This is a genomic window from Bradyrhizobium sp. (assembly GCF_035935975.1).
Classification (GTDB): Bacteria; Pseudomonadota; Alphaproteobacteria; order Rhizobiales; family Xanthobacteraceae; genus Bradyrhizobium.
This window is the reverse complement of record NZ_DASYWN010000041.1, coordinates 225,871-340,039: the sequence shown is the minus strand read 5'-3', so window position 1 is coordinate 340,039 and position 114,169 is coordinate 225,871. Positions and strand designations below refer to the sequence as shown.

Below are 114,169 nucleotides of genomic sequence, written 5' to 3'. Positions count from 1 at the left end.
GAGCAGGATCAGCCAGAAGCTCGGCACGCCCGCCGAGAGCGTCACCTTCTCGCCTTCGAGCAGCTCGTAAAGCTTGTCGGGCTCGTAATTGCGGCCGGGCAGTACCAGCTTGGAGCCGGTATAGGGCGCGGTGAATGGCATGTTCCAGCCGTTGCCGTGGAAGAGCGGCGCCATCGGCATCATCACCTCGCGCACGCCTTCGACATGGCCGGGCAGGAAGTCGAAATTGCAGCAGGTCATGGTTTGCAGGATCGCGGCGCGGTGCGAATAGATCACGCCCTTCGGATTGCCCGTGGTGCCCGAGGTATAGCAGATCGTCGACGCCGATTTCTCGTCGAATTCCGGCCAGGCGAAGCCGGCCTCGTTTTCCTTCGCGAGCAGATCCTCGTAGCAATGCACATTGGCAAGCTTGGTCTCCGGCATCCGCTCGCGCGAGGACATCACGACGAAGGCCTCGATCGTCGTCAGCTGCGGTGCGATCGCCTCGACCAGCGGCAGCGTGGCGCGGTCGATGAACAGCAGCCGGTCCTCGGCGTGGTTGATGATGTAGACGAGCTGCTCGGGAAACAGTCTGGGATTGATGGTGTGCAGCACATAACCCATGCCCGGCGCGGCATAGAACATCTCGAAATGCCGGTGCGTATTCCAGGCCAGCGTGCCGACGCGGTCGCCCGGCTTCATGCCGAGCCGTTTCAGGGCAAGCGCCATGCGCTTGATGCGCGGATGGGCGTCGGCATAGGTGTAGCGGTGGATGTCGCCTTCGATCTCGCGCGCGACGATCTCGGCCTCGCCGTGATAGTCGGCGGCGTACTGGATCAGGCCGCTGATCAGCAGCGGCATATCCATCATCAATCCCTGCATGGTCTCCTCCGGATCGCCACGTCGTTGCGCGGCGCATGTTCGTGATTTGCGCGCAAGGTTAGCGGAACGTCACGCGGCGTTCACGCAAAAAACGGCAGACGTGATTGCATGCGTCACTTTTTCAGGGCTAACGTGCGGTGAGCTGCCGGCGAAGCAGCAGGCGCCGTGGAGGAAATGGATGTCAGCGGAAAGACACAAGACCGGTACAGCCGGCGCACCTATGATCGATGTTTCCGCACTCCGTGCGCGCTATCGCGACGAGCGCGATCGCCGTTTGCGAACCGAGGGCAAGGCGCAATATGTCGAGGTTACCGGCGACTTCAGTCGCTACCTCGACGATCCCTGGGCCGATCCCGGATTTGCGCGAGCGCCTGTCACTGAACAGACTGAGGTGCTCATCGTCGGCGGCGGCTTCGGCGGCCTGTTGTGCGGCGCGCGTTTGCGCGCGGCCGGGATCGATGATTTTCGCATGGTGGAAAAGGCCGCCGATTTCGGCGGCACCTGGTACTGGAATCGCTACCCCGGTGCGGCCTGCGATACCGAGAGCTACATCTACTTGCCGCTGTTGGAAGAGACCGGCTACATGCCGGTGCGCAAATATGCGCGAGCGCCGGAGATCTACGAGCACTCGCGCCGCATCGGCCGTCACTTCGGCCTCTACGAGCGCGCGCTGTTCCAGACCGTCATCTCGCGGATGACATGGCAGGAGCAGGAGGCACGCTGGCTGGTCGAGACCGATCGCGGCGATCGCATCCATGCGCGCTTTGTCATCCTCGCCGGCGGGCCGCTGAGCCGGCCGAAGCTGCCGGGCATTCCCGGCATCGAGAGCTTCAGGGGCCACAGCTTCCACACCAGCCGCTGGGATTATGGATATACCGGCGGCACCGCCGATGGCGATCTCACCGGTCTCGCGAACAAGCGCGTCGGCATCATCGGCACCGGCGCCACGGCCGTGCAATGCGTGCCGCATCTCGGCCGCGCCGCGAAGGAGCTTTACGTCTTTCAGCGCACGCCATCGGCGATCGGCGTGCGTGACGATCGTCCCACGGATCAGGGCTGGGCGCAGGGCCTCAAGCCCGGCTGGCAACGAGAGCGCATGGACAATTTCACGGCGGTGATTTCGGGCGAGCCGTTCGAGCGCGATCTGGTGCAGGACGGCTGGACGGGCCTGCTCGGCGAGATCCTGCTGGCGCCGCGGCGCCAGCCGCAGCCGGTAAGCTCGATGGAGGAGGCGCTGAAGGTCATCGAGCAGGCCGACTATCGCAAGATGGAGGAGATCCGCGCCCGCGTCGACGCCGTCGTGAACGACGAGGCGGCTGCGGCGGCCCTCAAGCCCTGGTACAAGGCGTTCTGCAAGCGGCCGTGCTTCCATGACGAATATCTCGACACTTTTAATCGTCCCAATGTCCATCTCGTCGACACCAGGGGGCAGGGCGTCGAGCGCATCACCGAGAATGCTGTCGTCGTTGACGGCAAGGCCTACGAGCTCGACTGCCTGATCTACGCCAGTGGCTTCGAGGTCGGTACCGATTACGCCCGCCGCATGGGGTTCGAGGTCTATGGCCGGGATGGCATGAGCCTGTCCGAGCGCTGGCAGGGCGGGGTCAAGACGCTGCACGGCTTCTACAGCCGCGGCTTCCCGAACTGCTTCCTGATCGTCACGGTGCAGGCCGGCCAGAGCGCCAATTTTCCGCACATCATCGACGAGCAGTCGCAGCACATCGCCTACGTCATCGCCGAGGCGCGCAAGCGCAGCGCGCGAACGCTGGAGCCGACGCTCGCTGCGGAGAACGCCTGGGTCGACGAGGTCGTCAAGGCCGCCATCGGCCGCCAGACCTATCTCGCCGAGTGCACGCCGGGCTATTACAACAACGAAGGCGTGTTCGATCCGATTGCGGCGAGAAACAGCCAGTACTGGCGCGGCCCGATGGCGTTCCTGCGGCTGCTGGACAAGTGGCGCAAGGAGGGCAATCTGGACGGGCTGGAATTGACCTCCGAGGGTGCGGCTTGAGCGGCGTGATCCCGGCCCCGACAGGCGCGACGCGGCTCCACGTCATTGTCGGCGATCCCATCGCGCAGGTCCGCTCGCCGGCGGGCGTGTCGGCAGCCTTTGCCGCGCGGGGGCATGACGGCATTCTCGTGCCGGTGCAGGTCGCGCCGGCGGATTTGCCGGACTTTCTTTCAGTGGCGACGCGGCTGAAGAATCTCGACGGGATCGTCGTGACCATCCCGCATAAATTCGCCTGCTACCAGGCCTGCACCAGCGCGACCGAACGCGCACACTTTTTGCGCACCGTGAACCTGATGCGTCGGCGCGCCGATGGCTCCTGGCACGGCGACATGGTGGACGGTCTCGGCTTTGTCGGCGCGGCGAGAGCCAAGGGGATCGATCCCCAGGGCATGCGGGCGCTCCTGGTCGGCGCCGGCGGCGCGGGCTCGGCGATCGCGCTGGCGCTGGTCGAGGCCGGCGTCCGCGAGCTTGCGATTCACGACAGCGCGACCGAGCGCCGCGACGCGCTGATCGGCCGGCTCAACGCCCTCGGCAAGGCGCCGATACGGACCGGCACCATGGATCCCGCGGGCTTCGATTTTGTCGCCAATGCGACACCGGCGGGGATGAAGGATGGCGACCCGCTGCCGGTCGATGTCGCGCGCCTGGCGCCGGCTTCCTATTGCGGCTGCGTGATCACCAAGCCCGAAATCTCGCCGTTCATCGCCGCGGCCCGCAGGATCGGCTGTGTCACCGGGACCGGCACCGACATGTATCAGCAGCACCAGAGCATCATGGTGGATTTCCTGCTGGGCGCGGAAGGCGCGTGAGTTGCCGCTGTCAAGCGCTTTGGTTGGTTCGATTGGTGCTGCCGGGACTTGAGCGACGGCAAATGACGTAGGATCATGCGCATGCGCGAGCCGGTCGCGTGGCAGTGAGAGGAACGAGCAATGATCAAGGGCAGGACAGTCGCAACATCAGTGATCGGTGCGACCGCGCTGTTACTCTCTCTGCCCGTGGCGAACGCCGCGCAATGCGGCAGCTCGCCGGCCGGTTTCGAGGCCTGGAAGCGCGAATTCAGTGCGGAGGCGCAGGGCAAGGGCATCGGCCAGACCGCGATCTCGGCGCTGATGCAGACCAACTATGCCAGCGCCACCATCGCCGCCGACCGCGGCCAGCGCAGCTTCTCGCTGTCGCTCGACCAGTTCCTGGCCAAGCGCGGCGCCACCACCATCGTTGCCAAGGGGCGGCAGCTCAAGCAGTCGCAGGCGGCCCTGTTCGCCTCGATCCAGCAGCGCTATGGCGTTCCGCCCGGGCCGCTGATCGCAATCTGGGGCATGGAGACCGGCTTCGGCAGCCAGCGCGGCAACCAGAACATGCTCTCGTCGATCGCAACCCTTGCCTATGACTGCCGCCGTCCCGAATTCTTCACCGATCAGCTCTATGCCGCGCTGAAGCTGATCGACCGCGGCACGCTCACGGGGGCGACCCGCGGCTCCATGCATGGCGAGGTCGGCCAGACCCAGTTCATGCCCAAAAACATCCTGGCTTACGGCACCGGAAATCTCGAGGTTGCCGCCAACGCGCTGAACTCGACCGCCAATTTCCTGAAGGCCCATGGCTGGCGTGCAGGAGCCGGTTACCAGCCGGGCGAGCCGAATTTTGCCGCCATCGAGGCCTGGAATGCCGCGGGCGTCTATCAGAAGGCGATCGCGCTGATGGGACGGCAGATCGACGAGGGTGGCGCGGCGGCTTCGCGCTGACGTGATGCGCCGGCGCGAGAAAGTTGTTGCCATCAGGAACTGACGGCACGAGGCTTGCTTTGTTGGTGTTCAGGGCTGGGCATGAGGAGACTCAAGATGGCAACCCAGATCGTGATGGACCAGACTGGCGATACCCGCCACGAGTTTGATCCTGGCAATGCCGAAGCGCTGGCGCGGGCCGAACAGCGCTTTCGGGAGTTGACCGGAGCCGGCTTCACCGCCGCCTTCCGCACCGGGCCCGGCGAAGTGACCCGTATCAAATCGTTCGACCCGACCGCGCAGGAAACGCTGTTCTACCCTCGCCTGGTCGGCGGCTGATCTGAGCTGCTCATGTTCGCGGCACTGTGGTTCCGCGCGCCTGCGCGTGCCCGCCTGCATGCGTTGCGCGAACTCTACCGGCGCTTCTTCGGCGAGAATACGCCGGATGCGCGCGGCCGCCGCCTGCTGGCCGAATGGCTGACGCCGGCGCAGCGCGCGCAATTTGAGCAGCATCGCTATTTCGATGTGATCGGTTGCGATAGCGGCAAGACCTATCGCATCCACTACGGCACCGCCGCCAACGTCCATGAGATCGACGGCGAGGGGCACGCGACGATGGGGTGGTGTTTCGTGCCCTCGGGCTTCCTGGTGCCGGGCGACGTCATGCTCGCGCAGAAGATTGCGCTCGAGACCGACGAGAACGGCGCACTCGCGCTCGCCAACCGGTTTCCGCCGGCAACGCACTCAGAACATTTTTACCGCCGGCCGTTCTAGTCCCGGCCGGCCGCTTCGATCAATGCGTGGTGCGATATGCATCCAGCGCATGTGCGGCGAAGACGCCGATGCTGCAAAGGGCGAGCAGGCCTGAGATCAGCTCGATCATAGCTCGTCCTCCTCCAGTCGGAGGGCGACGAGATTTTGGCAGCAGGCATAGTCGTAAATGAGGTCCAGAACGAACTGCATGGTGGCCGTCCCTGTCTATTTATTTTGATAACCACCTAACCGGCGATCTGTTTCAGGCGTGTTTCGTCGCATCTGGAAAGGGGTTTCGCGGGGAACCGGAGGGCTGGTTTGTGCGGCGCGAAGCCGCTATGTCCCGCTTCTCGACGTCCGGATTCTGGCAATCCTTTCAGCCGCGGAGCTCCGGCGAGCGGCGCATCACATTGCGAGGCAAAATCATGGCGCAAGAAATCCCGGCGCAAGTCGAGTGGTTCGACGATCTGACCATCGGAATGCGGTTCAAATCGCCGGAGGTCGTGGTCACCGAGGCCGACATCAAGCGCTTCGCCTCCGAGTACGATCCGCAGCCGATGCACCTCGACCACGAGGCCGCCAAGGACACCCTGTTCAAGGGGCTCGCTGCGTCGGGATGGCACACCGCCGCGATCGCCATGAACCTTGCGATCCAGGCCCGCCCGTTCGGCCCGCATCCGCTGATCGGCGCCGGCGTCGACGGCCTGCGCTGGACCATTCCGGTGCGCCCGAATGACCGGCTGCATCTGGTCGGGGAAGTCATGAGCCTGACGCCCTCGAAGTCGAAGCCGCAGGGCATCGCGCTGGTGAAATGGACGATGTTTAATCAGAATGGTGAGGAGGTTTACACCTTCACGCCGATCGCGATCGTGCCGCGGCGCGCGTAGGCCGCCATCCACCCGACCTTGCCGCCGCGCCTGACACCCTTGCGGGCCGCGGGGAGAGATGGTCATCTCCGCGTGAGGAACACGCTGGAGGCTGACATGAGACGATTCTTTCTCGCCGCCGGAATGCTCGCGGGCGTCCTCGGCGCCGTCGCCTTGTGCACAAGGCCTGCGCTTGCACAGCAATCCAAGGTCGGCGACTGGACCATCGAGAAGCGCACGCAGGACACGCATTGCAACGCGAGCCGCGGCTACAAGGACAAGGATGACGAGAACCGCGACTACGTCATCGTCATCACCTATTCCGAGAAGGCCATCGTGATCGTGATGATCTACGACGGATGGGAGTGGGAGACGGTCGGCGAGATCCTCCGCGCCGATGTCGGCACCGACGACGCCGACATCATGAAGAAGGCCAAGTGGGAGGTCATGGACAAGACCACCGTGCGCGGCATCTTCGAATACGATCAGTCGATCATGGACCGGCTGTCGAAGGCCAAGCGCCTCACGCTCGACTTCGAGGACGATGACGAAGACAGCATCGAGATGCAGATCCCGCGCGCCGGCGAGGCGCTCGCCGCGTTGAAATTCTGCGAGGAGAACCGGAAATAATTTGCTAGCTCCCGCTGCGAATTCTCGGGAGATTTCGGCAACGAACTGAAGCTGCAGCGAGAGGGCGCGTGATCCAGCACACACAGCCCGATCGCTGTTCGTATTTATCCTAGTCTTTGGCGAAAACGTCCAAGCCGCTTTTTGCGCTTGCCGTTACGCAGGGGCGATGTTCGATATTCCAGAATCTCACCGCAAGTTTCTTTCCTCGTCCAAAGCGGCGTTTGGCCGGCCCGTCGCCTTCGTGAGTTCCCGGTGCAACCGCGATCGGGACAACGCTCAGATCGCGGCCGCAGGCCGATGACGATCCTCCAGGCAAACCGCTTCTCCTCGCTCGTCGGAGAGATCTACGATGCGGCGGCCAATCCCGCGCTGCGCGGGGCCGCGCTGGAGCAGGTCTCGAATTTCGTCGGCGGATGTGCCGCCACCATCCTGTCCCGGGACGAGGCCAGGCACTCGCTCGAGATTCACCAGCACTTCGGCACCGAGTCCCGGTTCCGCCAGCTCTATCGCGACAGATATGTCGAGCTCGATCCGCTGCTCGACCGCCACCTCGGTCTCGCGACGGAACAGGCCGTCGGCGTGACCGACATCATGCCGCATTCGGATTTCGTGGCCACCAGCTTCTATCGCGACTGGCTGGAACCGCAGGGCGCGATAGATCTTGCGACGGTGACGCTCGAGAGGTCGGACGCACGCACCACGATCCTGCAGGTGCTGCGGCATCGCTCGCGCGGGACCGTCGACGAGGCAATGCGCGAGCGCATGCGGTTGCTCGCGCCTCACATCCAGCGGTCGCGGGTCATGGGCCGCCAGATCAGGGCGCGCACGCATACCGTGGACGATCTCGCCGATGTCCTCGACGGATTGAGCACGGCGATCTGCCTGCTCGACGCGGAGGGGCGCGTCGTCCATGCCAACGCCGCGTGCCGTCAGCTTTTCGCCGATGCCAATCTGCTCGCGATGGTCGGCGACAGGATCGTGGCCCGCAACACCCAGTCCGACAAATTATTCCGCAACATGCTCGAAATCGTTTCGGACGGCGGAGCTGATTCCGTTCCGCGCCGTCAAATCGGGCTCGCGACATCCGTCGACGGGGAGCACTATCTGCTTCACGTCGCGGCTTTGAAGCGGGAGCACCATCTGCCGCGCGACATCGCGGCCACCGTGCTGTTCGTCCAGAAGGCCTCGATGCTGCCGTCACTCGTGCCCGACGCCATCGCCTCGGCCTTTCGGCTGACGCCGTCGGAACTGCGCGTGCTGATGGCGATCGTCGAGATCGGCGGTGTGCCGGATATTGCTGCAAAACTAGGCATTGCCGAGACGACAGTGAAGACGCATCTCGGTCGGCTGTTCGAGAAGACCGGCGCCGGCAGGCAGGCCGATCTCGTCAAGATCGCCGCCGGCTTTGCCGCGCCGTTCGTTCAGCGGACGGATCGCGGCAACGACGCGGTGTGATCCATTTCACAGCGTGAAGGCCGAGAGCGCGCAATCTCAATCCATCGTGATGAGCAAGGCGTGAGAGTCCTCCGAACGTACGACGCGCATCGTTTGAGACTTTCGTATACGCGCCACGCGAAATGCTGAGGGCGGCATGCGCCACGAAGACAAAGCGCGATGCGTATCGGACGCGGCGCGCGGCGGAACGGTCGTGCATGGCCAAGGCTTGCTCGTTGGTTGGAGAGATTGCAGTGAGCGGCAAGGACGAATTTTCCATTTTCAATGTTTCAACGGACCACATTCCCGAAGGCGAGCGCGTGCCGCTGTTGCGTGAGTTCTACTGCCGCGGCGTTCTGAAGGCGGAGGTCGAGGCGAGGGAGGCAAAGCCGGCCGCACGCTTCACCTCGCACGTCCTGCCGGAGGCCCAGTTGCTGCTCGGGGGATTGTGCGGCGCGCGGGTCATTCGAACGAAGCAACTGGTTGCCGATGGCGACGACAGCCTCGCCTTGATCGTCAACCGATCGGGCGTTCTCGGGATATCCGAGCGAGGGCACGATCTGAGGCTCCGGGCGGGAGAGGCGGCCCTGACCAGCGCGGAGGACGTCACGACCTTCGAGCGCCTGGCGCTGGGAAGCGGGTTCTCGCTGCGCGTGCCGAGACGCGTGCTGGCCCCCATGATCGTCGATGTCGACGATGCGGTGATGCGCATCATCCCGGAGAACGCCATCGGACTTCGGCTGCTGGTCGATTACGCAATCGCGCTGCTGCGCGAAAAGACGCTGGAGGTGCCCGCGATGCGGCAGCTCGGCGTTGCGCATCTGCATGAGCTGCTGGCGCTCGTTCTCGGCGCGACGGACCACGCCCGGGAAGCAACCGGACGGCGTGGTCTCAAGGCGGCACGGCTCCAGAAGGCGAAATTTCTCATCGTCAACAATTGCTGGCAGCAGGATATTTCGGTCGCGAATGTCGCCCACGAACTCGGCGTGACCCCGCGTTATCTCCAGCGGCTGTTCGAGGCCGACGGCAAGACGTTTTCGTCCTTCCTGACCGAACAGCGTCTCAAGCGTGCCCATCGCATGCTGCGCGAGCCCGATTTCGCAGAGCGGCCGGTCAGCTCGATCGCCTACGACGTCGGCTTCGGCGATCTCTCTTATTTCAACCGCTGCTTCCGGCGGGCCTATGGCGCAACGCCGACCGACGTCAGGAGCGGCGGGGTGCTGTAGCGGGCCCCGACTGAGTTTCAGCCGAATATCGCATTCAACAGGGAAGAATTTGACATGATCCTTGATCGTGGAGTCATGACTTCAGCATCAACACGCAGGGCGGCCTCCTCCGCGGTCCATGCAATCAGCCCGGCGGCTACCGGAGCGTGCCGTATTCCGCCGACCACATCGTCTGGCGCGCGGAGTAGGTGACGACGCCGTGCTTCGTGCGACGAGTTGGAGTTTGGAATGCGCCGTTTCTTCTTTGATCTCCTGGTCGGCAATGTCGTGAAGATCGATCCCGGCGGCATGGTGTTCGAACATGCCCGGGCGACGATCGTGGTGGCCGACGAGATGGCACGGCATCTGTTCGTCTGGCGTGACGATCTGCGTGATCGCGACGCCTGGATTCGCGTCAGGGATGCCGGTGGACGTGAGGTCTATCGTGCCGCCGTCTGGGCCCAGAGCCCGGAGAAGGTCGGCTGGGACCAGGCGTAGTCCCTTCGAAGGAGGGTGTAGCAAAGCTGCACCAGTTCGAAGCCAAGCGCCTTCAGTTCGTTCTGGACCGAAACCCGGTCGCCTCCGTCCAAGTCGAAGCCGGCGCCCCTTTCTACGTTGGCGTTCAGCGAATCCAAATTCGCAAAGGTGGCCTCCTCTGATCGGAGGAGGCCACTGGCAACGTGCCTGTGCGCCGAGGGACTGAATATGATTGTGACGGGTGGGGACGGTATTGCACGATGGCGTTCGGCGGGGCGATCGCCATGGCTTCTGCTGCCGGCCGCGCTGGTCATCCCGGTGTTCATCAGCGAGCCCGCGATGGCAGCCTGTACGCCCACGGCGCCGGTCAGCAACGCGACGGTGGTGTGCGCGAGCGACACCAACGACCAGCAGGGCGGCGGCACGGGCTACGGTACCAGCAACGACGACAACAACTCCTATGACATCCGCGCGGGCGTAACGGTCGAGGGAAGCAACTTTGGCTTCAAGGTTGGCTTCAAGAGCGTTTTCATCAACGCGGGCACGATCAGTGGAACGAATGCGGCAGGTATTACCGGCGGCGACATGACGATCACAAATCTGGTTGGGGCCACGATTGAAGGCTTCAACGCGATTACGCCGACGACGATCGTTCTCAGCAATGCCGGCACGATCAAGGGCGAAGACAGGGCCATTGATACCAGCGGCAATGCCACCATCACCAACCTCAGCACGGGCCTGATCACGCAGACGCGGACGACGGGCGTCGCGATCTTCTCCGACCGTTCGGTGACGGTGGACAATTCCGGCACGATTTCCGGCCACGCATCCGGCATAACGGCGAGGAACATCGACCTGTCGAACTTTGCCTCCGGGACTGTCAGTGGCGCGAACGCCGTGATCGCGGACCAAGCCGTCACCGTCAGCAATGCAGGGCTGATCCAGTCGACCGGCAACGCCATCGTGTCGCAAACCGGCGATATCAACCTCACCAACGTGGCTTCGGGCACGATTTCCGCAGGCGCCGATACGATTGCGACGAATGCCAACCCGGCGACCGGGAAGGGCAATATCACGATCAGTAATGCCGGCCTGATCCGCACGACCACGGCACTGGCGGCCGTGATCTCCGCCAGCAACCTTGCCGACGTCACCAACTCCGGGACGATCGCCGGCGGTTCGGGTGGCATCGATGGTCTGAACGTCAAGCTGACCAATCTCGCCGGGGGCACGGTGATCGCGCACAACAATGCGGTTTTCGCCAGCAAGTCCGCCGTCATCGACAATGCCGGGACGATCAGCGCCGACGGCAGCACAGGCGATGCCATCGTTGCGGACACCGGGGACATCACCGTCCGCAACAGCGGCACGATCAGCGCGATGCGGTTCGGCCTCAGCGCCAGCAATGGTGCGGCGAACGTGGTGAACAGCGGCACGCTCACCAGCGGCTCGACCGTCATCTTCGCCACGACGGTCAATGTGACCAACACCGGACGGATCGCATCGACGCTCGGCTTCGGCATGAGCGGCGTCACGGTGAACCTCGACAATTCCGGCGTTATCACCGCAGACCGCGGCATCAACGCGATCTTTGGCAACGTCAACAATTCCGGATCGATCATCGGGCGGAGTGCGGCGATCAACGCCAACGTCGTCAACGTGACGAATACGGGCCTGCTGCAGGGCTCGACCACTAATGGCGACGGCATCCTGACGACCCAGGCGACCGTCAGGAATTCCGGCACGATCATCGGCAGGATCGGCATCGAGTCGAGCGACGGATCGAACATCACCAACTCCGGCACGATCACCGGCGCCGGCGGGGTCGCGATCAAGCTGTCCAAGAAGGCCGATACGCTGACGCTGCTGCCGAGCTCGAAGATCAACGGCGTGGTCGATTTCGGCTTCGGCGATGACGTCGTCAACCTCAACTTCATTCCGCCGAGCAGCCGGGTCTCATCGCTGACGAGCATCCAGCTGCCGACCTTCGTCAACTTCAATGGCACCATCAACGCCAACGTTGGGGGCGGAGGCTTCAATGGTCCGCAGGTCTTTGCCAACGGTTCGCTGGCAACGCTCGACCCGACCGCGCTGGCGCAGACTGACCGCACGCTGATGGACTTTACCGGCGGCGTGTCCTCGCTGGTGCAGGGCCGGCTGAATGGCGGTACCGGGCCGGCCGGAAGCAACATGATGGCGATGGCCTATGCGCCGGAGACGGCACAGGCTGGACCCTTCACCAAGGCGCCACGCAGCGTCTGGACCGATCCGGCGCCGATCACGGTCTGGGTCAACAGTTTTGGTGGCCAGCGCATCCAGGACGAGACCGCCGCGACGCTCCGCGCGACCTCGACGGCCTGGGGCGGTGCGATCGGCATCGACCGCAAGGTGCAGCCGAACTGGCTGATCGGCGGCTTCCTCGGCGGCGGGCAGGGCGGCCTCTCGGCGGACCTGAACTCGCAGTCGGTCGACACCAATTACGCCTTCGCCGGTGTCTACAGCCGCTTCGAATGGGCCGCGCAGTTCTTCGATTTCACCATCCAGGGCGGCAACGCCGACAACAGATCGCGTCGCCTGGTGCTGAACGATGCTGCGGTCGGCGGCATGGAGACGGCAACCGCGAACTACAGCGGCTGGTATGTCAGCCCCGAGGTCGCCTACGGCTACAAGCTCCAGATCGGCAACGGCTATCTGCTGACGCCGACGGCGCGTGTTCGCTACGTCGCAGGCCGCTTCGACGGCTACAGCGAGACCGGCTCGGCGCAGGGGCTGTCGGTCGGCAGCCGTACGCTGCAGGACTTCGAGGAACGGGGCGAAGTGGACCTGTCGCGCGTGACGAGCCTCGCCGGCGGCGAGCTCAAGGCCAACATCCATGGTGGCGTGATCGCGCTCCAGCGCGTCGGCGACACCAATATCAATACGGTGCTGCTCGGACAGAATCTGTCCTTCGTCACGCCCGGCAGCCGCAGCACCGTCGGCGCGGTCGCCGGCTTCGGCCTCGACTACCGCACCGGGCCCAACGTGTCCGTGTTCGGCGCGGTCGAGGGCATGATGATGTCCGACCAGAGCCGCACCGGCACGGCCAAGGGGGGCGTTCGCGTCGCGTTCTGAGCCGGCACCAGCCCTGGCGGCTCGAACGCGACGCGCGCCGGCCGGGCTCCATCCGCTCGGCCGGCGCCTCCTCCGATCGGAGGATGTCGCATGCTCTGGTTGTGCTATGCTGGGTGATATTGATCACTCAGGCCATTTAGAGCGATGCACGGACCGCGGAAACTGCCCGAACTGGTCGAGTCCATCTATGATGCCGGGCTCGATCCCACGCTATGGAATAACGCCGTCACCGGCATCCGTGATTTCGTCGGCGGCCAGGCCTGCGGGCTGTTCTCCAAGGATTCGATCAGCAAGTTCGGCGTCACGCATTATTATTGCGGCGCCGATCCGCACTACATCCAGCTCTATTCCGAGACCCATTCCAAGTTCGACCCTCTGACGGTGCTGCCGCCGCATGGCGAGATCGTCAGCATCCCCGATCTCGTCAATTTCGACGAATATCGGAGAGGGCGGTTTTACCAGGAATGGATGCAGCCGCAGGGCTGCAGCGATGCGGCCAATGTCGTGCTCGAGAAATCGAATGCGAGCTGCCCCGTGATGATGACGGTGCTGTCGGGCCGGCGCATGGTCGATCCCGCGATGAAGCATCGTCTCTCGCTGATCGTGCCCCATGCCAGCCGCGCGCTCTTGATCAACCGCGCCATCACCTCGCAACTGACGCTGGCCACCGCGCTTGCCGATGTGCTTGACAATCTGGCGTCCGGCATCTTCCTGCTCGATGGCTTCTGCCGGCTGGTGCACGCGAATTCGGCAGGGCATGCCTTGCTCGCGGCCGACGACGTGGTGCGGTCGGTTGCCGGCCAGCTCGTGACCTGTAGCCCGGAAGCCAATCAGACGCTACGCGAAGCGTTCGCGGGCCGCTGCGCTGCGGCCCTGCGTGCTGCGAGGGATCGCGCGATCCCGCTGCTGTCGCCCAGCGGCGAGCGCTACGTCGCGCATGTCCTGCCGCTGTCGTCGGTGCTGCGCAATGGCAGCGAGCGGGTGATCGATGCCGCCGGCGCGCTGCTGCTGCGCAAGGTCTCGCTCGGCGGGACATCCTACGGCGAATTGATCGCGCGGACCTTCGACCTGACGCCGGCCGAGCTGCGCGTGTTCCTGTCGATCGTCGAGGTCGGCGGCGTGCCGGAGACGGCGGCCGCGCTCGGCATCGCGGAGACGACGACGAAGACGCATCTGCATCGCGTCTTCGCCAAGACCGGCGTTTCGCGGCAGGCCGATCTCGTGAAGCTGGCGGCCGGATTTTCCAATCCGCTCATCAACTGATTAGTTGTTTGGGGCGCCGGAGTTGAACCTTTTGCTTCCGCGATAGACTCACAGGAGCCGCGAGGCATGAAGACCATGTCGTCCTCTCCATGTATCCATACTGGCTCCTGCAATGCGCCGATCTCCCAATCAGTCCGACCTCATCGAGAGCATCTATGACGCCGGCCTCCACCCTGAGCTGTGGAGCGATGTCGTGGTCACGCTCAATGATTTCATCGGGAGCCGGGCCTGCGGCCTGATCTCGAAGGACCCTGTCAGCAAATCGGGCGCGACGCATTACTACTGCGGGGTCGACCCGCACTACATCAAGCTCTATGCCGAGACCTACGCGCAGTACGATCCGCTCGCGCGGCTGCCGCGCTATGGCGAGGTGCGCAACATCCCCGATCTCGTGAATTACGACGAGTATCGCCGCGGCCGCTTCTATCAGGAATGGCTGCGTCCCCAGGGCTCTATCGACGTCGCCAACGTGGTGCTGGAGCAGACGAAGTCGCCGTGCCCGATGCTGCTGACCGTGATCCCGGGCAAAGGCATGCTCGATGCCGAGAAGCGGGCGCGGATGCAGTTCCTGGTTCCGCATGCGACCCGCGCGCTGCTGATCAATAAGGCGATCGAGCGCAAGCAGCAGCGGGCGATCGCGCTCGCCGACGTCGTCGACCGGCTGAATGCCGGCGTGATCCTGCTCGATACCTCCTGCAACATCGTCCACAGCAACCCAGCCGCGGAGACGATTCTCGCGGCCGACGATTTCCTGCGCTCCGTCGCGGGCCGGCTGGTCGCAAGGTCATCCGCGGCAAGCGCGGCCCTGCGCGAAACCTTCCGTGACGCAGGCGAGGTGGCCCTGGCGGCGGCTTCGGGACGCAAGATACCGCTGACGTCGCATGACGGCGCCTACTATGTCGCGCATGTCATCGCGCTGCCGTCGCTGCTGCGCGAAGGCGCGGCGGAGCGAACCTCGGCCGTCGGCGCGCTCTTCGTCTGGAAAGCGGAACTCGACAGCCGCTCGTCGGCAGGATTGATCGATCGCACGTTCGATCTGACTCCGGCGGAACTGCGGGTGTTGCAGTCGATCGTCGCGGTCGGTGGCGTGCCGGAGACGGCGGCCGCGCTCGGTATCGCCGAGACGACAGTGAAGACGCATCTGCATCGCGTATTTGCGAAGACCGGCGTCAGCCGTCAGGCCGATCTCGTCAAGCTCGCGGCAGGATTCTCCAATCCGCTCGTGCATTGACGCGACGTTGAGGCGCGCTGCGAGTCGCTGCAGCTCGCAACAGGTTCAATCAGAAGCATCATTAGAAAGTTATCGCGGGTCGTTCGATCGAATGACGCGATTGTCCGCGTTCTCACTTACGAGACGTCACACGTTCTGTTGTTCGGCGTATCAGCGATCAGTGTGAAACAGCTCACTGCCGGCGGAAGTGAATCCCAGCAATCTCGCGTACAGGTTGAAAGGAGATTGTCATGCGAATGGCCTCTTCAGTCCTGTCGGAAAAGTTCCGCGACATCGTCGCTCGCGTCGGCGCGGCATTCCGCGCGCAGCGCGAAATCGACGCGCAGCGGGCACTGCAGCGCTATCGCCACCTGCTGCAGCAGTCGGAAGACATATCGCGTTTGAGTGAAGTTATTCCCGTCTCCAGTGAAGAGGATGTTTTGGACAATGCCGACCGAATTGATCCGTGCGAGCGCGCGACCGGCCAGCCCACCTTCGAACGCGCGTAATTTCAACATCGTCGCGATCGCGCTGACCGCGGCGCTCGTCACGCTTCAACTGGCCGGGCTCGCCATGCTGGAGCGTTCGCACGCCCATCCTGTCTCCCAGCCCATCCTCACAGCGCACGATGCGGAACTCTGCGGCGGCGGCGCTGAGATCCCCGCGACCCAGACGCCCTACGACTGACGGAGGACGCAGCGTGCCTGACATCACGACCAGCCTTCTGGTGAGTCTTGCCGTGTTTGCGGGAGCCTTTGTCTCGGGGCTCTCGGGCTTTGCCTTCTCGGCGGTGGCGGGCGCGATCCTGCTCCGCGTGTTTCAGCCGCTCGAGGCGGTGCCGCTGATGATGGCCTGCAGCATCGGCGTGCAGGCCACCAATTTGTGGGCGCTCCGGCGCAGCATCCGCTGGGAGGGCAGCCTGCTGCTGATCGTCGGTGGCCTGATCGGCGTGCCCATCGCGGTCTCGCTGCTCCAGTCCACCGACACGCATCTGCTGCGGCGTGGGTTCGGCATCATCGTTGCGCTTTATGCCGCCTACATGCTGCTGCGGCCGACGCTGGTGACGGCCGGCGAGGCCGTCGGCCGTCACTGGGTCGCGCTGATCGGATTCGGAGGAGGGCTGGTCGGCGGGCTCACGGCGATGCCGGGCGCGATCCCGACGATCTGGTGCGACATGCGCGGCATGCCCAAGAGCGAGCAGCGCGGTCTGGTGCAGCCCTTCATTGCCGCGATGCAGGTCTTTGCGATCGCACTGCTGGTCGGGCATCAGGACCTGTCGTCGAAGGTCTTCGTCGACCTCGCGATCAGCCTGCCGGCGCTGTTCGCGGGATCCGCGTTAGGGGTGATCGCCTTTCACCGGGTCAACGAGACGGTCTTTCGCAAGACCGTGCTCGTTCTGTTGCTGATCTCGGGGATTTCCCTGATCTAGGGTATGATCCGGACCCGAAGGGCCGCGTTTGCGCAAAGTGTGGAGCGGTTTTCCGACAAGATCATGCTCCAGCTTTAGTGCCCGGCGACTTCGTGGCCAAGTCCCTGGACCGGCGCTGCGCTGATGTCGCTGCCGTGATGCACCAGCGGCTTGTTACCGGTGACGGTTCGCAGCAGCACGTAGAACACCGGCGTCAGGAACAGGCCGAACACGGTGACGCCGATCATGCCGGAGAACACCGCAACACCCATCGCCCGCCGCATCTCCGAGCCTGCGCCGGTCGAGAGCACCAGCGGCAGCACGCCCATGATGAACGCCATCGACGTCATCAGGATCGGGCGTAGCCGCAGGCGGCTCGCCTCGATCGCGGCCCGGATCGGCGTACGGCCGGCGAATTCGAGCTCGCGCGCGAATTCGACGATCAGGATCGCGTTCTTGGCGGAGAGGCCGACCAGCACGATCAAGCCGATCTGGGTGAAGACGTTGTTGTCGCCCTTGGAGATCCAGACGCCGAACATCGCCGCGAGCAGGCCCATCGGCACGATCATGATGATCGAGAGCGGCAGGGTCAGGCTCTCATAGAGCGCGGCCAGCACCAGGAACACCAGCAGGATCGCCAGTGGGAACACCCAGAGGCCGGAATTGCCGGCGATGAACTCCTGATAGGTCAGGTCGGTCCATTCGAAGGCGAAGCCGGGTGGCAACGTTTCTGCCGCGATCCGCGTCGCCACTTCCTGCGCCTGGCCCGATGAGAAGCCGGGTGCAGCGGCGGCGTTGATATCGGACGACAGGAAGCCGTTGTAGCGGATCGCACGCTCGGGGCCCGCGCTCTGGCGGATCTTCAGCAGCGCCGACAGCGGCACCATGTCGCCGGAGGATGAGCGCACCTTCAGCTGCCTGATGTCGTCGGCACGCGCGCGGAACGGCGCATCGGCCTGGACATAGACGGAGTAGGTGCGGCCAAACTTGTTGAAGTCGTTGACGTAGTAGGAGCCGAGGTAGATCTGCAGCGTGTTGAAGACCTCCGTCACGGGCACGCCCAGCTGGAGCGCCTTGGTACGGTCGATGTCGGCGAAGAGCTGGGGCACGTTAACCTGGAAGCTCGAGAACACGCCGGCGATCTCCGGCGCCTTTTGCATCGCCGCCATGAACGCCTTGGTCGCCTCGTTCAGCGCCTCATAGCCCAAACCAGCGCGGTCCTCGATCTGCAGCTTGAAGCCACCGATGGTGCCGAGGCCGTTGACCGGCGGCGGCGGGAACATGGCGATGAAGGCTTCCTGGATGCCGGCATACTTCTTATTGAGGTCGGCCGCGATCGCATTGCCGCTCAGCGCCGCACCCTTGCGCTCGTCGAACGGCTTGAGCGTCGAGAACACGATGCCGGCGTTGGACGAGTTGGTGAAGCCGGAGATCGACAGGCCGGGGAAGGCCACCGAGCTCTCGACACCGGGTTGGGTCAGCGCGATGTCGCTCATCTTGCGGATCACCTCTTCGGTGCGGTCGAGCGTTGCGCCATCCGGCAGGCGGGCGAAGCCGACCAGATATTGCTTGTCCTGGCCCGGCACGAAGCCGCTCGGCACCTGCTGGAACAGGAAGGCGGTGACGCCGACCAGCACCACATAGAGGCCCATCACCGCGGCCTTGCCCGAGATCACCTTGGTGACGGTGCCGCTGTAGTTCTCCGAGGAACGGGTGAAGGCCTTGTTGAAGCCGCGGAAGAACCAGCCGAGGCCCTTTTCCATGACGATCGTGAGCTTGTCCTTCGGCTCGTTATGGCCCTTGAGCAGCAGCGCCGACAGGGCAGGCGACAGCGTCAGCGAGTTGACGGCCGAGATCACGGTCGAGATCGCGATCGTCAGCGCGAACTGCTTGTAGAACTGTCCGGTGAGGCCGGAGATGAAGGCAAGTGGCACGAACACCGCGATCAGCACCATCGCGATAGCGATGATCGGACCCGAGACCTCGCGCATCGCCTGATAGGTGGCATCGCGCGGCGACAGCCCGCCCTCGATGTTGCGCTCGACGTTCTCGACCACGACGATGGCGTCGTCGACGACGATGCCGATCGCGAGCACGAGGCCAAACAGGCTGAGCGCGTTGATGGAGAAGCCGAACACGTGCATCACCGCGAAGGTGCCGACGATCGACACCGGCACCGCGAGGAGCGGGATGATGGAGGCGCGCCAGGTCTGCAGGAACAGGATCACCACCAGCACCACCAGCGCGATCGCCTCCAGCAGGGTGTGGATCACGGCCTCGATCGAGGAACGCACGAACTGGGTGGGATCGTAGACGATCTGGTAGGACACGCCCTCCGGCATGTTCTTCTTGATCTCGGCCATGGTGGCGCGAACGTGGTCGGAGATCTCCAGCGCGTTGGAGCCGGGCGCCTGGAAAATCGGGATCGCGACCGCCTGCTTGTTGTCGAGCAGCGAGCGCAGGCCGTATTCGGAGGCGCCGAGCTCGATGCGTGCGACGTCGCGCAGGCGTACGACTTCGCCGCGCGTGCCGGTTTTGACCACGATATCGCCGAACTGTTCTTCGTTGGCGAGCCGCCCCTCGGCATTGACCGAGAGCTGCAGGTCGATGCCCTTCACGTTCGGGGAGGAGCCGACCACGCCGGCGGCGGCCTCGACGTTCTGCGCCTGGATCGCCTTGACGATATCGCTGGCGGTGAGGCCATGCTCAGCCGCCTTCTGCGGATCGACCCAGACCCGCATCGAATAGTCGCCGGCGCCATAGAGCTGGACGTCGCCGACGCCGTCGATCCGCGCCAGCCGGTCCTTGACGTTGAGCACCGCGTAATTGCGCAAATACGTCATGTCGTAGCGGCCGTTCGGCGACAACAGATGCACGACCATGGTGAGGTCGGGCGAGGACTTCTTGGTGATGATGCCGAGCTGGCGCACCACGGCCGGCAGGCGCGGCTCGGCCTGCTGCACGCGGTTCTGCACGAGCTGCGTCGCCTTGTCGGGGTCGGTGCCGAGGCGGAACGTCACCGTCAGCGTCATCGCGCCGTCGGTGGTCGCCTGGCTCGACATGTAGAGCATGTTCTCGACGCCGTTGATCTGCTCCTCGATGGGAGTAGCCACCGTTTCCGCGATCACCTTGGGATTGGCGCCGGGATAGGTCGCGCGCACCACCACCGAGGGCGGCACGACGTCGGGATATTCCGAGATCGGCATCGCGAACAGCGAGATCAGGCCGGCAAGGAAGATCAGCACCGACAGCACGCCGGCGAAAATCGGACGATCAATGAAGAACTTTGAGAGATTCATGGCTTTGCCCCTGCGCGAGAGACAGCTCTCCCGCTGTCCGGGACGCGAGAAATGCCCGCGAGCCCGGAATCGGGATGCGATGTCTTGGTCGTTCTTTGATCACTCCGGGCGCACGTCATGCGCCGCCCGGAATGAGGTAATCAGCGTTGCACCACGTCCTGGTTGCTGTGGTTCGATGCCTGTTGCGGCCCACGCGCGCCCATCGCCGCGACCTCGGTCTTGAGGAGGGCGCCGGGACGCACGCGCTGCAGGCCGTTGACGACGATGCGCTCGCCGGGCTTCAGGCCCGCGGTGACGATGCGAAGTCCATCGACCGCACCGCCGAGCGTGATCGGCCGATAGACCGCGCGGCTGTCGTCGCCGACCGCCATCACGAACTTCTTGTCCTGGTCGGTGCCGATCGCACGCTCGTCGATCATCACCAGCGTCTGCTGCTTCGGCTGCCCCATGCGCACGCGCGCAAACTGGCCGGGAATCAGGCGCCCGTCCTCGTTCTGGAACACCGCGCGGACACGGATGGTGCCGCTCTGGCCGTTGACCTGGTTGTCGATGAGCTGGATGTGGCCCTTCGCCGACAGGCCGCCTGACGTCGCCATCTCGACCGGGATCTGGTTGAGATTGCCGCGCTGGCCGGTGGCATCCGCAATCGAGTTCAGCGCCCGCAGCACCACCTCTTCATCGGCGTCGAACGAGGCGTAGATCGGATTGATTGAGACCAGCGAGGTCAGCACCGGGGAGGCGGTGCCGGCGGCGACGAGATTGCCGACGGTGATCTCGAACTTACCGACCCGGCCGTCCACGGGCGCGCGCACCTCGGTGTAGTCGAGATTGAGCTTTGCGGTCTGGAGCGTTGCTTCGGCCGCCTTCACGTTCGCGATGGCTTCGCGGTTGGCGTTGTCGCGCTGGTCGTAGTCACGCCGCGTGACCACGGCATTGCCAACCAGCTGCGCGCCGCGCTCGAGCTCGCTCTGGGTGAACACGACGCGCGCCTTGGCGGCCTCGAGCTGGGCCGCGGCCTTGTCGACCTCCGCCGCGTAAGGCGCCGGATCGATCTTGAACAGCACATCGCCGGCCTTCACCAGCGCGCCTTCGGTGAAGTTGGTCGCCAGGATCGCGCCGGCCACGCGCGGGCGAAGCTCGACGCGCTGGATGGCCTCGAGTCGGCCGGAGAAATCGTCCCACAGGACGGTCTGCTTGGGCTCGATCAGCGCGACGGTCACGGGCACGGCTTGCTCAGCCGCGGCGGCCGTTGCCGTCGCCTGGGCTGCACGGAAGTAATGGCCGGTCGCGATCGAGCCGGCTACGGCGAGGGCGCCCACGACGGCGACGCCACCGAGAAGGCGGCGGAAACGGCCGGTGCGGGCGGTATTTTGGGCGGGATGCATTTGCGCGCTCCAGATATGTAGTGTTCACTACAGATGTGGAGCTGGATGTCGCAGTGCAAGATACTTATGTACCATTCACTAAGAAAATTGTAGCCGCTTACCGCAAGAATTGGAAGGCGGAAGAGAAAAGAAAGATAGAACAAATAGATAGGGTCTGGCGTTAAGCTGAGGACAACGCCGATTCCGAAGGAGAACAGCCACATGGGCATGGGTCGCCCCCGCGAATTCGACGCCGACGTCGCGTTGGATCAGGCGATGGAAGTGTTTTGGCGCCATGGCTACGAGGGCGCCACCATCGCCCAGCTCACCGAGGCCATGGGCATCAATCCCCCGAGCCTCTATGCCTGCTTCGGCAACAAGGAGGGCCTGCTCAAGGCCGCGCTCGACCGCTATACCAAGTTGCGCGGCGTCTGGATGGACGAGGTGGTCGCCGCACCCACCGCCCGCGACGTCGCCGAGCGAATGCTGATGGGCATTGCCGAGAAGCAGACCGATCCCGCCAACCCGCCCGGTTGCCTGCTCGTACAGGGCGGCATCGCCTGCGGCACCGGCTCCGAGAACGTCCCCTTCGAGCTTGCGGCTCGCCGCGCCCAGAACGAGGAGCAGCTCCGCGACCGCTTCGTTCGCGCCCAGGCCGAAGGCGATCTCAAGCCGGGCGCCGATCCCGCCGCGCTCGCGCGCTATGTCTCGGCGGTGTCGGTCGGCATGGGCGTGATGGCGTCGTCGGGCGCGGATCGCGAGGCGCTGCGGCAGGTGGCGAGTGTCGCCGTGCAGGCGGTCGAGGCGCAGTCGGCCGACAGAACGTAGTCGGCCGCTCTCGACGCGCGGATTATTTCGCAGCCAGCGCCGGCGGCGGCCCGAAGCCGCCGAACTCGCGTTCGATCAGTCCGGCCAGCGCAATGGTCGTGCGGTCCTCCAGATAAGGCCCGATGATCTGGACGCCGACCGGCAGGCCCGACGATGTGCGCTCGATCGGAACGGCGGTCGCCGGCAGTCCGCAGGTCGAGGCGGGGTCGGCCCAGATGAAGCACGCATCGGAGTAATTGTAGAGCTTACCGTCGACGTCGAACTGCCGCGCGTCGAACGGTTCGGAATGGTCGTGTGGAAAGGCCGGCACGGCGGCGACGGGATAGATCACCGCGTCGAACTCGCGGAAGAGCTGATACCATTTCTGCTGCAATTGCAGGCGGGCCGCATCAAGCACCAGCCAATCGCGATGGATCATGCCCCAGCCGCGGGCGCGCTCGGCCTGCAGGCTGCGGTCGTCGGGCGCAAGTGCTGCGGCAGCGTCTTGTGCCTCGGCGAGGGCGGCCGGTGTCAGGCGCGGGCTTCGCGCGCCGTTGAGAAGCTTCATGTAGAGCCGTGCGGATTCCGCGAGATCGGGCAGCGAAGAGCTCGCGCGCGCGACGTGCGCGCCCGACCGCTCGAGCCGTTCCGCCAACCGTCCGATGGCCGATCGCACGGCGTCGCCCGTCGGCATCAGCGGATGGGTATCGATCACGAGGATCCTGAAACTCTTGAGGTCGTTGTGCCGCGAGGCGGGCAGCGCGAGGCGATAGCCGACCCCGTCGCGTGTCTCGTCGGGACCGGCAATGACGTCGAGTGACAAGGCAAGGTCCGGGGCGGTGCGCGCCATAGGCCCGACCACGGCGAGGTCGCCCTGGCCGGGGACGGGCGGCGCCGGCGGCAGGCTATATCCGCGCAGCGGCACCAGGCCGAGGCTCGGCTTGTGTCCAAACACACCACAAAAGTGCGCGGGCACCCGGATCGAGCCGCCGATGTCCGAGCCGATCGAGAGCGGACCGAACCCTGCGGCCAGCGCCGCCCCGCATCCGCCCGAGGAGCCGCCGGGCGAGCGGCCGAGGTCCCACGGGTTTTTGGTCGCGCCGTAGATCTCGTTGTAGCTCTGGAAATCCCGGAGGCCGATCGGGATGTTGGTCTTGCCTATGATGACAGCGCCGGCGGCCTTCAACCGCGAGACGAGGAGGGCGTCTTCCGCCGGTCGGAAATCCCTGAAGTGCGGAAAGCCCCATGTCGTCGGCAGGCCGGCGACGTTGAACGGCTCCTTCAACGTCACCGGAATGCCGAGCAGCGGCAGCCGCTCGCCGCGCCCAAGCGCGGCATCGGCGGCGCGTGCGGCCTCCCTCGCGCGGTCGAAATCGCGCACGATGATGGCGTTGATCGGCCCATCCAGCGCCTCGATGCGCGCGATCGTGTGCGCGAGCAATTCCGACGCGGAGATCTTGCGCGCGTGCAGGGCGCCAAGGAGTGCGCCGATCGAGCCGTAGTTCAGGTCAGCGGCATCTGCGGTCATCACGAGCTCCCTTATATCCCGGCCGAGACCTTGTAGCCCGGATGGAGCGTAGCGCAATCCGGGACATGTCCCGACACGGACGCAGGACCCGGATTACGCTATCGCGCCATCCGGGCTACGAGGCTGCAGAGACGCCCGCCGAGGCGGGCGTCCCGAGCCATACGGGCGGTGCTCGTCCGGCAGACTCTCAGGACGCTTCCTTGAGAACCGGCGAAGCCGTCTCCTCGGCCTTGAGCTCCTCGAGGCTGCGATGCCGGGGCTCGATGCCCATCGCCCAGACCGTGATGATCTGCACCACCAGAAGCCCGATCATCAGCGCCATCACGCCGGCCACGCCGCGCGATTCAAACAGCGAGACCACGAGGAACGGGGTGACGATGGTGGCGCCGCGCCCGAGCGTATTGACCATGCCGGAGGCGCGCAGGCGGACCTCGGTCGGAAACAGTTCGGGGATATAGATGCCGAACAGCAGCGCGACCAGGACGTAGATCGGCACGGTCAGCGCGAAGCCGACAGCCGGCAGCAGGATCGGATCCGAGATCATGGGATAGAGGATGCCCAGGGCCACCGTGACCAGAGACGCGCCGATGATGGTCGGCTTGCGGCCCCAGCGGTCGGCGGTCAATGCGCCAATCGCCGAGCCGATCGGCGCGCCGAGGGCCATCAGCAGCGCATAGCCGAACGAGGTCGCGATCGAGAGGCCCTGCTTGACGAAGAACACCGGCAGCCACGTCACGAAGCCGTAGAGCAGGGTGTTGATCGTGATCAGACAGACCGAGCCGACGATCATCCGCGACAGCAAAGGCGCGGTGAACAGCGTGCCGAGATCGGCTACGACCGGGACGGACGTAACGGGCGCGGGGGTAGGCAGGGGCTGGCCTTGCGCGGCCTCCTTCTCGATCGCCTGCATCAGCGCTTCCGCTTCCGCGGCGCGCCCCACCGCTTCCAGCCAGCGCGGCGATTCCGGCAGCGATTTGCGCATGTACCAAACCACCAGCGCACCGACGCCGCCGAGCACGAACATCGAGCGCCAGCCGAATTGCGGCACCAGCACGGACGCCACCAGCAGCGCCACGGGCAAACCAGTGACGACGCACACGGTGGTGAAGCCGAGCCATTTGCCGCGCGTGCGTGCTGGCACGAATTCCGTCATCGTCGAATAGCCGACGACGTTCTCCGCTCCAAGTCCAACGCCCATCACGAAGCGGCAGGCGATCAGGAAGGCCATATCAGGCGAGAACGCAGCGGCGAGGGAGGCAAGGCCGAAAAGCAGCAAATTGAATTGATAGGTGAAGCGGCGTCCGTAGCGGTCGCCGAGGAAGCCGGTGCCGAACGATCCCAGCATCATGCCGACGAAGGTCGCGGAGATGAAGGCCGCATTCTGCGCGAGGGTCGAAAAGCCCGTCTTCAACGTCACGCTGAGCACGGTCCCGGCGATGTAGATGTCGAAACCGTCGAAAAACATGCCGATGCCGATCAGCAGCATAATGCGGCGGTGGAATGGCCCGATCGGCAGCCGATCAAGACGGCTGCCTGCGTTCACCGATGTCGACATTTGACGCTCTCCCTGACTGTTGTTCTGGTTGCTGCGGCCCGCCTTCTCTGAGCGATCTGCCGGTTGTCGTTCCTGCTAGTTCAATCGCTTCTGGTTGGCCGTGTCGCGGTACCAGTCGAACGGCTGCTCGTGGGTCGCGACCATCACGCTCTTGGTGTTGAAGTGGTCGTTGAAGCTCTCGGTGCCGCATTCGCGACCGATGCCGGAATCGTCGACGCCGCCCCAGGGCGAGGCCGGGTCGAGACGGTGATGATCGTTGATCCAGACGATGCCGGCCTTGACCGAGGCGGCGACGCGGTGCGCGCGGGCGACGTCGCGGGTGCGGATCGCAGCCGCAAGGCCGAACGGCGAGTCGTTGGCGAGCCGCAATGCATCGGCCTCGTCCTTGAATGGCGTCACCGAGGTGAAGGGACCGAACACTTCCTCCTGGAAGATCCGCATGTCGGATTTGACGTCGGCGAACACGGTCGGCTCGACGAAATAGCCGTTCTCGTGGCCCGGCACCTTCGCGGCAACACCGCCGGTGACGAGACGCGCGCCGTCGGCGTGACCATAGCCCGCATAGGTGAGAACGCGGTCGCGCTGCTTGGCCGAGATCACGGGCCCCATCTGGGTGCCGGGATCGAAGGGATCGCCGACGCGGATCGTGCGGGTCTTGGCCTGCAGCTTCTCGACGAACTCGTCGTAGATCGAGGCCTGGACGATGTGACGCGAGGCGCAGACGCAGGTCTGTCCCGCGCCGATGAAAGCGCCGAACGCGGCATAGTTGACGGCGCGGTCGACGTCGAAATCGTCGAACACCATCACCGGCGTCTTGCCGCCGAGCTCCATGGTCTGATGCGCAAAGACCTTTGCGGCGGCGCTGCCGGCGATCCGGCCGGCCTCGGTGCCGCCGGTCAGGACCAGCTTGTTGATGTCGCCATGCTCGGCCAGCATCTTGCCGGCGCTCTGGCCGAGACCGAGCACGATATTGAAGACGCCGGGCGGCAGGCCCGCTTCGGTGAAGATCTGCGCCAGCTTCAGGGTCGTGAGCGGCGTGTATTCGGACGGCTTGACCACGGTGACGCAGCCGGTCGCCAGCACCACGGCGAGCGACTTGCACAGGATCATCAGCGGATGATTGAACGGAGTGCAATTGGCGACGACGCCGATGGGGGTGCGGAGCGTGTAGTTCAGATACGCGCCTTCGACCGGGATCACGGAGTCGCGGCGCGACAGCGCGACGCCGGCGAAGTAGCGGAAGAAATCGGGCAGGCGGGAGAGCTGGGCGCGGGTTTCGTTGACCGGGCGGCCGTTGTTGAGGGTCTCCAGCCGGTACAGGCTGTCGAGATTGGCCTCGAATGCATCGGCGAGCTTGTTGACCAGCCTGGCACGCGCACGCGTGTCCATGCCGCCCCAGGCCTTGCCTTCGAACGCGGCGCGCGCGCTTTTCATGGCGCGGTCGATGTCTTCAGTGGTGGAATTGGGAATACGGGCGATCACGTCGCCGGTCGCGGGATTGCGGACATCCAGCATCGCGCCGGCGCCGGCTTCGACTTCACGCCCATCGATGAAATTGCCGTGGATCTCGACGTCGATCGACGCGGGTTTTGACGGAATGTTCATGATGACCTCTCCTCAACGATGACGGCGTTACGCTTGAGCGCCGGCAGAACGCGTTTTTCGGTGGCCCCGATATGGGCCTTGATGATGCGCGCGGCGGTTCGCGTCTCGCGCTGCTGCATGGCGTCGATCAGGGCGACGTGCTCGGCAACGAGCTTCGCCGGATCGTGGCCCTTCAGATTGGAGATGCTGACGCGGACGAGGCGATCGGCCTGGCCGATCAGGTCGCACAGCGCGGTGGCCATGCGGCGATTGCCGGACGCGTGAGCCAGGGCGGTGTGGAAGCCGCGATTGTAGGCGATGAAGTCCTCGTGGTTGCCCGAGAAGCGGCGGAATTCGTCGAGCGACTTCAGAACGGAGTCGGGCGCGCTCTCGATCGCCTCCGCGACGCAGGCCGGCTCCAGCGCAAGACGGAAGCGGAGGAGGTCGCGGGCGTCCGACAGCGAGATCGGCGTGACCCGATAACCCTGGCGCGGCTGCACCGTCACGAGGTGCTCGCGCTGCAGCCGCAGCAGCGCATCCCGAACCGGTTGCCGGCTGACGTCATAGCGCTCGGCCAGATCCTGCTCCCGCATTTCATCGCCTGGCGCAAATCGGCAAGCTAAAATATCAGACCTGAGACGATCGTAGATATTTTCGCGTAAAAGCATCATTTTGGCTGGCTCCTTGGCGTTAATATCTCAGTCGTGATATTTCAGGTCAAGGGCCAAATGCTTGAATTCCCTGACAGTTGATTTATCAATCGGGGCCTCTAGTGCGGGCGAAACGGCATGCGAACGGCCGACGAAGTGAAGGAAAGACCGGATATGGACAGGCTTCTTGCCAACGGGACCGTCAACGCCGCGCAATCGGGCGAGGGGCCGCCGCTATTCCTCTTCCACTCGCTGTTGTCGGATCGCGCGAGCTTTGATGCGATCGTGCCTGAGCTTCAGCAATCGTTTCGCACCATCGTGCCGGAACTGCCGGGATTCGGCCGCTCACGCGCTGTAGACGGCGGACTTGCGGCGGTCGCGGACCGGATGGCGGAGGCGGTGCGCGATGCCGCGGGCGGCGCGCCTGCGATCGTGCTCGGCAATGGCTATGGCGGGTTCGTCGCGCTGCAGATGGCGATCCGGCATCCGGGGATCGCGAGCCGGCTCGTTCTCGCCGACAGCGGCGCGGCGTTCTCGGAGCCCGGCCGCGAGGCGTTTCGCAACATGGCGAAGGTGTCGCGCGAGAAGGGACTGGAGGCCATCACCGACGTTGCCATGCGGCGCCTGTTCGCGCCCGAATTTCAGGAGCATCATCCGGAGCTGATGCAGGATCGCCGTGCGGCCTTTCTGCGCACGGACCCGGATGTGTTTCGTGCCGCGTGCGATGCCTTGGCAAGCCTCGACCTCCGCTCTCAACTCTCTGCGGTGAAAGTCCCGGTCCTCGTTCTGGTCGGTGAGCACGACGAAGCGACGCCTCCGCCGATGTCGCATGAGCTCGCCGCGGGATTGCCGCACGCGGAGCTCAAGATCATTGCAGGCTGCGCCCACGTGCCGCAGCTTCAATCGCCGTGGCAGTTTCTCGATGCTCTCGAGGGCTTCCTGACCTGAGCCGCGCCGAAGCCGGCCGGCGTTCGACACGGCGATGCCTTCCGAACGGTTAATGGGCGTCGTCTTCACGGCGCAACCCGCATTAAGCCGGAACTCCTAAGAGTTTTTACACACAGTTCTGGCACGTTCCCGCGCGTCAAGATCCGCAACCCGCGTCGTCGCGTCTCATCGCGCGCACGAAAAGACGGGGCCCGCGGGCATCGAGGGGGCGTAAGCCATGACTGCACTTGCTTCCGACGCCGGTCGCGCCAGGAGCGGGATCGTGCCGATCCTGCTGTGCGTCGTGCCGTTCAGCCAGATCCCGCTCGATGCCTATACGCCTGGCCTGCCGCAGATGGTGGTGGACCTCGCAACCGATTCTGCATCGATGCAGAACACCGTCACCGCCTACATGCTCGGCATGAGTCTGGCGCTGGTGCCGGTCGGCATCGCCTCCGATACGCTCGGCCGCCGCAACGTCCTGCTCGCGGGGCTGTCGGTGCTGATCGCGATGAGCATCGCCTGCGCGCTCGCCACCAGCGCCTCGCTGCTGCTGGGCTTGCGCTTCCTGCAAGGCATCGGCGGCTGCACCTGCCTTGTCGTCGCCTATGCGGTCGCGGCGGATTGCTATCGCGGCCGTGAGCTGACCGCGATCTCGGGCCTGCTGGGAGCTGCCTGGGGACTAGCGCCCGTGCTTGCGCCTGCCGCCGGCGGCTTCATCGTCGAGCTGACATCCTGGCGCGGCGTCTTCGTCATCATTGCCATCGCCGCGGCCATCGTCGCTGCGATCGTCGTATTCCTTCTGCCCGAGACGTTGCCGGCCGAGCGGCGGGCGCCATTCGATCCGCGCCGCACCGCCGGCATCCTGCGTGATGCGCTGGTCCGTCCGGGCTTCCTCGCCTTCGTGCTGGTGTTCGCCGCGGCCGCGAGCGCGCAGCTCGCCTTCGGCGTCGTCGCACCGTTCTTCTACCAGACCGGGCTTGGCTATTCGGCGGCCATCTACGGCCTCGTCGCGCTCGGCCTTGGCGGCGTCAATCTCGCCGGCGAGCTCGGCTGCGCGCATTTCGCGCGCTTCATGCCGGCCCGCGTGATGGGCTTTGGCGCCTTCGCGCTGTTCCTCGCCGGTGCTGCGGTCCTGACCGTAACCGGCATGACCGTCGGTCTCGATTTCGTGTCGATCACGGTCGGCGGGGCACTCGTGCTCGGCGGCTGCGGCGTGCTGTGTCCGATGATGTACGGCATGGCGCTCGGCCTGTTCGAGCGCGACCACGGCCTGATCGGCGGTCTCATCAGCGCGCTCTGCTATCTCGCGGTCAGCGGCGCCATGGCGATCGCGGCGGTGCTGCCTGAAGCAACGCAAGCGCCGATCGGATGGCTCTATCTCGGCCTCTGCGCCGTCGCGGGCACGCTGCTCGCGATCTCGCTGCCCTCAGCGCGCCAGGCCACACAGACTTAAGGAAGGAACCAGTTCATGACTACTGTTGGTATTCGCGGCACGTTCTTCGACTTCGTCGACGATCCCTGGAAGCACATCGGCAACGAGCAGGCTGCCGCGCGCTTTCACCAGGACGGCCTCATGGTTGTGACGGACGGCGTCATCAAGGCGTTCGGTCCCTATGACAAGATCTCCGCTGCGCATCCGGGTGTCGAGATCACGCACATCAAGGACCGCATCATCGTTCCCGGTTTCATCGACGGCCACATCCATCTGCCGCAGACCCGCGTGCTCGGCGCCTATGGCGAGCAGCTCCTGCCGTGGCTGCAGAAATCGATCTACCCTGAGGAGATCAAGTACAAGGATCGCAACTACGCGCGCGAGGGCGTGAAGCGTTTTCTCGACGCACTGCTCGCCGGCGGAACCACCACCTGCCAGGCCTTCACCAGCTCCTCGCCGGTCTCGACCGAAGAGCTGTTCGAGGAGGCGAGCAGGCGCAATATGCGCGTGATCGCGGGCCTCACGGGAATCGACCGTAATGCGCCGGCCGAGTTCATCGACACGCCCGAGAATTTCTACCGCGACAGCAAGCGGCTGATCGCGCAGTACCACAACAAGGGCCGCAACCTCTACGCCATCACGCCGCGCTTCGCCTTCGGCGCCTCGCCGGAGCTGCTGAAGGCGTGTCAGCGCCTCAAGCACGAGCATCCGGATTGCTGGGTCAATACCCACATCTCCGAGAACCCGGCCGAATGCAGCGGCGTGCTGGTCGAGCATCCGGACTGCCAGGACTATCTCGGCGTCTATGAGAAGTTCGACCTGGTCGGCCCGAAGTTCTCCGGCGGCCACGGCGTCTATCTCTCGAACAACGAATTCCGACGGATGTCGAAGAAGGGCGCGGCGGTGGTGTTCTGCCCGTGCTCGAACCTGTTCCTCGGCAGCGGCCTGTTCCGCCTCGGTCGCGCCACCGACCCGGAGCATCGCGTCAAGATGTCTTTCGGCACCGACGTCGGCGGCGGCAACCGCTTCTCGATGATCCACGTGCTCGACGACGCCTACAAGGTCGGCATGTGCAACAACACGATGCTCGACGGCAGCATCGATCCGGCGCGCAAGGACCTTGCGGAAGCCGAGCGCAACAAGCTCTCACCCTATCGCGGCTTCTGGTCGGTCACGCTCGGCGGCGCCGAAGGTCTCTACATCGACGACAAGCTCGGCAATTTCGAGCCTGGCAAGGAGGCCGATTTCGTCGCGCTCGATCCGAACGGCGGGCCGACGGCGCAGCCCTGGCATCAGTCGCTGATCGCCGACGGGGCCGGTCCGCGCACGGTCGACGAAGCCGCGAACATGCTGTTCGCCGTCATGATGGTCGGCGACGATCGCTGCGTCGACGAGACCTGGGTGATGGGCAAGCGCCTCTACAAGAAGAGCTGAAGCCGCTGCTCATGAGCGCATCTCCCGAGACAGCCGGCCAGCCGGTCGCCCTCGTCATCCAGCGCCGCATTGCCGACGACGGCTTTGCCGCGTTCGCGCGCTGGAACGGCGAGGTCGGCGAGGTGCTCAAGACCTGGCCGGGCTTCCTCAGCCAGGAGGTGGTGCCGCCGCAGCCGCCGGCGCATGTGGACTGGGTGACGATCCTGCGTTTCGCCAGCCCGGCCGCGGCGCGCGCGTGGCTTCAGAGCGAGGTTCGGGCGAAGTTGATCGCGGAGGTGCAGCGCCACTTCGTCGGTTCGGAGGATGTTCATATCCTGCCCGACACCGGCGTTCAGCGCGACAGCGCCGTCTCCGCCGTCATCTCCTTCATGGTGCCTGACGGGCTCGAGGACGCGTTCCTGAAATGGCAGCAGCGCATCCAGGCAGCTGAAGCCGAGTTCAAAGGCTTCCTGCGCCACAAGATCGAGCGGCCGATTCCGGGCCTGCACGACGAATGGATCGTCATCCTGTCGTTCGATAGCGATGCCAATCTCAATGCATGGCTGGGCTCGCCCTTGCGGCAGACGCTGCTGAAGGAGGGCGAGCGCTTCAATGCCGGCATGAGCGTGAAGCGGGCGAGCTACGGCTTCAATTTCTGGTTCCCGACGGGGAAGGCCCAGGCGCCGGAGCAAAGTGCCGGCCTGATCTGGAAGAGCAACCTCATCGTCCTCCTCGTGCTCTATCCCGTGGTCTATCTCTGGGGCTTCTTCATCAGCCGGCCGCTGATCGACAGCCACGGCGTGCCGGTCTGGCTGTCGCTGTTCGTCGGCAATCTCGTCAGTACCCAGCTGCTCGGCTGGTGGCTGGTACCCGCTGCCTTCAGGGCGCTCGACTGGTGGGTGACGCCGAAGGCGGCGCTCGGTCGCCAGATCGCGGGATACGCGCTGCTTGCCGCGCTCTACGCTGCGTCGATGGGCCTGTACGCATGGCTGCTCGCGTGGCATTGGGGGCGGTGAGACCGTCCACCGTGCTGTCGCGGAGCGGGGCGGTCGCTGGACACTGACGGCCATGTTCGCCCTGACATTTCTCGGCACCTCGGCAAGCGTTCCCTCGGCGGAGCGCAACCATCCGGCTCTCCTGGTGGAGGCGGCCGGCCAGCGCATCCTGATCGATTGCGGCGAGGGCACGCAGCGGCAATTGCTGCGCAGTGGCGCCGGCTTTCGGCGGCTTGACCGCATCCTCCTGACGCACGCGCATCTCGATCATGTGCTTGGCATCCCCGGCCTGTTCTCGACACTGCGCCTGCGGCAGAACTCCGACGCGATGACCCTTCATGGCGGAGCGGCGACGCTCGACATCGTCATCCAGATGCTGGCGGGGATCTGGGGCGCGGGCAGGGCGCCGCTTTCGGTGGAGTTTGCGGCGCTGACCGAAGGGCGTTTCATCGACGCCGGCGACTTCACCATCGACTGCTTTCCGGTTCGCCACCGCGACACCGACAGTTTTGGTTTCGTCTTCCAAAGTCCCGCTCGCCGTCACCTACAGTCCGATCGCCTCGCGGCGCTCGGCGTGCCCGACGGTCCCTTGCGCGGCGAGCTGGCGCAGGGACGACCGGTCGTCATCGCCGACCGGACGATCGATCCGGAGGACGTCCTGGGGGCACCGAGTGGCGGCAGGAAGCTCGTCGTGATCGGCGACACCGAGACCACCGAGGGACTGTCGCACCAAGTCGCCGGCGCCGACTTGCTGGTGATCGAGGCAACGTTCCTCGAACGCGACACATCGACCGCGCGGGATTACGGCCATCTCACTGCGGCAGAGGCGGCTTCATTTGCAGCCGCGAACAATGTGAGACAGCTCGTGCTGAACCACATGTCGGGCCGCTACGAGGACGCAGAGATTCTCGCCGAGGCGGCAGCGATCTTCCCGAACAGCAGGATCGCGGCCGACTTCGATCACATCGTCATCTAGTGACCGAATAGCGTTACAGGCCGGCGGCAACACCCAGTCGGCCGATGCCGGGTAGCTTGAGGGCGGGGCGCCTGATGTCGAGGCCGAGCACGGCGCCGAAGACATTGATCTCGAGTCCTTCGACCCAGCCGAGGGTGAGACCGAGGTAACCGGAGAGCGAGGCATAGAAGCCGGTGCGCGAGGCGGTCAGCCCGATCCATTGCCCGGAATAGGGATAATCCTTGCCGATGGCCGTCGGCGGCAGAACCGCGCGAAGTTCAGGCACGGCATTCAAAGTAGCTTGAACGAAGGTGTTCGAATTCGGTCCCGGCCAGGCGCTATAATCGCCGTAAGCTCGAAATTTGTAGGTCTCGATGACCAATCGGATCCTGGGAATGAAGAGCTCGGCCTGTGGTCCGTCGACCGCCACAACGGTCTCAGGCAGGGCGCCAAACCACCGTCCATCGGGCGCGAAGCCGTTGCTTCGGATCGGTTCGCCCCACGCCGTGTAGTCGTACCGGCTGTAGCTCGTTGCATCCTTTTCCTTGACGACGATCCATGTGTGGACGGCGAAGATGCTGCGCCACCGCACCGTTCGTGCCGCGTAGATCCGGATCAGGGCATCGGGATGGGAGGAGGCCGGAGGCAACAGGCCTGTGCTGGAACGGTCCGCCGTCTGCCAATTGCCGCGGCCATCGCCAAGCCAGTAATACCGCGCGGCTGATAGGCCGATCGGCACGAACAGAAGCATGAGAAAAATGAGCACGGCTTTTCGCAAGGGGGGCGGGTTCTGGGAGGAAGCCCTGACGATATAGGTTGCGAGCGGCCTTCCACAATGATGTTTGAAACTGAGATCATCAGGCGCGCGGCCGCACCGATCACATTCCGGAGAAAGCTGCCCTCAGCTCGACAATCCCGACTTGATCGCGAGATCCTGCACCTTGCTCGTCACCTGCATCAATCGCGGCAGCGCCTGGTCGCGGAAGGCCGGCATGTCCAAGCGCATCGCATCGACGGTGACGCTCAGGCCACCGACCACGAGACCCTGCGCGTCGAAGATCGGTGTGGCCAGCGTCCGCAAGCCGTAGGCGTTCTCGCCGTCGGAGACGGCATGGCCTTTCTTCTTCACCTGATCGAGCCGCGCGAGCAGGGCATCGAGATCGGTCAGCGTCCGCTCCGACAGTTTTACGCGGGGCCGTAACTCCAGCCGCGCGATCTGCTCGTCGCGGGCCAGATGCGCCAGCATGACGTGGCCAAGCGCAGCGCTGTAGGCGGGAATGCGCGTGCCCGGCCGGCGATCCATCTTGTGGCGGTCGAGGCCGGCGCCGATGCGCGCGAGATAGATCACGTCGCCGCCATCGAGGATGCCGAGTGACGCGGCATCGCCGACGTCGGGCACGAGATCGCGCAGCAGCGGTTCGACGATGGTCCGCAAGGATCCGTGCGACAGCACGGTGTAGCCGAGGTCGAGACAGGCAAGGCCCAGGCGGAACCGGCGGCTCTGCCGAATAGCCTGGAGATAGCCGAGCTCCACCAGGGTCTGGATCAGCCGGAACGCGGTTCCGCGGTCGAGATTGGCGCGTGCGGCAATCTCACTCAGGGTGAGCTCGAAAGACTCGCTGGTGAAGCTTTGGAGCACGCCAAACGCCTTGCCGACCGAAGCGACATAATTCTTGGGGTTCTTTGGGCTAGCTTCAGCTTTGCGCTTCGCGGCCTTCTTTTGCACCTTGGCCATGCTGGAATGCCCCGCCATGACAGCATCGCCCTTGACGCGGGAGCGCGCTGATTTTACGACAAGATCAGCAAATAACAAATGTTCGCATTCCGAACAACATCGTTCTGGCGATCGGAGGAAGTTTTGTCGACATCATCGCTCCACCCTCATGGCGTGTTCTCCGCCGCATTGACGCCGCTCGACGCCGAACTCGCGCCCGATCACGCGCGTTTCGTGGAGCATTGCCGCTACCTCCTGGACGAAGGCTGCGACGGTATCGCGATGCTCGGCACGACCGGCGAGGCCAACTCCTTCTCGGTGGCCGAGCGCACCGCGCTGCTCGAGGCGGTGGTGGCCGCCGGTATCGCGCCGCAGCGGCTTCTGCCCGGCACGGGCGTTGCCGCGCTCACCGACACCATCGCGCTGACGCGTCACGCGCTTTCGGTCGGCGTCGACACAGTGGTGATGCTGCCGCCGTTCTATTACAAGAACGTCACCGACGACGGCATTTTCGCTTCCTACAGCGAAGTGGTGCAGCGTATCGGCGATGCGCGCCTGAAAGTCGTCCTCTATCACTACCCGCAGATGTCGGCACAGCCGATCTCGCATGCGCTGATCGAGCGGCTGCGCAAGGCTTATCCCGCGATTTTCACCGGCATCAAGGATTCATCCGGCGACTTCGCCAACATGACCGCGATGGTGGAACGCTTCCCCGGGTTCGCGGTCCTCGGGGGCGCCGATCCGTTGATGCTGCCGCTGCTGCGCAAGGGCGGCGCCGGCTGCATCACGGCGACATCCAATGTCGTCGCGCGCAGCCTGGCCTATGTCTACAAGCATTTTGGCGACGGCGATGACGACCCGGCGCTGAAGGCGGCGCAGGCGCGGATCGTGAAGGGCCGCGAGCTGGTCTCGCGCTTCCCGCAGATGGCCTCGTTGAAGGCGCTGGCGGCCGATCGCACCAAGCATGCCGGTTGGCAGCGCCTGCGGCCGCCGCTGGAATCCCTGCAGCCGGACCAGCTGAAAGAGCTGCTCGCGAATGCTGCGGCATTCGCAGCCTCCGCCTAGGTTCGGTACGGACGACGAGGCGATCCGATGTCCGACACTTTCCAGGATGCGCTGTCCGGGCTTGCCGCGATCGTCGGCGACAAACACGTCATCGCGTCCGGAGCCGACCAGGAGCCCTATGTCGTGGACTGGCGCGGGCGCTATCACGGCCGCGCGGTTGCAGTGGTGAAGCCAGGCTCGACCGAAGAGGTCTCGTCCGTCGTCAAGTTCTGCGCCGAAAGGCAGCTCGCGATCGTGCCGCAGGGCGGCAACACCGGCATGTGCGGAGCGGCGACGCCCGATGACCGGGCGGGCAATGTCGTGATCCGGCTCGATCGCATGCGCGCCGTGCGCAACGTCAGCCCGCTCGCCAACACGATCACGGTCGAGGCCGGCTGCATCCTCGCCGAGGTGCAGAACGCGGCGAAAGCCGTCGATCGCTACTTTCCGCTGAGCCTCGGCGCCGAGGGCTCCTGCCAGATCGGCGGCAACATCTCGACCAATGCCGGCGGCACGGCCGTGCTCCGCTACGGGCCGACGCGCGATCTCGTGCTTGGTCTTGAGGTCGTGCTGCCGGACGGACGCATCTTCAACGGCTTGCGGGCGCTGCGCAAGGACAATACCGGCTATGCGCTGAAGCAGCTCTTCATTGGTGCGGAGGGCACGCTCGGCATCGTCACCGCGGCGGTGCTGAAGCTGTTCGCGCCGACGCGCAGCTCGGCCCTGGCGCTACTGAAGTTGCAAGGCGTCGAGCAGGCGCTCGAGATCATGGCGCGCCTGCGCGGCGCGGTTGGCGACCGGCTCGGCAGCCTCGAGATCATGTCACGCTCGCAGATCGAGGCGATCGCCGCGACCGTGCCGCATGTGACCATTCCCTTCGAGCTGACGACGCCGTGGTATCTGATCGTCGAATTGACCGACACGCTTGCCGGCGTCGATCTCGACGAGCCTCTCGCCACGGTGCTCGCGGATGCGATGGAGGCCGGGCTCGCTGAAGACGCCATCCTGGCGACCAGCCTTGCGCAGGCCAAGGCGATCTGGGCCGTGCGGCACAGCGTGTCCGAAGGCAACAAGCGCAGCGGCTATGTGGTGTCACATGACAGCGTGGTGCCGCTGGAGCGCCAGGCGGCCTTCGTCAACAATGTCGAGGCCCGGATCAAGGCCGCCGTGCCGCATGCGAATGTGGTGATGCATGGCCATATCGGCGACGGCAACATCCATGTCGTGGCCCTGATCGATCGCGTGCATTGCCAGGACCCGGAGGCGACCGCGAAGCTGGTGTCCGAGATCAACGAGATCGTCGACGACGAGACCGCGGCGCAGGACGGGGCGATCAGCGCCGAGCACGGCATCGGCATCACCAATCGCGGCCGGCTGGCGCGCGTCGCCGACCCGCTCGACCTCGAGCTGATGCGCGATATCAAGAAGTTGCTCGATCCGAACGGCCTGATGAATCCCGGCAAGATTTTCGCCGGGGGAGGCCTGCAACGATGACGAGCGTCCGCCTGCTCGCCGACGATCTCACCGGTGCACTCGATACCGCGGCGGAGTTCGTCGGCCTGTGCGGACCGTTCGACGTCACATGGGCGGATGCTCCTGCAACGCTGGGCACGCAGAGCTTCGCGATCGATACCGGGACCCGCGAGCGATCCAGGGCCGAGAGCGTCGAGATCGTCGGACGGCTGGCGCCGCAACTTCAAGGCGCGAGTATCGCCTACAAGAAGGTCGACAGCCTTCTGCGCGGTGCGTGGGCGGCCGAGCTTGGTGCCTGCCTGCGGGGCGGCCAATGGGCCTCCTGCGTGGTGGCGCCGGCCTTCGACTATCAGGGGCGCCGCACCGCAGGTGGCCAGCAATTCGCGCGGGGCCAGAATGGCGAGTGGCATCGCGTCGGCGATAACCTGCTGGATCAACTCAAGCAAGACGGCATCGAGGCACGACTGGCCGACGCTGACACGCTGTCGCAAGGCGGTGTTCAGGTGTTCGATGCCGAAAGCGACTTTTGTCTCGACCGCGTCGTCGAGATGGCGCGGCGCATGCCTGGGCCGGTGCTTTGGTGCGGCAGCGGCGGATTGGCCGGTGCACTCGCGCGCAGTCACCGCGCCGATGCCCCGTCTGAATTGAGGCGACCGGTGCTAGGGTTATTCGGCTCCGACCAACCTGCCACCGCTTCCCAGCTTGCCGCCTGTGGCGAAGCCACCATCGCGCTGGGCGAAGGCGAGGGGGGCGCCGGCGTTCAGCGCAAGCTGGCCGACGACGGTGTAGCCTTGGTTCAGTTCGCGCTTCCGGATGGCTTGGCGCGCGCCGAAGCGGCGCAGCGGATCGCGCGCGAAATGTCGGCGCTGATCGCGGCGCTCGAACCGCCGGGGACGCTGATCGTCGCCGGCGGCGAGACCTTGAAGGCCGCATGTGTTGCCCTTGACGCACACGCCCTCCAGGTGACAGGGCGTATCGTTCCCGGATTGCCGCGCTCGATCCTGCAAGGCGGGCGCTGGGCCGGGGTCGACGTCATCTCGAAATCCGGCGCATTCGGTCCCAGCGAGCTGTGGCGCGACCTGCTCCGGGACAATCATCTGCTCAGAATGGAGAGTCCGATATGACCTCTCGTCATCTTGCCATCACCATGGGCGATCCCGCCGGGATCGGGCCGGAGATCATCGTCAAGGCCTGTGTCGGGTTGAGGGACAGGATCGCAAAGGGTGATCTGCGCCTGCTGGTGATCGGCAGCGGCGCGGCGCTCGATGGCGCGAAGGCTGCGCTCGGCGCCGACGTGGCGATCCCGGAGGTCACCGCCGACGATCGTGAATGGCCCAATCTCTGCTATCTGCAGGCCGACGCCGAAGGCGATCCGATCAAGCCGGGCGTGCTCAGCGCCGACGGCGGTCGCTTCGCCTACAAGGCGATCGAGCAGGGCGTGCGCCTGACACAGGCCGGCCGGACCGCGGCCATCGTCACCGCGCCGCTGAACAAGGAAGCCCTGAACAAGGCCGGCTATCATTTCCCCGGCCATACCGAGATGCTGGCGCATCTCACCGGCGTGCGCGGCTCGGTGATGCTGCTCGCCCACGGCAACATGCGCGTCAGCCATGTCTCGACCCATGTCGCGCTGGAGGACGTGCCGAAGCGCCTGACGCCGGAGCGGCTGCGCATGGTGATCGATCTCACCAACGATGCCTTGCTGCGGCTCGGCATCGCGAGGCCGAAGATCGCGGTCGCTGCACTCAATCCGCATGCCGGCGAGGGCGGTCTGTTCGGCCGCCAGGACATCGACGTGTCGGCGCCGACGATCGCGAAAGCAGTCGCCGACGGCCTCGATGTCGTCGGGCCGGTGCCTGGCGACACCATCTTCGTCAAGCTCCGCGCGGACCAGTATGACGCCGCGGTCGCGATGTATCACGACCAGGGGCACATTCCCGTCAAGCTGCTCGGCTTCCAGGTCGATCCCGCGACCGGGCGCTGGCAGGAGCTCTCCGGCGTCAACATCACGCTGGGCCTGCCCATCATCCGCACCTCCGTCGATCACGGCACCGCCTTCGACATCGCCGGCAAGGGCATCGCCAACGAGCACAGCCTGATCGAGGCCATCGACTATGCCGAACGGCTGTCGGCTGGCGCATCCAAGTGACGAGATCGAACGCACAATGACCAACGCTTTCAGGCCCATCGAAATCCAACGTCCCGCCATCCTGGAGTTCGGCAACGGCACGATCGGTGCTGCGGCGCGCTTCGCCGAGCGGATCGGCGCCAGGCGGCCGCTGGTGATTTCCGATCCGTTCAATGCGCGCCGCGTCGACACGCTGGCGCTGCCGGGCGCGGTGAAAGTGTTCGGCGACGTCAAGCCCGAGCCGGACCTGCCCAATCTGGAGAAGGCGGTGGCGATGGCGAAAGAGGTCAAGCCAGACCTCGTCGTGGGCTTCGGCGGCGGCAGCGCGATGGATCTCGCCAAGCTGGTCGCGGTGCTCTGCACCAGTGACGTGGCCTTTGCCGACATCGTCGGGCCCGAGAAGGTCGCTGGCCGCAGCGTGGCGCTGATGCAGATCCCGACCACGTCGGGCACAGGCAGCGAGGCCGGCACCCGCGCGCTGGTCACCGATCCCGTCAGCCAGAACAAGCAGGCGGTGCAGAGCCGCTTCATGATGGCCGATATCGCCATCGTCGATCCCGACCTCACCATGACCGTGCCGAAGGAGGTCACCGCGGCAACCGGCGTCGATGCGCTGGCGCATTGCGTCGAGGCCTATACCAGCCGCAAGGCGCATCCGGCGATCGACCTCTATGCGCTCGAGGGCGCGCGGCTGGTCGGCCGCTATCTCGCGCGCGCGGTGGCCGACGGCGACGACCGCGAGGCGCGCGCCGGTCTTTCCCTGGCATCGCTCTATGGCGGCTATTGCCTCGGGCCCGTCAACACCACCGCGGGCCATGCCGTGGCCTATCCGCTCGGCACGCGCCATCACGTCGCGCACGGGCTCGCCTGCGCGTTGATCTTCCCGCACACGCTGGCCTTTAACATGCCGGCGGTGGAGACGAAGACGATGGCCGTGCTCGGCGCGCTGGGGCTGCCGGAGCGCAGCGATCCCAAGCATGCCTTCGACGCCACTTACGGGTTCTGCAAGAATCTCGGCATCGAGATGCGACTGTCCGCGCTCGGCGTGCCCAAAAACGATCTCGGCGTGATGGCCGACGAGGCGCATGCCATCCGGCGCCTGCTCGACAACAATCCGCGCGATTTGAGCCGCGATGCGATCCTGAAAATGTACGAGGTCGCGTTCTGAGATCTCTGCGGCGCGCCGCAGCCAATCAACAACAGTGAAAGTGGAGGAAACTTCGATGAGATCGATGTGGCTTGGTCTTGTGTCGGCAGTGCTGCTGGCGACGTCACCGGTGCAGGCGCAGGAGGGGTATCCGTCCAAGCAGGTGACGGTGATCGTTCCCTTCGCCGCGGGCGGCACCGCTGACATCTTCGCGCGCATGGTCTCGAACCATTTGCAGATCAAGCTCGGCAAGCCCTTCGTGGTCGAGAATGTCGGCGGCGCCGGCTCGATCCTCGGCGTGACGCGGCTCGCCAAGTCGGCGCCCGACGGCATCACGCTTGGTCTCGCCAGCACCTCCGCGCTCGCGATCAACCCGTCGCTCTACGGCCCGAAGCTTAGCTACCAGCCGGACAAGGACCTGACGCCGGTTGCCCAGATCAGCGTCGTGCCCAACGTGCTCGTCGTCAATCCCAACAAGGTCAAGGCGCGCACCGTGCCGGAGCTGATCGCTTTCCTCAAGGCGAACCCGGACAAGGTCTCATTCGGCTCGGCCGGCGTCGGCACCTCGCAGCATCTCGCCGGCGAGCTGTTCCAGCAGATGACGGGCACCAAGATGGTGCACGTGCCCTACAAGGGCTCCAGCCAGATGCTGACGGATCTCCTCAGCGGCCAGATCGATCTCGCCTTCGACAACGTGCCGCTGCTGCTGCCGCAGGTGAAGACCGGCCAGCTCGCGATGCTCGCGACCGCAACACCGAAGCGTGCGGATTTCGATCCGCAAGTGCCGGCCGTCGCCGAATTCCTGCCCGGCTTCGAGGCCGTCGCCTGGCACGGCTTCTTCGTGCCGGCGGGTACGCCGAAACCGATTGTCGAAAAGCTCTCGGCCGAGATCCGCGCCTTCATGCAGCAGCCGGAGACGGTGCAGAAGATGGCCGAGCTCGGCGCCTCCGCGGTCGCGATCGATTCCGAACCCTTCAAGGCCTACATCGCCTCCGAGACCGAGCGGTGGAAGAAGGTGATCGAGGCCGCGAACATCAAGCTGGAGTAGGGCGAGGGGCCTGCCCGGCCCGGGGGCATGGCTCTCGGGCACGAGCCTCCAGCCGGGGTTAGGAAAGCTGGATCGAAATCGGCAAGCGATAGGCTGCGCAGGAGAATTCCGCAGCCATTGCAACGAGATGCTATTCTTTCTTCAAGTCAGCCCGCCGGTCCCGCGGAAGGGTTTCCCGCAGCCGATCGACCAGCGTGAGCGGCCGGCGCCTCCGGCCGTCGCCGGGCGGATTTGCGACCGCGTCGAATTCACGGGCAATTCACGTTCGGTTTCGCCTCGCCCGCCATGTTGCGCCCGCGACTGAAGGATCGCGCAACTTGGCGAAGGAGACGCGTGTCATGACCGTCCTGCTGAGAAACACCTTTAGGGCCTGGATCGACCGTGCGCCGGGCGCGCCGCCCAAGCTGGTCATGACCGGCGACGTGCGTGTCCCGACCGATGGCTGGCAGGCCCGGCTGACCAAGCGGACGCCGCAGGGCATCAATCCGAAGATACTGATCCTGGACGTGAGCGCCGACCAGCCCGCCGGCGCGGCGCAGGAGCAGATCACCACGATCCCGCTGCGCTACGAGGAGAGCCCGCCGCAGGACGAATACGGTCAGGTGATGATCGCAAACGGCCGGGGCGAGATCGTCGTTAACATCGGGCGTCCGCACTGATCCGGGCCGGGTAGGGCCTTGATCCAGATCAAATGCGGGTTTGCGCCCGCGTTGTTAGCCTTACCGGTCAAGGTTGACGGGACATCGTGCTCACACCGGCGTCCCAATCGCTCTATTTTGGATATCCGAAGAACAACCCAATTTTTTGAGAGTACGATGTCTCTTTCCGTTGAATTGATCGTCCAAGGATATGTGCGGCTGAAAGATCGCGATGCGCTCCACGATATTCTGGCGCACCGGCAGGACCTCCTGCGGCAGCTGGTCTCGGTCACCGGCGTCGACCCAACGCAGGCCATCGCGCAGGTCAATGAAGAGATCACGATCATCGAAGCCGGGCTCGCAACGATCGCGCCGGAATAGTCCTGTTCCGGCCAAGCCGCGGGTCAACAGCTCCTTGCACCGCAGCGCTTGCCAGCCCAGATGCGAGCGGGTAGAACGCTGCCACGCCTGAGCCGTGATTTGCGCCAAACGCGCTTCCGGCCACAGTTGGACAAATCATCAAGTCATTGAATTTGTTCGACTATTCCGTTGGGGAATGGTGTAACGGTAGCACAACAGACTCTGACTCTGTTTGTCTTGGTTCGAATCCAGGTTCCCCAGCCAACTCTCCGGCCAGCATTTACCCAAGATCTGCAGCGCGCCCGGCCTGCGAGCTCAGGGCCTCGTCACCGACAGCGAGCCGTCATTTCGGCGCCGGCAGGGTCAACGCCCGGAAAGATTTATCGGGCCTTTTCGCGTCCTTGCACGTCCCGCTGCCATCGTCGGACAGCAGCATCATGTTCGGGCTGCCCGGAATCGCAAACACTGCTTCGGGCGTGAATTTTTTGGGGACTACCACGTCCTTCATCCTGACCGGCTTGGTGTCGTTCTCCTGGCCACTCCAGGTGTACAGTGCGAACGGCGGCGTGATCTTCGAATCCTTGGCGTCCTGATGGGGGCCGGCGACGATGACGTAGGTGTCGTTGATCCGCTCGATGCTGCGGATGCCGCGTCCTTTGAGTTTCTTCAGCTGCCATGATTTGCCGAACTTGGGCTTGTTGCCGTCCAACACCTCGGCCGGATTGTCGAGACGGATCACCACGGCTTTTTTGCCGGGACGCGGATTGCGGAATCCGATCAGGAGATGGCCATCCGGCGTCGCAGCGAGGCCCTCGATGTTGAACCCCTTCTTCGATTCCGGGGGCGGCCCTTTTTTCTTGTCGGGCGCGTAAGTCTTGGCAGGCTTCAAGTCCTCTAGCGCCTTGTCAGCGAACATGTCCTCGCGCAAGTTCGTGTAGACCGCCGGCTTCTTCCGGTCGGCCGTAGAATTCACCGGCTCGAGGCGAGGCCCCGCCGGATCAGGCACAATTCGTGTTGCGAACAAGCGCGCACGGCTCGGTTCGGCATGTCCCTTGGAATCGCGGCCGTGCGAGCTGATCCAGTAGATGCGATCGCCGATCCGCGCGGCGCCCTCGATATCTGCTTCCTTGTAAGCCGGCTGGCCGTCCGGTCCGGGTTGTTTCTTCTTCAACGGCGCGTCGAGGAACCCATCGAGATTGAGCCCCACAGCTTCCGGCTTTCCGATCTCGTAGACGTTGAGGACATTGCCGTCGTCGTCAGCGACGGCAAAACGATTTTGATCGAGTGCGACCGCAGCCGAGCCGTCGCAAGCGCCACGATAGGTGACGATATCGCCGACGGCTTGTGCGGCTGCCGGTTCGACAGCCATGCCCGATGAAAAAGAGGTGATGAGCAGCAGGCGCAATGCGTGAGCAATCCGGGCCATGCGCAATTCCTCAAAACAAGGAATAAAAAGCAAAAATGCACCTGCATCGCAAGGGTGTCAAATCACGCCTCGCAACCGGCAAGTGCGTCGGATCGTCTCATGCGCCCGCACACCGCCGCTCGCGACGGTTTGCCTCATCTGAAATCACATTGCCGCCGTCGGATTGCCGCGCCGCCGGTCGTCCTTGGGAGACACAACCCGAGGAGATCCATGATGCCCTATGTCGATGGTTTCGTGCTGGCCGTGCCGAAGAACAGGATCGAGGCCTACAAGGCCCTGGCGAAAACGGCCTGTGCGGTCTGGATGGAGCACGGCGCGCTCGACTACGTCGAATGCATCGGCGACGACGTGCCCTATGGCGAGCTGACATCGTTTCCGCGCGCGGTGCTGGCGAAGGAGGACGAGGTCGTCGTGTTCGCCTGGATCGTCTACCGCGACCGCGAGACCCGTGACGCCGTCAACAAGAAGGTGATGGCCGATGATCGCTTCCACGGGCACGATATGCCGTTCGACGGCAAGCGCATGATCTATGGCGGCTTCACGACGCTGCTGAGGGCGAGCGACGTGGTCAGTTGAGGATGTGGCAGGGGACCCGTAGCCCGGATGAGCGAAGCGATATCCGGGTGGTACCCCGGTTGCCCCGGGGCATCGCTGCGCTCGCCCGGGCTACGATTCCGGTCGGTCGCTGCAGTTGTTGTGCTCTCGGTGAACCACGCCAGATAGAACGCGGCGCGCATGTGCGCGCGTAATCGATGCCGGCCGATGCAGCATCGTGGCAATCCGTTTCACCTTGCCGGTATCCGGCTGACATGCCATCCTACGGCGAGCCAGGCATAAACAAACGGAAGCAGGCGCTTAAGCCGACAGCTTCCAAAAAATCTTGGTTGGGGAAACCCTTTTGGGAGGTCTGATTTCATGAATTTGAAGCACGCTACAGGGCTGCTTTGCGCGGCCGCGATGTCGCTTTCGCTCGTCTCCGGCGCGCAGGCGCAGGACAAGGTCGTCAAGATCGGCGTGATCATGCCGATGTCCGGCGGCACCGCCTCGATCGGCGCGCACGCCAAGGCGGCGCTCGATGTCGCCACCGATATCATCAACAACGCCCACCCGGAGCTCGGCAACTTCCCGCTGGCCAAGAATGCCGGTCTTGCCGGTCTCGGCGGCGCCAAGGTCGAGGTGATCATCGCCGACAACCAGGGCAACCCGGCAACCGGCCAGAACCAGGCACTGCGCCTGATCACGGAAGAGAAGGTCGCCGCGGTGTTCGGCTCCTATCAGTCCGGCGTGACGCTGACCTCGAGCGCGATCGCCGAGAAATACGGCGTTCCCTTCCTGAACTCCGAGTCGGTCGCCGCCAATCTCACCGAACGCGGCTTCAAATGGTTCTTCCGCACCACGCCGATCGCGACCGATTTCGCCAAGATCTATGTCGACTTCCTCGCCGACATCAAGGCGCAGGGCGCCAAGACCGACAGCGTCGCGCTGGTTCATGACAACACCGAATACGGCACCTCGGTCGCGAACACGATCGCCGGCGCCTTCAAGGAGAAGGGCCAGCCGATCGCGCTCGACGTCGCCTATCCCGTCAACGCGACCGACCTGCAGGGACAGGTTCTCCAGCTCAAGGACAAGAAGCCCGACGTCGTCATCATGATCAGCTACACGTCGGACGCGATCCTGTTCGCCAAGACCATGCAGTCGCTCGACTACAAGCCGGCCGTGCTGCTCGCCGACGACGCCGGCTATTCCGATCCGTCCTTCACCAAGGCGGTCGGCAAGATCTCGCAAGGCGTGTTCAACCGCTCGTCCTGGGTGGTGGGGCCGTCGGGCTCGCCGTCCGCCATCATCGCCGACATGTACAAGAAGAAGAGCGGCGAGGAGATGGATGACACGGTCGCGCGCCAAATGCAGGGCTTCTTCGTGCTCGCCGACGCCATCGACCGCGCCGGCTCGACCGAGCCCGCCAAGATCCAGGCCGCGCTGAAGGCGACGGACCTGAAGCCCGAGCAGCTCATGATCGGCTACAAGGGCGTGAAGTTCGACGACAAGGGCCAGAACATCCTTGCCTCCGGCGCCATCATCCAGCTTCAGGATGGCGAAAACTATGTCGCGGTGTGGCCGAAGGCCAATGCCGAGAAGCCGCCGGTGCTGCCCTACAAGGGCTGGTGAAGGTTTTGATGGCGGGGCCGTGCGCCCCGCCATTCCCGGAATGATTTGATCAGAGCAACGCGGCTCATGTCCTTTGTCCTCGTGCAGGTGATCGTCGGCGGGCTTCTGCTTGGCGCCGTCTACGCCCTGTTTTCCTCCGGCCTCACACTGGTGTGGGGCATGATGAACATCGTCAATTTCGCGCATGGCGATTTCGTCATGCTCGGCATGTACGTCGCCTATGTCGTCTACACGCTGATGGGCGGCGGGCCGATCCTCGGCGCGCCGCTGGCGACGCTGGTGCTCGCCACCCTCGGTGTCGTCGTCTATTTCGCCCTGATCCGCGGCATCATGAAGGGGCCGATGCTGGCGCAGATCCTCGGCACCTTCGGGCTGGCGCTGCTGCTGCGCTATTCCGTGTTCTGGTGGTTCGGCGCCAATTTCCTGTCGATGCCGCCGAACATCGTCGGCGGCACCTATGCCTTCGCCGGCCTGCGCATCGAGGCCTCCAGGCTGCTGGCCGGCGTCGTCGCGCTGCTGGTGACGCTCGGCCTGCATCTGCTCCTGACGCGCACCTCGCTCGGCTCGAAGATGCTGGCGGTGGCGGAGGACCAGACCGCGGCCCAGCTAATGGGCATCCGGCCCGACACCATGCAGGCGATCGCCTGGGCGATTGCGGCCGGCGCCACCGGCCTTGCCGGTGCGCTGATCGCGAACTTCTTCTACATCGTGCCGACGGTCGGCGAGACGCTCGGCATCGTCGCCTTCGTCACGGTGTCGCTCGGCGGTTTCGGCAGCGTGCCGGGTGCGCTCGTCGCGGGGCTTCTGATCGGCGTGATCGAGTCGCTGTCGGGCTATCTGATCGGCGCGATCTACAAGGACATCGTCGTCTACGTGCTGTTCCTGTTCTTCCTCTGGTTCCGGCCGCAGGGCCTGATGGGGAAGATGTGATGCGGCGCTGGATCTGGCTCTCGGTCGTCGCAGCCTTTGCGATCGCCTATCCGCTGCTGCTGTCCTCGCCGTTCCAGCAGCGCCTCGGCGCACTGGTGCTGCTCTACGCCATCGCGGCGTCGGCCTGGAACATCGTCGGCGGCTATGCCGGGCAGGTCTCGGTCGGCCATGTCGTGTTCTTCGGCTGCGGCGCCTATGCCGCGATGGGCTCCTACGCCAAGTTCGGCCTGTCGCCTCTGTTCGGCATTCCCGGCGGCATCGTGCTGGCGGTGGGCCTCGCCGCGATCGTCGGCGTGCCGACGCTGCGGCTCTCGGGCCATTATTTCAGCATGGCGACGATTGCTGTGGCCGAGACGATGCGGCTGATCGTCACCAACACCGAATGGCTGGGTGCAGCCGTCGGTCTTTCGGGGCCGACCGTGCCGCGCAACGTCTTCGATCTCTCGTTCCTGTCGTCGCTGCCGTACTACTATCTCTTCCTGCTCGTGCTCGTGATCACGCTGCTCATTACCTGGTGGATGACCAACAGCCGGATGGGATTTTACCTGCGCGCGATCAAGGATTCCGAGCGCGCCGCGCGCTCGCTCGGCGCGCCGGCCAGCCGCACGAAGCTTTACGCCTACATGCTGAGCGCTGCGCTGACGAGCGTTGCTGGCGCGCTCTATGCGATGATGTTCGGCTTCGTCGATCCCGAGTCCGGGCTCGGCATCCTGATTTCGGTGAAGATCCTGATCATGGCGGCGCTGGGCGGGGCAGGGCTGCTGTTCGGGCCGCTGGTGGGGGCCGCGATCCTCGTGCCGCTGGAGGAGATCTCCAACAGCTGGCTCGGCGGCAAGGGCGCAGGCCTCACCTTCGTGGTCTATGGCGCGATCATCGTGCTGATCGCGCGTTTCCAGCCGGGCGGCCTGCTCAGCCTGTTCACACGGCGCAGCAAGACAAAGTCCGAGAAGGGAGCAAGCCATGCTCCTTGAGGCGCGCGGGATCACCAAGGCATTCGGCAGCTTCAAGGCGGTGGACGACGCCTCCGTCACGCTGGAGCAGGGCGACATTCTCGGCCTGATCGGCCCGAACGGCGCGGGCAAGTCGACCTTCTTCAATTGCCTCACTGGTGACCTCAAGACCACCTCGGGACGCGTGCTGTTCGAGGGGACCGATATCACCGACTTCGCACCGGAGCAGCGCGCCGGACTCGGGCTCGCGCGCACCTTCCAGGTGCCGCAGACCTTTGAAGGTATGACGGTGCTCGAGAACGTCATGATCGGCGCGTTCCTGCGCACCTCGCATCGCAAGGAGGCCGAGAGCAAGGCGCGCGCGGTGCTGGAGCGCGTCGGCATGAGCAGGCTGGCGGAAGCGCCGGCGCGCTCGCTCGGCACGCCCGGCCGCAAGCGGCTGGAGATCGCCCGCGCGCTCGCGACCGAACCAAAAGTGTTGCTGCTCGACGAGGCAATGGCCGGGCTCAACGCACATGAGGTCAAGCTCGCCATCGATCTCGTCCGCGACATCCACCGCTCCGGCATCACGCTCGTCATCGTCGAGCACATCATGGAAGTGATCATGTCGCTCGCCAGCCGCGTGATGGTGTTTCACCAGGGCAAGGAGATCGCCCGCGGCTCGCCGCGCGAGGTCACGTCCAACCCGGCGGTGATTGCGGCCTATCTCGGCACGCGCGCCGCCAAGGCGGCCGCCGGCCATACGCCGGTCGAGCTGATGGGCGGGCCCGACCTATGAGTGGAGCGCTGCTGCGGATCGAGCACCTCGAGGTGCGCTATGGCGACCTCATCGGGGTCTCCGATGTCTCGCTGGAGGTGCCGGAGGGCAGCGTCGTCGCGCTGCTCGGCTCCAATGGCGGCGGCAAGACCACGACGCTGAATGCGATCGCGGGTCTCATTCCCGTGCATGCCGGCTCGATCAGCTTTCGCGGCGAGGAGATCGCCGGCCAGAAGGCCTTTTCCATCGTGCGCAAGGGGCTGGCGCTGTCGCCGGAGGGCTGGCGGCTGTTCGTGCAGCAGAGCGTCGAGAACAACCTCATGCTCGGCGCGACGCCGCTGCACGACAAGTCGCGCCAGGCCACGCTGCTGGAGCGCGTCTACGAGATCTTCCCGCGCCTGAAGGAGCGCCGCAACCAGCGCGCCGGCACCATGTCCGGCGGCGAGCGGCAGATGCTCGCGGTCGGTCGCGCGCTGATGAGCGATCCGAAGCTGCTGATGCTGGACGAGCCCTCGCTGGGCTTGGCTCCGGCAGTGGTCGAATCCATGTACGAGACTTTCGGCCGCCTGCATCGCGAGGGCCTGACCATCCTGCTCGCCGAGCAGTCGATCGAGCTCGCGCTGGAAGTCTCGGATTTTGCGACCGTGCTTCAGGTCGGAAAGAGCGTGCTGTCGGGCACAGCCGCCGCACTTGCGGAGGATCCGCAGGTGCAGAAGGCCTATCTCGGCGTGGACTGATCGATCTCCGCCTTGAGCAGCAGCGACAGGCAGCCGGCCAGTCGCGTCTCCATCTCTTTCGACGAAAGCGTCAGCGGTCCGGGATCGTTGAGGATCGCATTCACCAGCGTGCCCAGGACGACCTGGAAGCCGAACGCGATGGTGCGGGTCTTGGCGGCCTTGCGGCCCTTGCCCATGGCGGGGAGCAGGAGAGGGGTGGCGCGCGCGGTCGTCGCCTGGGCGAGCGCCTTGAACGGCGTCCATTTGTCCGGGCGGGTGTCGTCATGCTGAAGCGCGGCGCGCAATACGCCTTCATGGTCGCGCATCCAGGCCACGATGCCGCTGATGACGGTCTGGCAAAGCTTGTCGAGGCTCGTATTATCCGCTGAGGGCCGCCTGATGTCGCCCAGCCGCTGCTCGCCGTCGCGCGCGGCCAGCGCCATCAGCGCATTGAAATAGGCCTCCTTGCTGTCGAAGCGGCTGTAGAAGGCGCCGACGGTGGCCCCGACCTCGGTGCAGAGCGCTTCGATCGAGAGCTCGGCGAGGCTGCGGGTTCGCAACATGTCGGCGCCGGCGCGCAGCAGCGCCAGCGTGGTCTCGCGGCTGCGCTTCTGCCGCGACGGGGCGACGCCGGGCAGGTCGAAGTCGCGGGCCTCGGGCTCCGCAAATGGCCGCATCCGTGCTTGCATCCGTCCTAAATCATAATCATAATTCGGATTATAATTTAGAGTAAGGCTGGCCGCGGGTCAACTGTGGCAGCCGGGGCAACACGCCCGAGGCATCAGGGAGGAGCAGATGAGCGCAGGCAGCACCGCGCCGTTCGGCGGCACCGTTGGCAAGACGGTTGCGGAGTCGAAACCCTGGTGGCCTGAGGCGGCGAGGCCGCCCGCGGGCGCGCCGAACATCCTGGTCGTGCTGTTCGACGATGTCGGCTTCTCCGATTTCGGCTGCTACGGCTCGGCGATCAGGACGCCGACCATCGACAGGCTCGCCGCCGAGGGCCTGCGCTACTCCGGCTTCCACACCACCGCGATGTGCTCGACGACGCGGGCGGCACTGCTGACCGGGCGCAACCATCATTCCGTCGGCGTCGGGTGCCTTGCCAATTTCGATTCCGGCTATCCCGGCTACCGCGGCAAGATCGCGCGCGAGGCGGGGACGCTCGCCGAGATGCTGCGCGTGCACGGCTATCGCAACTACATGGTCGGCAAATGGCACGTCACGCCGTTGACCGAGAGCGGCGCCACCGGCCCGTTCGACGGTTGGCCTTTGGGGCGCGGTTTTGACCGCTTCTACGGCTTCCTCGACGCCGAGACCGATCAATACGCGCCCGAGCTGGTCTCCGACAACACGCACATCGATCCGCCGGGCACCCACGCCGACGGATATCATCTGACCGAGGATCTGATCGACCAGTCGATCCGTTTCATCGGCGATCACGTCGCCGATCGCCCTGACGTTCCCTGGCTGACCTGGGTCGCGCTCGGCGCCTGCCACGCGCCGCATCAGGCGCCCGCCGACATCATCCGCGGCTACGACGCCTCGTTCGCGCATGGCTGGGACGTCGAGCGCGAGCAGCGTCTCGCCCGCCAGAAGACGATGGGACTTGTGCCGGAGGGGACGCGAATGCCGCCGCGCAATGACGGCGTGAAGGCCTGGGAGGAGCATTCCGCCGACGAGCGCCGCGTCTTCACGCGCCTGCAGGCGGCTTTCGCCGGCATGCTCGATCATTCCGATCGTCATCTCGCGCGCCTTGTCTCGTTCCTGGAGACGGCCGGCATCCGCGACAACACCGTGATCATCGTGATGTCCGACAACGGCGCGAGCCAGGAGGGCGGCCCGCTCGGCTTCGTCAACGCGATGGGTCCCTTCAACTTCAAGCCGGAGCCGATCGCCGAAAAGCTCTTCCGTATCGACGATATCGGCGGTCCCGACACGCACAGCAATTTCCCGCACGGTTGGGCCATGGCCTCGAACACGCCGCTGCGCCGCTACAAGCAGAACACCCATGGCGGCGGCATTCGCGATCCCTTCGTCATCAACTGGCCGAAGCGGATCGCAGCCAAGGGCGAACTGCGGCACCAGTTCGTGCATGCCTGCGACCTCACGCCGACGCTGCTCGAACTCATCGGCATCGAATCTCCGACGGCGATCGCGGGCTGTCCCCAGATGCCGCTCGAAGGCGAGAGCTTTGCGCGATCGATCAACGATGCCTCCGCGCCCTCAAAACGCTCGCCGCAATATTTCGAGATGTTCGGCCATCGCGGCCTCTGGCAGGCGGGCTGGAAGGCGGTCGCCTTCCATCCCTCGGGCACCCCGTTCGAGAACGACAAATGGGAGCTGTTCCATCTCGACGAGGATTTTTCGGAGACCAATGATCTCGCGGCGAAAGAGCCGGAGCGTCTCGCGGCGATGATCGCGACGTGGTGGGCGGAAGCCGAGAAGCACAAGGTGCTGCCGCTCGACGATCGTTTCGGTCCGCGCTTTGCCGAGAATGCCGCGCGCTTCCACGGCGCGCGCCACCATTTCGTCTTCCACGCCGGCATGGGCCATGTGCCGACGGATGTCGCGCCCGACGTACGCAGCCGCAGCTATACGATCGAGGCGCATGTCGAGATCGGGGAGGCGGGCGCGGACGGCGTGCTGATCTCGCATGGCGATGCGACGTCGGGCTACAGTCTCTACGTCAGGGATGGTCACCTCGTGCACGACCTCAACATCGGCGGCAGCCACCAGATCGTTCGCTCCGATCGCAAGGTGTCCTCAGGCGCGCGGCGGCTCGGGGTTCACGTCGAGCGTCTCGTGCGCAAGGAGCCTCCGGCCAAGGGCTCGCGCACCGGCGTCACCGAATACACGCTGCTGATCGACGGCGAGCCGGCGGGGGCGCTCCAGACCCAGCTCGGTTTCCACACGCTGATCTCGTGGTCCGGCCTCGACATCGGCCGCGACCGCGGCAGCCCCGTCTCGCATTACGAGGCGCCGTTCGAGTTCGAGGGAAAGCTGCTCCGCGTCACCGTCACCATGCACAGCGACCAGAAGCTTGACGGCGATGCCGTCGGCAATGCGCAGATGGCGCGGCAGTAGGCCCTTACTTGATCTTGTCGTAGGCGGCGGCGAAGTCGCCGAGCGGCATCGGGATCGCGATCGTCTCCTTGCCCATGTTCTGGAAGGAGACCTTCAGCTGCTTGCCCGATCGCAGGGCCGCGAGCAGGTCCGCCGCGATCGGCGTCGAGGCGTAGCAGCCGCGGTTCTCGCAGGTCTGGATCTGGAGGTCGACGGTCTTGCCCTCGTCGACCTGGAGCTTGGCGCCGACGGGCAGATTGAGGCCGAGCGGCAATTGCAGCAGTGCGATCGGCGTGCGGGTGTCGGGCGCGATGCGGATGTTGATCAGGACGATGGTCTGGCCGGTCTTGGTCAGCACCGCGTTCTGCTCCATCGCGCATTCGAGCGGCGCATCGCGGCTGACGCTGGTGCAGCGCACGACCCAGCCGGCCTGCTGCGCCTGGGCCGCGTCACCCTGCGGCTGCGTTGGCGCCGGCGCGGGCTGTGCCGCAGCGGGGGGCGCTGCATTCTTCTTGGCGCCCTGCTGGGCGTACGCGGCGCCGGTCGAGAGCAGGAGGGCGGCGGCGAGGGCGGCAAGTCTGGATTGCATGAGCATGGCGAAACCGCGTTGGCGTGAACCGGGGGCTTCGCTGTAGCGTCGCGGGGGCCGCGGCGCAAGTTTACTCGGCGGCTTGCTTAACGGCGCCGTGCTCGGAGACCTCGTGGCCTTCGTCGTCATCCGAACGGCCCCAACCGGAGAACCAGTTGTTGAGCTTGTCCAGATAGAGATAGACGACGGGCGTGGTGAACAGCGTCAGCGCCTGGCTCACGATCAGGCCGCCGACCATGGCGTAGCCGAGCGGCTGGCGGATTTCGGCGCCGGTGCCGTGGCCGAGCATCAGGGGCACGCCGCCGAGCAGCGCGGCCATCGTCGTCATCATGATCGGGCGGAAGCGGAGCAGCGCAGCCTGCCGGATCGATTCTTCCGGCGTCTTGTGGTGATCGCGTTCCGCGGCAATCGCGAAGTCGACCATCATGATGCCGTTCTTCTTCACGATGCCGATCAGCAGGATGACGCCGATCAGCGCGATCAGGCTGAATTCGAATCCCGCCGCCATCAGGATCGCGAGCGCGCCGACGCCGGCCGAGGGCAGGGTCGACAGGATCGTGATCGGGTGGATGTAGCTCTCGTAGAGAATGCCGAGGATCAGATACACCACGACGAGCGCGGCGAGGATCAGCAGCGGCACGGTGCCGAGCGACTGCTGGAACGCCTGCGCGGTGCCCTGGAAGCTCGAGTTCAGCGTCGGCGGCGCACCGAGATCGGCCATCGCCTTCTGCACGGCCTCGGTGGCCTGGCCGAGCGCGACGCCTTGCGCGAGGTTGAAGCTGATCGTGATCGCCGGGAACTGGCCCTGGTGGCTGATCGAGAGCGGGCGGACCGGATCGGTGGTCCAGGTCGCGAAGGTCGACAGCGGCACCTGGTCGCCGGTCAGCGGCGATTTCACGTAGAGCTTGTTCAGGCTGTCGAGGTTTCCTTGCAGCTCCGGCAGGATCTCGAGGATCACCTTGTAGGTGTTGAGCTGGGTGAAATACTGCGTGACCTGGCGCTGCCCGAAAGCGTCATACAGCGTGTCGTCGATCAGCTGCGGCTGGATGCCGTAGCGTGCGGCGGTGTCGCGGTTGATCTTGAGCTGGACCGTGGTGCCCTGCGTCTGCTGGTCGGTCGCAACGTCGCGCAACTGCGGCAGCGTCTGCATCTTGGCGAGGATCTTCGGCGCCCAGTCGTTGAGCTCGGCGAGATCGGCGTCCTGCAGGGTGAATTCGAACTGTGTGCGCGTCGGCCGGCCGCCGAGGCGGACGTCCTGGGCCGCCTGCATATAGAGGCGGGCGCCGGACACCTTCTCGAGCTTGGGACGCAGGCGCGCGATGATCTGCTGTGCCGAGGCGTCGCGCTGATCACGCGGCTTCAAGGTGATGAACATGTTGCCGTTGTTGCCGGCGCGGCCGCTGCCGCCGATGTTCATCGCGATCGTGGCGACGTCGGGGTCCTCCATCACGATCTTGCCGAGCTCGACCTGGCGCCGCTGCATCTCCGCGAAGGAGATGTCCTGCGAGGCTTCCGAGGTCGCGGTGATCAGGCCGACGTCCTGCTGCGGAAAGAAGCCCTTCGGGATCAGCACGAACAAATAGACCGACAAAGCGAGCGTGGCGAAGAAGATCACGAGCGTGGTGCGCCGCCAGGCGAGGGCGAGGTCGAGCACATGTTCGTAGCCGCGCAGCATGGCGTCGAAGCCGGCTTCGCTCCACTTGTAAAACTTGCCGTGGGTGACCTCGCCATGGGAGCGCAGGAACCGCGAGGCCATCATCGGCGTCAGCGTCAGCGACACGAACATCGAGACGAAGATGGTCATCGCCAGCACGACGGCGAATTCGCGGAACAGGCGGCCGATGATGCCACCCATCAGCAGCAGCGGGATCAGCACCGCGACCAGCGAGATACTGATCGAGATGATGGTGAAACCGATTTCCTTGGAACCCCGGAAGGCCGCCGCCATCGGCGATTCGCCTTCCTCGATATAGCGCGTGATGTTCTCGAGCATCACGATGGCGTCGTCCACCACGAAGCCGACCGCGATGGTGAGCGCCATCAGCGACAGATTGTCGAGCGAATAGCCGGCCACCCACATCAGGGCGCACGCGCCTAATAGCGCCAGTGGAACCGTGATGGTGGGAATGACCGTTGCCCAGAAGCTGCGCAGGAAGATGAAGATGACCATGACCACCAGGGCGATGGTCAACAGCAGCGTGAACTGGACGTCCTCGACAGCGGCACGGATGGTTGTGGTGCGGTCACTGATCAGCTCGATCTTGATCGCCGGCGGAATCGCCGCGACGAGGCGGGGCAGGGTCGCCTTGATCCGGTCGACTGTCTCGATGACGTTGGCGCCCGGCTGCTTGAAGATCACCAGGAACACGCCGCGCTTGCCATTGGCCCAGGCCGCCTGCTTGGCGTCTTCGGCGCCACTGACCGCCTGTCCGATGTCGCGAATTCTTAAAGGGCCGCCGTTGCGATAGGCGATGATGACGTCGTTCCAGTCCTTGGACTGGGTCAGCTGGTCGTTGGCGTAGATCGTATAGGCGCGTTTGGGCCCGTCGATATTGCCCTTGGGACTGTCGACCGTGGTGATCGCGATCTGGCTGCGCACGTCCTCCATCGACAGACCCTTGGCGACGAGCTTCGCCGGGTCGATCTGAATCCGGATGGAGGGTTTCTGCTGGCCGCCGATGAAGACCTGCGCCACGCCCGAGAGCTGGCTGATCTGCTGGGCGAGCTGGGCGTCGACCGCGTCGCTGACGCTGGTCAAGGGCAGCGTGTCCGACGTCGCCGACAGCAGCAGGATCGGCGCGTCAGCCGGGTTGACCTTACGATAGGTCGGCGGTGAGGGCAGGTTCTTCGGCAACTGGCCGCTGGCGGCGTTGATGGCGCCCTGCACGTCGTTGGCCGCGCCGTCGATGCTGCGGTTGAGGTCGAACTGAATGGTGATCGACGCGGTGCCCAGATAACTCGTCGAGGTCATCTGCGCGATGCCGGGGATCTGGGCGAACTGGCGCTCCAGCGGCTGCGCCACCGACGAGGCCATCGTCTCGGGGCTGCCGCCCGGCAGATTGGCGGTGATCTGGATGGTCGGGAAGTCCACCTGCGGCAGCGGCGCGACCGGCAGCAGGGGGTAGGCGACGAGACCGACAAAGAGAATGCCGGCCATCAGCAGCGAGGTGCCGATGGGATAACGGATGAAAGGTGCCGAAATCCCGCCCTCGGTCATTCCTGTCGTACCTTGCTCTGGGCCGGATCCGAACTTGCCACCGCCGTCGAGACGAGGCTTCCGGGCTGAACCTTGAATTGGCCGCCGGTGATCACCTGCTGACCAGGGGTCAAGCCTTCATCGACGACCGAGCGTCCGTCAATGGCGTAGCTGACCTTGATCTTGTGCACCTCGGCCTTGTTGTCCTGATTGACGGTATAGGCGTAGAGGCCGTTGGTCGAATGCTGAACCGCATCATCCGGAACCACGGTGGCATCTTTCAACGTGCGCACCAGAAGGCGCGTCGAAACCGACTGGCCCGGCCACAGCGTGTGTTCCTTGTTGTCGAACACCGCCTTGAGGCGAATAGTCCCGCTGGTCGTGTCGACCTGGTTGTTGATGACCGAGAGCTTGCCTTCGGCCAGCGTCTTCTTGCCGTCGGTGCTGAAGGCAATCACCTTGAGGGCCGCGGCCTTCTGACCCTCGCTGATATAAGGGAGCTGATCCTCGGGCGCGGTGAAGATCACCGTGATCGGCTCGACCTGCGTGATCGTGACGATGCCCGTCTGCGTCGAGGCGTTGACGATGTTGCCGACGTCGACCAGACGCAGGCCGGCGACGCCGGTGATCGGCGCCTTGATCTGGGTGTAATCGAGCTGGGTCTGCGCGTTGGAGATCGCGGCCTCGTCGGCGGCGATCTGCGCGGTGAGCTGGGCGACGGTGGAGCGCTGGGTGTCGACCCGCTGCGCGGTGGCGAATTCGCCGAGCTTCATGGCGCGCTGGAGCTCGAGATTGGCGTTGGCCAGATTTGCCTCGTCCTGCGCCTTCTTGGCCTTGGCCTGGTCGAGCGCGGCTTGATAGGGACGGGGATCGATCGAGGCGAGAAGCTCGCCCTCTTTGGTGATCTGCCCTTCCGTGAAGGCGATCTTGTCGATCTGGCCATCAACCCTGGAGCGGACCTGGACGGTGTTGAAGCCCTGAACCGTGCCGAGACCGGTCAGATAGACCGGAAAATCGACTTTTTGGACCGGCGCAACGCTGACCGGGATGGCGGATGGGCGAGGCGGACCCTTTTGTGCTGTCTGGGCTTTCCCGGCGTCTGGCGAGCCGTATTTCTGCCAACCATAGTAACCCGCGGTGGCCACGGCCGCGATGACGACAATCCAAACTATCGGCCGTGATTTTTTCATATCGGCTCGTTGGCTCGTATGCCCAAAACTACGAATTGTGGGGCAATCATAGGGTTCCAGCGCGCTTGTATAATACACGCCAAGTTCCAGTGTAAACAGCACTATGGGTCGAGAATCCTAAACAATTGGAAAGCTTTGCACTGTCTAGGCAGCTCCGTGTCACTACGGTGTGCAGTGCTGCATTTTCCCGATGCGAACGATCTGCGTGCAAACTTCAGACACTGCTCGGAACCGGTGTGGGCGGAAGTGGAGTCGCCCCAAGGGCGATCGCGTCCGCGTTGCGCCGACAGTCGGAATGAATGCCCGGATCGGCGTCCAGATTGGCGCCATGAGAACGGTTCTAAATCGCGCGTGCGGCGTTTCGGTTGTCAGGAAATTCGGCATCGGTCATATCGGCCCCCGCCACAACGGGAGCGCAGGAATGGACGAGCTGAACGGCAAGCTGATCGCGTGTCAGATTCTGATCACGGGATTGATCGCGCGCGTTGCCAACGAACAGCGCGATCCCTTGCGTTTCCTCACCGACTTTCGCGACGAGATCAAAGCGGTCGTCAACGGCGTCAACATCGCAGGCATGGACAACACCGATCGCGTGCGCGCGGTCGCGCAGAAAACGGTCGACGAATTGTTCTCGCTGATGAAGCCGCCGAGCAGCGACTGATGCCGTTCTGCGAAGCGGGATTTCGCGGTGTTTTCGTGTGTGTTTTAGAACGAGTCCAAACAACGATTTAGAACGGTTTCAAACTGTAATTTAGAATCGTTTTGAACTGGACCTATTCCGGTGTTCTCGCGGCCTGTGCGGATTGACCCACTATTTTGCCGTCGATACCAACAGCCTAATCGCTCATCGAAGTGAATGAGCGAACTTGCAGATGGGGCGTTTGGTAATGGGGCAGGTGGTCGCACCGAAGTCGTTGCGTTCGGTCGCAGCGTTCAATCCAGTGGATGAGAAGTTTGCGGGAATTTCCGGCAAGAAGGTTTCGGCCGTCGCGAGCTTGATCGCGGTCGCGTCGGTGTCGAGCGGCGCGGAGGCGCAGCAATCGAACCTGCCGCCGGTGACCGTCGATGCGCCGGTGCAGCGTCCGCGTCCGACGGCCTCGAAGCCGACGCCGGATCAGGTCCGCGCGCGCAACGCGCTGCGCCGTGCCGCGCAGCGGCAGCAGGCTGCCCAGCAGGCCGCTGCTCCCTCGGCTCCGGTCGGCGAGGTCGACCGCAATCCCTATTCCGATCCGGCCGCGCCCTACAAGGTCGACCACGTCCAGGCTTCGGGCAAGTTTCCCGAGCCGCTGCTGAACACGCCGAAGACCATCACGGTGCTCAGCAAGGAGGTGCTCGAGGACAAGAACGCCACCACGTTGAAGGAGATCGGGCGCTCGACCGCGGGCGTGACGCTGGGCTCGGGCGAGGGCGGCAACGCGTTCGGCGACCGCTTCTTCATCCGCGGCTTCGACGCGCGCAACGACGTCTTCATCGACGGCATCCGCGATCCCGCGGTTTCCATCCGCGAGAACTTCTTCACCGAGCAGATCGAGATCCTGCGCGGCCCCGCGTCCTCCTATGCCGGCCGCGGCACGGCCGGCGGCGCCATCAACATCGTCACCAAGCAGGCCGGTGACCGCAATTTCCAGCGCATGGATACCGAGTTCGGCACCGACTACACCAAGCGCGTCACGATTGACGTCAACCAGGTCGTCGATCCCACCTTCTCGGTGCGTACCGGCGGCCTGTTCCAGGACGCCAACGTGGCCGGCCGCAACTACGTGACCGATAATCGCTGGGGCAGCTTCATCTCGACCAAGTATACCCCGACCAACGACATCAAGATTACCACGAACTATGTCCATACCGATCTCAGCGGCTATCCGGATTTCGGCGTGCCCTATTACAAGCAGGGAAACGTGCCGGTGACCTCGGCTGGCATTCCGCGCGGCAACTGGTACGGCTTCCTCAACCGCGACTTCCAGACCGCGCGGCAGGATTTCGGCACCGGCACGATCGAGTACAAGGTCAATGAAGCCATCACGCTGAGCAGCAAGGTGCGCGGCGAGCACTCGCTGCTCAACTACATCGGCACGCTGCCGCAGAACCCGAACACGAGCTTCGCCAACCCGCTGCTGTGGACCACGACGGCCAGCGCGCAGAGCCGCTACCAGAACGTGGACGTATGGGCCAACCAGAACGAAGCCACGTTCAAGCTCGACACCTACGGGGTCAAGCACACCGCGGTGTTCGGCGCCGAATACACCAACGAAAATATCTCGATCGACCGGTACACCGGCCTTTCGTCGGAACTGTTCGGTGGTGGCTCCACGAGCAACGGCGCCGTCACGGGAGTTAATCTCTACTCGCCGCAATACACCAACATTCCCTTCAGCAGCACGCCGTCGCTGGTGGGCAATCCGACGCGTTATGGTGTCAACACCAGCAGCGTTTATGTCATGGACACCGCGAACTGGCAGGACACCGTGATCCTGAATGGTGGCGTCCGCTACGACGGCTACAACATGAGCGCGTCGGTCAACGCGCCGCCCGCCCTCAAAATGAACGCCGATCTCGTCAATTACAACGTCGGCGCGGTCTACAAGCCGATGTCGATCGGCAGCATCTACGCGGCCTATGCAACCTCGGCCAATCCGTTCGGGTCGGAGCTTGACGCGACCGGCACCGATTACGGCGGCGTTCCTCCCAACACGGCCATCCTGCTCGGGCCCGAGCGCAACAAGGCGGTCGAAGTCGGTACCAAATGGGAGCTGGTGGATCGCCACCTGCTGGTCAGCGGCGCTCTGTTCCAGACCACGAAGGACAACGCCCGCGAGACCGTCAACAACCTGCTGACGTCGGGCGCGGCCTATCGAATCCAGGGCATCGACATCGAGGCGGAAGGCAAGATCACGGATCGCTGGAGCGTCTTCGGCGGCCTGGTGCTGATGCAGTCGAAAGTCACGCAGAGCGGCATTCCTTCGAACATCGGTCTGCAGCTTGCCAACGTCGCCCACCAGTCGTTCAGCATGCTGACCAAGTACAAGTTCGACGACGGCTGGGAGCTGGGCGGGCAGGCGGTGTACCGCTCGAAGGTCTATGGCGGCACGTTCGCGGCCAACACCGGCAACGAGCTGCCGAGCTATTGGCGCTTCGACGCGTTCGTCGAGAAGAAGATCGACAAGAACTGGACCATGAAGTTCTACGCGCAGAACCTGACCAACAAGCTGTACTACGACACGCTCTATCGCAGCGCCGTGCCGTTCGTGGCCGTCGCGCCGGGACGGGCGTTCTATCTGATCACCACGGCGAAGTTCTGATTATGTTGACGTGTCTGCCTGGCGTTCTCAGCAAGGATGATGTGGCGGATTTCCGCCGCATCATGGATGCCAGCGAATGGGAGGATGGCCGCTCGACCGCAGGGGCGCAGTCGGCCATGGTCAAGCGAAACGAGCAATTGCCGCCGGACAGCGAGGTCGCGCGCAAGCTCGGCAATCGCATCATCTCGGCGCTGACGTCGAACCCGCGCTTCATTGCGGCGGCAATTCCGCTCCAGATCTTCCCGCCGCTGTTCAACCGCTATGCTGCCAGCAGCGGCCATCATTTCGGCCTGCATGTCGACAATGCGATCCGCGGCGACCGGCTGACCGGCCTTCGCATCCGCACCGACCTGTCGGTCACGCTGTTCCTCGCCGAGCCGGAAGAATATGACGGTGGCGAACTTGTGATCGAGGACACCTACGGTTCGCACGAAGTCAAGTTGCCAGCCGGCGACTGCGTGCTCTATCCCTCGACCAGCCTGCATCTCGTCACGCCGGTGACCCGGGGGGCGCGGGTTGCGTCTTTCTTCTGGCTCCAGAGCATGATACGGGACGATCAAGCCCGGAGCATGATCTTTGACCTCGACACCGCGATACAGGCGCTGGTGGAACGGCTCGGGCGTGACGATCCCGAAACGGTCAAATTGACGGGTATCTATCACAACCTCATTCGCTACTGGGCCGAAGTATGAAGATCATGTCCTTCCAAGCAAGCCTTGCCGCCGCCGTGATGCTGGCCGCCGCCTGGCTCGCATCCCCTGTTTCTGCCCAGACACAAGCCGCCCCGACGGCGCCGGCACAGGCCCAGACGGCCCCGGCCAGCCCGGCGACCGCGCCTGCGGCTCCGACCGCTCCCGCCGCAGCGGCTCCCTCCGCCCAGACGGGGTCGCCTGCAGCCACGGCCCCAGCGGCCGCGAAGGCCGAGACGGTGACCGTTGGCGTACCCGGCATGAAGGAATTGTCGCCCTGGGTGATGTTCATGTCGGCCGACGTCGTCGTGAAGGCGGTCATGATCGGGCTCGCCTTCGCCTCGCTGATGACCTGGACCGTCCTCATCGCCAAGTCGTTCGAGCTGTCGGTCGCCTCGGCGAAGCTGCGTTCGGCGCTGAAGAAGGTCGCCGAGGCGCGCTCGCTCGCCGAAGCGCAGATGGCGCTCGGTGCCAAGGAGGGCATCCTGCCGTCCTTCCTGGCGGCGGCGTTGCGTGAGGCGCGGATGTCGGCTGGCCTCTCCAGCGATGCCGGCATCAAGGAGCGTGCGGCCTCGAGCTTCCAGGAGATCGTGCGCGCGGAGGCACGGCGCATCCGCATCGGCATGGGCGTGCTCGCGACCATCGGCTCGACGTCGCCCTTCGTCGGCCTGTTCGGTACGGTCTGGGGCATCATGAACAGCTTCATCGGCATCTCGAAGTCGCAGACCACGAACCTCGCCGTCGTCGCGCCCGGCATCGCCGAGGCGTTGCTCGCGACCGCGATCGGCCTCGTCGCCGCCATTCCCGCCGTCATCATCTACAACCACTTCTCGCGCGTGACGAAGGGCTATCTCGAGCTCGTCAGCCGTGCCTCGGGCGCGGCGGCGCGGCTGCTCTCGCGCGATCTCGACCGCAGCCACGGCAGCCTGCATTCTCGCGCGGCGGAGTGAACCATGGCCGTTTCGCTCACGGACAATGACGACGAGGACGACTTCTCCGAGACGCATGACATCAACGTCACGCCGTTCATCGACGTCATCCTGGTGCTGTTGATCATCTTCATGGTCGCAGCGCCGCTGTCCACGGTCGACCTGCCGATCGATCTGCCGACGTCGAGCGCGATGCCGCAGAAGAAGCCGGACAAGCCGACCTATCTCAGCATCAGGCGCGATATGACGCTCGCGATCGGCGAGGAGTCCGTGTACCGGGCCGAACTGATCATGACGCTCGATTCAATGTCCGATATGAGCAAGGACAAGTACATCTTCGTGCGTGCCGATCGCTCGGTGCCCTATGGCGAATTGATGGGCGTCATGGAGCTGTTGCGCTCCGGCGGTTACACCAAGGTGAAGCTGGTAGCGCTCGAGGGGGCTCCCACGGCGGCGGGAGCGCCTGCTGCGAGCCCCGCGCAGCCCTAGAGATTGGCCATGTCCGTCCTCGAGCTCGAACCCAGACCGTCCCGCAGGCTTTGGATCCTGGCCGCGATCGCGGCCATCGTCCTCCATGTGGGTGGGGCGGCGCTAGCGCTCGCAAACCTGCAGGCGGACGACGGCGACGAGGGCTTGGGCGCTGCGGGGGCGGAGTTCGCGGTCGAGATGACATCGCCGCCGGTCCAGGAGTCCGACAGGGCCCCGGGGCCGCAGGACTCCGAGGAGCAGGAAGAGCGCCCGGAGATGCCCGAGCAGAAGGCCGAGGTGAAGGAGACGGACCTTCCTCAGGACCGGCCGCAACAGGTCGAAGAGGCCGATCGCCTCGTCACCGAGAACAAGCCGAAGAAAGAGCAGGACGACGATCCGAAGATCGCCGCCGTCGAAACGCCGGCCATGGAGGCCGCGCAGAAGTCGGTCGCGATGGAGCGTCAGACCTTCGAGGACGCTGCGCGCGAGGCCGAGAAGGCGATGGCGCCCGTGCTCGGCATCGGCAAGGACCTGCTGAAGCTGACCGCCGATTGGAACCGCAAGATCAGCGCCCATCTTTCGGCGCACAAGGTCAATCCGGAGGGCAAGGAGCCCAAGAACGAGACGGCCAAGGTGAGCTTTGCGCTCAACCGCATGGGCAATGTGCTGTCGGTGGATGTCGTGACCTCGTCCGGCGACAAGGCCTTCGATGACGCCGCGATCGCCATGGTCCGCAAGTCCGACCCGTTCCCGCAGCCGCCCGTCGCCCTGAACGAGGATCGCTTCGAGCGCACGGTCGAGATCGTGTTCAAGCCGGCGGACGAGAAGAAAAAGAAGAAGCAGGCTCAGCGCCAGTAAAGCCGGATCCCGACATAGACCACGACCAGGCAGGCGAAAATCAGCATGACCGGGAGCGGACGTTTCTGGGTTCCGGCGGCCGCGCCAGTCCCGAAAAAGCTGACCGTCTTCGGCTTCGGGGCCGGGCGGCGGAAAGCGGTAACATTGTCCGCTGCCGGTTCGGCCGGGCGGGTGCGGACGTCGGGCGGGGTTCCTGCGCCGCCCATCTCGGCATAGTAGGCCTTGTAGATCGCGCCGATCGTGGCCTCGGTGGCCTCGCCCTCGCTCATCCGCGCCAGCAGGTTCTTGTAGCTCGCGAGGAACTCCTGGGCCTCGGGCGGCAGCGCGGATGAGCCGTTGAGCTTGGCCATCATCTTCCAGGTGGCAAAATCGGCGCGGGCACGGGTGTCCGCGCGTCGCGCGATCAGCATATCGGCAGCTTTGACCAAGTCGGCCTCTGGCCCTTCGGCTTGTGTTCGGGTGTTCGCTTCAACTACGCATTGCCGGTCAGAAAGAGAACAGCCTGAATCACATAACCGGTCAACGTTCGCAGTATTGCTGAAATAACATCAAGATTTAGACCGAACTGCGAGCCCGCCAGCGGTAGCAGGATCAGCAGGCCGATCAGGATCAGCATCCCGAACGGCTCGAGCCGGGCCAGCGGCAGAGCGAGCGGCCGCGGCAGCAGCCCGACCGCGACCCGCCCGCCATCGAGCGGCGGGATCGGCATCATGTTGAACACTGCCAGAATGGCGTTGATCAAGAGCGCATTCTTGAGGTTGTCGAAGATCCACTGCGCCGAGCCGGCGGGGGCGAAGGGCAGGGCATGGAGGGCAAGCGCGGCCGCGAGCGCCAGCAGGATGTTGGTGGCGGGCCCGGCTAGCGCCACCCAGACCATGTCGAGCCTGGGATGGTTGAGGTTGCGGTAATTGACCGGCACCGGCTTGGCATAGCCGAACAGGAACGGCGAATGCGCGAACAGCAGCATCGCCGGCAGGATCACGGTGCCGAACGGGTCGATATGCCTGATAGGGTTGAAGCTGACCCGGCCGAGTTGCCAGGCCGTGTTGTCGCCGAGACGGTAGGCCACGAACGCATGCGCGGCTTCGTGGAAGGTGATGGCGAGCACCAGCGGCAGCACCCACACCGAAAGGTCATAGAAGGAAACGTTCACGGCTCGTCTGTCCCGGTTTGTGCCTCGTGGCCTTGCAGCCAACCCGGCCAATCCGGTGGTGGGGCAACGCGTCAGGTCAGGATATGGGACGCCGGTTCCGAAATCCCAAGCTGTAAATGATCGGCCAGCAGCGCCGCCGGCCGCGACAGATTGCGCGCGCGGTGGAGGCGGATGTCCGCTCCCGGCAACGGCGGCAGGCCGTCGCGCGCCGACAGGATGCGCAGGCGAGGGGGCAAGGTGCCGGCTTTCACGACCGTGACCGCGAGCCCCTGCGCCACGATCGCCTCGACCGCGGCAAGGGTCCGGCTGACGAAAGCAAGGCGCCAGGGCCGGCCGGCGCCATCGAGGGCATCCGCGGCCCATTGCCGGAACAGGCAGCCCGGCGGGTAGAGCGCGACGGGCAGGGTCTCCTGCGCCCCGGCTGGGTAGGATTTGGCCGCAGCCCACACCGCCTGCTCGCGCCGGAGCAGCTCGCCATCGCCGTGCCCTACCGGGTGCATGGCAATGACGAGGTCATAGGCCTCGCCGAGCCGGGCCGGCATCGTCGCGGTCAGCCCGGTCTCGATCTCGACCCGGATCTCCGGATGGCTTTCGGCAAAGTGCGGCAGCAAGGGTGGAATGACGATCGTGCCGTAGTCGTCCATCACGCCGAGGCGGACCACGGCCTCGCGCCTGCGCGCGCGCAGTGCGCCGACCGCTTCCGCATTGAGGTCGAGAATTCGCCTCGCGTAGACGAGCAGCTCACGACCGGCCGCGCTCAGCGTCACGCCCGATCTCGTCCGGTGAAACAGCCTGGCGTCCAGCCGCTCTTCGAGGCGCCTGATCTGGACGCTCATCGCCGACTGGGTGCGATTGAGCGTCGCGGCCGCGCGCGTGAAGGAGCGATGCTCGGCGACGGCGAGGAAGGCCTTGAGAAGATCGAGGTCGAGATCGGGCTCGCTCATGACGGAAATTTATCCTGGCATGACGGAAAATCCATTCCCTGTTTCGGCGTGCCTCATATGCTGCGCGCAAATCCATTGGGGGAGGGAGCGTGGGCGAGACTCTTGGCGTTTTGGCCGCCGTGCTGTCGAGCGCGCTGGGCGGCACCTCGATCGGTGCCACGCGCTATCTGGTGGGCAACATCGATCCGCTCGCGATCGGCTCGTTCCGGTTCGGCATCGGCTTTCTGCTGCTGTTGCCGTTGACGCTGCTGCGCGGCGATCGCTGGCCGGAGCGGCGAGACTGGGCGGCCGCCGTCGCGCTCGGCATTCTGTTCTTTGCTCTGTTTCCGATCCTGTTCAACGCCTCGCTGATCTTCACGACCGCGGCGCGCGGTGCGCTCGCGCTGTCGACGCTTCCGCTGCTGTCGCTCGTGATCGGGGCCGCACTCGGCGCCGAGGCCATGACCTGGCGCAAATCGATCGGGGTGGTGATCGCGACGCTGGGCGTTGCGGTTGCGCTGCTCACCGATCTGACCTCGGCGCCATCAGGTGCCTGGCGCGGCGATCTCCTGATGGTGGCGGCGGCGCTGTGCATGGCGCTCTACGGCATCTGGTCGAAGCCGCTGATCCGGCGCGCCAGCCCGCTCGCCTTCACCACGATGAGCATGGCGGCGGGCGCGGCCTGCCTCATTCCGCTCGCCTATGTCCGCGGCAGTTTCGCGCCGGTCGCAGCCTTCGGGGCGCCGCAATGGCTGGCAGCGTTTTATCTCGGCGCCTTCGGCGCGGCGCTGACCTTCTATCTCTGGGCCTTCGCGCTGGAGCGGACGACGCCGACGCGCGTCGCGATCTCGGTGACGGTCAATCCGGTCACGGCTTCGGTGGTCGGGGCCTGGCTGCTGACGGAGCCGCTGCGCTGGAATCTCGCGGCCGGCATCGTCGCGGTGTTTGCCGGGATCTGGATCGCGACGACGACGGGCGAGCGCCCCCGGCCGGCGAGCGCGTCCGCGTCAAGCCAACCCTGACATCAGGTCGGGATGGTCCCCTGATACTGCACCAGCCCGTCGTCGAGCTTCAGCCAGGCCAGCTTCTCCGACACCCAGATGTGCTCGGTCGGCGCGAAGGCGTTGCGGTCGTCGAAGGTGGTGAGCGAAACGCCCGCCAGCGTGCCGTTGCGCCGCCAGGCAAACAGGCGCGTGCCGCAGCGCTTGCAGAACACGCGGTCGATGGCCTCGGACGAGGCATAGCGCTCGGTCTCGCCCTCGACGGTCAGCGCGCGCTGGTCGAATTGCGCGCGGGCAAAATAGGGCGCGCCCATCGCCTTCTGGCATATGCGGCAATGGCAGATGCGGACATTGAGCGGCTCGCCCTCCGCCTTGAACCGCACCGCGCCGCACAGGCATCCACCTTCCCGGATCATCTCAGGCCACCCGCCACTCGCCGACCTGGCGCGCCATGTTCCAGTTGAGATTGTCGAGATCGCCATCCATGTCGGAATTCCCGCGTCTGGTGTTGGTGAAGGCGGCCCAGCAGAAGCCGCCATGGGTGCGCACGGCAATCGTGCTCGTGCCCGGCAGGCTGCCATTGTGCCACCAATTGTCGAACTTGTTGACGCAAAAACCCTTGGCGTAATCCGGGCTGTAGCTGGGCGCGGTGGTCATGATCTGGATGGTGCGCGGCCGCAGGATGTTCGCCGGCTTCGAATAGCCGTCGACATGCATCAGGAACTGGACGAGATCCGCCGGCGTCGCGATCCAGCCGCCATGGGAGTCCATCCGCCGGACATTCATGCCGTAGGGGTTGTCGCCCTGGCCGTAATAGACGACTTCGCCGGCCTGGCGCTGGTCGCGCGTGTTGCCCGCAATCGTCATGTCGTTGACGCCGCAGCGCGCCAGCACCTCGGCTCGGACATGCTCGGCATAGGGCTGGCCGGTGAGCTTCTCGATCACGCGCCCCAGCACGCAATAGCCGAAATTGGAGTAGGCATAGTGCTGGCCCGGCGGCCGGTCGAGCGGCCGGTTGGCGAGCGTCCAGGCGATCAGCGCGGCATGGTCCATCCGCGGATGTGTGAACATGGGATCGCGGTTGTCGTTGCTCCAGCCGCCGGCGGTGTGGGTCAGCAGATGCTCGAGCGTGATCTGGTCGATGCCGGCAGAGTAGGGCGGCTGTCCGTAATCGGTGCCGAGCAGCGCGCCCGGACCGAACACGCGATCCGTCAGCTTGAGACGGTTCTCCTCGATCAGGCGCAAGATCGTGACCGAGGTGATCATCTTGCTGACGCTGGCGATCCGGAACAGATGTCGCGGCGTCAAGGCCTCGTTCCGTTCGACATCGGCAAGACCGAAGGCGTCTTCGTGAACGATCGTGCCGGCATAGCCGATCGCAAAGGACAGTGCCGGCACGCCGTACTTGTCCATGAAGCTGTGCGCGAGCCGTGCCATGGCGCTGCGCTCGGCCGGCGAGGGCGGATGGATGCTCGGCGGGTTCGGCACGAGCTGCGCGAGCGCACCGCGCGAAAACAGCGGCAGCGCGCCTGTGCCCGCTGCAAGCTTGACGAAATCCCGACGCCCAAAACGCATGGTCCGCCCCCTCGGGCGGACCAGTGTCTCGGCAAGGTCTCAGTAGGTCGCCCGTCCCCCGGAAATATCAAACACCGCGCCGGTGGAGAAGGCACAATCTTCGGATGCGAGCCACGCCGCCATCGCGGCGAGCTCTTCCACCAGCACGAAGCGGGCTTTTGGAATCTTCGACAGCATGAAGTCGATGTGCTGCTGCGTCATCTGGTCGAAGATCGCGGTCTTCGCCGCCGCCGGCGTCACCGCATTCACGAGGATGTCATGCGCGGCCAATTCCTTGCCGAGCGACTTCGTCAGCGCGATCAGGCCGGCCTTCGACGCCGAATAATGCGAGGCGTTCGGGTTGCCTTCCTTGCCGGCGATGGAGGCGATGTTCACGATGCGCCCGTATTTCTGCTTGAGCATTGTGGGGACGATCGCCTTGCAGACGATGAAGGGGCCGTCGAGGTTGATGCGGAGGACTTTCCGCCATTCCTCGAGGTCGGTCTCCCAGACCGGCTTGTTGACGCCGGCGATGCCGGCGTTGTTGACGAGGATGTCGATCTTGCCGAAGGCGGCCAGCGTCGCATCGCGGGCCTGCTCGACGCCGGCGGTGTCGGTGACGTCGACCTTGAAGACCTTGGCGTTGTCGCCGATTTCCTTGACGGTTTTCTCAGCCAGCGCGGCGTCGAAATCCCAGATCGCGACCTTTGCGCCTGACGCGACGAAGCGCTCGGTGATGGCGCGGCCAAAACCTTGTGCGCCGCCGGTGACGACAGCGACGCGGCCATTGAGATCGATCTTGTTCATCGATGAATCCCTTTATCTATCCCTCATGGTGAGGAGCGCGCATTTGCGCGCGTCTCGAACCATAGAGCCCGTGGCCCATCCCTCGAGACGGCGCTGTCGCGCCTCCTCGGGATGAGGAGTGATCAGAGCATGTAACCGCCGTCGACGACGAGGTCGACGCCGGTGGTGAAAGCGCTCTCGTCGCTGCCGAGATAGATCGCCATGTTGGCGATCTCGTCGGCGGTGCCGAGCCGGCCCATCTTCTGGCGGGAGATGAACATCTCCTTGCCCTGCGGCCCTTGCGCCGCGGCGCGGTCGAGCATCGAGGGGGTCTCGACGGTGCCGGGGCAGATCGAGTTGCAGCGGATGCCCTTGGTGATGAAGTCGAGCGCGACCGCGCGGGTCAGCAGCGACACCGCCGCCTTCGACGAGCTGTAGACGTAGCGGTTCGCCGGCGGGCGTAGCGCGGCGCAGGACGAGATGTTGACGATGCTGCCGCCACCGCCCGCGAGCATGTCGGGCAGGAACGCCTTGATGGTCCGGTGCATCGACTTGACGTTGAGGTCGAACGAGAAGTCGAAATCCTCTTCCGAGCACTCCAGGATGGTGCCGTGGTGCACGAAGCCGGCTGCATTGAGCAGGATGTCGATCTTGCCGATGCGCTTGGCAAAGGCGTTGACGTCGGCGGTGTTGCGGACGTCGAGCTTGGCGACCTCGGCGATGCCTTCCTTGGTCAGACCGGCGATGCCGGCCTCGTTGATGTCGGTCGCGATGACGGTTGCGCCTTCACGCGCAAATGCGAGGGCGCATGCGCGCCCGATGCCTGCTGCCGCAGCCGTAATGACGGCGCGCTTTCCCTTGAGGCGGTTGGCCATTTTGTTGTTCTCCTCACCTTGAATTCGATTGTCAGTGCCGTAGCCCGGATGAGCGCGTAAGCGCGACATCCGGGAGCGGTGTCCCGGGTGTCGCTTCGCTCACCCGGGCTGCGTATGCCTGGTTCAGTGATTATCCCGCGCCACACCAAAGGTGCCGGCGACGTTCTGGTAGCGCGTGGCGAGTTCCATGCAGGCGCCGGTCGATTGCTGGCCGACGGTGTTGCGGTAGATCTCCTGCCACGGCGTCTGGTTCGGCGGATGCTTGAAGCCGCCGCTGGCCTTCAGCTCGGCGTGGCGCTTCTTCAGCTCGTCGTCCGAGATCAGGATGTTGGCGCTGCCCTTGTTGAGGTCGATGCGGACCTTGTCGCCGGTCTTGAGGATCGCGAGACCGCCATTGGCGGCGGCTTCCGGCGAAGCATTCAGGATCGAGGGCGAGCCCGAGGTGCCGGACTGGCGGCCGTCGCCGATGCAGGGCAGGGACAGGATGCCGCGTTTGATCAGCGCCGCCGGCGGCTGCATGTTCACGACCTCGGCGCCGCCGGGATAGCCGATCGGACCGGTGCCGCGGATGAACAGCACGCAGCGCTCGTCGATGTCGAGCGAGGCATCGTCGATCCGCTCGTGATAATCTTCCGGACCCTCGAACACGATGGCGCGGCCCTCGAAGGCGTTGAGGTCCTTTGGGTTGCTGAGATAGCGATCGCGGAATTCCTTGGAGATCACGGAGGTCTTCATGATCGCGGAATCGAACAAATTGCCCTTCAGCACCAGGAAGCCGGCGTCCTTCACCAGCGGCTTGTCGTAGGCCCAGATCACGTCGTTATCGGGGACCGGCGCGTCCTTGCAGTTCTCGCCGATGCCGCGGCCGTTGACGGTGACCGCGTTCTCGTGGATGCGCTTGTGCTTCATCAATTCGCGCACCACGGCCGGCACGCCGCCGGCGCGGTGGAACTCCTCGCCGAGATAGAAGCCGGCCGGCTGCATGTTGACCAGCAGCGGCACGTCATGGCCGACCTTCTGCCAGTCGTCGATCGACAGCTCGACGCCGATGTGACGGGCCAGCGCGTTGATGTGGATCGGAGCGTTGGTCGAGCCGCCGATCGCCGAATTGATGACGATGCAGTTCTCGAACGCTTCTCGCGTCAGAATGTCCGAGGGCTTGAGGTCTTCCCAGACCATCTCGACGGCGCGCTTGCCGGTCTCGTAGGCGATCTGGCCGCGCTCGCGATAGGGGGCGGGAATCGCCGCGCAGCCCGGCAGCGAGAAGCCGAGCGCTTCGGCAAGGCCGTTCATGGTCGAGGCCGTGCCCATGGTGTTGCAATGGCCAACCGACGGCGCCGAGGACGCCACGATCTCCATGAACTCTTCATAGTCGATCTCGCCGGCGGCGAGCCGCTCGCGCGACTTCCAGACGATGGTACCGGAGCCGGTGCGCTCGCCGGCATGCCAGCCGTTCAGCATCGGGCCGCCCGACAGCACGATCGCGGGCAGGTTCACGGTCGCGGCCGCCATCATGCAGGCCGGCGTGGTCTTGTCGCAGCCGGTGGTCAGCACCACGCCGTCGAGCGGATAGCCGTAGAGGATCTCGACCAGGCCGAGATAAGCGAGGTTGCGGTCGAGCGCCGCGGTCGGGCGCTTGCCGGTCTCCTGGATCGGGTGGGTCGGGAATTCCATCGCAATGCCGCCGGCCTCGCGGATGCCTTCGCGGACGCGGTGGGCGAGCTCGATATGGTGGCGGTTGCAGGGCGAGAGGTCGTTGCCGGTCTGGGCGATGCCGATGATCGGCTTGCCGGACTGCAGCTCGGCGCGGGTGAGGCCGTAGTTCAGATAGCGCTCCATATAGAGCGCGGTCATGCCCGGATTATGCGGATTGTTGAACCATTCCTGCGAGCGGAGATGGCGGCGAGCGCCGTTGCTGGCGGGCGCATGCCCATTGGTTGGTTTTTTTGTCATTGGTTTCTCCTGCAATGCAAACGCACTGGCGTCCGTTTCTAGGGTGTCGGCTTGTGCGATGCCCAACGGCGTGAGCAATGGTGTGCCGGCCCGTTGGCGGGTCGTTTCCTCACAAGTTCGATACTAGTCATGGCTACTTGGTAACGCTACCATTTTGTTCGGCGCGCCGCCGCTCGATACGGCTGGCCTGTTGTCTGAATGGCGCGACGACGAGCTTTGCCGCTCGATCACCTTGAAGCCGAGGTCGAGCACCGGCCGCTCCGGGCGCCGTCCGTCGATCGCCTCGATCAGCATCGTGGCGGCGGTCTTGCCCATCTCGTAGCGATTGGTGCGCACGCTGGTCAGGGTCGGGACCGCGGAGGCCATGAATTCGAGGTCGTTGAAGCCGACGATCGCGATCTGCTCGGGCACCGCGATCTCGCGGCGGCGGCATTCGAACAGCACGCCGAGCGCAAGGTCGTCATTGGCGCAGAACACCGCGTCGATGCCGGGCTCCCGCGCCAGCAGGTCGGTGAAGAGGGCGCCGCCGAGCGTGACCGAGGTCGGTGTCGCCGTCGTGACGACGAGGCGCTGCTCGAACAGGCCGGCGTCCTTCATGGCAGAGACATACCCGTCCAGCCGTCGCTGCACCCGCGGGTCCATGCGCGCGCCGACGAAGCCGATCTTGCGGTGGCCCTGCTCGAACAAATGAGCAATCGCCGCGCGGGCTGCGTCATAGTGGGAAAAGCCGATCATCATGTCGACCGGGTTGGGGCCGATCTCCATGATCTGCACGATCGGGCAGTCGGCCGCCTCCAGCATCGCGCGCGATTCCGTGGTCTGGTCGATGCCTGTGACGATCAGCCCGGCCGGCTTCTGCGCCAGAAACAGCCGCAGCAGCTTCTCCTCCTGGAGGATGCTGTAGCGGGTGTTGGACAACTGGATCGAGTATCGGCTGCCTTCGGATGCGTCGTAGATGCCGCGCAGCACGTCGGAGAACACGTTATTGGTGAGAGAGGGGATCAGTACACCGATCACTTCGGTGCGTTGCGAGGCCAGCGCGCGGGCCGCAAGATTCGGCACATAGCCGAGCTCCCTGGCGGCGCTCTCCACCCGCGTCCGTTTGGCCACCGACAGCGCCTCGGGATTACGGAAGAAGCGGGACGCTGTAATCGGGCTCACGCCGGCAAGCTCGGCGACTTCCGCCAGCCGGATTTTGCCTGACTTGGTGCGTTTTCGACCCATTTGCTGCTCTTAGCATAGCCACTGTCGCAAACAAAGGATCGTTGACAGCGCTACCAGCAACGACTAACCAAAGACAAATTGCCAAAACCGCACAAACTGCCGACAATGTCGCCCGCTAAGATCGGGCTTCGGTTGGTGAAGTCTGAAAGAACAAGACGGTCGCGGCGCGAGAGGCGTCGTGGACTTTCGAGGAGGGAGCTAGATGTCGTCTGTGCAAATCCGCGACGTGCGGAAATCGTTCGGCAATTTTGAAGTCCTGCACGGCGTGACGATTCCGATCGAGGACGGTCAGTTCGTCGTCCTGGTTGGCCCCTCCGGCTGCGGCAAGTCGACGCTTCTGCGCATGCTCGCCGGTCTCGAGAACATCACCTCCGGCACCATCTCGATCGGCGACCGCGTCGTCAACAATATCCAGCCAAAGGAGCGGGATATTGCGATGGTGTTCCAGAACTACGCTCTCTACCCGCATATGACGGTCGGCGACAACATGGGCTTCTCGCTCAAGTTGCGGAATGCCGGCTCCGACGAGATCAACAAGCGCGTCAAGCGCGCCGCCGAAATTCTCGCGCTGACGCCATTGCTCGAGCGCTACCCGCGCCAGCTCTCCGGCGGTCAACGCCAGCGCGTCGCCATGGGTCGCGCCATCGTGCGCGATCCCCAGGTCTTCCTGTTCGACGAGCCGCTCTCGAACCTCGACGCCAAGCTGCGCGTCGCGATGCGCACCGAGATCAAGGAACTGCATCAGCGGCTGAAGACCACCACGGTCTACGTCACCCACGACCAGATCGAAGCCATGACCATGGCCGACAAGATCGTCGTGATGCATGACGGCATCGTGGAGCAGATGGGCACACCGCTCGAGCTCTATGACAAGCCGGAAAACCAGTTCGTCGCCGGCTTCATCGGCTCGCCGGCCATGAATTTCCTGAAGGGGCATGTCCGCGTCAACGGCGTCGCGACCTTCGAGGGGCCGAACGGCGTCAAGCTGCCGCTCAAGAGTGCGCCGGCCGGCTCCGACGGCAAGCCCGTCGTCTACGGCGTCCGCCCCGAGCACTTCACCATCGCCGACGACGGCGCCGACGCTGAGATCGTCGTGGTCGAGCCGACCGGTTCGGAGACGCAGGTCTTCGCCAAGGTCGGCGGCGAGCAGGTCGTCGCGGTCTTCCGCGAGCGGCATCAGTTCAATCCGGGCGACAAGGTCCGGCTGAAGCCCGACCCGTCGCTGGTCCATCTGTTCGACGACGCTACGGGCAAACGCCTGTAGCGACGTCGCAGAACTGGCTGAGCAGAACCGCCAAAGCGGAACTGCTCAGGCAGAACTGCCCAAGACTACCAAAATACAAATATAAAATTCAGGGAGAGAACGATGAGCAATTTCGACAGGCGAAGTGTGCTTAAAGCTGGCCTGGGCGGCGCCGCATTGCTGGCCGGCCCGGGCATCGTCCCGGTCCGGGCGGCGGAGTGGACCAACACGCCGGAGCCGAATGCGTCGATCCGCGTGCTGCGCTGGAAGCAGTTCATCCAGGCCGAGTTCGACAAGTTCGCCGAGCAGACCAAGAAGTTCTCCGAGAAGACCGGCGTCAAGGTCAAGCTCGAGGCCGAAAGCTGGGAAGACATCCGCCCGAAGGCGGCGGTCGCCGCCAATGTCGGCGCCGGTCCCGACCTCATCATCGGCACGCTCGATGATCCCCACAAATTTCCCGAGAAGCTGATCGACGTCACCGACGTCGCCGATTATCTCGGCGCCCAGTATGGCGGCTGGTATCCGGTCGCCGAGAAGTACGGCAAGAAGGGCGCTGGCTGGATCGCGATCCCGCAAGGCGCGACCGGCGGTTGCCTGAACTACCGCATCAGCCATGTGAAGGCCGCGGGCTTCGACGAATTCCCGAAGGACACCGCCGGCTTCCTCAAGCTGTGCCAGGCCCTGAAGAAGAACAACACGCCGGCCGGCTTCGCGCTCGGTCACGCCACGGGCGACGCCAATGGCTGGTGCCAGTGGGCGCTGTGGGCGTTCGGCGGCAAGGTCGTCAACGAGAAGAACGAGGTCGTGATCGACTCGCCCGAGACGGTCGCCGCGCTCGAATACGTCAAGCAGCTCTACGAGACCTTCATCCCCGGCGTGCTGTCGTGGAACGACTCGAACAACAACAAGGCGTTCCTCAACGGCGAACTCAGCCTGACCCTGAACGGCATCTCGATCTGGACGGTCGGCAAGACCTCGACCGATCCGAAGCAGCAGGAGATCGCAAAGGACATGAACCACGCGCCGATGCCGATCGGGCCCGTGGGCGTGTCGACCGAGCAGCAGAACGTGCTGGTCTACTACGGCTACAAGCACTCGAAGTATCCGAAGGCTGTCAAGGAATACATCAAGTTCATGATGGACAAGGAGAACTACGACGCCTGGGAGGTCGCTTCTAACGGCTACGTGTCTCCGCCGCTGCCGGCCTACAACGACAACCCGGTGTGGACGTCGGATCCGAAGATCACCCCGTATCGCGACTGCCTGAAGCGCTGCCGCGACAACGGCTTTGCCGGCGATCTCGGCTATGCCTCCGCCGCCGTAATGGGCGACTTCGTCGTCGTCGACATGTTCGCGGAAGCAGCCTCGGGCTCGGCGACGCCGAAACAGGCGGCCGCGCGCGCCGCCGAGCGCGCCAAGCGCTACTACCAGGTCTGATCAACTCCATCTGCGCGGCGTCCGGTTTGCCGGACGCCGTGACTCTTCTTCTGAGGGGAATCCGACATGGCAGTCTTGGCCGAGTCCGCTGTCGCGCAGGTCAACCGCAGCAGCCTGTGGACCAGAGCATTCGAAAGCCGGCATTTTCTCGGCGCGATGTTCATGGTGCCGGCAATCGCGATCCTGATCCTGTTTCTGGCGTACCCGTTGGCGCTGGGCTTCTGGCTCGGCATGACCGACACCAAGATCGGCGGGGTCGGGCGCTATATCGGCTTCCAGAACTTCGTCTCGCTGTCCAAGGACTCCGTGTTCTGGCTGTCGGTGTTCAACACCATTTTCTACACGGTGTTCGCGAGCATCGTGAAATTCGCCATCGGCCTTTATCTGGCGCTGCTGCTCAACGAGCGGCTGCCGTTCAAGTCGATGATCCGCGCCATCGTGCTGTTGCCCTTCGTGGTGCCGACGGTGCTCTCCGCGATCGCGTTCTGGTGGATCTACGACAGCCAGTTTTCGATCATCTCCTGGGTGCTGATCAAGGCCGGCCTGATCACGCGCTACATCGACTTCCTGGGCGATCCCTGGAACGCGCGCTGGTCGGTGGTCGCCGCCAACATCTGGCGCGGTGTGCCGTTCGTGGCGATCACGCTGCTGGCGGGCCTGCAGACCATCTCGCCCTCGCTCTATGAGGCCGCCAATCTCGACGGCGCCACCAACATGCAGCGCTTCCGCCACATCACGCTGCCGATGCTCTCGCCGATCATCGCGGTCGTGATGACGTTCTCGGTGCTGATGACCTTCACCGACTTCCAGCTGATCTACACCATCACGCGGGGCGGGCCGATCAATGCCACGCATCTGATGGCGACGCTGTCGTTCCAGCGCGCCATCACGGGCGGCAATCTCGGCGAGGGCGCGGCGATCTCGAACGCGATGATTCCATTCCTGGTCGCGGCGATCCTGCTCAGCTTCTTCGGGCTTCAGCGGTCCCGCTGGCAGCAGGGCGGGAGGGACTGACCATGACCACGATGGACGACCAAAGCGTCGGAATGGACTATCTCGAGAGCTTCCCGCGGAAGTTCCTGCGCGTCTATCTTCCGCTTCTGCTGATCATCTTCTTCCTGCTGTTCCCGTTCTACTGGATGGCGGTCGCGACGTTCAAGCCGGACGCGGAGATGTACGACTACGAGAAGTACAATCCGTTCTGGATCGTGAATCCGACGCTGGAGCACATCAAGAAGCTGTTCTTCGACACCGACTATCCGCTCTGGATGTGGAACACCGTGATCGTCTCGGTGTCCTCGACCTTCATCTCGCTGTTCGCCAGCGTCTGCGCCGCCTATGCGATCGAGCGTCTGCGCTACAAGGGCTCGCGCTATGTCGGCCTTGCGATCTTCCTCGGCTATCTCGTGCCGCCCTCGATCCTGTTCATTCCGCTGGCGGCGATCGTGTTCCAGCTCGGCCTGTTCGACGGCAATCTGGCGCTGATCCTGACCTATCCGACCTTCCTGATTCCGTTCTGCACCTGGCTGCTGATGGGCTATTTCCGCACCATTCCCTACGAGCTTGAGGAATGCGCACTGATCGACGGCGCGACGCGGCTCCAGATCCTGGTCAAGATCACGCTGCCGCTGTCGCTCCCTGGGGTGATCTCGGCCGGCATTTTCGCCTTCACGTTGTCCTGGAACGAGTTCATCTACGCGCTGACCTTCATCTCCTCCTCGGAGAACAAGACCATTCCGGTCGGCGCCATCACCGAGCTCGTCAACGGCGACGTCTACCATTGGGGCGCGCTGATGGCGGCGGCCCTGACCGGCTCGGTCCCCGTAGTTATCCTTTATTCCTTCTTCGTAGAGTACTATGTGTCGGCGATGACCGGCGCCGTGAAGGAATGATCGCGGGGCCTGCCTGAGAACGCGCCAATACGTCTCAAGAGCGGCGCGTTCCGGCCAATAAGAAGGAGTAGGCTCTTGCACATTCTGGTTCTGGGCGCCGCCGGCATGGTCGGCCGCAAATTGTGTGAACGTCTCTTGCGCGACGGCCGTCTCGGCAAGAGCGACATCACCAAATTGACCATGCATGACGTGGTCGAGCCCAAGAAGCCGGAAAAGGCCGGTTTTGCCGTCGAGACCGTGTTCGGCGATTTCGCCGTCCCCGGCGCCGCCGAGAAGCTGATCGCCGGCCGTCCCGACGTGATCTTCCATCTCGCCGCGATCGTCTCGGGCGAGGCCGAGCTCGATTTCGACAAGGGCTACCGCATCAACCTCGACGGCACGCGGATGCTGCTCGACGCCATCCGCCTGGTCGGTGGCGGCTACAAGCCGCGCGTGGTGTTCACGTCCTCGATCGCGGTGTTCGGCGCCCCGTTCCCGGATGCGATCGGCGACGAGTTCTTCCACACCCCGCTGCTCAGCTACGGCACCCAGAAGGCGATCGGCGAATTGCTGCTGGCGGACTATTCGCGCCGCGGCTTCCTGGACGGCATCGGCATCCGCCTGCCGACCATCTGCATCCGGCCGGGCCTGCCCAACAAGGCGGCATCGGGCTTCTTCTCCAACATCCTGCGCGAGCCGCTGGCCGGCAAGGAAGCGGTGCTCCCGGTCTCCGAGGACGTCCGCCACTGGCACGCCACGCCGCGCTCAGCGGTCGGCTTCCTGCTGCATGCCGGCACCATGGACCTCGCCAAGGTCGGTCCGCGCCGCAACCTGACCATGCCCGGTTTCTCGGCCACGGTCGGCGAGCAGATCGCGGCGCTCCGGCGCGTCGCCGGCGACAAGGTCGCCGCGCGCATCAAGCACGAGCTCGATCCGTTCATCGTCGGCATCGTCGGCGGCTGGCCGCGCAATTTCGAGGCGAAGCGGGCGCGCGAGCTCGGCTTCACCACCGAAGAGAAGACCTTCGACGACATCATCCGCATCCACATCGAAGACGAGCTGGGCGGCAACTTCGTCGCCTGACGTATCAGATGAACAGCGTGGATATGACGATGGCGAGCGTTGCTTGCATCGGTGAATGCATGGTCGAGCTCCGGCAGGCCCAAGGGGGACACTCCACCGGGCAATCTGCCGGGCAGGGCGGTGGGCTCTACTCGCGCGGCTTCGGCGGCGACACCCTCAACACGGCGGTGTACCTGGCGCGGCTGGAGGTCAAGGTCGACTATCTCACCGCGCTCGGTGACGACGCCCTGAGCGATGAGATGATCGCGGCCTGGAATGCCGAGAGCGTCGGCACGAGGCGGGTGGTGCGGCTGCCGGGCAAGCTGCCCGGCCTCTACATGATCCAGACCGATGCCAAGGGCGAGCGCCAGTTCTTCCACTGGCGCGATAGCGCGGCGGCGCGCCAGCTCATGAGCCTGCCGGAGACCGACGAGCTGCTCAACTCGCTGATGAGCTACGACATCGTCTATCTCTCCGCGATCACGCTCTCGATCTACGATGCGGCCGGGCGCGAGCGCCTGTTCGCGGCGATCAAGCGCGCGCGCCTGCTCGGCACGCGTTTCGTGTTCGACACCAACTTCCGCGCCCGCGGCTGGCCGGATCGCGATGTCGCGCGCGAGGTGTTCGCGGCGGCTTTCGCTGCCGCCGACATTGTGCTGACCTCGACCGAGGATCTGCTCGCGCTCTATCCCGGCGAGAGCCGTGAGCAATTGATGGCGCGGATCCCGACGCCCGAGTTGGTGTTCCGGCTGGCCGAGCCGGTCAGCCTGCTGCGCTTTCCCGGAGCTACCTACGAGGTCCGCGCTGAACCAATGACCAAGCCTGTGGTTGATACCACCGCGGCCGGCGACAGCTTCGCCGCGGCCTATATCGCCGCCCGGCTCACGGGGGCCGATCCGATCGAGGCGGCCCAGGCCGGGCACCGTCTCGCCAGCCTCGTGATCTGCTATCCCGGCGCCATCATTCCGGGCTATGCCATGCCGCCGAAGAAGCGGCACAGGCCAGCGCCCACGCGTCAAGCGACCAAGTGAAACGAAAAGATCCTCAAGATGCCCACTGCCGCCCAACAGAACCACCTCGTCGCGCTCTTCAAGGCCGCGACCGTCATCCCGGTCCTCACCATCGAGCGGATCCAGGACGCCGTGCCGCTGGCGCGTGCGCTGGTCGCCGGCGGCGTCCGCACGCTGGAGGTGACCATGCGCACCCCCGTTGCGCTGGAGGCGGCGCGGGCGATGATGGCCGAAGTCCCCGAGGCGGTCATCGGCATCGGCACGATCCTCAATCCGGCCGACTTTACCCGTGTCGAGAAGCTCGGCGTCGCGTTCGGCATCAGCCCGGGCCTGACCCCCGATCTCCTCGCGGCCGCCGCCCATAGCTCCCTGCCGTTCGCGCCGGGCATCGCCACCGCCTCCGAACTGATGCTGGCGCTGTCGCACGGCTTCGACGTCGCAAAGTTCTTCCCGGCCGAGCAGGCCGGCGGCATCAAGGGCCTGCGCGCCCTCGGCGGGCCGTTCCCGAACGTGCGGTTCTGCCCGACCGGCGGCGTGGGCGAGGCCAATGCGGCGACCTGGCTGGCCGAGCCCAACGTGGTCGCGGTCGGCGGTTCCTGGCTGTGCCCGACGGCGGAGATCAGGGCCGGGAACTGGGCCGGCATAACTGCCATCTGCCAGCGCACCCTCCAGGCCCTTAAACCTGCGTGAAGTCTTGCCATCCCTGGGCTAAGACTTAGGTCAGGAAGAGACTCCAGGGAGAAAAGACCATGACCGCCAGCATCGTCGGATGGGCGCATACGCCGTTCGGCAAGTTCGACACCGAAACCGTCGAAAGCCTCGTCACCCGCGTCGCCAACGAGGCGCTGGCCGATGCCGGCATTTCCGCCTCCGACGTCGACGAGATCGTGCTCGGCCATTTCAACGCCGGCTTCTCGCAGCAGGATTTTACCGCCTCGCTGGTGCTCCAGGCCGACCCGAAGCTGCGCTTCAAGCCGGCGACCCGCGTCGAGAATGCCTGCGCCACGGGATCTGCCGCCGTCCACCAGGGCCTGCGCGCGATCGCCGCAGGGGCCGCCAAGGTCGTCCTGGTCGTCGGCGTCGAGCAGATGACCCGTACCCCGGGCCCGGAGATCGGCAAGAACCTGCTCAAGGCGTCCTACCTGCCCGAGGACGGCGACACCGTCGGCGGCTTTGCCGGCGTGTTCGGCAAGATCGCCAGCTCCTATTTCCAGAAATACGGCGACCAGTCCGATGCGCTGGCGCTGATCGCGGCCAAGAACCACAAGAACGGCGTCGCCAATCCCTTCGCCCAGATGCGCAAGGATTTCGGCTTCGATTTCTGCCGCGCCGAGAGCGAGAAGAACCCTTATGTGGCCGGCCCGCTCAAGCGCACCGACTGCTCGCTGGTGTCCGACGGCGCCGCCGCGCTGGTCTTGGCCGATGCCGAGACCGCCAAGGGCATGAGCAAGTCGATCGGCTTCCGCGCCACCGCGCACGCCCAGGACTTCCTGCCGATGTCCAAGCGCGACATCCTCCAGTTTGAGGGCTGTACGGTCGCCTGGCAGCGCGCCCTGGCGCAGGCCGGCATCACGCTCAACGATCTCTCCTTCGTCGAGACCCATGACTGCTTCACGGTCGCCGAACTGATCGAGTACGAAGCGATGGGCCTGACGCCGAAGGGGCAGGGCGCCCGCGCCATCAAGGAAGGCTGGACGCTCAAGGACGGCAAGCTGCCGGTCAATCCGTCCGGCGGGCTGAAGGCCAAGGGCCACCCGATCGGCGCCACCGGCGTCTCCATGCACGTGATGACCGCGATGCAGCTCGCCGGCCAGGCGCCCGAGGGCATGCAGCTCAAGAACGCCAAGCTGGGCGGAATCTTCAACATGGGCGGCGCGGCGGTCGCCAATTACGTCTCCGTCCTGGAGCCGCTGAAGTAAGCCTTCGCAGGGTGGGTAAGGGCGCGAAAGCGCCGCGCCCACCAATTTCCTTGCGATAGATCATGGTGGGCACGCTTCGGTTTGCCCACCTTATCGCTCCTGATTGATTTGCGGAAAAGCATCATGAGCAACGCCTACGAAGATTCACTCTCCCTCGACGCACTCAACGATCGTATCGCGATCCTCGAGGACAATATCCGTCAGCTCATCGAGCAGGCCGCGGCCGCTTCGGGCGAGCAGAACGAGTCGCGCATCGCCGACCGTATCAACCAGCAGAACGACGAGCTCGACCGTCTCATCAAGATCCGCGAATCCCGCCAGAAGAAATAGCAGCCGCAGCGCCGCGCATGCGGCCATACGCCGGCCGCCCTTGCGCGCGCGGCGCCGCTGCCTTTAGCTGGACCGAAATCGCGGAGCCGCGTTGAGCCCGCGCAATCGGGAGCGAACGAATGGGGCCGCTGAAGGGCATCAAGGTCGTCGACATGACCACCGTGCTGATGGGGCCCTATGCGACCCAGATGCTCGGCGATTACGGCGCCGACGTGATCAAGGTCGAATCGCTCGACGGCGACGTCACCCGCCTGATCGGCCCGATGCGGCACACCGGCATGGGCCCGGTGTTCCTCAACACCAACCGCAGCAAACGCTCGATCTGCCTCGACCTGAAGAAGCCCGCCGGCCGTGACGCCGTGCTGCGGCTTCTCAAGGACGCCGACGTGCTCGTCTACAACGTCCGCCCGCAGGCAATGGCGCGGCTTCAGCTCGGCTACGACGTCGTCTCCGCCATCAACCCGCGCCTCGTCTATGCCGGCGTGTTCGGCTTCGGCCAGGACGGGCCCTATGCCGCCAAGCCCGCCTATGACGATCTGATCCAGGGCGCCACCGCGCTGCCCGCGCTGATGGCGCAGACAGGCGATGGCGTGCCGCGCTACGTGCCTAACGCCCTGGTCGACCGCATCGTCGGCCTCACCGCGGTCGGTGCGATCTGCGCCAGCCTGGTGCATCGCGACCGCACCGGCCGCGGCCAGCGCGTCGACATCCCGATGTTCGAGACCATGGCCGGCTTCGTCATGGGCGACCACATGGGCGGGCTCACCTATGAGCCGCCGCTCGACAAGGGGGGCTATGCGCGCCACCTCTCGCGCGACCGCAGGCCGTACAAGACCTCGGACGGCTATCTCAGCGTCATCGTCTACAACGACAAGCAGTGGGAGAATTTCTTCAAGGCGACGGGCCGCGACGACCTGCGCGCCGATCCCAAATTCGCGACCTTCGCCGGCCGCGCCTCCAATATCGACGTCGTCTACGCCGAGCTCGCCCGCATCTTCGAGACCCGCACCACGGCCGAGTGGATCGACCTGCTCACCAAGGCCGACGTGCCGGTGATGCCGATGCACGACCTCGCCTCGATCCTGCACGACGAGCATCTCGAAGCGACGAACTTCTTCCCGGTCGTGAACCATCCGACCGAGGGCCCGATCCGCAGCATGAAGGTGACGGCGAACTGGTCGGAAACCGGGGCCGAGCCTGCGCGGCTGGCGCCGCGGCTGAACGAGCACGGCGCGGAGATTTTGCGTGAGATCGGCTACTCCCCGGACGAGATCGCCGCCCTGGTCCGCGACGGCGTCACGCGCTCGGCGCCGGAGTAGGGAGGCAACATGAGCTTCATCACCGGCGTCGGCCTCACGCCCTACGGCAAGCACGAAGGCTCGTCCTCCCTCGACCTGATGAGCAAGGCTGCCCAGCTCGCGCTCGACGATGCCGGCCTCAAGCGCGCCGAGATCGACGGCATCCTCTGCGGCTACTCCACCGTCTCGCCGCACATCATGCTCGCGACCGTCTTCGCCGAGCACTTTGGCATCCGCCCGTCCTACGCCCACGCCGTGCAGGTCGGCGGCGCCACGGGCCTTGCGATGACGATGCTCGCCCATCACCTCGTGGAGGCAGGCGTCTGCCGCAACGTGCTCGTGGTTGCCGGCGAGAACCGTCTCACCGGGCAGAGCCGCGACGCCTCGATCCAGGCGCTGGCGCAGGTCGGCCATCCCGACTACGAGGTGCCGCTCGGGCCGACCATTCCCGCCTATTACGGCCTCGTCGCCACGCGCTACATGCACGAATACGGCGTGACCGAACAAGATCTCGCCGAATTCGCGGTGCTGATGCGCGCCCATGCCTGCACCCATCCCGGCGCGCAATTCCACGATCCCATCACGGTCGCCGACGTCATGGCCTCGAAGCCTGTGGCGATGCCGTTGAAACTGCTCGACTGCTGCCCGGTGTCGGACGGCGGCGCCGCTTTCGTCATCAGCCGGGAGCAGACCGGCGAGGCGGGCGTGCGCATCCGCGGCTGCGCCCAGGCGCACACCCATCAGCATGTCACGGCAGCACCGGCGCTCAGCGAGCTCGGCGCCGAGATCTCCATCGCCCGCGCCAGGGAGGCCACGGGCCTTGCGATCTCCGACGTGCGCTACGCCGCGATCTACGACAGTTTTACGATCACGCTCGCGATGCTGCTGGAAGACCTCGGCCTTGCCGGCCGCGGCGAGGCGGCCGCGCGCGTCCGCGCCGGCCATTTCGGCCGCGACGGCGCCATGCCGCTCAACACCCATGGCGGCCTGCTCAGCTACGGCCATTGCGGCGTCGGCGGCGCCATGGCGCATCTGGTCGAGGCGCATTTGCAAATGACGGGGCGGGCGGCTAGCCGCCAGGTACGCGACGCCTCGATCGCGCTCTTGCACGGCGACGGCGGCGTGCTGTCGTCCCATGTCAGCATGTTTCTGGAGCGGGTGCGATGAGTGAGCGGCTGGCCGACTGGACCAAGGGCGAAGAGGCCATCACCTACCAGACCTGCGCCGCCTGCGGGCACGTCCAGTATTTCCACCGCGCCTTCTGCGCGGCGTGCGGAGCGTCAGATCTGCGCGCGGCGCGCGCCAGCGGCAAGGGCAGGGTCTATGCGACCTCCCTGGTCTGCCGCGCCGCCTCGCCCGAAACGCGCGCGCACGTGCCTTACAACATCCTGCTGGTCGATTGCGCCGAGGGTTTTCGGATGATGGCGCACGGCGAGAATGATCTCGCCATCGGCGATTCCGTGATCGCGGGCTTCAAGCCGTTTGCCGGAAAGCTCGCGCCGTTCTTCGCCAAGGAGAAATAGTTGGATGGTCACCCGTAGCCCGGATGGAGCGCAGCGAAATCCGGGGTTTTCACCTCGCGGACGGATTTTCCCGGATTGCGCTGCGCTCCATCCGGGCTACGGCAACCAAGGGAGGGATTCGTCATTCGGGGGCGGTCCTAAGGACCGAACCTGGAACGGGAATTCTGGGTCTGGCTTGTGCGAGGGCCACCCCGGAATGACGAAAACTCCGATACGCTTAACTCAACTCACTCAACGCCCGTAGAACAGGATGCTGGCGATGACGAGCATCGCCGTCACCGCCAGCATATGCGCGAGCGCTCCCGAGGCCGCCCCCTTGGTGGCTTCCTTCATGCCTTTTTCTCCCTAGACTTGGGCGTGACTCATCGTTGCGCATTTGATGCGCAAAGACGGCCAATTGTTTTTACTCGGAACACCCCTTGCGAGTATTCGCCGTGATTTGTCCCCACGCGGCGAATATCGACTGTGCCAAGGTCGATCAGCAATGCGGCGGCATTTTGACTCGATGTTGTTGCTCCTGCGTCCGCTCGCAATTAGAGTTTGAGGGAACTGCCGCCGATAACGACAACAAGCATCAAAGGCTCAAGGAAAATCCGAGATCATGGCCCGCATCAACTACAGCGATCCGATTGGGGCGTCCGACCGTACCCGCGAAATCCTCGACAAGAACCGCCACGCCAACATCTTCCGCATGATGGCGCATTCGCCGAGCTATTTTGAGCAGTATTGCCGCCTCGGCGGCGCCATCCGCCACAAGGGCGAGCTCGACCCGGTCGTGCGCGAGCTCGCGATCACGCGCACCGGCATTCTGTGCCAGGCGCCCTACGAGATCGTCGCACACAAGCGGATCGGCAAGAATGTCGGCGTCACCGACGAGCAGAACGAGGCGCTCGAGAACTGGCAGGCTGCGACCTGCTTCAACGAGGTGCAGCGCGCCGCGCTCGCCTTCACCGACGAGATCGTGAAGCTGAACAAGCCGACGGATGCGACCTTCAAGGCGATCGCCTCGAAGCTGACGCCGGCCGCGCTGGTCGAGCTGCAGCTCTCGGTCGGCTTCTACATCATGACGTCGAAGTTCCTGGAGACGTTCGAGATCGATCTCCAGCCCGTCACCGAAGTGGTGGGCTGATCCAAAGCTTATTGCGAGGGATGCTCATGACGATCGACGAATACGCGGCCTGGGCCGCAACCATTGCGAAAGTCGATGAGCGTCCCTCCAACGAGCGCCTGTCCTATCTCGGGCTCGGCCTTGCCGGTGAAGCCGGCGAGGTCGCCGAGCACATCAAGAAGCTGCTGCGCGACGACTGGCTCGACAAGGCGGGTCTGGTCGAAGAGCTCGGCGATGTCATCTACTACTGGGCCTGCCTGTGCGCCGCGACCGGCCAACAGCCGTCCGAATTGCTGAAGGCCAGCGCCGCCAAGATCAAGCGGCGGATCAGCGAGGCGGCGAGCCGCTGAAGCATGAGGCCTGCTGACAGTCCCCGCAGCGTCATGGCCGGGCTTGTCCCGGCCATCCACGCCTTGCCATGCAGCACCGAGAACGTGGATGCCCGGGCCTTCGCCTCGCCGAAGCGGCTTCGGCCGCGCAGGCGGGACAAGCCCGGGCATGACGACCTCATGTGAATGAATGTCGACGGCTCACGTCGACGTCAGAATATCGACCTTGGCATTGGCGACGATCAGGCGATCGGCCAGCAACTGCGCGAGGTTGCGCATGACGCGCTCGCTGGCGCGCGGGTGCTGCTTGCGGAAGCGCTCGAAATCCTTCAGTTGCACCTCGAACGCGGTCGCGGCCATGTCCGAGAACACGTCGGCCGAACGCGTCGGCTCCAGCAGCGCCATCTCGCCGAAGGCCATGCCGGCGGTGAGCGTTGCCAGCCGCACCCCGTCGGGCAGGGTGACGTGCACCGCGCCGCTGCGCAGGAAGAACAGGGAGGAGGCCGGGTCGCCCGTCGTGATGATCCTCTCACCGGACTGATAGGTCCTGATCGTGCAGATCGAGGCGAGGTCGGTCAGCTCCTCCTCACTCATGCCGGCCAGCAGCGGCTGTTCGGCAAGCTCGGTGGTCTCGTGGAAATCGATCGAGCCGCCATAGCGATAGACAATCTGGTCTTCGGCCCATTCGATCGCGGTGTCGAGCAGGTAGAAATCGCGGACGTTCTTCAGCTCCGCGGTCCACTCCCGCAACGTGTCCCATTCCCTGGAGGCGCGGCGGACGCCGGAGATCACGACGGTGACGTTCAGCGCCGCCAGCTCCGCGAACGCCTCGGCCACGAGGCGCGCGCCGGCGCGCGTCGTCGAGGTGACACGGTGCAGATCGAAGATCACGATTTGCGGCCGCGGCCGCCCCGCGAGCCGGCGCGAGACGTAGTCGACTGCCGATAGCGACAGCGTACCGACCAGCTCGATGATCCGCACCTCCTGCTCATGCGCGGCCAGGATCTCGCGCTCCTGCGGCCGGCGCACGCGCCGCGACGGGCTTTTGCCGATGTCGTAGTCCGCAATGACCGCGTTGCGCGCATCGTCGCTGCGGTTGAGCATGTGCAGATCGTAATGCGATGACAGGGCCTCGCAGACCTTGATGCCGCGCACGCTGTTGCCGTGCTTGTCGAGCTTCGGCGAATAGCTGCCGAGCCCGAGCCGGGCAGGCAGCGCGGCCAGGATGCCGCCGCCGACGCCGCTCTTGGCGGGAATGCCGATCCGGTAGATCCATTCGCCGGCATAGTCGTACATGCCCGAGGACGTCATCACCGACAGCGTGCGCGAGATCGCGTAAGCGCTCAGCACCTGCTCGCCCGTCACCGGGTTGACGCCGCGATTGGCGAGCGTCGCCGCCATCACCGCGATGTCGCGCGCGGTGACCAGCACCGCGCATTGCCGGAAATAGACGTCGAGCACGCCGGCGACATTGTCCGAGATCACCGCATTGGTCTTGAGCAGATAGCCGATCGCGCGGTTGCGGTCGCCGGTCTGGCTCTCCGACGTATAGACCGCTTCGTCCACGGCGAGGTCGCGCCCGGCAAAGCGGCTGAGCGCAAGGCGGATCTGCTCGAAGGCCTCAGGACCCTTGCTGTCGTAGATCAGCCCGGTGCAGGCGATCGCGCCCGCATTGACCATCGGGTTGAACGGATGATTCTCGGAATTGAGCCGGATCGAGTTGAAGGGATCGCCTGATGGTTCGACGCCGATCGCGCTCTCGACCTTGGCTGCGCCGAGCAGGTCCAGCGCCAGCGCGAACACGAACGGCTTCGACATCGACTGGATGGTGAACGGCACCTGGCTGTCGCCGACCTCATAGACATGGCCGTCCAGCGTCGCGAGGCTGATGCCAAAATAGGCAGGGTCGGCCTTGCTCAGTTCAGGGATGTAGTCGGCGACGTGGCCCGAGGTCTCGGCCGAGAATTCGTTGAGGCAATTGCCCAGAAACCGCAGCAGGGGCGGCTTCGAGCGGGTCCAGGCGGAGGCGAGCGGCGAGAGCGGTGTCATCCGCTCTCTTGTGCAACGCAATCAGGGGGCGCGCAACCCGTCAGGGATGATGGACTGCCGCCGGACCAAAAGCAGGGCAATCAAAACCGTGGGTACGAGGATGGCAAGGCCGAGCAGCGTCACCTGCATTTGCGACAGTGGCATGATCCCGCCGCCGGGTGTGGCCACCACGAAGCCGCCGATCACCAGCAGCACCCGGATCGGCCATTCCAGCGCGCCGGTCCCGCGGAGATCGCCGACGAACGGCTGATAGCCCTGGATGCCGCCGCAGATGAAGAGCGTGCCGAATGCGGCCATGCCCATCAGGCCGAGGCCCGCGAGATAGGGGCTCGGTCCCTGCAGCACCAGCGCCGGGTTGAGCACGAAGAAGAACGGGATGAAATAGATGATGCTGCCGACCCACATCGATTCCCAGCCCGTCTTCATCGCCGGCGAGCCGGCAATGCCGGCGGCGGCAAAGGACGCGATCGCGACCGGTGGTGTGATCGACGACAGCATGCCCCAGTAGAAGATGAACATGTGCACGGCGATCTTGTTCAGCCCGAGCTTTTCCAGCGCGGGCGCGACCAGGATGGCGAGGAAGATGTAGCAGGCCGTCGTCGTCAGCCCCAGGCCGAGGATCAGGCTGGTGAGGGCGCACATGCCGAGCAGCAGGAAGGGATTGTCGCCGGCAATATGCAGGAGGTCGTTGGCAAGGCTCGAGACCACGCCGGTCATCGAGAACGCGCCGATCAGCAGGCCGCAGCCGGCGAGGATACCGACCAGCTCGACGAAAGTGCGTCCGTTGACCTCGAGGAATTTTCCGATCGTCGCCAGCGTCCAGCGCGTGTCCTTGGAGAAGAACTGGTTGAGCACCAGCAGCAGCGCGGTCGCATAGAACGGTGCGTGGCTCTCCCGCTTGAAGTAGAGCAGCATCACGATCAGCAGCGCGATCACGAAGACGTAGTACCAGCCGTCCTTGATCGTATCCATGATCCGCGGCAGCTCGGCGCGCGGGATTCCCTTCAGCCCGTGACGGGCCGCATAGGCGTCGACCTGCATGAACAGGCCGATGTAATAGAGCGTCGCCGGAATGATCGCGGCGACCGCGACGTCGGCGTAGCTGACATTGAGGAATTGCGCGATCACGAAGGCGGTCGCGCCCATCACCGGCGGCGCCAGCACCGCGCCGGTCGAGGCGCAGGCCTCGATCGCGCCGGCATAGGAGGCGCGAAAGCCGCTCTTCTTCATGACGGGGATGGTCATGGTGCCGGCGGTGAGCACGTTGGAGATGATCGAGCCGGACATCATGCCGAGCAGGCCGCTGGCGAAAATGCAGACCTTCGCGGCGCCGCCGCGGAAGGTACCGCACAGCGCGAAAGCGAGGTTGATGAAGAATTTTCCGGCGCCGGTCATCATCAGCGCGGTACCGAACACCAGGAAGCCGATCACGGTGTCGGCGAAGGCCTGGATCGGAATGCCGAGCAGGCTCTCGCCCGAGAGCACGTGATAGGCGGTCGCCTGTTCCAGGGTGGACTGCGTGCCGCGGAACGGACCGAGCCAGCTCGCTTCCGCGAACAGCGGATAGACGGTGAAGGGGAGCACGCTGAGCAGCAGGCTCCAGCCGCCGGTGCGGCGCAGGGCCTCCATCAGCATCACCCACATCACGAGGCCCGCGGCGATCACGCCGTTCGGCGCGCCGCCGAACTCCCAGCCGGCCTCGGCCGCCTTGCGCACGTTCGACATCAACAGCAGCGCGGCAGCGATGGTCGCGACGAAGAAGACGAGGTCGTACCAGGGAATACGGTCGAGCGGTGCGCGTTCGCTTCCCGGGAAGATCAGGAAGGTGAACGGCAGCATCAGGGCGATCAGGAGATAGAAATACTCCGTGTTGAGCTGGGTGTAGCCGATGAAGAAGCGCAGCGAGAATTGCTGGTTGATGCAGAGAAAGATCGTTGCCGCGGTCGCGGCCACCAGCGTCCAGCGCCAGGCGCCGCGAAGCGTGCGGACGCGCGTCACCTCCGCCTCTTGCATGTTGCCGGCGGCGCCGTGCGGATCGTCGAACACGACCCGCTTGGCGTCGCTCTCGGGGCCGGTGGAGACTGTAGCAGACATGATCGACCCCGCGCGTGGGCTGGTAACCGCTGTGGATTAGTCCTCGAACCCGTTCGGCATGTTGGCCTTCGCTAGCGCAGCCGCGCGGGCCTTCATCCAGCCGTCGAGGAACGCCTTGTCATCCGCCGGCGGGTTGGACTTGCCGTACTCCGTCCACGCCGCGCCGAGCACTTCCTGACGCTTGAACAGCTTGTTGTTGTGCGCGTCCTGCGCGTCAGACCATTGCCCGGCTTCTTTCAAAGCCTTCACCGCGCCGGGATGCACCGGCACCACCCAGTTCTTGGTCTGGCGGTCGGCGGCGAGGCCGCCGGCGCCGGGCGCGGAGTCCTTGTAGGCGTCGTAATTGACGATCATCGCCTTGGTCATCGCATAGACCTGGTCGGGTGCTTGCGAGGCATAAGTGACGAAGATCGGGTAGGGGTAGTTGCCGAGCTCGATCGGTTTCTCGGGCGTGATGCCGGCGCCGCAGGTCGCAAGCTGCGGGAAGAAGAACGAGCCGACCTTCTGCATCCGCGCCCAGCCTTCCTTGTCGCCCGCGGGCAGCGGCGGCCAGATCAGGCCGCGCGGCGAGGTCTCGGCTTCCTTGGCAGGGCCGGTGATGGTGGTGCCGAACGCAGCATCGGTGTCGTTGTTGACGAGGCCCTTCCACATCGCGCCGTAGCTGGCGAACTCGACGACCTTGACGTCCTTCTGCGTCAGCCCGGCGAAGGCGAGCACGGCGAGCGAGTTCTGGTTCAGCGCGGGCGAGCCGACGACGAAGCCGACGCGCTTGCCTTTCAAGTCTTTCAGATCTTTCACACCGCTATCTGCTGCGACGCCAAGCGAACCGCAATTGCAATCGACCGTCGAGAGCATGATCTGGAGCGGCTGTGGTCCCCATTCCTTCGCGCCGAACTCGAACACGCCTTCCTGCGCGAAATAGGTACCCGATCCCATCGCGGACGAGGCCGCACGCTTGGCACGCAGCGGCGCAAGCCGTGCGACGTCGTTGCCCGCGGGCAGCACGCGCACATCGGTGCCGAACTTGTCCTTCATCATCTTGCCGACGCCGACTGCGATGTTGAAGCCGGCGGTGCCGGTGTCATAGGCGGTGAACGTCAATGTCGCCGGCAGCTTGACGTCCTCGGCGACGGCATAGCGTGTAGACGCAAAAGAAATGCCCGCAACCAAGGCAGGCGCGAGCATGACCAGCCCACGAAGCATGTTTCCCTCCAATGATCCTCGCTTTGCCGCGAAGATTTTCGTTCTTTGTTTGAAACAAAGATTTGTTTGAAACTGATCATGTCATCGCCATCAAGCGATGGCAACGCCGTACCGTGAGCGCAGGAAGCAGGCAGCAGACAGATTGTCGCGCGCCCAAGCGGGCGTCTCGAAGGATGGCCACACGAAGATTGCGCAACCAAGGCTGCTATTCATGCGCATTCAGTTCGCGACGATCGCGATCGCCTGTCCTTCGGCAACGATGTCGTCGAGCTTGACGAGAAGCGATGTGATCGTGCCGTTCGCGGGCGAGGGCACGGGTATCTCCATCTTCATCGCTTCGACGACCACAACGTCGTCGCCATCGGCAACGGTTCCTCCAACTTGCACGGGAGTTGAGCAGATGCGACCCGCGACCTCCGTGACGATCTTAATTTCTGGCATGCCATCGCCTTTTTGTTGTCGTCGCAAAATGCCTGAGGTAGCTTCGTCTGCAAGTGGAATTTAATTCCGCACAGCGGAACAAACGGTAGGGAACATGGGACGACGTTCGGAGCGGTTGAGTAGGCAAGGTGCGCTCGCTGGTGAATCCGGTGAGGGTGATGTCATCCAGGTGGTGTCGCGCGCGTTCGACGTGTTGCGATGCTTCGAGGGCCACGATAGCAGGCTCGGCAATCTCGAGATTTCGAATCGCTGCGGCCTGCCGCGCTCGACCGTGTCGCGTCTCACGCACACGCTGACGCGCATGGGCCAGCTGGTCTATCTGCCGCGCGATCAGAAATATCGCATCGGCCCGAGCGCGGTCGCAATGAGCGCCTCGATGATGAAGGGCGCGCAGCTGCGCAGCATGATCCGGCAGCGGCTGCAGGAGGTCGCCGAGCAGCTTCCCGGCACCGTCGGCTTCGTCGTGCCCGATCGCTTCCATCTCGTCTATCTGCAGTTCGCGCGGTCGGCGACCGCGCTTGGCCTGCACGAGGGCACCGGCAGTCGCATCTCGATGGCTTCGACGGCGGCAGGCGCGGCCTACACCGCGGCGCTGTCGCCCGAATTCGGCGATGCCTTCATCGCGGACATGGAGCGCGAAGCGCCCGAAGCCGTAAAGATCCTCAGGCCCCGCATCGAGGCCAACCGGCAGTCGCTGCGCGAGCGCGGCTATGTCGTGGCCTGCGGCCTGTGGAGCCCGCACATCAACGGGCTCGCGGTGCCGATCTGGTCGCCGCAGTACCAGACCTTCGTCGTCATCACGATCGGTCTGTTGTCGGCGATGTATGACGAAGAGCGTCTGCATGCCGAGGTCGCGCCGCTGATGCTCGCGCTCGGCCGCTCTCTCGGTAGCCTGATGGAGGGCGCGGAAGGCGACGTCTTCAACAACCGCATCTCGCGCAAACCGGTCGCAATGGCCGTGCACAACAATAACAAGCCGATCAATTCGGAGGGAGTGAATGAACTGGAAGCCGGAACTCGACGAGCTCGCCCGGCGCGAAGCCTTCGCGCGGGAGATGGGCGGCGTTGACAAGGTCAAGCGACAGCATGACCAGGGCCGGCTGACTGTTCGGGAGCGTATCGACAAGCTGATCGACAAAGGCAGCTTTCACGAAATCGGTGCCGTCTCCGGCATCGGTGAGTACGATACCAGCGGCGAGTTGCAGAAATTGACGCCGGCGAACTGCGTGTTCGGCCGCGCGCGCGTCGACGGCCGCACCGTCGTCGTGGTCGGTGACGATTTCACCGTGCGCGGCGGCTCGGCCGATGCGTCGATCTCCGCCAAACCGCTGATGGCGGAAGAGATGGCGCACGACTTCCGTCTGCCGATCGTCCGCATCATCGAAGGCTCCGGCGGCGGCGGCTCGGTCAAGACCATCGAGACCAAGGGGGCGGCGAATCTGCCGGGCGGTATCGGCGGCACCCGCTGGTATCGCTTCACGACCGAGAACCTGTCGCGGGTGCCGGTGGTCGCGCTCGGTCTCGGCTCGGTCGCAGGGCTCGGTGCCGCGCGTCTCGCGGCCAGCCATTATTCGATCATGACCCGCAAGTCCGCGATGTTCGTCGCGGGACCGCCGGTGGTGAAGGCGCTCGGGCAGGACCTCTCGAAGGAAGAGCTCGGCGGCGCCGATATCCAGACCCGCGCCGGCGCGGTCGATCATGCCGTCGACACGGAAGAGGAGGCGTTCGCCTGCGCGCGGCGTTTTCTGTCCTATCTGCCGTCGTCGGTCTACGAGCTGCCGCCGACCTTGCCTTGCGCCGACAGTCCGGAGCGGACCGAGGACGCGCTGATGAACGCGGTGCCGCGCAACCGCAAGCAGGTCTACAAGATCCGGCCGATCATCGACGCGGTCGTCGACAAGGGCTCGTTCTTCGAGGTGGCCAAGAACTTTGGCAAGCCGATCATCGTCGGTCTGGCGCGGCTCGAGGGCAGGGCGGTGATGGTGCTCGCCAGCGACAGTTTTCATTACGGCGGCTCGTGGACGGCTGATGCGTGCCAGAAGGTGGTTCGCTGGGTGGACTTCGCCGAAACCTTCCATCTGCCGATCGTCTATCTCATGGACTGCCCGGGTTTCATGATCGGCCTCGATGCCGAGAAGGCGGCGACCATCCGCCACGGCGTCCGCGCCATGGCCGCGGTGAACCAGACCACGGTGCCCTGGTGCACCGTGATCCTGCGCAACGCCTTCGGCGTCGCCGGCGTCGTGCATCAGCCGGCCGACCGCTTCTCGATCCGCTACGCCTGGCCGTCGGCCTATTGGGGCTCGCTGCCGCTCGAAGGCGGCATCGAGGCCGCCTACCGCGCCGACATCGACGCTGCCGAGGACAAGGCTTCGAAGCTGAAGGAGATCGAAGAGCGCCTCAACAAGCTGCGCTCGCCGTTCCGCTCGGCCGAGAAATTCTGGGTCGAGGAGATCATCGATCCCCGCAAGACGCGCTCGCTTTTGTGCGAGTTCGCAAGGCTGGCTGAGCCGCTGCGGAAAGCAGGGCCGCCGGAGAACATGACGATCAGACCGTAGACTCTCCTCGTCAGACTCTCCTCGTCATTGCGAGGAGCCACCCGGTCCGGCCTTCGGCCGGCCGATGATAAACTCCGCGACGAAGCAATCCAGACTGTTTCTGCGGAGGCAGTCTGGATTGCTTCGCTTCGCTCGCAATGACGGAGTGTGGGGTGGCGGCATTCGCTTCTCTCGTGTCCCGGACGCGGTGCGGCACGCAGTGACGCTCCGCAGAGCCGGGACCCAGGAAGCCACGCCCACCGCTTCAACATGGGCCCCGGCTCTGCAGCGCATCACCATAGCGCGTCGAAGACGCGCGTAAACGCGCTCTTGGTGCTGCGCAGCGTCCGGGGCACGAGACCGGAGTTGGGCGCAAGCTGCATCAACGCCGTCATTGCTCCTCGCAATGACGGTTGTCGTGCGCCGCGATTGCGCGCGAAAGGAGGTTAACTCGCGTTAACCCCGCCTTAAGTCAGCCATTTTCCGCCGCCCTTCAGGCGCATTTCAGCCAAACCAATATTTCTCTCTCGTCGCGGGGCAGGGTCCTCCCATTTTGGAGTCCTGCATGATCAAGCAAGTTGTTTCTGCATGTCTGTTCGTCGCTGCCGGCTCCGTTGCCGTGGAAGCGAGGCCCTACCGCACGCTTCAAGCCCGCGAATGCAACATCACCATGCCCTGCGATTTCTCCTATGCGCAGCCGCGCCGGGAGCGCGCTCCCCGGCAGTCATTGCAAGCCTATCGCACGACCCGAATGACGGTGGGCAACACCGCCACCACGATCGTCGCGTCCGGCGAGCGCGTCATCGGCGGCCGTCCGGCCGGCTGCCCGTCGTCCTTCTGCGGCTGTGGTGCGGCGATCCGCGTGTTCGGCCATGTCGTGCCGGAATTGAATCTCGCCTCCAACTGGCTGCGCTTCCCGCGCACCGCGCCGGCGCCGGGCATGGTTGCGGCGCGCCGCGGCCACGTCTTCGTTCTGGAGCAGCATCTCGCCGGCGACATGTGGATGGCATACGACGCCAATTCGGGCGGTCACGCCACGCGCATGCATGCGCGCTCGCTGCGGGGCTACACCATCGTCAACCCGCGCGGCTGATGCCAAAACGGTCCGGCGGCGACGGCCGCTCGCCGGACCGGAGCATTGATCTGGATCAATCGGGACTTTTTGCAGCTTACTTTGCTGCTGGATGCACCCGCCGCCGCGCCGAAATCGAGGCCGGCCAGATTTGATCAACTGCCAAACTGCTCCGGAGATTTGGGTGTGTGCCGGGAGGAGAGGGGATGCATCTACGGGGCCGGACCGTCGCTTCGCTGCGCGCTGCAGCCGCCGTGCTGACGCTGTTGATCTGCTGCTCCTGCACGATGCGGCCCTTGCAGGGCGTGCTGGTGCCGAGCAGCGAGGCCGTCGAGGCGACCTCGCAGGTTCCGATCCTGATCGGCACGACGCGCGCGCGGTCCGGCAGCGACCCCGGCGAGATGTTCAGCCGCGAGCCGTCCACCGAGATGGCGTTCGCCCAGGTGACGGTCTCGATTCCGCCGGATGCCGCGCGCGCCGCCGGTGAAATCCAATGGCCGGTCACGCCGCCCGGCGACCCGCGCCGGGATTTCGTGACCACGTCCGCCGAGACTCTCGATCGCTCCGCCTTTAACGCTGCGCTCGCCAGCGCGGCCAAGGCCAGGCACCGCAACAAGGCGATGATCTTCGTTCACGGCTTCAACAACCGTTTCGATGACGCAGTGTATCGCTACGCCCAGTTCGTTCATGACGGCCGGTTGCCCGTCATTCACGTGCTGTTTTCATGGCCGTCGCAGGGCGCGGGAAACCTCGGCTCCTACGAGTACGACCGCAAGGTCGCGGTGCAATCGGGCGCATCGCTGGTCGAGCTCGTGGACCTCGTGAACGCCAATCCTGCCATCAGGGAGATCACGCTGGTCTGCCATTCCATGGGCTGCCTGGTCACGTTCAATGCGCTGCGCGTGCGAACGTCGCGCGGCGGAACGGTGTCGAAGCTGAAGAATGTTGCGCTCGTCGCGCCCGACATCGGATTTGACGAGTTCATCGGCGCGGTCAGCGCGCTGGGCCCCAAGCGCCCGCGCATCGGCCTGTTTCTGTCACAGGACGATGTCGCGCTCAAGATCTCGAAATCGCTCGCGGGAGGGACGAGCCGCCTCGGCGACATCAATCCGGACGAGGAGCCGTACAAGAGCGCGCTGGCGCAGCAGAAGATCCAGGTGTTCGACCTCACGCAGCTCGGCGGCGATGACGCGCACTCGAGAGCCTTTGGCGAGGTCGACTCCGTCATGGCGATGCTGAAGCGGCGACTCGCCCAGGGCCAGCAGCTCGGGGAGGACGCCTCGCGGACGGCCTCCGCGAGATGACGCTCGCGGCAACAGCGTCAATTCGGGCAGGGCTGTCCCGCAGCTCCCCACAGCGCTACGTCCTTGACGTGCTCCTCGAAGCTCCCCGGCGGTGTCGAGCGGCCCGCGCCGGGCGCCCATCCGCGCGGGATGAAGCCGTTCAGCGATGCATCATGCCGGAGGTGCTCGACGAGGCCGGCGGCGTCGCGCCCGCCGTTGCGCTTGGGATCCTTCATCTGTGCGCAGATCTCGGCGCCGCTCTTGCCGAACCAGATGAACTCGACCGGCGCAAGCTGCCAGTCGATGCCGGCGCGCGGCGGCGCCGGTGCCGGCTCATTGGCCTGGGTGGATGTCATGTGGCAGGTCGAGCAGGGAATGGCTTCGGCGCCGATCCGGCTTTCGCCACCGTGGATGTTCATGCCGTGCACGCGCGGCTTGGTTTCGCCGGCCGGCGTCCAGATCGGGATCGCCTTGGCGTCGACATGGCAGTTGGCGCAGCGCGGATGCGTCACCACAGCCTCGATCCGCTTCCAGGCCTCCAACCCCTCGGTGCGGCTGACGCTGCCCGGCGGCAGCACGCCCTTGGCCGGCTCGTCCTTGGCGACGACGATGCCCGTGAGGGCTGCGATGGAGCAGGCCGCGAAGACGACCGCGATCAGAGATCTCTTCATGGCGTGCCTCAGACGAAATCGATGAACTTGTTGAAGGGCATTTCGCGGATGCGCTTGCCGGTCGCGGCGAAGATCGCATTCGCGAGCGCAGGCGCTGCGGGCGGAACGGGCGGCTCTCCGACGCCTCTCACTTTTGGATCATTCTCCAGCCCGCGAACCTCGATGACGGGGCATTGGTAGATCCGCATCGCCTCGTGGTGATTGTAGTTGGTTTGCTGCACCGCGCCCTTGGCGTAGGTCAGCTCGCAATTGATGGCGTGGCCGAGCCCCCAGATCACGCCGCCCTGCACCTGGTTCTCGAAATTGACGGGATCGACGACCTTGCCGACATCGACCGCGATCCACACCTTGTCGATCCGGATGCCTCGATCCGTCATCGAGACTTCGACGACTTCGGCCGTCGGCGTCCCGAACGACTCGACGAAGGCGACGCCGCGCCCGCGGCCGTTGCCGAGCGGTCCCTTCCAGTCCGACATCTCCGCGACCGTCTCCAGCACCTTGCGATAGTGCGGCACGTTGCACATCGCGATGCGCGCCTTCATGGGATCGAGCCCGGCGGCATGGATCAGCTCGTCGATGAAGCTCTCGGTGAAGAAGCCAGATGTCGAGGCGCCGACCGATCGCCACGTCGTGCTCGGCGACAGTCCCTGCGCCTCGTAGCTCGTGCCCCGGAAGTTGGGGATGTCGTAATAGACATTCCACAGGCCGGCGGCCAATTGCCCGTCGGGATCCTTCGAGGGCGTGCCCGAACGCTCGAGCAGCCCCTTGAGCGGCGTGGTCGAGGCCAGTTGCAGATCGGCGGCGACGATCTTGCCGTTGTCGACGCTGCCGCGGTGCCGGGCGATCGCAATCTGCCTGGGAATATCCTGGAGGAAATCCTCCTCGCGCGAGAACACCAGCTTGATCGGCGTTCCCTTCATCTGATTGGCGATCTCGGCGAGAACGCGGACGTTCTCGTATTCGAGACGGTGGCCGAAACTTCCACCGGTCCACTGGTTGTGGAAGGTGACCTGCTCCCGCTTGAGGCCGATCGCGGTTGCCGCGACATATTGCACGAAGCGCGGGCTCTGGTGACCGACCCAGATCTCCATCCCCGTGTCGGTGACGAGGCCGATCCCGTTCAGCGGCTCGAGCGGCTGATGCGCCACGTAAGGCGCGCGATATTCGGCCTCGACGAGCTTGCCCGTCTTCAGCCCGGCCTCGATATCGCCGATCTTCCGCCACTCCTTGCCGAGGAATTCGGGCTTGAACGAGGATTCCAGCACCTTCCAATGATCGGCCTGCTCGGCGGGATAGGCCGAGGGCGCCCACTCGCAGATGATGGCGTCGACCGCCTTCATCGCGTACCAGCTGTTGGTCGCGATCACGGCGACGCCATTCTTGATTTCGAGGACCTTCTTGACCCCCGGCATCGTGCGCGCCTTGCTGGCGTCGTAGGATTTCAGCGGCTGGCCCTTGCCGGGGTTCAGCTTGACGGAGGCGTACAGCATGCCGTCCGTTTTCAGGTCGATGCCGAATTTCAGCTCGCCCAGGACCTTCTCGCGAATGTCGAGACGCGTCATCGGCTTGCCCAGCATGCGCCATGTCTTCGGGTCGCGCGGCTTGGCATCGAGCACCGGCGGAATCTTTGCAGCATCGGCGGAGAGATCGACATAGGCGATCTCAGTGCCGTTGGGCAGGATCACATGTCCTGACTGCGTGCGCAGCTCAGCCACAGCGACGCCCGACCGCTTGGCGGCGGCGGCCTTCAGCGTCTCGCGTGCGACCGCGCCGGCAACGCGCAGCTTCTCATAGGTGTCCGGCAGCGTGCTCGAGCCGCCGGTCATCTGCAGGCCGGCCTGTCTCAGCCATTCGAGCGTCTTGGCGCGCGCTTCCTCGGCGGCCGGACTTTGGTCCGCGGCGACGAACGGCGCGAACTCGTCGGCGAAGCCGGTGTTGAAATAGGCGGGGCTCGGGCCTGCGAACCGGATCTCGAACTGGCCGGGATCGAGGTCCATCTCCTCGGCGATCATGATCGGCTGGATCGAGCCGACGCCCTGGCCGATATCGGCGTGCTGCGCGATCAGCGTGATCTTGTCCGGACTGATCTCGACCCAGGGATTGAAGGTGACGGAGTTCGGCCCGAGGCCGGCGGTCAGCGGATTGTCACCGGCAGTGGTGGCGGCTTCAGCCGGGCCAAAGGCGCCGAAAGCGATGCCGCCGGCGATCGCGGCGGAGCCGAAAACGAAAGCGCGGCGTGAGAGATTCTGCATGTGGCCCATCTCACTTCTCCGCCATTTTCTTGGCCGCAGCCGCGTGGATCGCGGCGCGGATGCGCGGATAGGTGCCGCAGCGGCAGAGATTGCCGGACATCACCTGGTTGATCTCCTCATCGGTGGGATTGGAGATCAGATCGAGCAGCGCGATCGCCTGCATGATCTGTCCGGTCTGGCAGTAGCCGCATTGCGGCACCTGGTGTTCGATCCAGGCCTGGATGACCGGATGCTGCTCCCGTTTCTCCAGACCTTCGAGCGTCACGACCGATTTGCCCGCGACCTCGCCGATATGCGCCTGGCAGGAGCGGACCGCCATGCCGTCGATCTGGACGGTGCAGGCCCCGCATTGCGCGACCCCGCAGCCGTATTTGGGACTGGTGATGCCGAGCTCGTCGCGCAGGACCCACAGCAGGGGCATTTCGGGGACGACGTCAACCTGACGCCTGGTCCCATTGACGGTGAGCTCGATCATGTCGGTGCGTCCTTCGAATATTGCCGTCCACACGGCCGAAGTCCCGGCCCGAGCGCGGCCATCGCCGCCCCGGTAACGGCGGAATCCCCACCGTCGTTCCAAGTCTAGCGAGGTGTCGAGAGCGCCGCGGTTAATTGTGGTAAAAGCGTAGGACGGGTGCGATGTGGAACCGGCGCGGCCGGCTCAAGCCAGCCGGACTCGCGCCAATGTTGTGTCGCACTCAGGGGCGCGGATGGCGCGCAATCAAATCGCATTTCGTTGCGGATCGCCGGGGGACATTTGTCCTCCAGCGATCATGACGTCGATCCTCAGGCAGCGGCCTTGTTGGCCCGGTCGAGCGCCGCGATCAGTTTCGCTGCGATGGGATGGTCGGATCGCGGGTTCTGGCCCGTGATCAGCTCGCGGTCCTCGACGACGTAGGGCTCGAAGTCGACGGCGCTTCGGCTGACTTCGGCGCCGGCCGCTCCCAGCGCGTCCGGCATCGTGAAGTAGATCTTGCCGTGCAGGAATTGCTCCTCGATCGGGATCTCTTCAGAGGCCGTAAACACCGTCATCTTGTATCCCGCATATTGCCAGCCCGTGCCCAGCTCGGCGACCTTGGCCTTGTCGCCGGCGATCAGCGCGGCGCGATAGGCTTTGGCGTCGGGCAGGGCGGCCAGCGTCGCGATCGGTCCGTGGCAGAGTAGCGCCGTCGGCTTCTTCCGTTCGTGAAAATATCGCAGGATCTTTCCGAGCTCCGCATCCTGCATGAGGTCGACGACCGGACCCTGCCCGCCGGGAACGAAAACGGCGGCATATTGGTCCAGTCCTTCGTCCACGATCGCGCGCAGCGTGCGCACGTTGGTCATCGCCGGGTCCTTGTCGAAGAAATCGCGTCCCTGCCGGTAGGCTTTCTCGTCGCCGCCGAAATGGGCCGCATGATCGGATGCCGGATCGATATAGGGTTGCTTGCCGTTCGGTGTGCCGAGCACCACTTCGTACCCGGCGCCGACCAGCGCCATGGCCGGGACGACGGTTTCGTTGAGATATTGGCCGGTCGGTCCGGTGCCGCCGCCCTGGATCTCGATACGCGTGGCATTGGAGCCGACAATGAGCACTTTGCCTTTGGACATGGAATTACCTGACTGTTTGCTTGAGTCGATCTGTGGTTAGAATTTCATCACGGCCCGGCCGACGATCTCGCCCGGCTTGATGATTGCCCTTAGGCAGTCTCGATCGCGTCGAGGGCTGCACGGGCCACTTCTTCGTCCTGCTCCACCGAGCCTGCACTTGTGCCAACGGCACCAACGATGCTTCCGGCGATCCGCACTGGGAGGCCGCCGCCGAAGATCACGACCTTGCCCTCGTTGCTCTGCGCGATGCCGAACAGCGGACCGTTCGGCTGCGCCAGGTGCGCCAGCTCCGACGTGGTCTTGTCGAACAGGCGCGCCGTCCTGGCCTTGCAGATGGCAAGGTCGATGCTTCCGATCAGGGCACCGTCCTGCCGCACGAAGGCGATGAGATTGCCGCCGGCGTCGACGACGGCGATATTGTAGGCGATCCCGATCCTCGTCGCCGCAGCCTCGCTCGCCTGCAGCATGCGCTTGGCATCATCCAGTGTGAGACTGGTGTAGGATCTGGGCATAGCTTCCTCGTTGCCGTCGGCGAGCTGCAGATTGCGCCTGGAAAGATCGAAATCGTGAACGGACGAGAGCGTCGGGCCGGTGATGGGCGGCCTGCGCCTATTTGAACACGATCATCTTCTCCGCGGTCATCTCGTGCATCGTGTAGGGAATGCCTCCGACGCCATGGCCGGATACACGGCGACCCGCGAAGGGCATCCAGTCGGTGCGGAAGGCGGTGTGGTCGTTGATCATCACCGCGGCGGCGTCGAGACGCTCGGCCGCATCGAGGGCTGTCGCGAGATCGCGCGTGAAGATGGCGGACTGGAACGAGACGGGCAGGGAGTTCGCCTCTGCGATCGCATCGTCGATATGATCGAACGGATAGACGCAGGTCACCGGCCCGAAGACCTCCAGCGTGGAAACCTTCGCGTCGCGCGGCGGCGAAACCAGGATCGACGGTTTGAGCGTGGTCTCGCTCAGTCGTCCACCGCCGATCTGGCGCGTCCCGCTCGAGGTGGCCTCGGCGATCCAGCCTTCGACGCGGGTGACCTCCTGCGGCGTGATGAGCGGTCCGACCTCGGTCTCTGGACGAACAGGATCGCCGACCTTCAGGGACTCGACCCTTGCCGCCATCCTGTCGATGAATTCCTTCTGAAGCGAGGAATGCACATAGATGCGCTGGACCGATACGCACACTTGCCCGGCGTGGTAGTAGCCGCCCTTGACGACGGGCTCGATGATCTTTTCGAGCTCGGCGCTGCGGTCGACGATGAGGGGGGCGACACCACCGTGCTCGAGCGCGCAGCGCGCGCCGGGTGCGATGCTCGACCGCAGATGCCAGCCGACCCGCGCCGACCCGATGAAGCTCAGGAAAGCGACGCGCGGATCGATGGCGAATTTCTCCGACAGGCCGTGTTCCTCTGGCAGGAACGTCTGGACCCAACCCTCGGGCATGCCCGCCTCGTGAACGAGCTTCACCAGCTCCACGCAGCACAGCGGCGTTGTGCCCGCCGGCTTCACGATGACCGGGCAGCCGGTAGCGATCGCCGGCGCGACCTGGTGGACGATCAAATTGAGGGGATGATTGAAGGCCGAGATCGCCGCGACGATGCCGATCGGTTCCTTGATGGTCCAGGCACGTCGTCCGTCGCTTGCGGGGGTGAGGCCCATCGGGATTTCGACCCCGGCGCGCGTCCGGAGAAAATCCGCCGCGGAACGGATGCCGTCGATCGCCCGGTCCGTCTCGATCAGCGCGTCCGTGAGTGGCTTGCCGCCCTCGCGCGCGATCAGGGTCCCGAAATCCTGCCGCCTCGCGGCGACGAGATCGGCGAGCTTGTTGAGGATGGCGATCCGCTGATGAGGCTTCAGCCAGCTCCTGCGATCGGCGAACAGCTTTCGCGCCGTCTCGAACTTCGCCTCAAGCGCGGCGGCGTCATCGCCTGAGAACGCGGTGATCTCTTTTCGGTCGAAGGCCTGGACAACTTTGATCATGTTTCACTCCACGCTGTGTTTTGTTCTTGCGTGGCGCTGGGAGCATCGTCGCGCATGAACAGTCTAACGAGATGCCGAAAGACCGGCGGTTAATTGTGGTAAAAGCGTACGACCGGGACCAGGTGGAACCGGCGCCCGCAACTCACGGCGATCGCGATCGGTCCGCAGCTTCAATCTGTCACACTCAGCCTGCGGAGATCAGTCCCGATCAGACGCTTTGACACGGGCCCGATCGAGCACGCGCCGTGCGCGCGCAATGTCCTTGTCCGCGCTGTCAGTGGCAAACGCCCGATAGATCGGATCGAGCAGGGCGACAGCCACCGACGGCGCTCCGGTCTCGGTCCATATCCCGGCGAGGTCGGTCGCGGCGCGGAGCTGGAAGGCGAGGGCGCCTGTTTCGGCGGCCATCTGCATTGCGCGGATCAGTGCCCGCTCGCCGCGCGCGCTGTCGCCGTGTTGATGTTCGATCCGGCCGAGGATGCGCAGGAGCTCGGCCTGACACCAGGTCTCGTCCAGTTGCGCCATATGCCTTAGGCCGGCAGCAATACTCGCGCGCGCGACGTCGATCCGGCCGTGCTCCAGCGCGGCCTCCGCGAGCATGCCGAGGTAGATCGGTGCGCGGATCAGGAATTTACTGGCGAGGATCTCGTTGGCGGCGATGCGCATTCGCTCGACCGCATCGGGTCTGCCGCGCTGGTGGTGGATGGCCGCACGGAAGAAGTGGCTGATCGGCGCCCAGCTTGCGAGGTTTCTCTGGTTGAGGTTGTCGTCGAGCAGGTCCAGGTGCCGCTCGGCCGCGTCGAGATCGCCGGTCCAGATGGCGATGGGAATGAAGGCCAGCGCAAGCGCATTGGACTGCGTTACCAGATGCTCGGTGGCGGCGGCGCCGTCCACGGCGGCCCGCGCGGTCCTGACGGCTTCGAGCGTATCGCCACGCACCCAGCCGACGAAGGCGAGCGAGACGCGGATCACGACATAGGGATCGACCTGGAAGCGCGACAGGCGCGAGCGCTGGGCCAGCGTGTCGTGCTGCCGGGCGAGCCGCTTCAAGGCCTCGTGCGCGCCGATGATGTCGCCGCGATAGAACTGCGTCATGATCCGGAAGCGCGCGCCTGATGCCGCCGCGGAGCGATCATTGGCCCGCGCACTGATCGTATCGAAGCGATCGAGGCTGGCGAGGACATCGCGGTGACGGCCGGCGAAGGATTGCAGCACAGCAAGGCCCCAGACCGCGCGGAGCTGATAGTCCGCATCGCCCTTCAGCTCCGCCAGCCGCACGCTTTCGAGACACGCCGCTTCCGCCTCCGGGTCGAGCTGCTCGGTGAAGGAGAGGCTGCGGGCATAGGCCGTCGCCAGCTTCATCTGCAATTCGATATCCGGATGCGCCGTCTGCTTTGCGACGCTCAGCGCCGTGCCGACGCGCTGCCGGCATTCGGCGACCGACGAGAGCTCGTCCCAGAGCGGGACGGCGGCGGTCGATAGTCGCAGGCCCGTCTCGGCATCGCCCTCCGCGCCGAACGCCCAGTCGATCGCCTTGCGCAGATCATTGGCGCGGCGGCCGTAGCTCGCCATCCACTCGTCGCGCGCCAGCCATTTCCATTCCGCTTCGGCCCGTTCGAACAGATCGAGCAGATGGGTGGCATGGCTCTCGCAGGCGCGCCGCTGCTCGCCTTCGGCGCGCAGCCGTTCGGCGGCGTAGCTCTTGGTCGTATCGAGCAGCCGGTACGCCGCCTTGCCGTCCGTGATGGTCTGCGAGACCAGCGACTTCGACGCGAGATTTTCAATGCATGCGGCGGTCTCGCCCGGCGATGCCACGATGTCGCTGGTGATGCCGAGCACGTCCTCGGTCGAGAACACGCCTGAAAAAACGGACAAGTGACGCAGCAGCGACGCCTCGGCCTCGGACAAGAGCCGGTAGCTCCAGTCGAGGGTCGCCTGAAGCGCCTGGTGACGAAGCGGCGCGGTCCGCGGGCCGTAGTTCAGGAGGTCGAAGCTCTCGTTGAGATGCCGCAGCAATGTCGCCGCATCGCAGCTCTTCAGCCGCGGCGCCGCCAGCTCGATGGCGAGAGGAATTCCATCCAGCCGCCGGCAGATGTCGGCGATCACGGGCGCGTCGGTGTCGCTCAGGCCATAACCCGCGGCTTCCTGGGCACGCGTGACGAACAGCTCGACCGCCGGGAACGCCATCGCCTGTCGTCCGTCGAGACGCTCATCAGCTTCGGGACAGCGAAGCGGCGACAGCCGGTACACAGTCTCCGTCTTCGAGCGGAGGGGCTCGCGGCTGGTCGCGATGATGCCGATCTCGGGCAGTGCCTGATGAATGTGCTCGGCGATGAGGGCTGCGGTCGCCAGCACATGCTCGCAATTGTCCAGGATCAGCAGCTTGTCCTTCGCGCGCAGAGCTTCGACTATGCCGACCAGCAGGTCGACGAGCCCGGTGCCCGATCCGAGCGCGGACGCGATGGCGGCGCACACCAGTTGGGCATCGTTGATGGCGGCGAGGTCGACGAAACAGACGCCATCGCCGAAGCGCTCTCCGAGCTCCCGCGTGGCGGCGACGGCGAGACTGGTCTTGCCGACACCGGCGGGGCCGACGATGGTGACGAAGCCCCGGTCGCAGATACGCTTCGAGAGCTCGACGACGTCATCTTCGCGCCCGATCAGAAGGTGAGGCCCTTGCGGATGCCGGTCGAGGCCGCCGCCACCCTGTGAGGGCGTGACGGATGTCGCGGAGGCGGTCTCGAACCGGACTGGTGCCGCGAAGCGATAGCCGCGGCCGGGAACGGTGACGATGTAGGGAAGGTCGGCCTGATCCTGCGGCAGCGATCGGCGCAGGGCCGCGATGTTCACTTTCAGATTGCTCTCATGCACGAAAGTGTCGGGCCAGGCGAAGCTTATCAGATCAGCCTTGCTGACCAGCTCGCCCTGGCGCTCGAGCAGCACCTGAAGCAGATCGAGTGCACGCGCACCAACCCGGACGGGAACCTGCCCCCGGAGCAGCAACTGCCGCCGGGGAAAAAATCGATACTCGTCAAAGAAATACGCGCCTTCGCTGACCGGGCGCAAGTTGACCTCCTGACGCTCCTGATTTGCATCGTATGGCATCGCGCGCGCGCTCGCCAATGCCGCGGATTGGCGCGGAGCGGATCTGTCGTGCGATTTTGGAAGTGTGCCATCATGCTCCTGTTTTGCCCGACGAGTCAAACCGCCTTGCCGATCGGCTAAGTCATTGATCCCTCATGCCCCGGCTACTGTGCATGGGGTTGTTTTCGCACTTTTTGTTTGGAGCACTCCGGCAGACACGCGCGCTTACGCGCTCTCCGTCTCCCGGTGCACGTCGTGCACCACGAGGCCCATGCCTTTCTCGGGCATCTTGATCCAGTCGCGGCGCTTCAGCGTGCGCTTGGTGTCCTCGTAGCCGCTTGCCCAGTGCTCGCGCATCGAGGTGCCCGAGAACTCGTGGTCCTTGGCGTCGCCCTCATAGGCCTTCTGCTGGTAGATCAGATGCAGGATCGCGATCTCCGGCATGTGGCAGAGGCTCGCCTTGAGCTGGCGCTCCTCGTCGGTGAGCTGCTCCTCGGGGAGCTTCGCCAGCGCCTTGTAGAGCAGGACCTTGAGATTGTGCGTGCGGCGATAGACGTCGGTGTTGTGGCGCGTGCGCGAGGAATACATGATGTCCTTGTGGCGGGCCATCACGTCCTGGATCGAGCGCGGCAGCACGCCACGCGCGCTGAACAGGTCGACCTGGAACACCAGCGAATTGAGCGCGTCCTCCTGGTCGAGCAGATGTTGCAGCGGTGTGTTGGAGACGATGCCGCCGTCCCAGAAATGATCGGTGCCGATCCGCACCATCGGCAGCGCCGGGGGCAGGGCGCCGGAGGCCATGATGTGCTCCGGCTCGATCTCGTCGTGGGAATTGTCGAAATAGATGAAATTGCCCGACAGCACGTTCACCGCGCCGACCGCGAAGCGGACCTTCTTCTCGTTGATGAGGTCGAAGTCGACCAGCTCGAGCAGGCTCTCCTTCAGCGGCACCGTGTCGTAATAGCTCGTCGCGGTTCGCGCGCCGACCGGGCTCAGCCACGGATTGACCTGGTGCGGGGTGAAGAAGCCGGGCTGGCCGAGCGTGGAGGTCATCCAGGCGCTGGTGAGGTTGCGCCACTGGCGGAAGACGTCGCCATCGGGCGTGTAGTGCCAGATCTTGCGGTTGGTGATGCGCTCCCAGAAGATGCGTAGCGCCTCGAGCCGCTTCTCCGGCCTGTTGCCGGCGATGATGGCGGAGTTGATGGCGCCGATTGAAACGCCGCAGACCCAGTCGGGCTCGATGCCGGCCTCGTGCAGCGCCTGGTAGACGCCGGCCTGGTAGGCGCCGAGCGCGCCGCCGCCCTGCAGCACCAGCGCGACGCGGTCGCAGCGCTCGGGCCGCCAGCCGCGTGCGGGAGACGGATGGGTCTGATGAGCCGGTTGCGACGTGCGGGCGTCCATGGGTTTGCCTCCCTGCCTGTCCAAACGATTGCGTCCGGCGGTGACGGCGTGATGACAAGCTGGGCGACGATGCAGCGTGCCATGCGCGTCAGCCGCCGCGGGAATGGCAGCAGGTCGTGCGGCTGATGGAAATCTTTCACATCGCAGTCAATGACGGCGGCTAGCAATCTGGCCTGAGCTTGCGAGTTGCCGGGCCGACGTCACAGACATCACACAGGAGAGGCGCGATGCGCAGGGAAGATCTGCTGAAGCTTCCGTCCATGCCGGCCGCCGGGCCGAGCTATCCCGCCGGTCCCTATCGCTTCGTCAACCGCGAATTCCTGGTTATCACCTACGAGACCGATCCGGAGCTGATCCGCGCCGGTCTGCCTGAGCCGCTGGAGCCGATCGAGCAGCCGATCGTGCATTACGAATGGATCAGGATGCCGGACTCCTCCGGCTTCGGCAGCTACACCGAGTCCGGCCTCGTCATCCCCGCGCGCCTCAACGGCGAGGAGGTCAACTTCGTCTCGCAGATGTATCTGGACGACGATCCGCCGATCGCGGCCGGCCGCGAGATCTGGGGCTTCCCCAAGAAGTACGCCCATCCGAAACTCGAGATCGTCAAGGACACGCTGACGGGCACGCTGGAATATGCCGGCCAGCTCGTCGCCATGGGCACGATGGGCTACAAGCACGAGAGCATGGCCGGCAACGGCGATCTCACCCGCGCCACGCTGTCGAAGACGCAGATCAATCTGAAGATGATCCCCGGCGTCGACGGCCGTCTCGAGATCTGCCAGCTCGTCGCGATCAACCTGATCGACATCGTGCCGAAGGGCTCGTGGATGGGGCCCGGCCGGCTGCATCTGGTGCCGCATGTCAATGCGCCGGTTGCCGACTTCCCGGTCCGCCGCTGCCTCGGCGCGCATCACTACATCGCCGACCTGACGCTGCCGTTCGGCCGCGTCGTGCACGACTATGTCAAGGAAGCCGCGGCCGCGACGGCGCTCGCCGCGGAATAGGGCGCATCATCAAACTGTAACAAAGCCGTAATTGAGTACCCGCGAGAGGTCCGGAGAAGGCTGGCAACGGCCCCCCGGATTTGGGCTGCATGGACGTGAGACGTTGACTTTGGGGTGGGGCATGGCTGAGCCGGCGAAGCTTGTCAGCGCGATATCGAGCACCGACCCCGCCATTCCCGGGCTCGTCTGGGCGTTCCGCCTGCACAGCGACGGCAGCGCCGAGCCGCTTCCGATCAATCAGCCGATCGAGTTCAGCCATGATGGCCGTCTGTGGCTGCATTTCAATTTGACAGATGGTCGCGTGCGGCCGTGGATCGCGTCATCGACGCTGCCGCCGCTGGCGCGCGAATTGCTGCTCTCGAATGACACGTTCCAGCAGCTCCACGTGATCGACCACTGCGTCTACGGCGTGTTCTCCGATCTCGTGCGCGACATCGACAGCGCGACGGAGGAGACCGCCTTCCTGCGCTTCGCCATGACCGAGCATCTCCTCGTCAGCGGCCGCCATCAGGCGCTGTGCTCGGCGGACGCGACGCGCCGCGTGCTCGAAGGCGGCTATCGCGTCGACAATGTCGCTCATCTCCTGGAGAAGATCGTCGACGAGGTCGCCGACACGCTCGACAGGATGGCCGACAAGCTCGGCCAGGAGATCGACGATATCGAGGAACGGATTCTGGCTGACGACGCCAAGCCGGAGATGCGCCGCAATCTCGGCCGTCTCCGCCGCACCTGCGTCAGGCTGCATCGCCAGCTCACGGGATTGCGCGTGCTGTTTCACCGGCTCGACCAGAAGAACACGGACCATCTGTCGCCCGCGCTACGCATACAGGCCGGCAAGCTGGCGCAGCGGCTGGACGGGCTCGATCACGACATCGTCGAATTGCGCGAGCGCAGCCGCCTGCTGGAGGAGGAGCTGCGCTTCAAGAACGAGGAGGAGAGCAACCGCCATCTCCACACGCTCTCGATCGTGACCTCGCTGCTGCTGCCGCCGACGCTGATCACCGGCATCTTCGGCATGAACACGAAAGGCCTGCCGCTCACCGATGTCGAGAGCGGATTCCTTTGGGCGGCATTGCTGATGGCCTCGTCGGTCGGCGCAGCCTATCTGTTCATGCGGCGCACGGGCATCTTCAAATAGCGTATCGATCGTGAGTTGGCGCGCCCATACATCTTTGGCGGCCGCGATGGCGCTGGCCTGCACGACAACGAGCGCGTTCGCCGGCGCCAAGGACGAAAGCGCGGCCGAATGGCTGTTCCCAAAATGGTTCAACGAATGGCATGACGGCATCGCCAACAGGGGGCTGAATTTCGGCGCGACCTATATCGCCGACAACATCGCCAACGTCTCCGGCGGCGTGAAGCGCGGCGCCATCCATTTCGGCCGGCTCGACCTGTCGGTCGACGCCGACCTCGACAAGCTCGTCGGCTGGACCGGCGGCCGCTTCTACGCCAATGCGTTCGTGATCTACGGCCAGAGGCTCTCCCGCAACTACGTGCAAAACCTCGCCACCATCAGCGAGATCGAGGCGCCGCCGGACCAGCGGCTCTACAACGCCTATTTCGAGCAGAGCTTCTTCAACGACCGCCTGAACATCAGAGCCGGCCAGCAGGCCGCCGACGTCGAGTTCTTCGACAGCCAGACCGACGACCTTTTCATCAACGGCACCTTCGGCTGGCCCGCGATCAAGGCGTCGAACCTGCCGGCCGGCGGACCGGCGCCGCCGATCGCGGTGCCCGGCATCCGCGTCAAGGCCACGCTGTCGGATCAGGTCACGCTGTTCGGCGCTGTTTTCAACGGCGATCCCTCGGGCCCGGGCGAGGCCGATCCGCAGCTCCGCGATCATCACGGCCTTGCGTTCCGCGTCAACGATCCGCCCTGGCTGATCGGGCAGGTCCGCTTCAACTACGACATCGACATCGGCGGACGTTCGCTTGCCGGCAATTTCACGCCGGGGGCCTGGAAGCACTATGGCTCGTTCGATAGCCAGCGCTTTACTGCGGAAGGGCAGTCGATCGCCGATCCCGATGGCAGTGGTATTCCGGCAAGGCTGCAGGGCAATTACGGCATCTTCGCCGTGATCGAGCAGGTGCTGTATCGCCCGCCGGAGGTGAAGGACAACAGCACGTCGGCCTCGATCCCGGGCATCACCGCGTTCGGCCGCATCGCCTATAGCCCGCCGGATCGCAATCTGATCGACCTTTATCTCGACGGCGGCATCGGCTTCGTCGGCTTCACGCCGGGCCGGCCGCTCGACCGTTTCGGCGTGGCAATGGCCTATATGCGGATCTCGAACACCGCGCGCAATCTCGACCTCGACACCAACTTCTACAGCGGCGTCCAGGGGCCGGTGCGCAGCAACGAGACCTTGCTCGAGATGATCTACGAGGCGCATATCAAGCCGGGCTGGCTGATTGCGCCTTACTTCCAGTATGTGTGGCGCCCCTCCGGCGGCATTCCGAATCCGAACGATCCGACCGGCGTCTCGCGGATCGGTGACGCCGCTGTGTTCGGCGTCACCACCACGATCAGGTATTAGGCCATCGCAGGTTTGGCCTGCGGTTTCGGCTGCCGCGACAGCGCCAGCACGATCAGCGAGGCGAACACGCAGAGCGCGCCGGCGATGAAGAACGCGGGCAGATAGCTCTGATAGACCGTCCGCGACAGGCCGGCGCCGAACGCTGCGGTGCCCGCGCCGAGCTGGTGGCCTGCAAAGATCCAGCCGAACACCAGATTGGCGCGCTCGGGTCCGAATTTCTGCGCGGTGAGGCGCACCGTCGGCGGCACCGTGGCGATCCAGTCGAGCCCGTAGAACATCGCGAAGATCGACAGGCCGTAGAACGAGAAATCGCTGAAGGGCAGGAAGATCAGCGAGAGCCCGCGCAGGCCGTAATACCAGAACAGTAGATAGCGGTTGTCGTAGCGGTCCGACAGCCAGCCCGACATGATGGTGCCGAAGAAGTCGAAGATGCCCATCGCGGCGAGCAGGCTCGCGGCCTGCACCTGCGGGATGCCGAAATCGAGGCACATCGGGATCAGGTGCACCTGCACGAGGCCGTTGGTCGACGCGCCGCAGACGAAGAAGGTCGCGAACAGGATCCAGAACGCGCTCGACTTCGAGGCATCGCGCAGCGTTCCGAGCGCTACTGCCGTGATCGAGCCGTGGCTCGCGGGCGGGGCGGGCAGCGGCTCAGTGCCTTCGTCGCCGAACGGCCGCAAGCCGACGTCGCTCGGCCGGTCGCGCATCGCGAGCAGCACCGCGATGGCGGAGACGCCGAGCATGATGCAGACGAAGCCGAGCGCGAGGCGCCAGCCGAAGCGCTCCGTCAGGCTTGCGAGCAGCGGCAGGAACACGAGCTGGCCGGTGGCGACGCTCGCGGTCATGATGCCGACGACGAGGCCGCGCCGCGCGGCGAACCAGCGCGTCGCGATGGTCGCGCCCAGCACCAGCGCGGTCATGCCGGTGCCGATGCCGATCACCACGCCCCAGAGCGCAATGAGCTGCCAGACTTGCGTCATGCCGAGCGAGAGCACCAGCGCCGAGACGACGATGAGCTGCGCCGCCAGCGTGACGTTGCGCAGGCCGTAGCGGTTGAGCAGGGCGGCCGCGAACGGCGCCATCAGCCCGAACAGGATGAAGCGGATCGAGAGCGCGGAAGAGATCTCCGCCGTGCTCCAGCCGAACTCCTTCTGCAGGGGAACGATGAACACGCCGGGCGCGCCGACCGTGCCGGCGCTGATCAGCGCGGCGAGGAAGGTCACGCCGACCATCACCCAGCCGTAGTGGATATTGCGGCGGCCGAGTGCTGCCGCGAGCCAGTTCGAGATCATCGCCCCTCAATATTGGTTGGCAGGCCCATAAGGACCCGCGTCATTGATGCAGTCTGGCACAAATGAGGGAAGTCCAAAATGACAGACTTCCCTCATTTTCGGACGTTGCGCGTCAATGCGCGAGACGCTCCACGGCGATCGCGGTGGCTTCGCCGCCGCCGATGCAGAGCGCTGCGACACCGCGCTTGAGGTTGTTGGCCTCGAGCGCATGCAGCAGCGTCACGATCAGCCGCGCGCCGGTGGCGCCGATGGGGTGGCCGAGCGCGCAGGCGCCGCCATTGATGTTCAGCTTCTCGCGGGGAATGCCGAGATCGCGCTGCGCCGCCATCGCGACGACCGCAAAGGCTTCGTTGATCTCGAACAGGTCGACATCACCGGCGCTCCAGCCGACCTTGTCGAGCAACTTGCGGATCGCGGGGATCGGCGCCGTGGTGAACCATTGCGGCTCCTGGCTGTGGGTGGCGTGGCCCTTGATCTCGGCGATGGCAGGCAGGCCGTTGCGGTCGGCGAGCGAGCGTTTCGTCAGCACCAGTGCCGCAGCGCCGTCGGCGTTGGCGGAGGAGGCCGCGGGCGTGATGGTGCCGTTGGCGCGGAAGGCCGGCTTCAGGCCGGGAATTTTGGCGGGATCGACCTTCAGCGGATGCTCGTCATTGGCGATGATGCGCGGGCCGGCCTTTTCGGTCAGCGTGATCGGCGCGATCTCGGCCTTGAACGCGCCGCCTTCGACCGCCTTGCGGGCGCGGCTCAGCGTCTCCATCGCATAGGCGTCCTGGTCCTTGCGGGTGAACTGATAGGCTTCTGCGGTGGCTTCGCCGAAATCGCCCATGGAGCGGCCGG

The 114,169-nt window shown here is 65.0% G+C and carries 102 protein-coding genes and 1 tRNA gene (2 of these 103 running past the window's edge); 66 read left to right on the top strand and 37 right to left on the bottom strand.

Annotation, left to right across the window (positions count from 1 at the left end; translation table 11 throughout):
- On the bottom strand, positions 1–861 hold the 5' portion of the coding sequence (locus VGR99_RS24385) for a long-chain fatty acid--CoA ligase (RefSeq protein WP_326902015.1). 765 nt of this gene lie to the left of the window's left edge; only the first 861 of its 1,626 coding nucleotides appear in the window; it begins with the start codon at positions 859–861; the stop codon falls past the left edge of the window.
- A gap of 178 nt (positions 862–1,039) precedes the next feature.
- Between VGR99_RS24385 and VGR99_RS24380 the strand changes: the two genes are divergently transcribed.
- The 16 genes from VGR99_RS24380 to VGR99_RS24305 all read left to right on the top strand — a co-directional run bounded on the left by VGR99_RS24380 (position 1,040) and on the right by VGR99_RS24305 (position 16,971).
- Positions 1,040–2,872, top strand: a complete 1,833-nt coding sequence (locus VGR99_RS24380; RefSeq protein WP_326902014.1) for an NAD(P)/FAD-dependent oxidoreductase — start codon at positions 1,040–1,042, stop codon at positions 2,870–2,872.
- A gap of 5 nt (positions 2,873–2,877) precedes the next feature.
- Positions 2,878–3,681 carry a shikimate dehydrogenase gene (locus tag VGR99_RS24375; protein WP_326902435.1) on the top strand — a complete coding sequence of 268 codons (804 nt, stop codon included), beginning with the start codon at positions 2,878–2,880 and terminating at the stop codon, positions 3,679–3,681.
- A gap of 120 nt (positions 3,682–3,801) precedes the next feature.
- On the top strand, positions 3,802–4,614 hold the full coding sequence (locus tag VGR99_RS24370; protein WP_326902013.1) for a lytic murein transglycosylase: 813 nt from the start codon (positions 3,802–3,804) through the stop codon (positions 4,612–4,614).
- 96 nt (positions 4,615–4,710) lie between these two features.
- Positions 4,711–4,932 carry a hypothetical protein gene (locus tag VGR99_RS24365; protein ID WP_008137329.1) on the top strand — a complete coding sequence of 74 codons (222 nt, stop codon included), beginning with the start codon at positions 4,711–4,713 and terminating at the stop codon, positions 4,930–4,932.
- Positions 4,933–4,944: 12 nt separating this feature from the next.
- Complete coding sequence (locus VGR99_RS24360; protein WP_326902008.1) at positions 4,945–5,367, top strand: hypothetical protein; 423 nt, start codon at positions 4,945–4,947, stop codon at positions 5,365–5,367.
- A gap of 404 nt (positions 5,368–5,771) precedes the next feature.
- Positions 5,772–6,233 carry a MaoC family dehydratase gene (locus VGR99_RS24355; RefSeq protein WP_326902007.1) on the top strand — a complete coding sequence of 154 codons (462 nt, stop codon included), beginning with the start codon at positions 5,772–5,774 and terminating at the stop codon, positions 6,231–6,233.
- A 96-nt stretch (positions 6,234–6,329) separates the two neighbouring features.
- Entirely contained in the window at positions 6,330–6,842 is a 513-nt protein-coding gene (locus VGR99_RS24350) for a hypothetical protein (protein ID WP_326902006.1), read from the top strand.
- A 297-nt stretch (positions 6,843–7,139) separates the two neighbouring features.
- Positions 7,140–8,297, top strand: a complete 1,158-nt coding sequence (locus VGR99_RS24345; RefSeq protein ID WP_326902005.1) for a helix-turn-helix transcriptional regulator — start codon at positions 7,140–7,142, stop codon at positions 8,295–8,297.
- A gap of 233 nt (positions 8,298–8,530) precedes the next feature.
- Positions 8,531–9,502 (top strand): helix-turn-helix transcriptional regulator, encoded by a 972-nt coding sequence (locus VGR99_RS24340; RefSeq protein WP_326902003.1) that lies wholly within the window; start codon positions 8,531–8,533, stop codon positions 9,500–9,502.
- Between the two features lie 228 nt (positions 9,503–9,730).
- Positions 9,731–9,979, top strand: coding sequence for a DUF6894 family protein (locus VGR99_RS24335; RefSeq protein WP_326902002.1), 249 nt, complete (start codon positions 9,731–9,733; stop codon positions 9,977–9,979).
- A 318-nt stretch (positions 9,980–10,297) separates the two neighbouring features.
- On the top strand, positions 10,298–13,069 hold the full coding sequence (locus VGR99_RS24330; protein ID WP_326902001.1) for an autotransporter outer membrane beta-barrel domain-containing protein: 2,772 nt from the start codon (positions 10,298–10,300) through the stop codon (positions 13,067–13,069).
- Between the two features lie 144 nt (positions 13,070–13,213).
- On the top strand, positions 13,214–14,332 hold the full coding sequence (locus VGR99_RS24325; protein ID WP_326902000.1) for a helix-turn-helix transcriptional regulator: 1,119 nt from the start codon (positions 13,214–13,216) through the stop codon (positions 14,330–14,332).
- Positions 14,333–14,444: 112 nt separating this feature from the next.
- A complete protein-coding gene (locus VGR99_RS24320; RefSeq protein WP_326901999.1) occupies positions 14,445–15,563 on the top strand; it encodes a helix-turn-helix transcriptional regulator in 1,119 nt (372 codons plus the stop codon).
- Between the two features lie 236 nt (positions 15,564–15,799).
- On the top strand, positions 15,800–16,051 hold the full coding sequence (locus VGR99_RS24315) for a hypothetical protein (protein WP_326901997.1): 252 nt from the start codon (positions 15,800–15,802) through the stop codon (positions 16,049–16,051).
- The gene (locus VGR99_RS24310) at positions 15,990–16,229 is read left to right on the top strand and encodes a hypothetical protein (RefSeq protein ID WP_326901996.1); all 240 of its coding nucleotides are present in this window, start codon (positions 15,990–15,992) and stop codon (positions 16,227–16,229) included. The genes VGR99_RS24315 and VGR99_RS24310 overlap by 62 nt, the downstream gene beginning before the upstream one ends.
- A 13-nt stretch (positions 16,230–16,242) precedes the next feature.
- Positions 16,243–16,971 carry a sulfite exporter TauE/SafE family protein gene (locus tag VGR99_RS24305; RefSeq protein ID WP_326901995.1) on the top strand — a complete coding sequence of 243 codons (729 nt, stop codon included), beginning with the start codon at positions 16,243–16,245 and terminating at the stop codon, positions 16,969–16,971.
- Positions 16,972–17,045: 74 nt separating this feature from the next.
- Here the strand turns inward: VGR99_RS24305 and VGR99_RS24300 are convergent, their stop codons facing one another.
- Positions 17,046–20,249 (bottom strand): multidrug efflux RND transporter permease subunit, encoded by a 3,204-nt coding sequence (locus VGR99_RS24300; protein ID WP_326901994.1) that lies wholly within the window; start codon positions 20,247–20,249, stop codon positions 17,046–17,048.
- Positions 20,250–20,389: 140 nt separating this feature from the next.
- Positions 20,390–21,634 carry an efflux RND transporter periplasmic adaptor subunit gene (locus VGR99_RS24295; protein WP_326901993.1) on the bottom strand — a complete coding sequence of 415 codons (1,245 nt, stop codon included), beginning with the start codon at positions 21,632–21,634 and terminating at the stop codon, positions 20,390–20,392.
- A gap of 201 nt (positions 21,635–21,835) precedes the next feature.
- Here VGR99_RS24295 and VGR99_RS24290 point away from each other — a divergent pair, with 201 nt between their 5' ends.
- The gene (locus VGR99_RS24290) at positions 21,836–22,441 is read left to right on the top strand and encodes a TetR/AcrR family transcriptional regulator (protein WP_326901992.1); all 606 of its coding nucleotides are present in this window, start codon (positions 21,836–21,838) and stop codon (positions 22,439–22,441) included.
- Positions 22,442–22,463: 22 nt separating this feature from the next.
- Here the strand turns inward: VGR99_RS24290 and VGR99_RS24285 are convergent, their stop codons facing one another.
- The 4 genes from VGR99_RS24285 to VGR99_RS24270 form a co-directional block, all read right to left on the bottom strand.
- Positions 22,464–23,948 (bottom strand): amidase, encoded by a 1,485-nt coding sequence (locus tag VGR99_RS24285; protein WP_326901990.1) that lies wholly within the window; start codon positions 23,946–23,948, stop codon positions 22,464–22,466.
- Between the two features lie 187 nt (positions 23,949–24,135).
- Positions 24,136–25,503, bottom strand: coding sequence for an MFS transporter (locus VGR99_RS24280; RefSeq protein WP_326901989.1), 1,368 nt, complete (start codon positions 25,501–25,503; stop codon positions 24,136–24,138).
- 75 nt (positions 25,504–25,578) lie between these two features.
- Positions 25,579–27,108 carry an aldehyde dehydrogenase gene (locus VGR99_RS24275; protein WP_326901988.1) on the bottom strand — a complete coding sequence of 510 codons (1,530 nt, stop codon included), beginning with the start codon at positions 27,106–27,108 and terminating at the stop codon, positions 25,579–25,581.
- Positions 27,105–27,755: a GntR family transcriptional regulator gene (locus VGR99_RS24270; RefSeq protein ID WP_326902434.1), complete on the bottom strand. Its 651-nt coding sequence runs from the start codon at positions 27,753–27,755 to the stop codon at positions 27,105–27,107. Before VGR99_RS24270 ends, VGR99_RS24275 begins: the two co-directional genes overlap by 4 nt.
- Positions 27,756–27,911: 156 nt before the next feature.
- On the opposite strand from VGR99_RS24270, the gene VGR99_RS24265 reads away from it, so the two are divergent.
- The 5 genes from VGR99_RS24265 (at position 27,912) to rnz (ending at position 33,483) form a co-directional block, all read left to right on the top strand.
- Positions 27,912–28,685 (top strand): alpha/beta fold hydrolase, encoded by a 774-nt coding sequence (locus VGR99_RS24265; RefSeq protein WP_326901987.1) that lies wholly within the window; start codon positions 27,912–27,914, stop codon positions 28,683–28,685.
- Between the two features lie 217 nt (positions 28,686–28,902).
- Positions 28,903–30,120 (top strand): multidrug effflux MFS transporter, encoded by a 1,218-nt coding sequence (locus VGR99_RS24260; protein WP_326901986.1) that lies wholly within the window; start codon positions 28,903–28,905, stop codon positions 30,118–30,120.
- A 15-nt stretch (positions 30,121–30,135) separates the two neighbouring features.
- Complete coding sequence (gene guaD, locus VGR99_RS24255) at positions 30,136–31,533, top strand: guanine deaminase (protein ID WP_326901985.1); 1,398 nt, start codon at positions 30,136–30,138, stop codon at positions 31,531–31,533.
- An 11-nt stretch (positions 31,534–31,544) separates the two neighbouring features.
- Positions 31,545–32,528 carry an antibiotic biosynthesis monooxygenase gene (locus VGR99_RS24250; protein ID WP_326901984.1) on the top strand — a complete coding sequence of 328 codons (984 nt, stop codon included), beginning with the start codon at positions 31,545–31,547 and terminating at the stop codon, positions 32,526–32,528.
- Positions 32,529–32,580: 52 nt separating this feature from the next.
- On the top strand, positions 32,581–33,483 hold the full coding sequence (gene rnz, locus VGR99_RS24245; RefSeq protein WP_326901983.1) for a ribonuclease Z: 903 nt from the start codon (positions 32,581–32,583) through the stop codon (positions 33,481–33,483).
- Between the two features lie 13 nt (positions 33,484–33,496).
- Here the strand turns inward: rnz and VGR99_RS24240 are convergent, their stop codons facing one another.
- Together VGR99_RS24240 and VGR99_RS24235 are read right to left on the bottom strand one after the other, a co-directional pair.
- Positions 33,497–34,228 carry a DUF3750 domain-containing protein gene (locus VGR99_RS24240; RefSeq protein ID WP_326902433.1) on the bottom strand — a complete coding sequence of 244 codons (732 nt, stop codon included), beginning with the start codon at positions 34,226–34,228 and terminating at the stop codon, positions 33,497–33,499.
- Between the two features lie 135 nt (positions 34,229–34,363).
- Positions 34,364–35,197: an IclR family transcriptional regulator gene (locus tag VGR99_RS24235; protein WP_326901982.1), complete on the bottom strand. Its 834-nt coding sequence runs from the start codon at positions 35,195–35,197 to the stop codon at positions 34,364–34,366.
- Between the two features lie 123 nt (positions 35,198–35,320).
- Between VGR99_RS24235 and VGR99_RS24230 the strand changes: the two genes are divergently transcribed.
- The 9 genes from VGR99_RS24230 (at position 35,321) to VGR99_RS24190 (ending at position 43,278) form a co-directional block, all read left to right on the top strand.
- Positions 35,321–36,241 (top strand): dihydrodipicolinate synthase family protein, encoded by a 921-nt coding sequence (locus VGR99_RS24230; RefSeq protein WP_326901981.1) that lies wholly within the window; start codon positions 35,321–35,323, stop codon positions 36,239–36,241.
- Positions 36,242–36,268: 27 nt separating this feature from the next.
- A complete protein-coding gene (locus VGR99_RS24225; protein WP_326901979.1) occupies positions 36,269–37,714 on the top strand; it encodes an FAD-binding oxidoreductase in 1,446 nt (481 codons plus the stop codon).
- On the top strand, positions 37,711–38,817 hold the full coding sequence (locus VGR99_RS24220; protein WP_326901977.1) for a four-carbon acid sugar kinase family protein: 1,107 nt from the start codon (positions 37,711–37,713) through the stop codon (positions 38,815–38,817). The genes VGR99_RS24225 and VGR99_RS24220 overlap by 4 nt, the downstream gene beginning before the upstream one ends.
- A complete protein-coding gene (pdxA, locus tag VGR99_RS24215) occupies positions 38,814–39,842 on the top strand; it encodes a 4-hydroxythreonine-4-phosphate dehydrogenase PdxA (protein ID WP_326901976.1) in 1,029 nt (342 codons plus the stop codon). Before VGR99_RS24220 ends, pdxA begins: the two co-directional genes overlap by 4 nt.
- Before the next feature lie 16 nt (positions 39,843–39,858).
- Positions 39,859–40,989 (top strand): iron-containing alcohol dehydrogenase, encoded by a 1,131-nt coding sequence (locus VGR99_RS24210; RefSeq protein WP_326901975.1) that lies wholly within the window; start codon positions 39,859–39,861, stop codon positions 40,987–40,989.
- A gap of 55 nt (positions 40,990–41,044) precedes the next feature.
- The gene (locus VGR99_RS24205; protein ID WP_326901974.1) at positions 41,045–42,016 is read left to right on the top strand and encodes a tripartite tricarboxylate transporter substrate binding protein; all 972 of its coding nucleotides are present in this window, start codon (positions 41,045–41,047) and stop codon (positions 42,014–42,016) included.
- 338 nt (positions 42,017–42,354) lie between these two features.
- Positions 42,355–42,675, top strand: a complete 321-nt coding sequence (locus VGR99_RS24200; RefSeq protein ID WP_326901972.1) for a hypothetical protein — start codon at positions 42,355–42,357, stop codon at positions 42,673–42,675.
- A gap of 18 nt (positions 42,676–42,693) precedes the next feature.
- Positions 42,694–43,035, top strand: coding sequence for a hypothetical protein (locus VGR99_RS24195; protein ID WP_326901971.1), 342 nt, complete (start codon positions 42,694–42,696; stop codon positions 43,033–43,035).
- A gap of 169 nt (positions 43,036–43,204) precedes the next feature.
- A tRNA-Gln gene (locus VGR99_RS24190) sits at positions 43,205–43,278 on the top strand.
- Positions 43,279–43,357: 79 nt separating this feature from the next.
- Here the strand turns inward: VGR99_RS24190 and VGR99_RS24185 are convergent.
- Positions 43,358–44,440, bottom strand: a complete 1,083-nt coding sequence (locus tag VGR99_RS24185) for a DUF3616 domain-containing protein (RefSeq protein WP_326901969.1) — start codon at positions 44,438–44,440, stop codon at positions 43,358–43,360.
- Positions 44,441–44,653: 213 nt separating this feature from the next.
- Here VGR99_RS24185 and VGR99_RS24180 point away from each other — a divergent pair, with 213 nt between their 5' ends.
- The 6 genes from VGR99_RS24180 (at position 44,654) to VGR99_RS24155 (ending at position 49,983) form a co-directional block, all read left to right on the top strand.
- A complete protein-coding gene (locus VGR99_RS24180; RefSeq protein WP_326902432.1) occupies positions 44,654–45,016 on the top strand; it encodes a DUF1428 domain-containing protein in 363 nt (120 codons plus the stop codon).
- A 339-nt stretch (positions 45,017–45,355) separates the two neighbouring features.
- Positions 45,356–46,609: an ABC transporter substrate-binding protein gene (locus VGR99_RS24175; protein ID WP_326901968.1), complete on the top strand. Its 1,254-nt coding sequence runs from the start codon at positions 45,356–45,358 to the stop codon at positions 46,607–46,609.
- A 66-nt stretch (positions 46,610–46,675) separates the two neighbouring features.
- On the top strand, positions 46,676–47,539 hold the full coding sequence (locus VGR99_RS24170; RefSeq protein WP_080138070.1) for a branched-chain amino acid ABC transporter permease: 864 nt from the start codon (positions 46,676–46,678) through the stop codon (positions 47,537–47,539).
- Positions 47,539–48,510, top strand: coding sequence for a branched-chain amino acid ABC transporter permease (locus VGR99_RS24165; protein ID WP_326901967.1), 972 nt, complete (start codon positions 47,539–47,541; stop codon positions 48,508–48,510). The genes VGR99_RS24170 and VGR99_RS24165 overlap by 1 nt, the downstream gene beginning before the upstream one ends.
- The gene (locus VGR99_RS24160; RefSeq protein ID WP_326901966.1) at positions 48,500–49,267 is read left to right on the top strand and encodes an ABC transporter ATP-binding protein; all 768 of its coding nucleotides are present in this window, start codon (positions 48,500–48,502) and stop codon (positions 49,265–49,267) included. Before VGR99_RS24165 ends, VGR99_RS24160 begins: the two co-directional genes overlap by 11 nt.
- Entirely contained in the window at positions 49,264–49,983 is a 720-nt protein-coding gene (locus tag VGR99_RS24155; RefSeq protein ID WP_326901965.1) for an ABC transporter ATP-binding protein, read from the top strand. The genes VGR99_RS24160 and VGR99_RS24155 overlap by 4 nt, the downstream gene beginning before the upstream one ends.
- Here the strand turns inward: VGR99_RS24155 and VGR99_RS24150 are convergent.
- A complete protein-coding gene (locus VGR99_RS24150) occupies positions 49,965–50,651 on the bottom strand; it encodes a TetR/AcrR family transcriptional regulator (RefSeq protein WP_414645162.1) in 687 nt (228 codons plus the stop codon). The two genes, VGR99_RS24155 and VGR99_RS24150, sit on opposite strands and share 19 nt — an antisense overlap.
- 106 nt (positions 50,652–50,757) lie before the next feature.
- On the opposite strand from VGR99_RS24150, the gene VGR99_RS24145 reads away from it, so the two are divergent.
- The gene (locus VGR99_RS24145) at positions 50,758–53,046 is read left to right on the top strand and encodes an arylsulfatase (RefSeq protein WP_326901963.1); all 2,289 of its coding nucleotides are present in this window, start codon (positions 50,758–50,760) and stop codon (positions 53,044–53,046) included.
- A gap of 4 nt (positions 53,047–53,050) precedes the next feature.
- On the opposite strand, the gene VGR99_RS24140 is transcribed toward VGR99_RS24145, so the two are convergent.
- The 3 genes from VGR99_RS24140 to VGR99_RS24130 form a co-directional block, all read right to left on the bottom strand.
- Complete coding sequence (locus tag VGR99_RS24140) at positions 53,051–53,620, bottom strand: invasion associated locus B family protein (protein WP_326901962.1); 570 nt, start codon at positions 53,618–53,620, stop codon at positions 53,051–53,053.
- Positions 53,621–53,684: 64 nt separating this feature from the next.
- Positions 53,685–56,831, bottom strand: coding sequence for an efflux RND transporter permease subunit (locus VGR99_RS24135; protein WP_326901961.1), 3,147 nt, complete (start codon positions 56,829–56,831; stop codon positions 53,685–53,687).
- Positions 56,828–58,000: an efflux RND transporter periplasmic adaptor subunit gene (locus VGR99_RS24130; RefSeq protein ID WP_326901960.1), complete on the bottom strand. Its 1,173-nt coding sequence runs from the start codon at positions 57,998–58,000 to the stop codon at positions 56,828–56,830. The genes VGR99_RS24135 and VGR99_RS24130 overlap by 4 nt, the downstream gene beginning before the upstream one ends.
- Positions 58,001–58,421: 421 nt before the next feature.
- On the opposite strand from VGR99_RS24130, the gene VGR99_RS24125 reads away from it, so the two are divergent.
- The 6 genes from VGR99_RS24125 (at position 58,422) to VGR99_RS24100 (ending at position 64,243) form a co-directional block, all read left to right on the top strand.
- Positions 58,422–58,661: a hypothetical protein gene (locus VGR99_RS24125; protein WP_025035676.1), complete on the top strand. Its 240-nt coding sequence runs from the start codon at positions 58,422–58,424 to the stop codon at positions 58,659–58,661.
- Between the two features lie 226 nt (positions 58,662–58,887).
- A complete protein-coding gene (locus tag VGR99_RS24120; RefSeq protein WP_326902431.1) occupies positions 58,888–61,299 on the top strand; it encodes a TonB-dependent receptor in 2,412 nt (803 codons plus the stop codon).
- 2 nt (positions 61,300–61,301) lie between these two features.
- On the top strand, positions 61,302–61,991 hold the full coding sequence (locus VGR99_RS24115) for a Fe2+-dependent dioxygenase (RefSeq protein ID WP_326901958.1): 690 nt from the start codon (positions 61,302–61,304) through the stop codon (positions 61,989–61,991).
- A complete protein-coding gene (gene exbB / locus VGR99_RS24110; protein ID WP_326901956.1) occupies positions 61,988–62,938 on the top strand; it encodes a tonB-system energizer ExbB in 951 nt (316 codons plus the stop codon). The genes VGR99_RS24115 and exbB overlap by 4 nt, the downstream gene beginning before the upstream one ends.
- A 3-nt stretch (positions 62,939–62,941) precedes the next feature.
- Positions 62,942–63,406: a TonB system transport protein ExbD gene (gene exbD, locus VGR99_RS24105; protein WP_326901955.1), complete on the top strand. Its 465-nt coding sequence runs from the start codon at positions 62,942–62,944 to the stop codon at positions 63,404–63,406.
- A gap of 9 nt (positions 63,407–63,415) precedes the next feature.
- Complete coding sequence (locus tag VGR99_RS24100; RefSeq protein ID WP_326901953.1) at positions 63,416–64,243, top strand: TonB family protein; 828 nt, start codon at positions 63,416–63,418, stop codon at positions 64,241–64,243.
- Here the strand turns inward: VGR99_RS24100 and VGR99_RS24095 are convergent.
- The 3 genes from VGR99_RS24095 to VGR99_RS24085 form a co-directional block, all read right to left on the bottom strand.
- A complete protein-coding gene (locus VGR99_RS24095; protein WP_326902430.1) occupies positions 64,231–64,653 on the bottom strand; it encodes a hypothetical protein in 423 nt (140 codons plus the stop codon). The two genes, VGR99_RS24100 and VGR99_RS24095, sit on opposite strands and share 13 nt — an antisense overlap.
- A gap of 62 nt (positions 64,654–64,715) precedes the next feature.
- Entirely contained in the window at positions 64,716–65,396 is a 681-nt protein-coding gene (locus VGR99_RS24090; protein WP_326901952.1) for a site-2 protease family protein, read from the bottom strand.
- A 71-nt stretch (positions 65,397–65,467) separates the two neighbouring features.
- Positions 65,468–66,340 (bottom strand): LysR substrate-binding domain-containing protein, encoded by an 873-nt coding sequence (locus VGR99_RS24085; protein ID WP_326901951.1) that lies wholly within the window; start codon positions 66,338–66,340, stop codon positions 65,468–65,470.
- An 89-nt stretch (positions 66,341–66,429) separates the two neighbouring features.
- Here VGR99_RS24085 and VGR99_RS24080 point away from each other — a divergent pair, with 89 nt between their 5' ends.
- On the top strand, positions 66,430–67,341 hold the full coding sequence (locus VGR99_RS24080; RefSeq protein ID WP_326901950.1) for a DMT family transporter: 912 nt from the start codon (positions 66,430–66,432) through the stop codon (positions 67,339–67,341).
- 2 nt (positions 67,342–67,343) lie between these two features.
- On the opposite strand, the gene VGR99_RS24075 is transcribed toward VGR99_RS24080, so the two are convergent.
- The 6 genes from VGR99_RS24075 to VGR99_RS24050 form a co-directional block, all read right to left on the bottom strand.
- Positions 67,344–67,736, bottom strand: a complete 393-nt coding sequence (locus VGR99_RS24075) for a GFA family protein (RefSeq protein WP_326901949.1) — start codon at positions 67,734–67,736, stop codon at positions 67,344–67,346.
- A 1-nt stretch (position 67,737) separates the two neighbouring features.
- Positions 67,738–68,895, bottom strand: a complete 1,158-nt coding sequence (locus VGR99_RS24070) for a serine hydrolase domain-containing protein (RefSeq protein ID WP_326901948.1) — start codon at positions 68,893–68,895, stop codon at positions 67,738–67,740.
- A gap of 39 nt (positions 68,896–68,934) precedes the next feature.
- The gene (locus VGR99_RS24065) at positions 68,935–69,681 is read right to left on the bottom strand and encodes an SDR family NAD(P)-dependent oxidoreductase (RefSeq protein WP_326901946.1); all 747 of its coding nucleotides are present in this window, start codon (positions 69,679–69,681) and stop codon (positions 68,935–68,937) included.
- Positions 69,682–69,803: 122 nt separating this feature from the next.
- Positions 69,804–70,535 carry an SDR family oxidoreductase gene (locus VGR99_RS24060; protein WP_326901944.1) on the bottom strand — a complete coding sequence of 244 codons (732 nt, stop codon included), beginning with the start codon at positions 70,533–70,535 and terminating at the stop codon, positions 69,804–69,806.
- Positions 70,536–70,658: 123 nt separating this feature from the next.
- Positions 70,659–72,488 carry an IlvD/Edd family dehydratase gene (locus VGR99_RS24055; protein WP_326901941.1) on the bottom strand — a complete coding sequence of 610 codons (1,830 nt, stop codon included), beginning with the start codon at positions 72,486–72,488 and terminating at the stop codon, positions 70,659–70,661.
- 123 nt (positions 72,489–72,611) lie between these two features.
- A complete protein-coding gene (locus VGR99_RS24050) occupies positions 72,612–73,712 on the bottom strand; it encodes a LacI family DNA-binding transcriptional regulator (RefSeq protein WP_326901939.1) in 1,101 nt (366 codons plus the stop codon).
- Positions 73,713–73,914: 202 nt separating this feature from the next.
- Between VGR99_RS24050 and VGR99_RS24045 the strand changes: the two genes are divergently transcribed.
- The 14 genes from VGR99_RS24045 (at position 73,915) to VGR99_RS23980 (ending at position 86,863) form a co-directional block, all read left to right on the top strand.
- Entirely contained in the window at positions 73,915–74,976 is a 1,062-nt protein-coding gene (locus tag VGR99_RS24045; RefSeq protein ID WP_326901937.1) for a sn-glycerol-3-phosphate ABC transporter ATP-binding protein UgpC, read from the top strand.
- A 102-nt stretch (positions 74,977–75,078) separates the two neighbouring features.
- Entirely contained in the window at positions 75,079–76,392 is a 1,314-nt protein-coding gene (locus tag VGR99_RS24040) for an ABC transporter substrate-binding protein (RefSeq protein ID WP_326901935.1), read from the top strand.
- A gap of 66 nt (positions 76,393–76,458) precedes the next feature.
- Positions 76,459–77,406, top strand: coding sequence for a sugar ABC transporter permease (locus tag VGR99_RS24035; RefSeq protein WP_326901934.1), 948 nt, complete (start codon positions 76,459–76,461; stop codon positions 77,404–77,406).
- 2 nt (positions 77,407–77,408) lie between these two features.
- A complete protein-coding gene (locus VGR99_RS24030) occupies positions 77,409–78,284 on the top strand; it encodes a carbohydrate ABC transporter permease (RefSeq protein ID WP_326901933.1) in 876 nt (291 codons plus the stop codon).
- Between the two features lie 75 nt (positions 78,285–78,359).
- A complete protein-coding gene (gene denD / locus VGR99_RS24025; protein ID WP_326901930.1) occupies positions 78,360–79,346 on the top strand; it encodes a D-erythronate dehydrogenase in 987 nt (328 codons plus the stop codon).
- 29 nt (positions 79,347–79,375) lie between these two features.
- The gene (locus VGR99_RS24020; protein WP_326901929.1) at positions 79,376–80,356 is read left to right on the top strand and encodes a sugar kinase; all 981 of its coding nucleotides are present in this window, start codon (positions 79,376–79,378) and stop codon (positions 80,354–80,356) included.
- 18 nt (positions 80,357–80,374) lie between these two features.
- Complete coding sequence (gene eda, locus VGR99_RS24015; RefSeq protein ID WP_326901928.1) at positions 80,375–81,025, top strand: bifunctional 4-hydroxy-2-oxoglutarate aldolase/2-dehydro-3-deoxy-phosphogluconate aldolase; 651 nt, start codon at positions 80,375–80,377, stop codon at positions 81,023–81,025.
- 59 nt (positions 81,026–81,084) lie between these two features.
- Complete coding sequence (locus VGR99_RS24010; protein WP_326901927.1) at positions 81,085–82,254, top strand: acetyl-CoA acetyltransferase; 1,170 nt, start codon at positions 81,085–81,087, stop codon at positions 82,252–82,254.
- A gap of 123 nt (positions 82,255–82,377) precedes the next feature.
- Entirely contained in the window at positions 82,378–82,584 is a 207-nt protein-coding gene (locus VGR99_RS24005) for a hypothetical protein (RefSeq protein WP_326901926.1), read from the top strand.
- A gap of 119 nt (positions 82,585–82,703) precedes the next feature.
- On the top strand, positions 82,704–83,903 hold the full coding sequence (locus tag VGR99_RS24000; RefSeq protein ID WP_326901924.1) for a CoA transferase: 1,200 nt from the start codon (positions 82,704–82,706) through the stop codon (positions 83,901–83,903).
- Between the two features lie 9 nt (positions 83,904–83,912).
- Positions 83,913–85,049 carry a thiolase family protein gene (locus VGR99_RS23995; protein WP_326901922.1) on the top strand — a complete coding sequence of 379 codons (1,137 nt, stop codon included), beginning with the start codon at positions 83,913–83,915 and terminating at the stop codon, positions 85,047–85,049.
- The gene (locus VGR99_RS23990) at positions 85,046–85,405 is read left to right on the top strand and encodes a Zn-ribbon domain-containing OB-fold protein (protein ID WP_326901921.1); all 360 of its coding nucleotides are present in this window, start codon (positions 85,046–85,048) and stop codon (positions 85,403–85,405) included. The genes VGR99_RS23995 and VGR99_RS23990 overlap by 4 nt, the downstream gene beginning before the upstream one ends.
- Positions 85,406–86,006: 601 nt before the next feature.
- Positions 86,007–86,534, top strand: coding sequence for a carboxymuconolactone decarboxylase family protein (locus tag VGR99_RS23985; protein WP_326901920.1), 528 nt, complete (start codon positions 86,007–86,009; stop codon positions 86,532–86,534).
- A 26-nt stretch (positions 86,535–86,560) separates the two neighbouring features.
- Positions 86,561–86,863 (top strand): nucleoside triphosphate pyrophosphohydrolase family protein, encoded by a 303-nt coding sequence (locus tag VGR99_RS23980; RefSeq protein WP_326901918.1) that lies wholly within the window; start codon positions 86,561–86,563, stop codon positions 86,861–86,863.
- 180 nt (positions 86,864–87,043) lie between these two features.
- Here VGR99_RS23980 and glsA read toward each other — a convergent pair whose 3' ends face one another.
- The 4 genes from glsA to VGR99_RS23960 all read right to left on the bottom strand — a co-directional run bounded on the left by glsA (position 87,044) and on the right by VGR99_RS23960 (position 92,629).
- Positions 87,044–88,891, bottom strand: a complete 1,848-nt coding sequence (glsA, locus tag VGR99_RS23975; RefSeq protein WP_326901916.1) for a glutaminase A — start codon at positions 88,889–88,891, stop codon at positions 87,044–87,046.
- A gap of 21 nt (positions 88,892–88,912) precedes the next feature.
- Entirely contained in the window at positions 88,913–90,985 is a 2,073-nt protein-coding gene (locus VGR99_RS23970; protein WP_326901914.1) for a TRAP transporter permease, read from the bottom strand.
- Between the two features lie 36 nt (positions 90,986–91,021).
- Positions 91,022–92,188, bottom strand: a complete 1,167-nt coding sequence (locus VGR99_RS23965; RefSeq protein WP_326901910.1) for a TAXI family TRAP transporter solute-binding subunit — start codon at positions 92,186–92,188, stop codon at positions 91,022–91,024.
- 219 nt (positions 92,189–92,407) lie between these two features.
- A complete protein-coding gene (locus VGR99_RS23960; protein ID WP_326901909.1) occupies positions 92,408–92,629 on the bottom strand; it encodes a biotin/lipoyl-containing protein in 222 nt (73 codons plus the stop codon).
- Between the two features lie 94 nt (positions 92,630–92,723).
- On the opposite strand from VGR99_RS23960, the gene VGR99_RS23955 reads away from it, so the two are divergent.
- From VGR99_RS23955 to VGR99_RS23940, 4 genes are all read left to right on the top strand, one after another.
- On the top strand, positions 92,724–93,698 hold the full coding sequence (locus tag VGR99_RS23955) for an IclR family transcriptional regulator (protein WP_326901908.1): 975 nt from the start codon (positions 92,724–92,726) through the stop codon (positions 93,696–93,698).
- The gene (locus VGR99_RS23950; RefSeq protein ID WP_326901907.1) at positions 93,628–95,187 is read left to right on the top strand and encodes an acyl-CoA carboxylase subunit beta; all 1,560 of its coding nucleotides are present in this window, start codon (positions 93,628–93,630) and stop codon (positions 95,185–95,187) included. Before VGR99_RS23955 ends, VGR99_RS23950 begins: the two co-directional genes overlap by 71 nt.
- 544 nt (positions 95,188–95,731) lie before the next feature.
- Complete coding sequence (locus VGR99_RS23945; protein ID WP_326901906.1) at positions 95,732–96,259, top strand: hypothetical protein; 528 nt, start codon at positions 95,732–95,734, stop codon at positions 96,257–96,259.
- A gap of 185 nt (positions 96,260–96,444) precedes the next feature.
- The gene (locus VGR99_RS23940; protein WP_326901905.1) at positions 96,445–97,542 is read left to right on the top strand and encodes an alpha/beta hydrolase; all 1,098 of its coding nucleotides are present in this window, start codon (positions 96,445–96,447) and stop codon (positions 97,540–97,542) included.
- Between the two features lie 17 nt (positions 97,543–97,559).
- Here VGR99_RS23940 and VGR99_RS23935 read toward each other — a convergent pair whose 3' ends face one another.
- The 8 genes from VGR99_RS23935 to VGR99_RS23900 all read right to left on the bottom strand — a co-directional run bounded on the left by VGR99_RS23935 (position 97,560) and on the right by VGR99_RS23900 (position 108,499).
- Positions 97,560–98,192, bottom strand: a complete 633-nt coding sequence (locus VGR99_RS23935) for a hypothetical protein (protein ID WP_326901903.1) — start codon at positions 98,190–98,192, stop codon at positions 97,560–97,562.
- 8 nt (positions 98,193–98,200) lie between these two features.
- The gene (locus VGR99_RS23930) at positions 98,201–100,453 is read right to left on the bottom strand and encodes a xanthine dehydrogenase family protein molybdopterin-binding subunit (RefSeq protein WP_326901901.1); all 2,253 of its coding nucleotides are present in this window, start codon (positions 100,451–100,453) and stop codon (positions 98,201–98,203) included.
- A 1-nt stretch (position 100,454) separates the two neighbouring features.
- Positions 100,455–100,919: a (2Fe-2S)-binding protein gene (locus tag VGR99_RS23925; protein ID WP_326901899.1), complete on the bottom strand. Its 465-nt coding sequence runs from the start codon at positions 100,917–100,919 to the stop codon at positions 100,455–100,457.
- 308 nt (positions 100,920–101,227) lie between these two features.
- Positions 101,228–102,031, bottom strand: coding sequence for a type 1 glutamine amidotransferase domain-containing protein (locus VGR99_RS23920; protein ID WP_326901897.1), 804 nt, complete (start codon positions 102,029–102,031; stop codon positions 101,228–101,230).
- A gap of 89 nt (positions 102,032–102,120) precedes the next feature.
- Positions 102,121–102,543 (bottom strand): heme-binding protein, encoded by a 423-nt coding sequence (locus VGR99_RS23915; RefSeq protein WP_326901895.1) that lies wholly within the window; start codon positions 102,541–102,543, stop codon positions 102,121–102,123.
- A gap of 97 nt (positions 102,544–102,640) precedes the next feature.
- On the bottom strand, positions 102,641–104,014 hold the full coding sequence (locus VGR99_RS23910; RefSeq protein ID WP_326901893.1) for an aldehyde dehydrogenase family protein: 1,374 nt from the start codon (positions 104,012–104,014) through the stop codon (positions 102,641–102,643).
- A gap of 198 nt (positions 104,015–104,212) precedes the next feature.
- On the bottom strand, positions 104,213–107,119 hold the full coding sequence (locus VGR99_RS23905; protein WP_326901892.1) for an ATP-binding protein: 2,907 nt from the start codon (positions 107,117–107,119) through the stop codon (positions 104,213–104,215).
- Positions 107,120–107,323: 204 nt separating this feature from the next.
- Complete coding sequence (locus tag VGR99_RS23900; RefSeq protein ID WP_326901890.1) at positions 107,324–108,499, bottom strand: patatin-like phospholipase family protein; 1,176 nt, start codon at positions 108,497–108,499, stop codon at positions 107,324–107,326.
- 227 nt (positions 108,500–108,726) lie between these two features.
- Here VGR99_RS23900 and VGR99_RS23895 point away from each other — a divergent pair, with 227 nt between their 5' ends.
- The 3 genes from VGR99_RS23895 to VGR99_RS23885 all read left to right on the top strand — a co-directional run bounded on the left by VGR99_RS23895 (position 108,727) and on the right by VGR99_RS23885 (position 112,040).
- Positions 108,727–109,503: an acetoacetate decarboxylase gene (locus tag VGR99_RS23895; RefSeq protein WP_326901889.1), complete on the top strand. Its 777-nt coding sequence runs from the start codon at positions 108,727–108,729 to the stop codon at positions 109,501–109,503.
- Positions 109,504–109,624: 121 nt separating this feature from the next.
- Positions 109,625–110,641: a transporter gene (locus VGR99_RS23890; protein ID WP_326901886.1), complete on the top strand. Its 1,017-nt coding sequence runs from the start codon at positions 109,625–109,627 to the stop codon at positions 110,639–110,641.
- A 46-nt stretch (positions 110,642–110,687) separates the two neighbouring features.
- A complete protein-coding gene (locus VGR99_RS23885) occupies positions 110,688–112,040 on the top strand; it encodes a carbohydrate porin (protein ID WP_326901885.1) in 1,353 nt (450 codons plus the stop codon).
- On the opposite strand, the gene VGR99_RS23880 is transcribed toward VGR99_RS23885, so the two are convergent.
- Together VGR99_RS23880 and VGR99_RS23875 are read right to left on the bottom strand one after the other, a co-directional pair.
- Complete coding sequence (locus VGR99_RS23880; protein WP_326901884.1) at positions 112,037–113,332, bottom strand: MFS transporter; 1,296 nt, start codon at positions 113,330–113,332, stop codon at positions 112,037–112,039. The two genes, VGR99_RS23885 and VGR99_RS23880, sit on opposite strands and share 4 nt — an antisense overlap.
- Before the next feature lie 112 nt (positions 113,333–113,444).
- A protein-coding gene (locus VGR99_RS23875) for an acetyl-CoA C-acyltransferase (protein WP_326901883.1) crosses the window boundary here: on the bottom strand, positions 113,445–114,169 show its 3' portion. The gene runs 472 nt beyond the window's last position; the window shows 725 of its 1,197 coding nt (coding positions 473–1,197); the start codon falls outside the window, past its right edge; the stop codon is at positions 113,445–113,447.

Excerpts from the sequence above, each read along its gene's own strand:
- VGR99_RS24380 (WP_326902014.1), top strand. The coding sequence starts at position 1,040 with ATGTCAGCGGAAAGACACAAGACCGGTACAGCCGGCGCACCTATGATC.
- VGR99_RS24370 (WP_326902013.1), top strand. The coding sequence starts at position 3,802 with ATGATCAAGGGCAGGACAGTCGCAACATCAGTGATCGGTGCGACCGCG.
- VGR99_RS24365 (WP_008137329.1), top strand. The coding sequence starts at position 4,711 with ATGGCAACCCAGATCGTGATGGACCAGACTGGCGATACCCGCCACGAG.
- VGR99_RS24360 (WP_326902008.1), top strand. The coding sequence starts at position 4,945 with ATGTTCGCGGCACTGTGGTTCCGCGCGCCTGCGCGTGCCCGCCTGCAT.
- VGR99_RS24355 (WP_326902007.1), top strand. The coding sequence starts at position 5,772 with ATGGCGCAAGAAATCCCGGCGCAAGTCGAGTGGTTCGACGATCTGACC.
- VGR99_RS24350 (WP_326902006.1), top strand. The coding sequence starts at position 6,330 with ATGAGACGATTCTTTCTCGCCGCCGGAATGCTCGCGGGCGTCCTCGGC.
- VGR99_RS24345 (WP_326902005.1), top strand. The coding sequence starts at position 7,140 with ATGACGATCCTCCAGGCAAACCGCTTCTCCTCGCTCGTCGGAGAGATC.
- VGR99_RS24335 (WP_326902002.1), top strand. The coding sequence starts at position 9,731 with ATGCGCCGTTTCTTCTTTGATCTCCTGGTCGGCAATGTCGTGAAGATC.
- VGR99_RS24330 (WP_326902001.1), top strand. The coding sequence starts at position 10,298 with ATGGCAGCCTGTACGCCCACGGCGCCGGTCAGCAACGCGACGGTGGTG.
- VGR99_RS24325 (WP_326902000.1), top strand. The coding sequence starts at position 13,214 with ATGCACGGACCGCGGAAACTGCCCGAACTGGTCGAGTCCATCTATGAT.
- VGR99_RS24320 (WP_326901999.1), top strand. The coding sequence starts at position 14,445 with ATGCGCCGATCTCCCAATCAGTCCGACCTCATCGAGAGCATCTATGAC.
- VGR99_RS24315 (WP_326901997.1), top strand. The coding sequence starts at position 15,800 with ATGGCCTCTTCAGTCCTGTCGGAAAAGTTCCGCGACATCGTCGCTCGC.
- VGR99_RS24310 (WP_326901996.1), top strand. The coding sequence starts at position 15,990 with ATGCCGACCGAATTGATCCGTGCGAGCGCGCGACCGGCCAGCCCACCT.
- VGR99_RS24300 (WP_326901994.1), bottom strand. The coding sequence starts at position 20,249 with ATGAATCTCTCAAAGTTCTTCATTGATCGTCCGATTTTCGCCGGCGTG.
- VGR99_RS24295 (WP_326901993.1), bottom strand. The coding sequence starts at position 21,634 with ATGCATCCCGCCCAAAATACCGCCCGCACCGGCCGTTTCCGCCGCCTT.
- VGR99_RS24290 (WP_326901992.1), top strand. The coding sequence starts at position 21,836 with ATGGGCATGGGTCGCCCCCGCGAATTCGACGCCGACGTCGCGTTGGAT.
- VGR99_RS24285 (WP_326901990.1), bottom strand. The coding sequence starts at position 23,948 with ATGACCGCAGATGCCGCTGACCTGAACTACGGCTCGATCGGCGCACTC.
- VGR99_RS24280 (WP_326901989.1), bottom strand. The coding sequence starts at position 25,503 with ATGTCGACATCGGTGAACGCAGGCAGCCGTCTTGATCGGCTGCCGATC.
- VGR99_RS24275 (WP_326901988.1), bottom strand. The coding sequence starts at position 27,108 with ATGAACATTCCGTCAAAACCCGCGTCGATCGACGTCGAGATCCACGGC.
- VGR99_RS24270 (WP_326902434.1), bottom strand. The coding sequence starts at position 27,755 with ATGCTTTTACGCGAAAATATCTACGATCGTCTCAGGTCTGATATTTTA.
- VGR99_RS24265 (WP_326901987.1), top strand. The coding sequence starts at position 27,912 with ATGGACAGGCTTCTTGCCAACGGGACCGTCAACGCCGCGCAATCGGGC.
- VGR99_RS24260 (WP_326901986.1), top strand. The coding sequence starts at position 28,903 with ATGACTGCACTTGCTTCCGACGCCGGTCGCGCCAGGAGCGGGATCGTG.
- guaD (WP_326901985.1), top strand. The coding sequence starts at position 30,136 with ATGACTACTGTTGGTATTCGCGGCACGTTCTTCGACTTCGTCGACGAT.
- VGR99_RS24250 (WP_326901984.1), top strand. The coding sequence starts at position 31,545 with ATGAGCGCATCTCCCGAGACAGCCGGCCAGCCGGTCGCCCTCGTCATC.
- rnz (WP_326901983.1), top strand. The coding sequence starts at position 32,581 with ATGTTCGCCCTGACATTTCTCGGCACCTCGGCAAGCGTTCCCTCGGCG.
- VGR99_RS24235 (WP_326901982.1), bottom strand. The coding sequence starts at position 35,197 with ATGGCCAAGGTGCAAAAGAAGGCCGCGAAGCGCAAAGCTGAAGCTAGC.
- VGR99_RS24225 (WP_326901979.1), top strand. The coding sequence starts at position 36,269 with ATGTCCGACACTTTCCAGGATGCGCTGTCCGGGCTTGCCGCGATCGTC.
- VGR99_RS24220 (WP_326901977.1), top strand. The coding sequence starts at position 37,711 with ATGACGAGCGTCCGCCTGCTCGCCGACGATCTCACCGGTGCACTCGAT.
- pdxA (WP_326901976.1), top strand. The coding sequence starts at position 38,814 with ATGACCTCTCGTCATCTTGCCATCACCATGGGCGATCCCGCCGGGATC.
- VGR99_RS24210 (WP_326901975.1), top strand. The coding sequence starts at position 39,859 with ATGACCAACGCTTTCAGGCCCATCGAAATCCAACGTCCCGCCATCCTG.
- VGR99_RS24205 (WP_326901974.1), top strand. The coding sequence starts at position 41,045 with ATGAGATCGATGTGGCTTGGTCTTGTGTCGGCAGTGCTGCTGGCGACG.
- VGR99_RS24200 (WP_326901972.1), top strand. The coding sequence starts at position 42,355 with ATGACCGTCCTGCTGAGAAACACCTTTAGGGCCTGGATCGACCGTGCG.
- VGR99_RS24185 (WP_326901969.1), bottom strand. The coding sequence starts at position 44,440 with ATGGCCCGGATTGCTCACGCATTGCGCCTGCTGCTCATCACCTCTTTT.
- VGR99_RS24180 (WP_326902432.1), top strand. The coding sequence starts at position 44,654 with ATGCCCTATGTCGATGGTTTCGTGCTGGCCGTGCCGAAGAACAGGATC.
- VGR99_RS24175 (WP_326901968.1), top strand. The coding sequence starts at position 45,356 with ATGAATTTGAAGCACGCTACAGGGCTGCTTTGCGCGGCCGCGATGTCG.
- VGR99_RS24170 (WP_080138070.1), top strand. The coding sequence starts at position 46,676 with ATGTCCTTTGTCCTCGTGCAGGTGATCGTCGGCGGGCTTCTGCTTGGC.
- VGR99_RS24165 (WP_326901967.1), top strand. The coding sequence starts at position 47,539 with ATGCGGCGCTGGATCTGGCTCTCGGTCGTCGCAGCCTTTGCGATCGCC.
- VGR99_RS24160 (WP_326901966.1), top strand. The coding sequence starts at position 48,500 with ATGCTCCTTGAGGCGCGCGGGATCACCAAGGCATTCGGCAGCTTCAAG.
- VGR99_RS24155 (WP_326901965.1), top strand. The coding sequence starts at position 49,264 with ATGAGTGGAGCGCTGCTGCGGATCGAGCACCTCGAGGTGCGCTATGGC.
- VGR99_RS24150 (WP_414645162.1), bottom strand. The coding sequence starts at position 50,651 with ATGCAAGCACGGATGCGGCCATTTGCGGAGCCCGAGGCCCGCGACTTC.
- VGR99_RS24145 (WP_326901963.1), top strand. The coding sequence starts at position 50,758 with ATGAGCGCAGGCAGCACCGCGCCGTTCGGCGGCACCGTTGGCAAGACG.
- VGR99_RS24140 (WP_326901962.1), bottom strand. The coding sequence starts at position 53,620 with ATGCTCATGCAATCCAGACTTGCCGCCCTCGCCGCCGCCCTCCTGCTC.
- VGR99_RS24135 (WP_326901961.1), bottom strand. The coding sequence starts at position 56,831 with ATGACCGAGGGCGGGATTTCGGCACCTTTCATCCGTTATCCCATCGGC.
- VGR99_RS24130 (WP_326901960.1), bottom strand. The coding sequence starts at position 58,000 with ATGAAAAAATCACGGCCGATAGTTTGGATTGTCGTCATCGCGGCCGTG.
- VGR99_RS24125 (WP_025035676.1), top strand. The coding sequence starts at position 58,422 with ATGGACGAGCTGAACGGCAAGCTGATCGCGTGTCAGATTCTGATCACG.
- VGR99_RS24120 (WP_326902431.1), top strand. The coding sequence starts at position 58,888 with ATGGGGCAGGTGGTCGCACCGAAGTCGTTGCGTTCGGTCGCAGCGTTC.
- VGR99_RS24115 (WP_326901958.1), top strand. The coding sequence starts at position 61,302 with ATGTTGACGTGTCTGCCTGGCGTTCTCAGCAAGGATGATGTGGCGGAT.
- exbB (WP_326901956.1), top strand. The coding sequence starts at position 61,988 with ATGAAGATCATGTCCTTCCAAGCAAGCCTTGCCGCCGCCGTGATGCTG.
- exbD (WP_326901955.1), top strand. The coding sequence starts at position 62,942 with ATGGCCGTTTCGCTCACGGACAATGACGACGAGGACGACTTCTCCGAG.
- VGR99_RS24100 (WP_326901953.1), top strand. The coding sequence starts at position 63,416 with ATGTCCGTCCTCGAGCTCGAACCCAGACCGTCCCGCAGGCTTTGGATC.
- VGR99_RS24095 (WP_326902430.1), bottom strand. The coding sequence starts at position 64,653 with ATGCTGATCGCGCGACGCGCGGACACCCGTGCCCGCGCCGATTTTGCC.
- VGR99_RS24085 (WP_326901951.1), bottom strand. The coding sequence starts at position 66,340 with ATGAGCGAGCCCGATCTCGACCTCGATCTTCTCAAGGCCTTCCTCGCC.
- VGR99_RS24075 (WP_326901949.1), bottom strand. The coding sequence starts at position 67,736 with ATGATCCGGGAAGGTGGATGCCTGTGCGGCGCGGTGCGGTTCAAGGCG.
- VGR99_RS24070 (WP_326901948.1), bottom strand. The coding sequence starts at position 68,895 with ATGCGTTTTGGGCGTCGGGATTTCGTCAAGCTTGCAGCGGGCACAGGC.
- VGR99_RS24065 (WP_326901946.1), bottom strand. The coding sequence starts at position 69,681 with ATGAACAAGATCGATCTCAATGGCCGCGTCGCTGTCGTCACCGGCGGC.
- VGR99_RS24060 (WP_326901944.1), bottom strand. The coding sequence starts at position 70,535 with ATGGCCAACCGCCTCAAGGGAAAGCGCGCCGTCATTACGGCTGCGGCA.
- VGR99_RS24055 (WP_326901941.1), bottom strand. The coding sequence starts at position 72,488 with ATGACAAAAAAACCAACCAATGGGCATGCGCCCGCCAGCAACGGCGCT.
- VGR99_RS24050 (WP_326901939.1), bottom strand. The coding sequence starts at position 73,712 with ATGGGTCGAAAACGCACCAAGTCAGGCAAAATCCGGCTGGCGGAAGTC.
- VGR99_RS24045 (WP_326901937.1), top strand. The coding sequence starts at position 73,915 with ATGTCGTCTGTGCAAATCCGCGACGTGCGGAAATCGTTCGGCAATTTT.
- VGR99_RS24040 (WP_326901935.1), top strand. The coding sequence starts at position 75,079 with ATGAGCAATTTCGACAGGCGAAGTGTGCTTAAAGCTGGCCTGGGCGGC.
- VGR99_RS24035 (WP_326901934.1), top strand. The coding sequence starts at position 76,459 with ATGGCAGTCTTGGCCGAGTCCGCTGTCGCGCAGGTCAACCGCAGCAGC.
- VGR99_RS24030 (WP_326901933.1), top strand. The coding sequence starts at position 77,409 with ATGACCACGATGGACGACCAAAGCGTCGGAATGGACTATCTCGAGAGC.
- VGR99_RS24020 (WP_326901929.1), top strand. The coding sequence starts at position 79,376 with ATGGCGAGCGTTGCTTGCATCGGTGAATGCATGGTCGAGCTCCGGCAG.
- eda (WP_326901928.1), top strand. The coding sequence starts at position 80,375 with ATGCCCACTGCCGCCCAACAGAACCACCTCGTCGCGCTCTTCAAGGCC.
- VGR99_RS24010 (WP_326901927.1), top strand. The coding sequence starts at position 81,085 with ATGACCGCCAGCATCGTCGGATGGGCGCATACGCCGTTCGGCAAGTTC.
- VGR99_RS24005 (WP_326901926.1), top strand. The coding sequence starts at position 82,378 with ATGAGCAACGCCTACGAAGATTCACTCTCCCTCGACGCACTCAACGAT.
- VGR99_RS24000 (WP_326901924.1), top strand. The coding sequence starts at position 82,704 with ATGGGGCCGCTGAAGGGCATCAAGGTCGTCGACATGACCACCGTGCTG.
- VGR99_RS23995 (WP_326901922.1), top strand. The coding sequence starts at position 83,913 with ATGAGCTTCATCACCGGCGTCGGCCTCACGCCCTACGGCAAGCACGAA.
- VGR99_RS23990 (WP_326901921.1), top strand. The coding sequence starts at position 85,046 with ATGAGTGAGCGGCTGGCCGACTGGACCAAGGGCGAAGAGGCCATCACC.
- VGR99_RS23985 (WP_326901920.1), top strand. The coding sequence starts at position 86,007 with ATGGCCCGCATCAACTACAGCGATCCGATTGGGGCGTCCGACCGTACC.
- VGR99_RS23980 (WP_326901918.1), top strand. The coding sequence starts at position 86,561 with ATGACGATCGACGAATACGCGGCCTGGGCCGCAACCATTGCGAAAGTC.
- glsA (WP_326901916.1), bottom strand. The coding sequence starts at position 88,891 with ATGACACCGCTCTCGCCGCTCGCCTCCGCCTGGACCCGCTCGAAGCCG.
- VGR99_RS23970 (WP_326901914.1), bottom strand. The coding sequence starts at position 90,985 with ATGTCTGCTACAGTCTCCACCGGCCCCGAGAGCGACGCCAAGCGGGTC.
- VGR99_RS23965 (WP_326901910.1), bottom strand. The coding sequence starts at position 92,188 with ATGCTTCGTGGGCTGGTCATGCTCGCGCCTGCCTTGGTTGCGGGCATT.
- VGR99_RS23960 (WP_326901909.1), bottom strand. The coding sequence starts at position 92,629 with ATGCCAGAAATTAAGATCGTCACGGAGGTCGCGGGTCGCATCTGCTCA.
- VGR99_RS23955 (WP_326901908.1), top strand. The coding sequence starts at position 92,724 with ATGGGACGACGTTCGGAGCGGTTGAGTAGGCAAGGTGCGCTCGCTGGT.
- VGR99_RS23950 (WP_326901907.1), top strand. The coding sequence starts at position 93,628 with ATGAACTGGAAGCCGGAACTCGACGAGCTCGCCCGGCGCGAAGCCTTC.
- VGR99_RS23945 (WP_326901906.1), top strand. The coding sequence starts at position 95,732 with ATGATCAAGCAAGTTGTTTCTGCATGTCTGTTCGTCGCTGCCGGCTCC.
- VGR99_RS23940 (WP_326901905.1), top strand. The coding sequence starts at position 96,445 with ATGCATCTACGGGGCCGGACCGTCGCTTCGCTGCGCGCTGCAGCCGCC.
- VGR99_RS23935 (WP_326901903.1), bottom strand. The coding sequence starts at position 98,192 with ATGAAGAGATCTCTGATCGCGGTCGTCTTCGCGGCCTGCTCCATCGCA.
- VGR99_RS23930 (WP_326901901.1), bottom strand. The coding sequence starts at position 100,453 with ATGGGCCACATGCAGAATCTCTCACGCCGCGCTTTCGTTTTCGGCTCC.
- VGR99_RS23925 (WP_326901899.1), bottom strand. The coding sequence starts at position 100,919 with ATGATCGAGCTCACCGTCAATGGGACCAGGCGTCAGGTTGACGTCGTC.
- VGR99_RS23920 (WP_326901897.1), bottom strand. The coding sequence starts at position 102,031 with ATGTCCAAAGGCAAAGTGCTCATTGTCGGCTCCAATGCCACGCGTATC.
- VGR99_RS23915 (WP_326901895.1), bottom strand. The coding sequence starts at position 102,543 with ATGCCCAGATCCTACACCAGTCTCACACTGGATGATGCCAAGCGCATG.
- VGR99_RS23910 (WP_326901893.1), bottom strand. The coding sequence starts at position 104,014 with ATGATCAAAGTTGTCCAGGCCTTCGACCGAAAAGAGATCACCGCGTTC.
- VGR99_RS23905 (WP_326901892.1), bottom strand. The coding sequence starts at position 107,119 with ATGCCATACGATGCAAATCAGGAGCGTCAGGAGGTCAACTTGCGCCCG.
- VGR99_RS23900 (WP_326901890.1), bottom strand. The coding sequence starts at position 108,499 with ATGGACGCCCGCACGTCGCAACCGGCTCATCAGACCCATCCGTCTCCC.
- VGR99_RS23895 (WP_326901889.1), top strand. The coding sequence starts at position 108,727 with ATGCGCAGGGAAGATCTGCTGAAGCTTCCGTCCATGCCGGCCGCCGGG.
- VGR99_RS23890 (WP_326901886.1), top strand. The coding sequence starts at position 109,625 with ATGGCTGAGCCGGCGAAGCTTGTCAGCGCGATATCGAGCACCGACCCC.
- VGR99_RS23885 (WP_326901885.1), top strand. The coding sequence starts at position 110,688 with ATGGCGCTGGCCTGCACGACAACGAGCGCGTTCGCCGGCGCCAAGGAC.
- VGR99_RS23880 (WP_326901884.1), bottom strand. The coding sequence starts at position 113,332 with ATGATCTCGAACTGGCTCGCGGCAGCACTCGGCCGCCGCAATATCCAC.